The 114051-nt window shown below is 71.9% G+C and carries 100 protein-coding genes, 3 tRNA genes, 1 other RNA gene, 1 pseudogene and 1 riboswitch (2 of these 106 running past the window's edge); of the genes and pseudogenes, 45 read left to right on the top strand and 60 right to left on the bottom strand.

Features of this window, described 5'->3' with window-relative positions:
• Both ACLQ21_RS07750 and ACLQ21_RS07745 read right to left on the bottom strand, forming a co-directional pair.
• On the bottom strand, positions 1-118 hold the 5' portion of the coding sequence (locus tag ACLQ21_RS07750; RefSeq protein ID WP_425662907.1) for an NAD(P)H-quinone dehydrogenase. 1322 nt of this gene lie to the left of the window's left edge; 118 of the gene's 1440 nt are visible here — the first part of the coding sequence; the start codon lies at positions 116-118; its stop codon lies beyond the left edge, outside the window.
• A gap of 40 nt (positions 119-158) precedes the next feature.
• Entirely contained in the window at positions 159-698 is a 540-nt protein-coding gene (locus tag ACLQ21_RS07745) for a YaeQ family protein (protein WP_425662673.1), read from the bottom strand.
• Between the two features lie 33 nt (positions 699-731).
• On the opposite strand from ACLQ21_RS07745, the gene ACLQ21_RS07740 reads away from it, so the two are divergent.
• Together ACLQ21_RS07740 and ACLQ21_RS07735 are read left to right on the top strand one after the other, a co-directional pair.
• The gene (locus tag ACLQ21_RS07740) at positions 732-1574 is read left to right on the top strand and encodes a purine-nucleoside phosphorylase (RefSeq protein WP_425662672.1); all 843 of its coding nucleotides are present in this window, start codon (positions 732-734) and stop codon (positions 1572-1574) included.
• Positions 1571-3241: a phospho-sugar mutase gene (locus ACLQ21_RS07735; RefSeq protein WP_425662671.1), complete on the top strand. Its 1671-nt coding sequence runs from the start codon at positions 1571-1573 to the stop codon at positions 3239-3241. Before ACLQ21_RS07740 ends, ACLQ21_RS07735 begins: the two co-directional genes overlap by 4 nt.
• Before the next feature lie 117 nt (positions 3242-3358).
• Here the strand turns inward: ACLQ21_RS07735 and ACLQ21_RS07730 are convergent, their stop codons facing one another.
• From ACLQ21_RS07730 to ACLQ21_RS07675, 12 genes are all read right to left on the bottom strand, one after another.
• Positions 3359-3796 (bottom strand): PTS sugar transporter subunit IIA, encoded by a 438-nt coding sequence (locus ACLQ21_RS07730; protein ID WP_425662670.1) that lies wholly within the window; start codon positions 3794-3796, stop codon positions 3359-3361.
• Entirely contained in the window at positions 3793-4899 is a 1107-nt protein-coding gene (locus tag ACLQ21_RS07725; protein ID WP_425662669.1) for an adenosine deaminase, read from the bottom strand. The genes ACLQ21_RS07730 and ACLQ21_RS07725 overlap by 4 nt, the downstream gene beginning before the upstream one ends.
• 71 nt (positions 4900-4970) lie before the next feature.
• Positions 4971-5285, bottom strand: a complete 315-nt coding sequence (locus ACLQ21_RS07720; protein WP_425662668.1) for a DUF4190 domain-containing protein — start codon at positions 5283-5285, stop codon at positions 4971-4973.
• 73 nt (positions 5286-5358) lie between these two features.
• Positions 5359-6648 (bottom strand): thymidine phosphorylase, encoded by a 1290-nt coding sequence (locus ACLQ21_RS07715; RefSeq protein WP_425662667.1) that lies wholly within the window; start codon positions 6646-6648, stop codon positions 5359-5361.
• Positions 6641-7081, bottom strand: coding sequence for a cytidine deaminase (locus ACLQ21_RS07710; RefSeq protein WP_425662666.1), 441 nt, complete (start codon positions 7079-7081; stop codon positions 6641-6643). The genes ACLQ21_RS07715 and ACLQ21_RS07710 overlap by 8 nt, the downstream gene beginning before the upstream one ends.
• Positions 7082-7089: 8 nt before the next feature.
• A complete protein-coding gene (locus ACLQ21_RS07705; protein WP_425662665.1) occupies positions 7090-8379 on the bottom strand; it encodes an ABC transporter permease in 1290 nt (429 codons plus the stop codon).
• Complete coding sequence (locus tag ACLQ21_RS07700; RefSeq protein ID WP_425662664.1) at positions 8376-9782, bottom strand: ABC transporter permease; 1407 nt, start codon at positions 9780-9782, stop codon at positions 8376-8378. The genes ACLQ21_RS07705 and ACLQ21_RS07700 overlap by 4 nt, the downstream gene beginning before the upstream one ends.
• Positions 9779-11305, bottom strand: a complete 1527-nt coding sequence (locus tag ACLQ21_RS07695; RefSeq protein WP_425662663.1) for an ABC transporter ATP-binding protein — start codon at positions 11303-11305, stop codon at positions 9779-9781. The genes ACLQ21_RS07700 and ACLQ21_RS07695 overlap by 4 nt, the downstream gene beginning before the upstream one ends.
• 128 nt (positions 11306-11433) lie before the next feature.
• Positions 11434-12549: a BMP family lipoprotein gene (locus tag ACLQ21_RS07690; protein ID WP_425662662.1), complete on the bottom strand. Its 1116-nt coding sequence runs from the start codon at positions 12547-12549 to the stop codon at positions 11434-11436.
• Between the two features lie 128 nt (positions 12550-12677).
• Positions 12678-13751, bottom strand: a complete 1074-nt coding sequence (locus tag ACLQ21_RS07685) for a BMP family lipoprotein (protein WP_425662661.1) — start codon at positions 13749-13751, stop codon at positions 12678-12680.
• Between the two features lie 219 nt (positions 13752-13970).
• The gene (locus tag ACLQ21_RS07680; RefSeq protein ID WP_425662660.1) at positions 13971-14333 is read right to left on the bottom strand and encodes a GIY-YIG nuclease family protein; all 363 of its coding nucleotides are present in this window, start codon (positions 14331-14333) and stop codon (positions 13971-13973) included.
• 538 nt (positions 14334-14871) lie between these two features.
• Entirely contained in the window at positions 14872-16002 is a 1131-nt protein-coding gene (locus ACLQ21_RS07675; RefSeq protein WP_425662659.1) for a mannose-1-phosphate guanylyltransferase, read from the bottom strand.
• A gap of 101 nt (positions 16003-16103) precedes the next feature.
• On the opposite strand from ACLQ21_RS07675, the gene ACLQ21_RS07670 reads away from it, so the two are divergent.
• The 8 genes from ACLQ21_RS07670 to ACLQ21_RS07635 all read left to right on the top strand — a co-directional run bounded on the left by ACLQ21_RS07670 (position 16104) and on the right by ACLQ21_RS07635 (position 25561).
• Positions 16104-17255 carry a glycosyltransferase family 4 protein gene (locus tag ACLQ21_RS07670; protein WP_425662658.1) on the top strand — a complete coding sequence of 384 codons (1152 nt, stop codon included), beginning with the start codon at positions 16104-16106 and terminating at the stop codon, positions 17253-17255.
• Positions 17256-17489: 234 nt separating this feature from the next.
• On the top strand, positions 17490-17837 hold the full coding sequence (sdhC, locus tag ACLQ21_RS07665) for a succinate dehydrogenase, cytochrome b556 subunit (protein ID WP_425662906.1): 348 nt from the start codon (positions 17490-17492) through the stop codon (positions 17835-17837).
• Positions 17837-18295 carry a succinate dehydrogenase hydrophobic membrane anchor subunit gene (locus tag ACLQ21_RS07660; RefSeq protein ID WP_425662657.1) on the top strand — a complete coding sequence of 153 codons (459 nt, stop codon included), beginning with the start codon at positions 17837-17839 and terminating at the stop codon, positions 18293-18295. The genes sdhC and ACLQ21_RS07660 overlap by 1 nt, the downstream gene beginning before the upstream one ends.
• Before the next feature lie 25 nt (positions 18296-18320).
• On the top strand, positions 18321-20108 hold the full coding sequence (gene sdhA / locus ACLQ21_RS07655; protein WP_425662656.1) for a succinate dehydrogenase flavoprotein subunit: 1788 nt from the start codon (positions 18321-18323) through the stop codon (positions 20106-20108).
• A 212-nt stretch (positions 20109-20320) separates the two neighbouring features.
• On the top strand, positions 20321-21070 hold the full coding sequence (locus ACLQ21_RS07650; protein WP_425662905.1) for a succinate dehydrogenase iron-sulfur subunit: 750 nt from the start codon (positions 20321-20323) through the stop codon (positions 21068-21070).
• A gap of 126 nt (positions 21071-21196) precedes the next feature.
• Positions 21197-22039 carry a TspO/MBR family protein gene (locus tag ACLQ21_RS07645; RefSeq protein WP_425662655.1) on the top strand — a complete coding sequence of 281 codons (843 nt, stop codon included), beginning with the start codon at positions 21197-21199 and terminating at the stop codon, positions 22037-22039.
• Positions 22014-23930: a dynamin family protein gene (locus ACLQ21_RS07640; protein ID WP_425662654.1), complete on the top strand. Its 1917-nt coding sequence runs from the start codon at positions 22014-22016 to the stop codon at positions 23928-23930. The genes ACLQ21_RS07645 and ACLQ21_RS07640 overlap by 26 nt, the downstream gene beginning before the upstream one ends.
• Positions 23927-25561, top strand: coding sequence for a GTPase (locus tag ACLQ21_RS07635; RefSeq protein WP_425662653.1), 1635 nt, complete (start codon positions 23927-23929; stop codon positions 25559-25561). The genes ACLQ21_RS07640 and ACLQ21_RS07635 overlap by 4 nt, the downstream gene beginning before the upstream one ends.
• A gap of 125 nt (positions 25562-25686) precedes the next feature.
• Here ACLQ21_RS07635 and ptsP read toward each other — a convergent pair whose 3' ends face one another.
• A complete protein-coding gene (ptsP, locus tag ACLQ21_RS07630) occupies positions 25687-27336 on the bottom strand; it encodes a phosphoenolpyruvate--protein phosphotransferase (RefSeq protein WP_425662652.1) in 1650 nt (549 codons plus the stop codon).
• A gap of 55 nt (positions 27337-27391) precedes the next feature.
• Here ptsP and ACLQ21_RS07625 point away from each other — a divergent pair, with 55 nt between their 5' ends.
• From ACLQ21_RS07625 to ACLQ21_RS07610, 4 genes are read left to right on the top strand one after another with little or no spacing between them, the layout of a single operon-like run.
• On the top strand, positions 27392-28354 hold the full coding sequence (locus ACLQ21_RS07625; RefSeq protein WP_425662651.1) for a YihY/virulence factor BrkB family protein: 963 nt from the start codon (positions 27392-27394) through the stop codon (positions 28352-28354).
• 36 nt (positions 28355-28390) lie between these two features.
• On the top strand, positions 28391-29221 hold the full coding sequence (locus ACLQ21_RS07620; RefSeq protein WP_425662650.1) for an exodeoxyribonuclease III: 831 nt from the start codon (positions 28391-28393) through the stop codon (positions 29219-29221).
• A 22-nt stretch (positions 29222-29243) separates the two neighbouring features.
• Entirely contained in the window at positions 29244-30239 is a 996-nt protein-coding gene (trpS, locus tag ACLQ21_RS07615; RefSeq protein ID WP_425662649.1) for a tryptophan--tRNA ligase, read from the top strand.
• Complete coding sequence (locus ACLQ21_RS07610) at positions 30236-30826, top strand: GNAT family N-acetyltransferase (RefSeq protein ID WP_425662648.1); 591 nt, start codon at positions 30236-30238, stop codon at positions 30824-30826. The genes trpS and ACLQ21_RS07610 overlap by 4 nt, the downstream gene beginning before the upstream one ends.
• An 88-nt stretch (positions 30827-30914) precedes the next feature.
• Here ACLQ21_RS07610 and ACLQ21_RS07605 read toward each other — a convergent pair whose 3' ends face one another.
• A complete protein-coding gene (locus ACLQ21_RS07605; RefSeq protein WP_425662647.1) occupies positions 30915-31493 on the bottom strand; it encodes a hypothetical protein in 579 nt (192 codons plus the stop codon).
• Between the two features lie 238 nt (positions 31494-31731).
• Positions 31732-31876: riboswitch (FMN riboswitch) on the top strand.
• 48 nt (positions 31877-31924) lie between these two features.
• Here ACLQ21_RS07605 and ribD point away from each other — a divergent pair.
• The 6 genes from ribD (at position 31925) to ACLQ21_RS07575 (ending at position 38852) form a co-directional block, all read left to right on the top strand.
• Positions 31925-32941, top strand: a complete 1017-nt coding sequence (gene ribD / locus ACLQ21_RS07600; protein ID WP_425662646.1) for a bifunctional diaminohydroxyphosphoribosylaminopyrimidine deaminase/5-amino-6-(5-phosphoribosylamino)uracil reductase RibD — start codon at positions 31925-31927, stop codon at positions 32939-32941.
• Entirely contained in the window at positions 32941-33552 is a 612-nt protein-coding gene (locus tag ACLQ21_RS07595) for a riboflavin synthase (protein ID WP_425662645.1), read from the top strand. Before ribD ends, ACLQ21_RS07595 begins: the two co-directional genes overlap by 1 nt.
• Complete coding sequence (gene ribB, locus ACLQ21_RS07590) at positions 33549-34817, top strand: 3,4-dihydroxy-2-butanone-4-phosphate synthase (RefSeq protein ID WP_425662644.1); 1269 nt, start codon at positions 33549-33551, stop codon at positions 34815-34817. Before ACLQ21_RS07595 ends, ribB begins: the two co-directional genes overlap by 4 nt.
• A gap of 1 nt (position 34818) precedes the next feature.
• Complete coding sequence (ribH, locus tag ACLQ21_RS07585; RefSeq protein WP_425662643.1) at positions 34819-35304, top strand: 6,7-dimethyl-8-ribityllumazine synthase; 486 nt, start codon at positions 34819-34821, stop codon at positions 35302-35304.
• Positions 35305-35481: 177 nt separating this feature from the next.
• The gene (locus ACLQ21_RS07580; RefSeq protein WP_425662642.1) at positions 35482-36837 is read left to right on the top strand and encodes an MFS transporter; all 1356 of its coding nucleotides are present in this window, start codon (positions 35482-35484) and stop codon (positions 36835-36837) included.
• 119 nt (positions 36838-36956) lie between these two features.
• Positions 36957-38852: a heavy metal translocating P-type ATPase gene (locus tag ACLQ21_RS07575; protein ID WP_425662641.1), complete on the top strand. Its 1896-nt coding sequence runs from the start codon at positions 36957-36959 to the stop codon at positions 38850-38852.
• Here ACLQ21_RS07575 and surE read toward each other — a convergent pair whose 3' ends face one another.
• From surE to ACLQ21_RS07550, 5 genes are read right to left on the bottom strand one after another with little or no spacing between them, the layout of a single operon-like run.
• On the bottom strand, positions 38853-39608 hold the full coding sequence (gene surE / locus ACLQ21_RS07570; RefSeq protein WP_425662640.1) for a 5'/3'-nucleotidase SurE: 756 nt from the start codon (positions 39606-39608) through the stop codon (positions 38853-38855).
• The gene (locus ACLQ21_RS07565) at positions 39608-40534 is read right to left on the bottom strand and encodes a 1-phosphofructokinase family hexose kinase (RefSeq protein ID WP_425662639.1); all 927 of its coding nucleotides are present in this window, start codon (positions 40532-40534) and stop codon (positions 39608-39610) included. Before ACLQ21_RS07565 ends, surE begins: the two co-directional genes overlap by 1 nt.
• 39 nt (positions 40535-40573) lie before the next feature.
• Complete coding sequence (locus tag ACLQ21_RS07560) at positions 40574-41398, bottom strand: ABC transporter permease (RefSeq protein WP_425662638.1); 825 nt, start codon at positions 41396-41398, stop codon at positions 40574-40576.
• Entirely contained in the window at positions 41395-42252 is an 858-nt protein-coding gene (locus ACLQ21_RS07555) for an ABC transporter permease (protein WP_425662637.1), read from the bottom strand. Before ACLQ21_RS07555 ends, ACLQ21_RS07560 begins: the two co-directional genes overlap by 4 nt.
• Positions 42249-43175 carry an ABC transporter ATP-binding protein gene (locus ACLQ21_RS07550; protein ID WP_425662636.1) on the bottom strand — a complete coding sequence of 309 codons (927 nt, stop codon included), beginning with the start codon at positions 43173-43175 and terminating at the stop codon, positions 42249-42251. The genes ACLQ21_RS07555 and ACLQ21_RS07550 overlap by 4 nt, the downstream gene beginning before the upstream one ends.
• A gap of 96 nt (positions 43176-43271) precedes the next feature.
• On the opposite strand from ACLQ21_RS07550, the gene ACLQ21_RS07545 reads away from it, so the two are divergent.
• The 4 genes from ACLQ21_RS07545 to ACLQ21_RS07530 are packed head-to-tail and all read left to right on the top strand — an operon-like array spanning position 43272 to position 47303.
• The gene (locus ACLQ21_RS07545) at positions 43272-43475 is read left to right on the top strand and encodes an AsnC family protein (RefSeq protein ID WP_425662635.1); all 204 of its coding nucleotides are present in this window, start codon (positions 43272-43274) and stop codon (positions 43473-43475) included.
• Between the two features lie 51 nt (positions 43476-43526).
• Positions 43527-45311 (top strand): ABC transporter ATP-binding protein, encoded by a 1785-nt coding sequence (locus ACLQ21_RS07540; RefSeq protein ID WP_425662634.1) that lies wholly within the window; start codon positions 43527-43529, stop codon positions 45309-45311.
• A gap of 10 nt (positions 45312-45321) precedes the next feature.
• On the top strand, positions 45322-46344 hold the full coding sequence (locus ACLQ21_RS07535) for an NAD(P)H-dependent flavin oxidoreductase (RefSeq protein WP_425662633.1): 1023 nt from the start codon (positions 45322-45324) through the stop codon (positions 46342-46344).
• 47 nt (positions 46345-46391) lie between these two features.
• Positions 46392-47303, top strand: a complete 912-nt coding sequence (locus ACLQ21_RS07530; RefSeq protein WP_425662632.1) for an NADP-dependent oxidoreductase — start codon at positions 46392-46394, stop codon at positions 47301-47303.
• A 45-nt stretch (positions 47304-47348) separates the two neighbouring features.
• Here ACLQ21_RS07530 and ACLQ21_RS07525 read toward each other — a convergent pair whose 3' ends face one another.
• From ACLQ21_RS07525 to ACLQ21_RS07515, 3 genes are all read right to left on the bottom strand, one after another.
• A complete protein-coding gene (locus ACLQ21_RS07525; protein WP_425662631.1) occupies positions 47349-48833 on the bottom strand; it encodes an NAD-dependent succinate-semialdehyde dehydrogenase in 1485 nt (494 codons plus the stop codon).
• A gap of 84 nt (positions 48834-48917) precedes the next feature.
• Positions 48918-51131, bottom strand: coding sequence for an MMPL family transporter (locus tag ACLQ21_RS07520; protein ID WP_425662630.1), 2214 nt, complete (start codon positions 51129-51131; stop codon positions 48918-48920).
• Between the two features lie 67 nt (positions 51132-51198).
• Positions 51199-51771 carry an isochorismatase family protein gene (locus ACLQ21_RS07515; protein ID WP_425662629.1) on the bottom strand — a complete coding sequence of 191 codons (573 nt, stop codon included), beginning with the start codon at positions 51769-51771 and terminating at the stop codon, positions 51199-51201.
• A gap of 151 nt (positions 51772-51922) precedes the next feature.
• Here ACLQ21_RS07515 and ACLQ21_RS07510 point away from each other — a divergent pair, with 151 nt between their 5' ends.
• Positions 51923-52096: a hypothetical protein gene (locus ACLQ21_RS07510; RefSeq protein WP_425662628.1), complete on the top strand. Its 174-nt coding sequence runs from the start codon at positions 51923-51925 to the stop codon at positions 52094-52096.
• A 112-nt stretch (positions 52097-52208) separates the two neighbouring features.
• The gene (locus tag ACLQ21_RS07505) at positions 52209-53093 is read left to right on the top strand and encodes a CPBP family intramembrane glutamic endopeptidase (RefSeq protein WP_425662627.1); all 885 of its coding nucleotides are present in this window, start codon (positions 52209-52211) and stop codon (positions 53091-53093) included.
• A gap of 65 nt (positions 53094-53158) precedes the next feature.
• On the opposite strand, the gene ACLQ21_RS07500 is transcribed toward ACLQ21_RS07505, so the two are convergent.
• From ACLQ21_RS07500 to ACLQ21_RS07465, 8 genes are all read right to left on the bottom strand, one after another.
• Positions 53159-53234 (bottom strand) — tRNA-Thr (locus ACLQ21_RS07500).
• 73 nt (positions 53235-53307) lie between these two features.
• Positions 53308-54855 carry an alpha/beta hydrolase gene (locus tag ACLQ21_RS07495; RefSeq protein WP_425662626.1) on the bottom strand — a complete coding sequence of 516 codons (1548 nt, stop codon included), beginning with the start codon at positions 54853-54855 and terminating at the stop codon, positions 53308-53310.
• A gap of 64 nt (positions 54856-54919) precedes the next feature.
• On the bottom strand, positions 54920-56122 hold the full coding sequence (locus tag ACLQ21_RS07490) for a DNA polymerase III subunit delta' (protein ID WP_425662625.1): 1203 nt from the start codon (positions 56120-56122) through the stop codon (positions 54920-54922).
• Positions 56123-56129: 7 nt separating this feature from the next.
• A complete protein-coding gene (gene tmk, locus ACLQ21_RS07485; RefSeq protein ID WP_425662624.1) occupies positions 56130-56762 on the bottom strand; it encodes a dTMP kinase in 633 nt (210 codons plus the stop codon).
• Entirely contained in the window at positions 56759-59500 is a 2742-nt protein-coding gene (gene topA, locus ACLQ21_RS07480) for a type I DNA topoisomerase (RefSeq protein ID WP_425662904.1), read from the bottom strand. Before topA ends, tmk begins: the two co-directional genes overlap by 4 nt.
• 73 nt (positions 59501-59573) lie before the next feature.
• Positions 59574-59945, bottom strand: a complete 372-nt coding sequence (locus ACLQ21_RS07475; protein ID WP_425662903.1) for a helicase — start codon at positions 59943-59945, stop codon at positions 59574-59576.
• The gene (locus ACLQ21_RS07470) at positions 59945-60277 is read right to left on the bottom strand and encodes a TadE family type IV pilus minor pilin (protein WP_425662623.1); all 333 of its coding nucleotides are present in this window, start codon (positions 60275-60277) and stop codon (positions 59945-59947) included. The genes ACLQ21_RS07475 and ACLQ21_RS07470 overlap by 1 nt, the downstream gene beginning before the upstream one ends.
• Complete coding sequence (locus tag ACLQ21_RS07465) at positions 60258-60431, bottom strand: DUF4244 domain-containing protein (RefSeq protein WP_425662622.1); 174 nt, start codon at positions 60429-60431, stop codon at positions 60258-60260. Before ACLQ21_RS07465 ends, ACLQ21_RS07470 begins: the two co-directional genes overlap by 20 nt.
• A gap of 266 nt (positions 60432-60697) precedes the next feature.
• Here ACLQ21_RS07465 and ACLQ21_RS07460 point away from each other — a divergent pair.
• Positions 60698-61822 (top strand): annotated as a pseudogene (locus ACLQ21_RS07460) (MFS transporter); the annotation flags it as partial.
• Between the two features lie 12 nt (positions 61823-61834).
• Here the strand turns inward: ACLQ21_RS07460 and ACLQ21_RS07455 are convergent.
• Positions 61835-62752 carry a LysR substrate-binding domain-containing protein gene (locus ACLQ21_RS07455; RefSeq protein ID WP_425662621.1) on the bottom strand — a complete coding sequence of 306 codons (918 nt, stop codon included), beginning with the start codon at positions 62750-62752 and terminating at the stop codon, positions 61835-61837.
• A 74-nt stretch (positions 62753-62826) separates the two neighbouring features.
• Here ACLQ21_RS07455 and ACLQ21_RS07450 point away from each other — a divergent pair, with 74 nt between their 5' ends.
• From ACLQ21_RS07450 to ACLQ21_RS07440, 3 genes are all read left to right on the top strand, one after another.
• Positions 62827-63771 carry a pseudouridine-5'-phosphate glycosidase gene (locus ACLQ21_RS07450; protein ID WP_425662620.1) on the top strand — a complete coding sequence of 315 codons (945 nt, stop codon included), beginning with the start codon at positions 62827-62829 and terminating at the stop codon, positions 63769-63771.
• Positions 63772-63972: 201 nt separating this feature from the next.
• Complete coding sequence (locus ACLQ21_RS07445) at positions 63973-64812, top strand: BtpA/SgcQ family protein (RefSeq protein ID WP_425662619.1); 840 nt, start codon at positions 63973-63975, stop codon at positions 64810-64812.
• Positions 64813-64917: 105 nt separating this feature from the next.
• Positions 64918-65643, top strand: coding sequence for a GntR family transcriptional regulator (locus tag ACLQ21_RS07440; protein WP_425662618.1), 726 nt, complete (start codon positions 64918-64920; stop codon positions 65641-65643).
• 81 nt (positions 65644-65724) lie between these two features.
• Here the strand turns inward: ACLQ21_RS07440 and ACLQ21_RS07435 are convergent, their stop codons facing one another.
• The 11 genes from ACLQ21_RS07435 to ACLQ21_RS07385 form a co-directional block, all read right to left on the bottom strand.
• Positions 65725-67050 carry an MFS transporter gene (locus ACLQ21_RS07435; protein WP_425662617.1) on the bottom strand — a complete coding sequence of 442 codons (1326 nt, stop codon included), beginning with the start codon at positions 67048-67050 and terminating at the stop codon, positions 65725-65727.
• A gap of 96 nt (positions 67051-67146) precedes the next feature.
• On the bottom strand, positions 67147-68133 hold the full coding sequence (locus ACLQ21_RS07430; RefSeq protein WP_425662616.1) for a nucleoside hydrolase: 987 nt from the start codon (positions 68131-68133) through the stop codon (positions 67147-67149).
• A gap of 5 nt (positions 68134-68138) precedes the next feature.
• Positions 68139-68849: a substrate-binding domain-containing protein gene (locus ACLQ21_RS07425; protein WP_425662615.1), complete on the bottom strand. Its 711-nt coding sequence runs from the start codon at positions 68847-68849 to the stop codon at positions 68139-68141.
• A complete protein-coding gene (locus ACLQ21_RS07420; RefSeq protein WP_425662614.1) occupies positions 68846-69496 on the bottom strand; it encodes a class II aldolase/adducin family protein in 651 nt (216 codons plus the stop codon). The genes ACLQ21_RS07425 and ACLQ21_RS07420 overlap by 4 nt, the downstream gene beginning before the upstream one ends.
• The gene (gene otnK, locus ACLQ21_RS07415) at positions 69493-70710 is read right to left on the bottom strand and encodes a 3-oxo-tetronate kinase (RefSeq protein ID WP_425662613.1); all 1218 of its coding nucleotides are present in this window, start codon (positions 70708-70710) and stop codon (positions 69493-69495) included. The genes ACLQ21_RS07420 and otnK overlap by 4 nt, the downstream gene beginning before the upstream one ends.
• A 5-nt stretch (positions 70711-70715) precedes the next feature.
• Positions 70716-71384, bottom strand: coding sequence for a hypothetical protein (locus ACLQ21_RS07410; RefSeq protein ID WP_425662612.1), 669 nt, complete (start codon positions 71382-71384; stop codon positions 70716-70718).
• Positions 71381-72187, bottom strand: coding sequence for a hydroxypyruvate isomerase family protein (locus ACLQ21_RS07405; RefSeq protein ID WP_425662611.1), 807 nt, complete (start codon positions 72185-72187; stop codon positions 71381-71383). Before ACLQ21_RS07405 ends, ACLQ21_RS07410 begins: the two co-directional genes overlap by 4 nt.
• Positions 72184-73176 (bottom strand): phosphoglycerate dehydrogenase, encoded by a 993-nt coding sequence (locus ACLQ21_RS07400; RefSeq protein ID WP_425662610.1) that lies wholly within the window; start codon positions 73174-73176, stop codon positions 72184-72186. The genes ACLQ21_RS07405 and ACLQ21_RS07400 overlap by 4 nt, the downstream gene beginning before the upstream one ends.
• Complete coding sequence (locus ACLQ21_RS07395; RefSeq protein ID WP_425662609.1) at positions 73173-73958, bottom strand: NAD-dependent epimerase/dehydratase family protein; 786 nt, start codon at positions 73956-73958, stop codon at positions 73173-73175. The genes ACLQ21_RS07400 and ACLQ21_RS07395 overlap by 4 nt, the downstream gene beginning before the upstream one ends.
• 25 nt (positions 73959-73983) lie before the next feature.
• Positions 73984-74724 (bottom strand): MBL fold metallo-hydrolase, encoded by a 741-nt coding sequence (locus ACLQ21_RS07390; RefSeq protein WP_425662608.1) that lies wholly within the window; start codon positions 74722-74724, stop codon positions 73984-73986.
• 103 nt (positions 74725-74827) lie between these two features.
• Complete coding sequence (locus ACLQ21_RS07385; protein ID WP_425662607.1) at positions 74828-75451, bottom strand: GntR family transcriptional regulator; 624 nt, start codon at positions 75449-75451, stop codon at positions 74828-74830.
• A 452-nt stretch (positions 75452-75903) separates the two neighbouring features.
• Here ACLQ21_RS07385 and ACLQ21_RS07380 point away from each other — a divergent pair, with 452 nt between their 5' ends.
• Both ACLQ21_RS07380 and ACLQ21_RS07375 read left to right on the top strand, forming a co-directional pair.
• Positions 75904-77196: a vanadium-dependent haloperoxidase gene (locus ACLQ21_RS07380; protein WP_425662606.1), complete on the top strand. Its 1293-nt coding sequence runs from the start codon at positions 75904-75906 to the stop codon at positions 77194-77196.
• A 103-nt stretch (positions 77197-77299) separates the two neighbouring features.
• A complete protein-coding gene (locus ACLQ21_RS07375; protein ID WP_425662605.1) occupies positions 77300-79402 on the top strand; it encodes a BTAD domain-containing putative transcriptional regulator in 2103 nt (700 codons plus the stop codon).
• On the opposite strand, the gene ACLQ21_RS07370 is transcribed toward ACLQ21_RS07375, so the two are convergent.
• From ACLQ21_RS07370 to ACLQ21_RS07360, 3 genes are all read right to left on the bottom strand, one after another.
• A complete protein-coding gene (locus ACLQ21_RS07370; RefSeq protein WP_425662604.1) occupies positions 79399-79542 on the bottom strand; it encodes a hypothetical protein in 144 nt (47 codons plus the stop codon). The genes ACLQ21_RS07375 and ACLQ21_RS07370 overlap by 4 nt on opposite strands.
• Positions 79543-79635: 93 nt before the next feature.
• On the bottom strand, positions 79636-80508 hold the full coding sequence (locus ACLQ21_RS07365) for a type II secretion system F family protein (protein WP_425662603.1): 873 nt from the start codon (positions 80506-80508) through the stop codon (positions 79636-79638).
• Complete coding sequence (locus ACLQ21_RS07360) at positions 80505-81512, bottom strand: TadA family conjugal transfer-associated ATPase (RefSeq protein WP_425662602.1); 1008 nt, start codon at positions 81510-81512, stop codon at positions 80505-80507. Before ACLQ21_RS07360 ends, ACLQ21_RS07365 begins: the two co-directional genes overlap by 4 nt.
• 311 nt (positions 81513-81823) lie before the next feature.
• Here ACLQ21_RS07360 and acs point away from each other — a divergent pair, with 311 nt between their 5' ends.
• Both acs and ACLQ21_RS07350 read left to right on the top strand, forming a co-directional pair.
• On the top strand, positions 81824-83767 hold the full coding sequence (acs, locus tag ACLQ21_RS07355) for an acetate--CoA ligase (RefSeq protein ID WP_425662601.1): 1944 nt from the start codon (positions 81824-81826) through the stop codon (positions 83765-83767).
• Positions 83768-84016: 249 nt separating this feature from the next.
• On the top strand, positions 84017-85003 hold the full coding sequence (locus ACLQ21_RS07350) for a hypothetical protein (RefSeq protein WP_425662600.1): 987 nt from the start codon (positions 84017-84019) through the stop codon (positions 85001-85003).
• Between the two features lie 164 nt (positions 85004-85167).
• Here ACLQ21_RS07350 and ACLQ21_RS07345 read toward each other — a convergent pair whose 3' ends face one another.
• Positions 85168-85626, bottom strand: a complete 459-nt coding sequence (locus ACLQ21_RS07345; protein WP_425662599.1) for a RidA family protein — start codon at positions 85624-85626, stop codon at positions 85168-85170.
• A complete protein-coding gene (locus ACLQ21_RS07340; RefSeq protein WP_425662598.1) occupies positions 85623-85790 on the bottom strand; it encodes a hypothetical protein in 168 nt (55 codons plus the stop codon). Before ACLQ21_RS07340 ends, ACLQ21_RS07345 begins: the two co-directional genes overlap by 4 nt.
• A 50-nt stretch (positions 85791-85840) precedes the next feature.
• On the opposite strand from ACLQ21_RS07340, the gene ACLQ21_RS07335 reads away from it, so the two are divergent.
• The 3 genes from ACLQ21_RS07335 to ACLQ21_RS07325 all read left to right on the top strand — a co-directional run bounded on the left by ACLQ21_RS07335 (position 85841) and on the right by ACLQ21_RS07325 (position 89461).
• Entirely contained in the window at positions 85841-88405 is a 2565-nt protein-coding gene (locus ACLQ21_RS07335; RefSeq protein WP_425662597.1) for a transglycosylase domain-containing protein, read from the top strand.
• Between the two features lie 22 nt (positions 88406-88427).
• Entirely contained in the window at positions 88428-89339 is a 912-nt protein-coding gene (locus ACLQ21_RS07330) for a metallophosphoesterase (RefSeq protein ID WP_425662596.1), read from the top strand.
• Positions 89340-89384: 45 nt separating this feature from the next.
• Positions 89385-89461 (top strand) — tRNA-Pro (locus tag ACLQ21_RS07325).
• Between the two features lie 117 nt (positions 89462-89578).
• Here the strand turns inward: ACLQ21_RS07325 and ACLQ21_RS07320 are convergent.
• Genes ACLQ21_RS07320 through ACLQ21_RS07310 form a run of 3 tightly spaced genes read right to left on the bottom strand, consistent with a single transcriptional unit; the run spans position 89579 to position 92338 of the window.
• Positions 89579-90172, bottom strand: a complete 594-nt coding sequence (locus ACLQ21_RS07320) for a thymidine kinase (protein ID WP_425662595.1) — start codon at positions 90170-90172, stop codon at positions 89579-89581.
• 2 nt (positions 90173-90174) lie between these two features.
• Positions 90175-90804 carry a helix-turn-helix transcriptional regulator gene (locus ACLQ21_RS07315; RefSeq protein ID WP_425662594.1) on the bottom strand — a complete coding sequence of 210 codons (630 nt, stop codon included), beginning with the start codon at positions 90802-90804 and terminating at the stop codon, positions 90175-90177.
• 13 nt (positions 90805-90817) lie between these two features.
• On the bottom strand, positions 90818-92338 hold the full coding sequence (locus ACLQ21_RS07310; RefSeq protein ID WP_425662593.1) for a malate:quinone oxidoreductase: 1521 nt from the start codon (positions 92336-92338) through the stop codon (positions 90818-90820).
• Positions 92339-92440: 102 nt separating this feature from the next.
• On the opposite strand from ACLQ21_RS07310, the gene ACLQ21_RS07305 reads away from it, so the two are divergent.
• On the top strand, positions 92441-92896 hold the full coding sequence (locus tag ACLQ21_RS07305) for a hypothetical protein (RefSeq protein ID WP_425662592.1): 456 nt from the start codon (positions 92441-92443) through the stop codon (positions 92894-92896).
• A 140-nt stretch (positions 92897-93036) separates the two neighbouring features.
• Here ACLQ21_RS07305 and ACLQ21_RS07300 read toward each other — a convergent pair whose 3' ends face one another.
• From ACLQ21_RS07300 to ffs, 5 genes are all read right to left on the bottom strand, one after another.
• Positions 93037-94113, bottom strand: a complete 1077-nt coding sequence (locus ACLQ21_RS07300; protein ID WP_425662591.1) for an aspartate-semialdehyde dehydrogenase — start codon at positions 94111-94113, stop codon at positions 93037-93039.
• Positions 94110-95384 (bottom strand): aspartate kinase, encoded by a 1275-nt coding sequence (locus ACLQ21_RS07295; RefSeq protein WP_425662590.1) that lies wholly within the window; start codon positions 95382-95384, stop codon positions 94110-94112. The genes ACLQ21_RS07300 and ACLQ21_RS07295 overlap by 4 nt, the downstream gene beginning before the upstream one ends.
• Positions 95385-95446: 62 nt before the next feature.
• Positions 95447-96046 (bottom strand): recombination mediator RecR, encoded by a 600-nt coding sequence (gene recR, locus ACLQ21_RS07290; protein WP_425662589.1) that lies wholly within the window; start codon positions 96044-96046, stop codon positions 95447-95449.
• Positions 96047-96050: 4 nt separating this feature from the next.
• Positions 96051-98342, bottom strand: a complete 2292-nt coding sequence (locus tag ACLQ21_RS07285; protein ID WP_425662588.1) for a DNA polymerase III subunit gamma and tau — start codon at positions 98340-98342, stop codon at positions 96051-96053.
• Positions 98343-98402: 60 nt separating this feature from the next.
• Positions 98403-98499: signal recognition particle sRNA small type (ffs, locus tag ACLQ21_RS07280), an RNA gene on the bottom strand.
• A gap of 57 nt (positions 98500-98556) precedes the next feature.
• On the opposite strand from ffs, the gene ACLQ21_RS07275 reads away from it, so the two are divergent.
• Positions 98557-99348, top strand: a complete 792-nt coding sequence (locus ACLQ21_RS07275) for a cytochrome b5-like heme/steroid binding domain-containing protein (protein WP_425662587.1) — start codon at positions 98557-98559, stop codon at positions 99346-99348.
• Between the two features lie 5 nt (positions 99349-99353).
• Here the strand turns inward: ACLQ21_RS07275 and ACLQ21_RS07270 are convergent, their stop codons facing one another.
• Positions 99354-100541: an acetate/propionate family kinase gene (locus tag ACLQ21_RS07270; RefSeq protein WP_425662586.1), complete on the bottom strand. Its 1188-nt coding sequence runs from the start codon at positions 100539-100541 to the stop codon at positions 99354-99356.
• Positions 100538-102652: a phosphate acetyltransferase gene (gene pta / locus ACLQ21_RS07265; protein WP_425662585.1), complete on the bottom strand. Its 2115-nt coding sequence runs from the start codon at positions 102650-102652 to the stop codon at positions 100538-100540. Before pta ends, ACLQ21_RS07270 begins: the two co-directional genes overlap by 4 nt.
• A gap of 132 nt (positions 102653-102784) precedes the next feature.
• On the opposite strand from pta, the gene ACLQ21_RS07260 reads away from it, so the two are divergent.
• The 6 genes from ACLQ21_RS07260 (at position 102785) to ACLQ21_RS07235 (ending at position 113192) form a co-directional block, all read left to right on the top strand.
• Complete coding sequence (locus ACLQ21_RS07260; RefSeq protein ID WP_425662584.1) at positions 102785-105832, top strand: S8 family peptidase; 3048 nt, start codon at positions 102785-102787, stop codon at positions 105830-105832.
• A 210-nt stretch (positions 105833-106042) separates the two neighbouring features.
• The gene (locus ACLQ21_RS07255) at positions 106043-110011 is read left to right on the top strand and encodes a cell wall-binding repeat-containing protein (RefSeq protein WP_425662583.1); all 3969 of its coding nucleotides are present in this window, start codon (positions 106043-106045) and stop codon (positions 110009-110011) included.
• Positions 110012-110122: 111 nt separating this feature from the next.
• Positions 110123-110210, top strand: a tRNA-Ser gene (locus ACLQ21_RS07250).
• Positions 110211-110383: 173 nt separating this feature from the next.
• Positions 110384-110743 carry a response regulator transcription factor gene (locus ACLQ21_RS07245; protein ID WP_425662582.1) on the top strand — a complete coding sequence of 120 codons (360 nt, stop codon included), beginning with the start codon at positions 110384-110386 and terminating at the stop codon, positions 110741-110743.
• On the top strand, positions 110740-111708 hold the full coding sequence (locus ACLQ21_RS07240; protein WP_425662581.1) for a HEAT repeat domain-containing protein: 969 nt from the start codon (positions 110740-110742) through the stop codon (positions 111706-111708). Before ACLQ21_RS07245 ends, ACLQ21_RS07240 begins: the two co-directional genes overlap by 4 nt.
• Positions 111705-113192 (top strand): glycosyltransferase family 2 protein, encoded by a 1488-nt coding sequence (locus ACLQ21_RS07235; RefSeq protein WP_425662580.1) that lies wholly within the window; start codon positions 111705-111707, stop codon positions 113190-113192. The genes ACLQ21_RS07240 and ACLQ21_RS07235 overlap by 4 nt, the downstream gene beginning before the upstream one ends.
• Here the strand turns inward: ACLQ21_RS07235 and ACLQ21_RS07230 are convergent.
• Positions 113160-114051, bottom strand: the 3' portion of a protein-coding gene (locus ACLQ21_RS07230) for a sensor histidine kinase (RefSeq protein WP_425662579.1). Its footprint extends 758 nt past the window's final position; 892 of the gene's 1650 nt are visible here — the last part of the coding sequence; its start codon lies off the right edge, out of view — the gene reads right to left on this strand; its stop codon occupies positions 113160-113162. The two genes, ACLQ21_RS07235 and ACLQ21_RS07230, sit on opposite strands and share 33 nt — an antisense overlap.

Raw genomic sequence — 114051 nt, 5'->3', positions numbered from 1 at the left:
CGATCAGGGTCACGTCGGCGCCGAGCAGGGCGCCCGCGAGCGCCGCCTCGTACCCGCCGGGTCCGCCGCCGATGATCACCACGCGCTGCTTGCGCTCGAATGCACTCACGCGCTCCATCATCGCGCATCCGCGCCCGTCTCCTCGCAGGGAAGGAGGATCAGCCCGCGCGGCGCTCGTGCACGCCCGACGTCAGGGTGGTGCCGTTCACCTCGACGTACAGCACCCCCTCCATCACCGAGACGACCATGGTCGTGCGGCGGGCGACCGCATCCGCGACCGCGTCGACGAAGCCGGGGTCGAACCAGACGAGGCGCACGTCCTCGGCGCGGTGGATGCGCTTGCCCGACCACCGCGCCGCGACCCGCTCGGCGTCGCGGTGCGTGTAGACGGCGGTGCGCTCGGCCGCCATGCTGCCGCGGTGCACGCGCTCCGCCTCCGGCGCCCCGACCTCGATCCACGCGACGAGGGCGCCCGTGCGGTCGCGCACGACCACCGCCGGCTCATCCCCGCCCGTGAGCCCGGAGCCGAACGCGATGCCCTCCTCGTGCTCGAGGCACAGGGCGAGCAGTCGGGTCACCATGAACGGCACCGTCTCGGACGCGTGCTGCGCGACCTTGAGCGAGAGCTGCTCGTACACGCCCCGGTCGACGTCGGAGAGCTGCACGTCGAACGTGTGGATCGTCGCGCCGATGGCCATGATGGCCGAGCCTACGCCCCTAGAGTGGGCGCCATGACGCACCAGCCAGGCCCTCACCCGCTCGACGACGGCGACCCGCGCGACGTCGCCCGGCAGGCCGCCGACGACATCCGCCGCATCACCGGCGTCGAGTCGCACGACATCGCGCTCACGCTCGGCTCCGGCTGGGCGAAGGCCGCCGACCTCATCGGCGAGACGACGCACACGATCCCCGCGACCGACGTCACCGGCTTCTCGAAGCCCGCGCTCGAGGGGCACGTCGGCACGCTGCGCTCGATCCAGCTCGACGACGGCCGCCGCGCGCTCGTGATCGGCGCGCGCACCCACTACTACGAGGGCCACGGCGTGCGCCGGGTGGTGCACTCGGTGCGCACCGCGGCCGCCGCGGGCGCATCCGTCATGGTGCTCACGAACGGCGCCGGCGGCATCAAGCCGCAGTGGACGCCCGGTCAGCCCGTGCTCATCAGCGACCACATCAACCTCACGGCCGACTCGCCGCTCGAGGGCGCCACCTTCGTCGACCTCACCGACCTCTACGCGCCCCGGCTGCGCGACATCGCGCGGTCAGTGGATGCGTCGCTCGACGAGGGCGTATACGTGCAGTTCCGCGGGCCGCACTACGAAACGCCCGCCGAGGTGCAGATGGCGAAGGCGATCGGCGGCCACATCTGCGGCATGTCGACGGCGCTCGAGGCGATCGCCGCCCGCGAGGCGGGCATGGAGGTGCTTGGGCTCAGCCTCATCACGAACCTCGCCGCCGGCATCCAGACGACGCCGCTGTCGCACGAGGAGGTCATCGAGGCCGGCCGCGAGGCCGAGGGCCGCCTCGGCCGCCTGCTCGCCGACGTCGTCGCCGCGATCGGTCCGCAGGCATGACGGCCGACGTGCTCGACACCGCGCGCGCCTGGGCCGTCGCGGATCCCGACCCGGCGACGCGCGCCGAGCTCGAGGCTGCCATCGCCGCCGCGGAGGGCGGCGACGCCGCCGCGGCCGCCGAGATCGCGGATGCGTTCCGCGGCCGCCTGCAGTTCGGCACGGCGGGGCTGCGCGGCGCGATCGCCGCCGGGCCGAACCGCATGAACCGCGTGGTGGTGCAGCAGGCCTCCGCGGGGCTCGCCGCGTTCCTCGTGGGGCGCGAGCCGCAGCCCTCGGTCGTGATCGGCTGGGACGGCCGGCGCGGCTCCGAGGAGTTCGCGCGCGACGCGGCCGAGGTGTTCGCCGGCGCCGGTGTGCGCGCGATCCTGCTGCCGCGGCTGCTGCCGACGCCGGTGACGGCGTTCGCGGTCCGCCACCTGGGCGCGAGCGCGGGCGTGATGGTGACGGCGAGCCACAACCCGCCGGCGGACAACGGCTACAAGGTCTACCTCGGCGGCGCCGACGAGGGCAGCCAGATCGTGCCGCCGGTCGACGGCGAGATCGCGGCGCTCATCGAGGCGGCAGCCGCCACCCCCGTCGCCGACTATCCGCGCGGCGAGCCGGAGGTCGCAGGTTCCGGCGTCTGGGATGCGTACGTCGCCGCCACCGCGGCCATCGGCCTGCCGCCGACCGAGCTGGACGACGCATCCGCCCTCACGGTCGTCTACACGCCGCTGCACGGCGTCGGGCTCGAGACCGTCGAGGCGGTGCTCGCCGAGGCGGGCTTCCCGCCCCTCGTCGTGGTGCCCGAGCAGGCCGAGCCGGACGGCGCCTTCCCGACGGTCGCGTTCCCGAACCCCGAGGAGCCGGGCGCGCTCGACCTCGCGATGGCGCTCGCCACGGAGCGCGGCGCCGACCTGATCCTCGCGAACGACCCGGACGCCGACCGGCTCGCCGTCGCCGTGCCCGACCGCGCGGCGCCCGCCGGCTGGCGGATGCTGACGGGCAACGAGGTGGGCCTGCTGCTGGGCTGGGACGCCGCGCGCGCCGCCCGCGGGCAGGGCGTGCTCGCCGCCTCGATCGTCTCCTCCCCGGGGCTCGGTGTCATCGCCGCAGCGCACGGGCTGGAGTTCGTGCAGACGCTCACGGGCTTCAAGTGGGTCTCGCGCGTGCCCGACCTGCTGTTCGGCTTCGAGGAGGCCCTCGGCTACCTCGTGAACCCCGGCACGGTGCGCGACAAGGACGGCGTCTCGGCGCTCGTGCGGATCTTGACGATCGCCGCGGAGCTGCACGAGCGGGGCTCGTCGCTCACCGAGGAGCTGCTGGCGCTCGCGGCCGAGTTCGGCGCCTTCGAGTCGGGCCAGGTGAGCGTGCGCGTCACCGACCTCGCCCGCATCCCCGCCACGATGGCGGCACTCCGCGCCGACCCGCCGTCGCAGCTCGCGGGCGCCGCAGTGCTCGCGGCCGACGACCTGTCGCTGCCCGAGCACGGCGCGATCGGCGACATCCTGCGCTTCACGCTCGACGACGGCTCGCGCGTGATGGTGCGGCCGAGCGGCACGGAGCCGAAGGTCAAGGTCTACATCGACGCGACGTCGACGGAGGGCGCGCCGGCCCAGCGCGTGCGCGCCGCACGCGCGCGCGTCGACGCGATCGCGGAGGCGGTGCGCCCGCTGCTCACGGCCTGACGGCGCACGGACGGCCCGCGCACCCGGGTGGTCACGACACACCGCCGTCGGTCCGCTGGGTGGTCACGACACGCCGAGCGGGCCACCCTGCCCGCGGCGTGTCGAGACCACCCGCAGTCAGCGGCGCAGGGCCGCGATCGCCTCGTCGCGCGTCGTCGCGGTCGCGAGCGCGGCGGTGACCCCGGTCCCGTCGAGGGCGTTGGCGAGCTCGGCGAGCATCCGCAGGTGCTGCCGCGCGCTCGTCGCGGCGAGACCGATGACGACCTCCACCGGATCGTTGTGGGGATGGCCGAACGAGACGGGCTCCTCGAGCACGACGATCGCGAGCGCGTCGCGCCGCACGACGGCGCTCGCCTTCGCGTGCGGCACGGCGACGCCGGGCGCGACGACGCAGTACGGGCCCGCCTCCTCGATCTGCTGCACGAGCTCCTCGACGTAGGCGCGCCCCACCGCGTGCGCCGTCACCAGGTCGACGCCCGCGGCGCGCACGGCGGCGCGCCAGTCAGCGGCCCGCACTCCTGGCGAGAACGTGGCCTCGTCGAGCGGCAGCGTCATCGGAGGTCGTCGAACCCGTCGGCGATCTCGTCGGCGAGCTGCTCGCGCTCCTCGAACGAGCAGAAGGCGCTCGCGGCGGCGTTCTGCGTGACCTCCTCGAGGTCGTCGAGGTCCCACTCGAAGGTGTCGACCAGCAGCCCCAGCTCACGCGTCAGGGTCGTGCCCGACTGCAGCCGGTTGTCGACGTTCACGGTGACGCAGAAGCCGAGCTGGTGCAGCAGGTCGATCGGGTGGTCGGCGAGCGAGTCGCCCCACTGCGCGATCGTGCCGGTCTGCAGGTTCGACGACGGGCTCAGCTCGAGCGCGATCTGCCGGTCCTTGACCCACTCGGCGACCTCGCCCAAGCGCACGACGACGGCGTCGTCCGTCTCCTCCTCGGTGTGGATGTCCTCGGCGATGCGGGTGCCGTGGCCGAGGCGCAGGGCGCGGCCGGCGAAGAGCGCGTCGGCGATGCTCTCGAGCCCGTCACCCTCGCCCGCGTGCACGGTCGCGGGGAAGTGCGCCTTCGCGAGGATGTCGAAGGCTGACTGCATCCGCGATGCCGGGAAGCCCGCCTCCGGGCCCGCGATGTCGAAGCCGACCGCGCCGCGATCGCGGTGGCGCAGCGCGAGCTGCGCGATCTCGTCGCCGCGGTCCAGGTGGCGCATGGCGCTGATGAGCTGACCGACCCGGATCCGCCCGCCGTGGGTCGCGACGAGGTCGATGGCCTCCTCGACGCCCGCCTGCACGGCCTCGACGGCCTGGTCGAGCGAGAGGCCGCGCTGCAGGTGCTGCTCGGGGGCCCAACGGATCTCGCCGTAGAGCACGCCGTCCTCGGCGAGGTCGAGCACGAACTCCTTCGCGACCCGGTGCAGGCCCTGCTCGGTCTGCATCACCGCGGTCGTGATGTCGAAGGTCTTCAGGTACTCGGGCAGCGAGCCGGAGTTCGACTGCGTGGCGAACCACTCGCCGAGCGACGACGCGTCGCTCGCGGGCAGCTCGAGCCCGATCTCGTCGGCCAGCTCGAGGATCGTCTGCGGTCGCAGTCCGCCGTCGAGGTGGTCGTGGAGGCTGACCTTGGGCAGCGTCTGGATGTCGACGCCGTCGACCTCGTACCGGCTCATCTCGTCCCCGTCGTCGATTCGTGCTGGACCTCGATCGTATCGGCCCAAGATGACGGGAAGGTTTCGGCGGCTCAGGCTCCGGTCGCCGCGAAGCCCAGCGCGGCGAGGATGACGCCGCCGACCAGGATCCACAGCAGCGCCCCGATGATGAGCGTGGCCACGCTCAGCCAGATGCCCCACAGCGCCATCGTGCGGCCCGCGGGCTCGCGCTTCCGCGCCATCACGCCCACGACGATGCCGGCGATCGGCACGAGGATGGAGATGCCCAGGAAGATCGACGCGAGGCCGAGCGCGAGGCTCACGATGCTGAGCGTCTTCGGCTCCACCGCCGGGTACCCGGATCCGTACGACGCGGGCTGCGAGCCCGGGGTCTGGTAGTCGGTCACGTCGAGCTCCTCGGTCTTCGGTTGCGCCCAGTGAACCACCGGGCGGGTCGCGGCGCCAGGAGGCGCCTGGGCGTCAGAGGATGCGCTCGCGCACGATCGGCGGCACCGGCACCTGGGTGCCGGGCGCGGCGAGCTCCCACGCGCCCTCGAGCGCCTCGAGCGCGCGCGGGATGCGGCTCGCGTCATCCGCCGAGATCGTCCAGAGCGGGTCGCCCTTGCGGACGGCGTCGCCCGGCTTCACGTGCAGGTCGATGCCCGCGGCGTGCACGACCGGGTCGCTCGCCCGGGCACGGCCGGCGCCGAGCCGCCACGCGGCGATCCCGAACGGCAGCGCCTCCTGGCGCGCGAGCACGCCGTCCTCCTCGGCGACGACCGTGTGGGTCTCGTTCGCCGTCGGCAGCGCCGCATCCGGGTCGCCGCCCTGCGCCACCACGAAGCGGCGCCAGACGTCCATCGCCCGGCCATCGGCGAGCGCTGCCTCGACGTCGGCGTCGCCCTTGCCGACCGCATCCAGCATCTCGCGAGCGAGCGCGACGGTCAGCTCGACGACGTCGGCCGGCCCGCCGCCCGCGAGCACCTCGACCGACTCGCGCACCTCGTTGGCGTTGCCGATCGCGAGGCCGAGCGGCGTGTCCATCGTCGTCAGCAGCGCGCGCGTCTCGACGCCCGCGTCGCGCCCGAGCTCGACCATCGTGAGCGCGAGCTCGCGGGCCCGCTCGAACTCCTGCATGAACGCGCCGGAGCCGAACTTGACGTCGAGCACGAGCGCGCCGGTGCCCTCCGCGATCTTCTTCGACATGATCGAGGATGCGATGAGCGGGATGGCCTCGACGGTGCCGGTGATGTCGCGGAGCGCGTAGAGCCGCTTGTCGGCGGGCGCGAGACCGGCGCCGGCAGCGCAGATCACGCCCCCGACGGTGCGCAGCTGCTCGAGCATCTGCGCGTTCGACAGCTCGGCGCGCCAGCCGGGGATCGACTCGAGCTTGTCGAGCGTGCCGCCGGTGTGGCCGAGCCCTCGGCCCGACAGCTGCGGCACCGCGGCGCCGAACGCGGCGACGAGCGGCATGAGCGGCAGCGTGATCTTGTCGCCGACGCCGCCGGTGGAGTGCTTGTCGACGGTGGGCGCGTCGAGCGACGAGAAGTCCATCCGCTCGCCCGAGGCGATCATCGCCATCGTCAGGTCGTGGATCTCGCGGCGCTCCATGCCGTTGAGCAGGATCGCCATCGCGAGCGCGGCCATCTGCGGGTCCTCGACGTAGCCGCGCGTGTACGCGTCGACGAGCCAGTCGATCTGCGCGGTGCCGAGCGTGCCCCGGTCGCGCTTCGTGCGGATGATGTCGACGACATCGAATGCCTCAGCCATTCGCTTCCTCGCCTCGCCCTGCCGTGTCGCGGCGCGCCGCGTAGTCCTCGAGCTGGCGCGGACCGAACGCGTCCGGCAGCACCTGGTCGATCGTGCGGATGCCGCTGACCGTGTCGAGCAGCATCTCCGGCGCCGCGTGCTCGAAGAGCAGCTGCCGGCAGCGGCCGCACGGCATGAGCCGCTCCCCCGCCCCGTTGACGCACGCGAACGCGACGAGCCGCCCCCCGCCGCCCATGATGAGTTCGCTCACGAGCGAGCACTCGGCGCACAGCGTGACGCCGTAGGCGGCGTTCTCGATGTTGGCGCCCGTGATGAGCCGGCCGTCGTCGACGAGGGCCGCCGCGCCCACCGGGAAGCCCGAGTACGGCGTGTAGGCCTTCGTCGCCGCGCTCACAGCGGCCGCGTGCAGCGCGGCCCAGTCGATCTCACGCATCCGTCTCCCTATTGCTTCACGTACGGCTTGCCGCTCGCCGCGGGCGGCCTGGACTGGCCGATGAAGCCGGCGACCGCGAGCAGCGTGATGACGTACGGGAGCATGAGCATGAACTCGCTCGGCACCGGGGAGCCGATCGCGCCGAGCGTCTGCTGCAGGGCCGACGCGAAGCCGAACAGCAGCGCCGCGAGGGTTGCCTTGATCGGGTGCCACTGGCCGAAGATGACGGCGGCGAGCGCGATGTAGCCGAGGCCAGCGGTCATCTCGCGCGTGAACGAGCCGTTCGAGTCGAGCGTGAAGTACGCGCCGCCGAGGCCCGCGACGGCGCCGGCGAGCGAGACGTTCCAGAAGCGCAGCCGGTTCACCTTGATGCCGACGGTGTCGGCGGCCATCGGGTGCTCGCCGATCGCGCGGAGGCGCAGGCCCCAGGTCGTCTTGAACAGGCCCCACGCGATGAGCGGCACGACGATGTACATCGCGTAGACGATGATCGACTGGTTGAACAGGGCCGGTCCGAGGAGCGGGATGCCCTCCAGCACCGGGATGGGGAGCTTCGGCAGCCGGGCGGGCGAGTTGAGCGCAGGGTTGTCGGTCAGCACCGACGAGTAGAAGAAGTTCGTGAGCCCGACCACGAGCACGTTGAGCACGACGCCGACGATCACCTGCTCGACGAAGTAGCGGATCGCGAAGACCGCGAGCACCATCGAGACCAGCACGCTCGCGACCATCGCCGCGAGCACGCCGACGAGCGTGCTGCCGGTGGCCGACGCGACGACCGCGCCGGTGAAGGCGCCGCCGAGCAGCTGCGCCTCGATCGCGATGTTCACGACACCGGCGCGCTCGGAGAGCACGCCGCCCATCGCGCCGAAGATCAGCGGCACCGACAGTCCGACGGTGGCGAACAGCAGGCCCGCGATCGGGATCATCGAGCCGGCGCCTGCCCAGGTCAGGAAGCCGATGACGAACAGCAGTCCGAAGACGACCGGGAGCCAGACGCCGACCCGGCGGCCGCGACTCGTGACCCAGATCGCGATGGCCGTGAGGGCCGCGAGCAGGATCACGATGACCACGCCGGTCGGGCGCGACGGCAGCACCGCATCCGGGAGCGCGAAGAAGTCGCCGGCGTCGGCGAGCCGGAGCGTGGTGGCGCCGTCGCGGCCGAGGCCGATCATGAGGATGGCCGAGACGACGGTCAGCACCGCGAAGGAGATCGGCGCCTTCCAGTGCTTCACGACCGCGCGCTCGAGCTCCACGGTCTGCGCGGGCGCCGGAGCGGCGGCTGGCTGGAGCGTGCTCATGCGCTCTCCCCCTTCTTGGTCGCTGCGGCGGCGAGCGAGACCTCGTCGCGCCGCTGCTGCCGCGACTTCTTCCCGGGCTGCGGGAGGCCGAACATCGCGCGCACGAGCGGCGGCGCTGCGATGAACAGCACGATGAAGGACTGCACGACGAGGATGATGTCGATCGGCACACCCTCGGCGGCCTGCATGCGGAAGCCGCCGGCCTTGAACGCGCCGAACAGCAGTCCGGCGAAGAACGTGCCCCACGGCGTCGAGCCGCCCAGCAGCGCCACCGTGATGGCGTCGAAGCCGATGCCCGCGTCGATGCCGGCCGTGAAGCCGGTGGTGACCGCGCCGGTCACCTGCTGCGCGCCGGCGAGCCCCATGAAGCCGCCGGCGAAGAGCATCGCGAGCAGCGTGATCCGCTTCACGTTCATGCCCGCGTTGAGGGCGGCGTTCGCGTTGTAGCCGACCGCGCGGAACTGGAAGCCGAGGCTCGAGCGGTTGATGAGCCATGAGCAGAAGATGACGGCCGCGACCGACAGGACGAAGCCCCAGTGCAGCACGAACGGTGGCCCGAAGATTGACGGCAGGATGGCCGTCTCGGGCATCGCGGGCGAGATGGGGTTGTTGCTGCCGGGGTTCTGCAGCAGGCCGGGCGTGCGCAGCATCCAGGTGATGAACCAGAGCGCGACGAAGTTCAGCATGATCGTGACGATCACCTCGTGCGCGCCGGTGTACGCCTTCAGCGCGCCGGCGATGCCGCCCCAGATCGCTCCGGCGACGATGCCGACCGCGATGGCGACGAGCACGTGCAGCACGGGCGGCAGCGAGAACGAGAAGCCCACCCAGCCGGCCGCCGCCGCGGCCCACAGCATCTGGCCGCGGCCGCCGATGTTGAAGAGGCCGACGCGGAAGGCGATGGCGACGCCGAGTCCGGCGGCGATGAGCGGCGTGGCGAAGTTGAGCGTGTCGGTCAGCGGCTTGATCAGCTGCGCGAACCCGGCGTCGGCGCGCGCCACGTTGAGGATCGAGCCCTGGAACAGCGCCCAGTACGCGCCGCCCACGGCATCCCAGACGGCGGCGAGCATGTCGGCCGGCCGGGCGAAGAAGTAGCCGGCCGTCTCCTGCACCCGCTCGTCGGTCGCGGCGATGAGGATGCCGCCGACGATGAGGGAGGTGATGATGGCGAGGATCGCCATGACGAGGTTGCCGCCCATGATTCGGCGGAAGGCGCTGCCCCACGGGTCCTCGACCTCGGCCGTGCGGTCGTCGGTCGGCACGACGGCCGCAGGTGCGGCGACCTCCGCCACCTCGGGCGCGTGCACGATGGCGGGCGACGAGACGGAGTCGGGAGTGCCGCTCGCGCGCTGCGGCACGTCGGGCTGGATCGGGTCGTCGGCGTCGAGCGGCTGATCGTTCACGCTGCGGCTCCTTCAAGCTCTGCGGGGCGCTCGCCGGCCATCATGAGGCCCAGCGTGTCACGGCTGGTGTCGGCGGGGACGATGCCGACGATCCCGCCGCGGTACATCACGGCGATGCGGTCAGCGAGCCCGACGACCTCGTCGAGCTCGGTCGAGACGACGATCACCGGGATGCCGGCGTCGCGCGTCGCGATGATCTGGCTGTGGACGAACTCGATCGAGCCGACGTCGAGGCCGCGGGTGGGCTGGGATGCGACGAAGAGCGCGAGCGGCCGCCCGAGCTCACGCGCGAGCACGACCTTCTGCTGGTTGCCGCCCGACAGGGTGCCGACGGCCGTCTCGATGCCCTGCGCGCGGATGTCGAAGGCGCCGAGCTTGTCCTCGGCGAAGCCGTCGCGCGCGCCGCGATCGACGGTGCCGGCCTTGACGAACGGCTCACCGCGGTAGCGGTCGAGCATGAGGTTCTCCGCGATCGAGAAGTCGCCGACCAGGCCGTCGACCTTGCGGTCCTCCGGCACGAAGCCGACGCCCGCGTCGAGCACGTCGCGCACGGAGTCGCCGAGCAGCTCGTTCCCGTTGAGGTCGATCGATCCCTTCGCCCGCGGCTGCAGCCCGAGGATGGCCTCCGTGAGCTCGGTCTGGCCGTTGCCCTGGACGCCGGCGATGCAGAGCACCTCACCGCCGTGCACCGTGAACGAGACGTCGTTGACGACCTTCTGGCCGATCGCATCCAGCACCGTCAGGTGCGACACGGTCAGCGTGTTGTCGGTGAGCACCGGCGGGTTCTTCTGCACGGTGAGCTCGACGGGGCGGCCGACCATCATCGACGCGAGCTCGGTGCTCGTCGAGCTCGGGCTCGCCTCGCCGACGACCTTGCCGAGCCGGATGACCGTGATGCGGTCGGCGATGGCGCGCACCTCGCGCAGCTTGTGGGTGATGAAGACGATCGCGGTGCCCTCGTCGCGCAGCTGCTGCATGATCGCCATGAGCTCATCGGTCTCCTGGGGCGTGAGCACGGCGGTGGGCTCGTCGAACACGAGCACCCGCGCGTCCTGCGACAGCGCCTTGATGATCTCGACGCGCTGCTGCACACCGACCGGCAGGTCCTCGATCTTCGCGTCGGGGTCGACGTGGAAGCCGAAGCGCTGCGAGATCTCGCGCACCTTCTCCTTGGCGCCGGCGAGACCGCCGAGCGCCTTCTCGTGGCCGAGCAGCACGTTCTCGGCGACCGTGAAGACGGGGATGAGCATGAAGTGCTGGTGCACCATGCCGATGCCGGCGTGCATCGCGTCGCCGGGGCCGGCGAACCGCTGCGGCACGCCGTCGAGCAGGATCTCGCCCTCATCGGCGTGATAGAGACCGTAGAGGACGTTCATGAGCGTGGACTTGCCCGCGCCGTTCTCACCCAGCAGGCAGTGGATCTCGCCCGCCTTGACCTCGAGGTCGATGTGGTCATTGGCGGTGAGCGCGCCGAAGCGCTTCGTGATGCCACGGAGCTGGAGGGTCGAGTGCTCGAGAGCCATGAGTCTTCCTTCGCGACGACGCTGACGACGACTGTGAATCTAGCCGGAACCGCGTGCGGCGCGCTCCGGGGGCCGCGCATGCGCGTGGGGGTCGGCCGGAGCCGACCCCCACGGGCGTGCGATGCCTGCTACTGGGCGGTGGGGCTGGCGGGCGACTCGACCGTGATCTCGCCGGCGATGATCGCCTCGCGGATCTCGTCGAGCTGCGTCTGCAGCTCCGGGTCGACCGTGTCCTCGAAGTCGTGGAACGGCGCGATGCTGACGCCCTCGTTCTCGAGCGTGCCGACGTACGGCTCGTTCGAGAACTCGCCGGCTGCGGCCTCCTCGACGACCGTCTGCACACCCTGCGACATGCCCTTGAGGATCGAGGTGAGGAACATGTCGGCGTAGTCCGGCGACGTCTCGTACAGGTCGGCGTCGACGCCGATCATCGCGATGCCGGAGTCGTCGCCCTGGTCGCGGATCGCCTCAGCGGCCGAGAGGAAGATCGGGCCACCGACCGGCAGGAGCACGTCGGCGCCCTGCTGGATGAACGTCTCGGCCATGGACTTGGCGGTGGGGCCGGCCTCGAAGCCACCCGTGAACGAACCGGTCTGGGCCTCGACGTCCCAGCCGAGCACCTCGACGTTCTCGCCGCTCTGCTCGTTGAAGTGCGCGACGCCGTCGGCGAAGCCGTCCATGAAGATGGTGACGGTCGGGAACTGCATGCCGCCCCACGTGGCGACCTTGCCGCTCTCCGAGTACGACGCGGCGGCGTAGCCGGCCAGGAAGGCGGCCTGCGCCGTGTCGTAGACGATCGGCTTGACGTTCGGCAGGTCGATCTGGTTGTCGTCGATGATCGTGAAGTTCACGTCGGGGTTCGCCTCGGCGGCTGCCGCGGTGGCCTCCGACAGTGCGAAGCCGACGGAGACGACCATGTTGCAGCCGCCGTCGATCACGGTCGACAGGTTCGGCGCGTAGTCCGCCTCGGACTGCGACTCGACCTCGACCGGCTCGACGCCGAGCGTCTCGCCCGCGGCGCGGAGGCCCTCGGCGCCCAGCTGGTTGAACGATCGGTCGTCGAAGCCGCCCGAGTCCGAGATGATGCAGGGCTGGATGTCGGTGGTCGGTGCTGCTGCGGGGTCGGAGCCGGCGGGCTCGGAGCCCGTGGGCGCCTGCGGTGCGGCGGCGCAGCCCGCGAGCAGCAGCGACGCGCCGAGCGCGATCGCGCCGCCGCGCAGGGCGGAACGGTTGAACTTCCTCAAGGGATCCTCCAGTGCAAAGGATGCTCGCCGCGACGCGGCTGAGCGCATGATGGTTGAGCATAGGGCCGCGTGCACGCGCCAGGTGCCGGCTCGACGGCACCGCAACGCAATCGTTGCAATCGTCTCGGTCAGGGGCTCGAGGGCGAGTCGACGGTGATCTCTCCGTCGATGAGCTGCTGCCGCAGCGCGTCGAGCTCGGCCTTCGTCTCGTCGCTGACGCGCGCCTCGAGGTCGTGGAACGGCGCGATGTCGACGCCGCCGTTCTCGAGCGTGCCGATGAGCGGCTCGTCCGAGATGGTGCCGTCGAGCGCGTCGCCGACGGCCGTGACGACCGCATCCTCGGTGTTCTTCAGCACGCTCGTGAGCAGCAGCGGCCGGAACTCGGCGGGAAGGGTGTCGTATCCGTCGTTGTCGACCCAGATCACGAGGGCCGTGCCGCCCGCGTCGAGCGAGGCGCGGAACGAGCCCTCGCCCACCTGGCCGGCGACGGGCAGGATCACGTCGGCGCCCTGGGCGATGAACGCCTGGGTCTGCGTCTGGCCGAGCTGCACGTTCTCGAAGTCACCCGTGAAGGTGCCGTCCTGGGTCTCGGGGTCCCAGCCGAGCAGCTGCACGTCCGTGCCCTTCGCCTCGTTGAAGGCGTCGATGCCGGCGGCGAAGCCGTCCATGAAGAGGGTGACGGGCGGCTGGTTGCCACCGCCGAAGGTCGCGACGATGCCCGACTCGCTGACGGATGCGGCGGTGTAGCCGGCGAGGAACGCCGCCTGCGCGGTGTCGAAGACGATCGAGCGCACGTTGGGGCCCTCGACGATCTCGTCGACGATCGCGAACTGCACGTCGGGGTTGGCGGCCGCCTGCTCCTCGGTCGCCGCGGCGAGCTCGAAGCCGACGGTGAGCACGAAGCCGCACCCGGTGTCGACCGCCGCCTGCACGTTGGGCGCGAGGTCGCTCTCGGAGGTGGAGACGAGCACGTTCGCCTCGACGCCGAGCTCCTCCTGCGCCCGCTCCATGCCGGCCCAGCTGGTCTCGTTGAAGGAGCGGTCGTTGAGCCCGCCCGAGTTCGTCACCATCTGCGCGCATTCGAGGGTCTGCTCGGGAGCGGCGGTGCCTCCCGGCTCGCTCGTGGCGGCGGGCGGCGGCGCGGCGCAGCCGGCGAACAGGGCGAGCGCGGCGAGCGCGGGCAGGGCGAGCGTGCGGGACAAGGCGGACTCCTTCGACCGATTGGCAGAATCGTAGCCCGCGTCGCCCGCTCGTCGAGTAGCACGGCGGCGCCAGCCGCCGCCCCCTCCCGCTCGTCGAGTAGCAGCGCCGAAGGCGCCGCCCCCTCCCGCTCGTCGAGTAGCAGCGCCGAAGGCGCCGCGTATCGAGACGAACCACGTGCTGACGAGGCCGATCTCGACGCGTCCGGCTCCGCCCGGCAGCTACTCGATCAACGGATCGGGATCGGGCCGCTGCTCGCGCTGCCGCGCCTCGCGCTCCGCTGCCCGCCGCTCGTCGTGGCCCAGCCAGTCGCGCTTCTTCGCCGACGCGGAGATCGAAGCGAAGTCGCCGCGGATGAGCGCCTCCCGCTTGGCGCGACTCCAGCCCTGGATCTGCTTCTCGAGTGCGAATGCGGCGGCGATGGAGTCGTCGTAGTGGGTGAAGGCGAGCTCGACCGGCAGACGGCGGCGCGTGTACACGGCGCCGTCGCCGCGCTGATGCTGGTCGAGGCGCCGCTCCATGTCCCAGGTGCTGCCGACGTAGGTCGAGCCGTCGGCGCATCGCAGGATGTAGACCCAGGGCATGGCGGGAGGATGCCGGACGAGGCAGGGCGGTGGGGTCGCGCGGTTGGGCCGCTGTGGAGAACTGGTCGTCGAGTAGCAGCGCCGCAGGCGCCGCCCCTCCCCGCTCGTCGAGTAGCAGCGCCGCAGGCGCCGCGTATCGAGACGAACGCGAGCCAAGGCCCCGCCGATCTCGATACGCGGCCGGCTCCGCCGGCAGCTACTCGATCAACGGAGGAGGGGCGGCCGGCTCCGCCGGCAGCTACTCGATCAACGAGGTCCCGCTCGTCGAGTAGCAGCGCCGCAGGCGCCGCGTATCGAGACGGACGCTAGCCAACGCCCAGCCGATCTCGATACGCGGCCGGACTCCGTCCGGCAGCTACTCGATCAACGAGGTCCCGCTCGTCGAGTAGCAGCGCCGCAGGCGCCGCGTATCGAGACGAACGACAGCCGCGGCGCGGCCGATCTCGATACGCGGCCGGACTCCGTCCGGCAGCTACTCGATCAACGGAGGAAGGGTGGCCAGCTCCGCCGGCAGCTACTCGATCGACGGAGGAGGGGGTCAGAGGGCGTCGGTGTTGCCCGAGCGCCGCACCGCGTCGACGACCTGCTTCACGCGCTGCGCGTTGTCGGTGGTCGTGACCAGCAGCGCGTCGGGGGTGTCTACGACGACGACGTTCTGGATGCCGACCACCGAGATGATGCGGTTCGACTGCGAGACGACGATGCCCGACGCGGAGTCGGCGATGACCGTCCCCTTGGTGCCGAGGATCGCGAGGCGCCCGCGGTGCGCGCCGTTGTGCAGCTTCGCGACCGCCGAGAAGTCGCCCACGTCATCCCAGTCGAAGTCGCCGGGCACGACCACCATGCGGCCGCGCGCCGCCGCCGGCTCCGCGACGGCGTAGTCGATCGCGATCTTCTTCAGCTGCGGCCAGAGGCGGTCGACGGCGGGGCCACGGCGGGCGGGCTCGTCCCAGACCTCGGCGAGCTCCTCGATCTGCGCGGCGAGCTGCGGCTCCTCCGCCGCGAGCTCCTCGAGCAGCACGTCGGCCCGCGCGATGAACATGCCCGCGTTCCAGAGGTAGTCGCCGTCTGCGAGGTAGCCGCGCGCCACCTGCGCCGACGGCTTCTCGACGAACTCGCGCACGAGCGCGGCGTTCGGAGCACCCTCGACCCCGGCCGAGCCGCCGGCACGGATGTAGCCGAACCCGATCGCCGGCTCGGTGGGGGTGATGCCGATCGTCGCGATGTAGCCCGCGCGGGCGGCCGCCACCGCCTCGCCCACCGCGCGGCGGAACGAGCGCTCGTCGTCGATGACGTGGTCGGCCGCGAACGAGCCGACGATGACGTCGGGCTCCCGGCGCCGCAGGATCGCAGCAGCGAGCGCGATGGCGACGGTCGAGTCGCGCGGGTCGGCCTCGAGCACGATGCTCGCGTCCTCGAGCTCGGGGATCTGCGCCTCCACGGCGGCACGGTGCGCGCGCCCCGTGACGACCATTGTGCGGCCCGGACCGGCGAGCGGCACGAGCCGGTCGTAGGTGGCGCGCAGCAGCGTCTTGCCGCTGCCGGTGAGGTCGTGCAGGAACTTCGGCGCGTCGGCGCGCGACAGCGGCCAGAGCCTCGAGCCCACGCCGCCCGCAGGGATGATGCTGTAGAAGTCGTCGATCGCCGTCACGGCCCTCACCCTACGCATCCGGAGCCGGGCTCTCGGCAGCGCGCGCCCCCGCCGGGCCGTTCACGCGCCGTTCACCACCCGCTCCCCCAACGGCCCCACCGCCGTCGTACGGTGGCCCCGTGCGCATCGAGCGAGTCGCCATCGTGACCGAGAGCTTCCTCCCGACAGTCAACGGCGTGACCACGTCGGTCTGCCGGGTGCTCGACCGCCTCGTCGAGACCAACCGCGAGGCCATCGTCATCACGCCCCGCTGCGGCGCACCGGTCCACTACCGCGGCGTGCCCGTGCACGAGGTGCCGTCCTTCGCGTACCGGCAGTTCCCCGTGGGCCTCCCCAGCCCGCAGGTCGCTGCCTTGCTCGCACGCTTCCAGCCAGACGTGCTGCACGCGGCGAGCCCCTTCATGCTCGGCGGCCAGGCGATCGCCGAGGCCGCGCGCATCGGCCTGCCGAGCGTGGCCATCTACCAGACCGACGTCGCGGGCTTCGCGCGGCGCAACCGGCTCGCCGCCGGCTCGGCGTTCGCCTGGCAGGTGATCCGCCGCATCCACAACACCGCCGACCGCACGCTCGCGCCGTCGAGCGCCGCGATCGCCGACCTCGAGGACGCCGGCGTCAAGCGCGTGCACCGCTGGGTGCGCGGCGTCGACCTGCAGGGCTTCCACCCCGACAACCGGCAGGGCCCCGCCGCCGGGAACCTGCGCCGCCGCATCGCCCCGGGCGGTGAGGTGATCGTCGGCTACGTCGGCCGCGTCGCGCTCGAGAAGGGACTCGACCGGCTGCGCGCCCTGCAGGGCGTGCCGGGCATCCGCGTCGCGATCGTCGGCGACGGGCCCGCGATGGAGGAGACGCGCAGTCGCCTCGCGGGTCTGCAGCCGGTGTTCCTCGGCCAGCTGCACGGGGCATCGCTGCGCGCCGCCTACGCGGCGATGGATGTGTTCGTCCACACCGGCACGGAGGAGACGTTCGGGCAGACACTCCAGGAGGCGGCCGCAAGCGGGCTCCCGGTCGTCGCGCCGCGCGCCGGCGGGCCCATCGATCTCGTGGATCACGGCACCACCGGCCTCCTCTTCGAGCCGGACGACGCATCCGACCTCCGCGCGGCGATCGAGCGGCTGTCGACCGACGCCGCCCTGCGGGCGCGGATGGGCGAGGCCGGCCGCCGCCGCGTGCTGCCGCGCTCGTGGTCGGCGGTCGTCGACCAGCTGTTCGAGCACTACGAGCGGGCGTCGCGGCGGGCGCTGCGCGGCATCGACGGACTCGTCGACGCCTGAGCGCCGAGCGCGCGGCGGAGGCCCGCTCGGGCCTCCGTGCGCGTTCGCCCGAGGCGCAGGCCGGCGACCCGCCGGGCCGGATCCGTGTTCGCCGCGGGCATAGGATGGTCGTATCTGCCCGGTCGAACTACGGAGGGATTGCGCGTGTCCAAGACGCAGAGCAGCCTCGTCCTCCCCGATCCCACTCCCCGTAAGACCCGGTTCAGCGGCACGCTGTATCGCGGCGACGAGGGCATGTGGTCGTGGGTGCTGCACCGGATCACCGGTGTGGCGATCTACTTCTTCCTCCTGGTGCACGTGCTCGACACGGCACTCATCCGGGTGAGCCCCGCGGCGTACGACGCCGTGATGGCCACCTACAAGAACCCGATCATGGGACTCGGCGAGGTCGGCCTGGTCGGCGCCGTCGTGCTGCACGCCCTCAACGGCGTGCGCATCATCCTGGTCGACGTGTGGCCCTGGGCGACGAAGCACCAGCGCCTGCTGTTCTGGATCGTGATGGGCCTCGTCGTCGCACTGATGCTCTACTTCACGCCCAACCACCTCGCGAACGTGTTCGCGCCGATGGCGGAGGGTCACTGATGAGCGTCACCATCGAGAGCCCGAACTACGCCTACCCGGCTCGCTCGAAGGGCCGTCGCGGCCCCAACCTCGAGAAGGCCGGCTGGATCTTCATGCGCGTCTCCGGCGTCGTGCTGATCGTGCTGATCTTCGGCCACCTGGCCTACAACCTCATCTGGACGCCCGGCGGCATCCACGCCATCGACTTCGGCTTCGTCGGCGGCAAGCTCGCCCAGCCGTTCTGGCAGTGGTGGGATGCGCTGATGCTGTGGCTCGCGATCCTGCACGGATCCAACGGCATGCGCACGATCGTGAACGACTACGTGCACAAGCCGCGGGTGCGCAAGCTCGCCCTCGGCGCCATCGGCGTCGCCGCCGCCATCCTGATCCTGCTCGGCACCCTCATCACCTTCACGTTCAACCCGTGCCCTGAGGGCGCGGACCCCGCGCTGCTGCCGTCGTTCTGCGCCTCGGTCTAGGCGAGATTCGGAGACTCCCACATCCATGGTTGATCAGCATTCCGTCGTCGACGGCATCCACTACCACCAGCATGACGTCGTGATCGTCGGCGCCGGCGGCGCAGGCATGCGCGCCGCCATCGAATCGGCGCCGAAGGCGTCCACGGCCGTCATCACGAAGCTCTACCCGACCCGCTCCCACACGGGCGCGGCGCAGGGCGGCATGGCGGCCGCCCTCGCGAACGTCGAGGAGGACAGCAACGAGTGGCACACCTACGACACGGTCAAGGGTGGCGACTACCTGGTGGACCAGGATGCGGCGGAGATCCTCACCCGTGAGGCGATCGACGCGGTGTACGACCTCGAGAACATGGGGCTGCCGTTCAACCGCACTGAGGACGGCAAGATCGACCAGCGCCGCTTCGGCGGCCACACGCGCGACCACGGCAAGGCACCCGTGCGCCGCGCGTGCTACGCGGCCGACCGCACCGGCCACATGATCCTGCAGACGCTGTACCAGAACTGCGTGAAGCACGGCGTGGACTTCTTCAACGAGTTCTACGCGCTCGACCTCATCATGAGCGAGGTCGACGGCGTGCCGCGGCCCGCGGGCGTCGTCGCGTACGAGCTCGCGACCGGCGAGATCCACGTCTTCCAGGGCAAGTCGGTCATCTTCGCGACCGGCGGCTTCGGCAAGATCTACAAGACCACCTCGAACGCGCACACGCTCACGGGCGACGGCGTCGGCATCATCTGGCGCAAGGGCCTGCCGCTCGAGGACATGGAGTTCTACCAGTTCCACCCGACGGGCCTCGCCGGCCTCGGCATCCTCCTCACCGAGGGCGCCCGGGGTGAGGGCGCGATCCTCCGCAACGCGTCGGGCGAGCGCTTCATGGAGCGCTACGCCCCCACCATCAAGGACCTCGCGCCGCGCGACATCGTCGCCCGCTCGATGGTGCAGGAGGTGCTCGACGGCCGCGGCGCCGGCCCGAACAAGGACTACGTCTACCTCGACTGCACCCACCTGGGCGCCGAAGTGCTCGAGACGAAGCTGCCCGACATCACCGAGTTCGCGCGCACCTACCTCGGCGTCGACCCGGTCACCGAGCGCGTGCCCGTCTACCCCACGGCGCACTACGCCATGGGCGGCATCCCGACGAACAACGACGCCGAGGTCCTCAGCGACAACGACACGGTCATCCCGGGCCTCTACGCCGCCGGTGAGTGCGCGTGCGTCTCGGTGCACGGCGCCAACCGCCTCGGCACGAACTCGCTGCTCGACATCAACGTGTTCGGCAAGCGCGCCGGCAACAACGCGGTCGCGTACGCGCAGACGGCCGACTTCGTCGACCTGCCGACGGATGCGGCCGACGGGGTCGTGAAGATGCTCGCGCAGATGCGCGAGGGCGACGGCACCGAGTCGGCGTCGTCGATCCGCAAGGCGCTGCAGGAGACGATGGACCGCAACGCCCAGGTGTTCCGCACCGAGGAGACGCTGCAGACCGCGCTCGCCGACATCGCCGTGCTGCGCAGCCGCTACCCCAACGTGCGCGTGCACGACCGCGGACGGCGCTTCAACACCGACCTGCTCGAGGCAGTGGAGCTGGGCTTCCTCCTCGACCTCGCCGAGGTGGTCGTCGTCTCGGCGATCAACCGCAAGGAGTCGCGCGGCGCGCACATGCGCGACGACTACCCCACGCGCGACGACGTGAACTTCATGCAGCACACCATGGCGTACCGGACGGCCGCCGACGAGGGTGACGCCCAGGACATCCGACTCGACTGGAAGCCGGTGCGCTTCACGCACTACGAGCCGACGGAGCGGAAGTACTGATGAGCGACAACCAGCTGCCCCAGGGCGACCCCAAGGGCCAGGAGTCGGGCGTCCACCCGGCGCAGAGCGGCCCCACCGGTGCGCCGACCCCCATGGCCGACCGGCCCGACACCGGGTCGACCGAGGACCAGTCGAGCGCGCGTCAGGCCGCGGAGGCCGGAGCGCAGTCGGGGACGAGCCCGAAGCCCACGGACTCGGAGTTCGACGGCGCGGTGCGCGAGACCGTGCCATCGGAGCCCGTCGACGTGCCGCAGAGCTTCAAGGTCACGGTCATCGTGCGCCGCTTCGACCCCGAGGTCGACGACGAGCCTCGCTGGGTCGACTACGACGTGGAGATGTACCAGACCGAGCGCATCCTCGACGCGCTGCACCGCATCAAGTGGGACATCGACCCGTCGCTCGCCTTCCGCCGCTCGTGCGCGCACGGCGTGTGCGGCTCGGACGCGATGCGCATCAACGGCAAGAACCGCCTCGCCTGCAAGGCGCTCGTGAAGGACTTCGACATCTCGAAGCCCATCTACGTCGAGGCGATCAAGGGCCTGCCGCTCGAGAAGGACCTCATCGTGAACATGGAGCCGTTCTTCGACTCCTTCCGCGAGATCCAGCCGTTCCTGCAGGCGGCCGGCAAGCCCGAGAAGGAGCGCCACCAGACGATCGCGCAGCGCGAGCGCTTCGACGACACGACCAAGTGCATCCTCTGCGCCGCGTGCACGACCTCGTGCCCGGTGTTCTGGACCGACGGGCAGTACTTCGGCCCGGCAGCGATCGTGAACGCGCACCGCTTCATCTTCGACTCGCGCGACGAGGCGAGCCAGGTGCGCCTCGACATCCTGAACGACCGCGAGGGCGTGTGGCGCTGCCGCACGACCTTCAACTGCACGGATGCCTGCCCGCGCGGCATCCAGGTCACGAAGGCGATCGCCGAGGTCAAGCAGGCCATGATGACGGGCGTCAAGCTCTAGTCGACCTTCGCCTTCGAGGGCCGGCATCCACGCGGATGCCGGCCCTCGCTGCGTGCCGGCGCCGCGGGACGTCCGGGCGGATCACAGTCAGGCGAATATGTAGGCAGGCGATGTATCGTCCCGGCCATGGATGCTCGGACGACGACCGCTGACCGCCTCCGCCCCTGGGTGGTGCTCATCGCGCTGCCCGTGACGATCGCGGCGGCGGCGCTCGGCTCCGGCCTGTTCGGCGGCACCGAGGTCGAGGCCTCCTCGAGCGGCGCGCTCTCCGACGCGGCGACGCCGCTGGCGCCGTACGGTCCGGCGTTCTCGATCTGGTCGCTCATCTACCTCGGGCTCGCCGCGTACGCGGTGTGGCAAGTGCTGCCGGCGCAGCGCCACGACCGGCGGCAGCGCGCGATGGGCTGGCTCGCGGTCGCCTCGCTCGTGCTGAACGCCGCGTGGATCCTGTGCGCGCAAGCCGGCCTGCTGCCGCTTACCGTGGTCGTGATCCTGCTGCTGCTCGCGGTGCTGCTGGCGATCTTCGAGCAGCTGCGGCGGCTGCGGCCGCAGTCGCTCGTCGAGACCGTCGTCGTCGACGGCACGTTCGGCCTCTACCTCGGCTGGGTATCGGTCGCGACGGTCGCGAACATCGCCGCCTGGCTCGCGGATGCGGGCGTGCGCCCGGCCGCGTTCGAGCTGCCCACCATCCTGATGCTGCTGCTGGTCGCGGTCGTCGCCGCCCTGCTCGCGCTGCGAGGGCGGGGCCGGATCGCGCCCGCGCTCGCCATCCTCTGGGGCGTCGCGTGGATCGGCGTGGGCCGCGCCATCGGCGATCCCGCGTCCGCGACCGTCGCGGTCGCCGCGGCGCTCGTGTGCGTGCTCATCGGCTTCGTGACGGTCGCGGCCCGGCTGCGCTCGCCCGAGCCGCGCCGCATGCCGCGGCGGTCCAGCGCTCGGGTCGATGCACCAGGCCGTGGGGCAGACTAGCCGCGTGACCGACACCATCGCCGCGCTCGACCGGCTCGAGGCGCTCCGCTCGGCGCTCGCCGCCGTGGCGCTGCCGCTGTCGATCGCGGGCGCCGACACGGCGCGCGGCGCCCGCGGGGCCGCCGTGCGACAGATCGACGACTACGTCGAGCCGCGGCTGCGCCACCTCGACGCGCCGCTGCTCGCCGTCGTCGGCGGCTCGACGGGCGCCGGCAAGTCGACGCTCGTGAACGCCCTCGTCGGCGTCCCGGTCACCCGCACCGGCGTCATCCGCCCGACCACCCGGCAGCCGATCCTGCTCCACTCCCCCGCCGACGCCGCGTGGTTCGGCTCCACGCGCATCCTGCCCGGCCTCGCCCGCGTCACCGGCACGGTGCGCGAGGCGCCCGCGAGCCGAGCGGGAGAAGAGCCCGACGCCGCGCAGATCGGCTCCGTCGTGCTCGTCGCCGACGAGCGCGTGCCGCGCGAGCTCGCGATCCTCGACGCGCCCGACGTCGACTCGATCGCCGACGAGAACCGGCAGCTCGCGGCTCAGCTGCTCGCGGCCGCCGACCTGTGGCTGTTCTCGACCACTGCGAACCGCTACGCCGACGCGGTGCCGTGGCGGCTGCTCGACGACGCGGCAGGTCGCGACATCACGGTCGGCGTCGTGCTGAACCGCGTGCCGCCCGGTGCGGAGGACGAGATCGAGGCGGACCTGCGCCAGATGCTGGCCGAGCGGGGGCTCGGCGCGGCGCCCGTGTTCGTCGTGCCCGAGTCGCCCCTCGACGAGCGAGGCATGCTGCCGCCCCCGGCGGTCGCGCCCATCCGAGCCTGGCTGGCCGGGATCGCGGGCGACCGTGCCGAGCGCGCGCGCATCGCCGGGCGCACGCTCGCCGGCGCGGTCAGCCGGCTCGCCGTCACCGCCCGGATCGTCGCCGATGCCCGCGACGAGCAGGTCGTGACCGCCGGCGACCTGCGCGACACCGTCGAGACCGCGTACGGCGACGCCGCCGAGCGGGTGGGCGACGCGACGCGCGACGGTGTGCTGCTGCGCGGCGAGGTGCTCGCGCGCTGGCAGGACTTCGTCGGCACCTCCGACGTCTTCCGCACCATCGAGTCCTGGTACTCCCGCACCCGCGACCGGGTGGTCGCCTGGTTCCAGGGCCAGCCGACTCCGCCGGTCGAGGTCGAGCACGAGATCGAGAGCGGGCTGCACGCCGTCATGGTCGACGAGGCTGGCCGGGCGGCGTCGGATGCGTGGCAGCGGGTGCGCCAGTCGGCCGTCGGCCGCGAGCTGACGGCGGGCGCCGACCTGGCGCATCCGTCGCCGGAGCTCTCGGAACGGGCGAGCACGCTCGTGCGCGACTGGCAGCTCGCGCTCATGGAGCTCATCACCGAGCAGGCGGCGGGCAAGCGCACGAAGGCGCGCGTCATGTCGCTCGGCCTCAACGTCATCACGGTCGCGCTCATGGTGGTCGTGTTCGCGTCGACCGGCGGCCTCACCGGCGGCGAGCTCGCCATCGCGGGCGGCTCGGCCGTCGTCGGCCAGAAGCTGCTCGAGACGATCTTCGGCGAGGATGCGGTGCGCCGCCTCGCGGCGCAGGCGCGCGACGACCTCGACACCCGGGTGCGCGCGCTCATGGACGCGGAGGCGCGTCGCTGGGATGCGCTGCTCACGCCCGTCGAGCAGGGCACGTCGGGCGACGCGCTGCGCGACGCCGCCGCCGAGCTCGAGGCCGCGATGCGGCGCATCGAGCGGGCAGCCGATGCCCCGTCGCGAGAGCTGCAGCGGAGCGACGTCATCGAGGGCGAGGCGCTCGACGACGCGCCGGACAGCGCGGAGCCGCTCGACGCCGAGTCGGCCGAGGTGCGCGAGCTCGGCCCCGGCGACCGGGAGCACGACCGGTGAGCGAAGCCACCGTCGACGCGCTGCTCGGCGCGCTCTCGGAGGCCGCCGAACTGGGAGCCGGCCGGGTGCCGCGCGACGAGCTCGAGGCGGTGCGGCGCATCGCCGCGAGCGCGAGCGAGCGCCGCGCGCTCTCCTCGGAGCACACCGTGGTCGGCTTCTTCGGCGCCACGGGCTCGGGCAAGTCGTCGCTCATGAACGCGCTCGCGGGCGAGGCCGTCGCGCGCACGCACGTGCGGCGGCCGACCACCTCCGAGCCGCTCGCCGCGATCTGGAACCCGCACGGCGCATCCGCCCTGCTCGACTGGCTGCAGGTGCGCGACCGGCGGATCATGGAGCGGCCGTTCGCGCCCGGGCAGGAGCTGTCGCTCATCCTGCTCGACCTGCCTGACTTCGACTCGGTCGCCGTCGAGCACCGGGCGATCGCCGAGCGGCTCGCCGGCCAGGTCGACGTGCTCGTGTGGGTCGTCGACCCGCAGAAGTACGCCGACGCCGTCATCCATCGGGACTTCATCGCCCCGCTCGCGACCCACGCGTCCGTCACGACCGCCGTGCTGAACCAGGTCGACCGGCTGCCCGAGGCGGAGGTCGGACACGTCGTCGAGTCGCTGCGCGGGCTGCTGCGCGGCGACGGCCTCGAGGGCGTGCAGGTGCTGCCCGTCTCGGCGACGACCGGCGCGGGGATCGACGTGCTGCGGCAGCGCATCGCGCGCTTCGCGGCCGAGCGCAGGGCCGCTTCGCAGCGCCTCGCGGCCGACGTGCGTGGCATCGCCGCCCGTCTGGAGCACGCGGGCGTGCCCGGCAAGCTGCGCTCCGCCGACGCGCAGGCGCTCGAGCGCGGCCTCGCCGCCGCCGCGAACGTCGAGGCGGTCGCGCAAGCGGTCGCCGGCTCGTACCGCAAGCGCGCCGGACAGGTGACCGGCTGGCCCGTCACCGCCTGGACGCTGCGGCTCCTCCCCGATCCGCTGCGCCGCCTGCACCTCGCGTTCGGTCGCGAGGGCGGGCGTGCCAGCGGCGTCGACCGCGCTGACCTGCACCGCACCAGCCTGCCGCCGATGAGCGCCGCGCAGCGCGCGCAGGCGGGCACGGCCGTCCGCAGCTACGCCGACGCGGCAGCGAGCGGGCTCGGCGAGGGTTGGTCGGCGGCGATCCACGAGCTCGCGGCGGATGCGCTCGAGTCGCTGCCGTCCGAGCTCGACCGGGCGGTAGCGCGCACCGACCTCGGCGCGCGCGGCTCGTGGTGGTGGCCGCCGCTCGCCGCGATCCAGTGGCTCGCGCTCATCGCGGCCGTGATCAGCGGCGTGTGGCTGCTGCTGCCGCTGCTGCTGCCGCTGTGGGGCATGGTCCCGCCGGTCATCCCGCAGGTCGAGGGCACGCAGTCGTGGCTCGACGGCTGGCCTGTGCCGCTCGTCGGGCTGATCGGCGGACTGCTGCTGGGCGTCGTGCTGGGCATCATCGGCGCGCTCATCAGCGGCGCCGTCGGTGCCGCGCGGCGCTCGAGAGCGAGGCGGCGGCTGCGGCGGCAGGTGCACAAGGTCGCGCAGGAGGTCGTCGTGCTGCCGATCGAGGGCGAGCGGGAGCGCGCCCGCGAGTTCGCGGTCGCGGTCGCGCGGGCAGCCGGCCGGAAGCGCTGACCGGGGCGGCCCATCCGCTCGTTGAGCCGAAACCCGCTCGGTCGGCGAACCGGTTTCGACGCGCTCAGCGCGCTGCGCGCGCGGAGCGGCTCAACCAGCGGGAGGCGGGAGGGGCGCGGAGCGGCTCAGCTCGCCGCCGCGAGCTCCCGCGCCTCCACCGCCGACCTCGCCGTGAGCACCCGCTCGGCACGCGCCTTCGCCTCCTCGAGCGTGACCGTGAGCAGCTCCGCGCGCACGTCCGCGAGCGCCGTCGCGCTCATCGACAGCGACGTCGCGCCGAGACCGACGAGCACGACCGCGAGCGACGGATCCGCCGCGGCCTCGCCGCAGACGCCGACGCCCTTGCCCGCCCGCGCGCCGGCGTCGCCGAGCATCTTGATGAGCCGGAGCACCGCCGGGTGCCAGGGATCCTGCAGCGCCGCGACGGAGCCCAGCTGCCGGTCGGCGGCGAGCGTGTACTGCGTGAGGTCGTTCGTGCCGATCGAGACGAAATCGGCGATCTCGAGCACCTGGTCGGCGACCACCGCGATCGACGGCACCTCGGCCATCGCGCCGACGGTGCTGAGCCCCAGCTCGCGACCGAGCGAGACGAAGTACTCGGTCTCCTCCGCGTCGGCGATCATGGGCGCCATCACGTAGAGCTGCGCCTCGGTCGCCGCCTGCGCGTTCGCGAGCGCCGTCAGCTGGTCGCGCAGGATGTGCTCGCTCGCGCGCAGCGCGCGAATGCCTCGCAGGCCGAGCGCCGGGTTCTCCTCGTGCGCGTCGTTGAGGAACGACAGCGGCTTGTCGGCGCCCGCGTCGAGGACGCGCGCGACGACGCGCTTGCCGGGGAACGCCGCGAGCAGCTCGGTGTACGAGGCCGTCTGCTGCTCGACGGTCGGGGCGGTGTCCGAGTCGAGGAACAGGAACTCGGTGCGGAAGAGCCCCACGCCCTCGGCACCGAGCTCAACGGCTTTCGCGGTGTCCTTCGGCGACCCGACATTGGCCATGAGCGGCACCGGGTGGCCATCCGCGAGCGCGCCGGGCGTGATGGGGGCGGATGCGGCGGACTGCCGCGCGGTGCGCTCCGCCCCCGCGGCGGCGACGGCCGCGTCGTCCGGGTCGAGCTCGATCGTGCCGGCTCGGGCGTCGACGATGGCGCGCTGGCCCTCGGCGACCGCCGCGAGCAGCCCGACCACGCCGACGACTGCGGGCAGCGACTTCGAGCGGGCGAGGATCGCCGTGTGGCTCGTGGGTCCGCCCTCCTGGGTGACGAGGGCGACGGTCTTCTCGAGGTCGAGGGTGGCCGTGTCGGCGGGCGCGAGGTCGCGGGCGACGAGGATGAACGGCTCGTCCGACAGCGGCACGCCGGGCGCGGCGACGCCGCGCAGGCGAGCGACGACACGCTGGGCGACGTCGTCGAGGTCCGTGGCGCGCTCGGCCATGTAGCCGCCCATCGCCGTGAGCATCTCCCGGAACGCCGCGTACGCACCCCAGGTCGCCATCTCGGCGTTGATCCCGCGCTCGAGCCGCGCACGGACGTCGTCGAGGATGGCCGGGTCCTGCGCCATGAGCGCGGCAGCCTCGAGCACCTGCTGGGCGTCTCCGCCCGCGATCCGTGCCCGGGCGTTCAACTCGTCGGCGACGGCCTGCAGCGCCGTCCGCACCCGCTCGTGCTCACCGTCGACGTCGCCGGCGAGCGGCTCGTCGCTGGGCGGCGCCAGCGGCTCCGGCATCTTCAGCACCTTCGCGGCAGCGATGCCGCGCCCGACTCCGACCCCTGAGAGCGCACTCATGCCGTCACACTACGCTGGGCCACCCGGGAGCCGCCATGCGGCAAGGGAGGCGGGCATGAAGGCGCTGATCGACAGGCTCATGCGGTCGAGGCTGATGCGGGCGTGGCAGCGCTACACCGAGGAGCGCGGCCCGGTGCTCGCCCAGGGCATGACGCTCCAGGCATTCCTGTCGCTCTTCGCCGCGCTCTTCGTCGCCTTCGCCGTCTTCATGGCGGTGCTGGGCGGCAACGTCGAGCTGCGAGACGCCGTCATCGACTCGATCGCCTCGTCGATCCCGGGACTGATCGGCGAGAACGGCGCCCTCGACGTCGAGCAGCTGACGCAGTCGAGCATCGTCGGCTGGGCCGGCGCCATCGCGGCCGTGTCGATCCTCTTCACCGCGATCGCCTGGATCGCGGTCAGCCGCGAGGGCTTCCGGGCGATGTTCGAGCTCGGCGCCCCGCGGCGGAACTTCCTGCTGCTGAAGCTCGGCGACCTCGCCGTCGCGGTCGGCATCGGCCTGCTCGTCGTCGTCTCCTCCGGTCTGCTGGTGGTGACGCAAGCGCTGGCCGACGCGCTGGGGTTCGGCTGGGCCGGGCAAGCGGCGGGCTTCGTGATGCAGCTGCTGCTCGACACGTCGGTGGTGCTGCTGCTCTACCGCTTCGGCGGGCGCCTGCGCCTGCCTGCCAAGCAGATCGTGCCGGCCGCGGCCGTGTGCGCGGTCGCGTTCTTCGCGCTCAAGCTGCTCGCCACCGGCCTGTTCCGCGGGGTCGAGAACAACCCGCTGCTCGCGGGCATCGCGGCGCCCGTCATCATCCTCATCTGGCTGGGCTTCATCATGCAGATCCTGCTGCTCGCCCTGTCGTTCGTCGCGGTCGGCCCGACGGGCCGCGCGTACACCCGGCTCGTGGCGGTGGGCGGCATCGACGCGAGGCTGACCAAGGAGGAGGCGAAGGCGCTGCTCGAGGAGGTGCGCGCGAACCGCGCAGAGGGCGGCGACGCCGTGCAGCTGCACAAGCGCCTCGCCAAGCACCGCTGAGCGGGGACGTGGCCGACGCTCGGTAGGCTCGATCGCATGGTCCGCATCGCCTCCGTCAACGTCAACGGCGTGCGCGCCGCCTTCCGCAAGGGCATGGGCGAGTGGCTCGAGGCGGGCGGCTTCGACATCGTCGCCATGCAGGAGGTGCGGGCGCTCGACGAGGACCTGCTGCCGCTCGTGCCCGGCTGGCACGTGCTGCACGACCCCGCGACGGCGAAGGGCCGGGCCGGTGTCGCCGTGCTGTCGCGCGAGCCGTCCTTCGAGCACCGCACCGACATCGGCCTGAAGACCTTCGACACGAAGGGGCGCTGGCTCGAGGCCGACTTCCTCATCGGCGAGACGCTGCTGACGGTCGTGTCGGCCTACGTGCACTCCGGCGGCGAGGTCGGGAGCCAGAAGCAGGACGACAAGTACCGCTTCCTCGACTCCATGGCGAAGCGCCTGCCGCAGCTGCGCGCGCACACCGAGCACGCCGTCGTCATGGGCGACTTCAACGTCGGTCACACGCCGCTCGACATCAAGAACTGGAAGGGCAACCAGAAGAACGCCGGCTTCCTGCCGGAGGAGCGCAGCTACTTCGACCGCTTCTTCGGCACCGGCATGGTCACCGGCGTCGACGGCAAGCGCGGCCGCGGCCACGGCTGGATCGACGTCGGCCGCACCGCGCATCCGGAGACGGAAGGCCCCTACACGTGGTGGTCGCAGCGCGGCAAGGCGTTCGACACCGACACCGGCTGGCGCATCGACTACCACATGGCCTCGCCGGCGCTCGCGGCGACCGCGCGCGACTACCGCATCGACCGGGCGAGCGCATGGGACACGCGATGGTCCGACCACGCGCCCGTCATCGTCGACTACCACCTGTGATCACTCGGACTGGAAGCAGCTCATGACCAAGCCCCGGCTCTACTCCGGGATGCAGCCCTCGTCGGGCTCGCTCCACCTCGGCAACTACATCGGCGCGCTGCAGCAGTGGCGCAGGATGCAGGACGGCAACGAGGCGTTCTTCTCGATCGTCGACCTGCACGCCATCACGGTGCCGCAGGCGCCGGATGTGCTGCGCGAGCAGGTGCGCACCCTCGCCGCCCAGTACATCGCGGGCGGGATCGACCCGTCGGTGTCGTGCCTGTACGTGCAGTCGCACGTCGCCGCGCACGCCCAGCTGCAGTGGCTGCTGTCGACGATCACCGGGTTCGGCGAGGCCAGCCGGATGACGCAGTTCAAGGACAAGACGGCCAAGGGCGGTCAGGAGGCCGCGTCGGTCGGGCTGTTCACCTACCCCGTGCTCATGGCTGCCGACATCCTGCTCTACGACACGGAGGTCGTGCCGGTGGGCGACGACCAGAAGCAGCACGTCGAGCTCACTCGCGACCTCGCCGAGCGCTTCAACAAGCGCTTCGGGAAGACGTTCACCGTGCCCAAGCCCGTGATCCTCGCGGGCGGCGCTCGCATCTACGATCTCCAGTCGCCCGAGTCGAAGATGTCGAAGTCGGCCGACAACGACAAGGGCGTGGTGTGGCTGCTCGACGAGCCCGCGAAGACGGCCAAGAAGATCCGCTCCGCGGTCACCGACACCGAGGGCTCGATCCGTGCCGACCGTGCTGCGAAGCCGGGCGTGACGAACCTGCTCGACATCCTCTCGGCGATGACGGGCGAGCCGGTCGCCGCGCTCGAGGCGGAGTACGCCGGCGAGGGCTACGGCGTCTTCAAGACCGCCGTCGCCGACGCGGTCGTCGCCGAGCTGAGCCCCGTGCGCGAGCGCACGCTCGAGCTGCTCGCAGACCCGGCGGAGCTCGACCGGCTGCTCGCGGCGAACGCCGAGCGCGCGGCCGAGGTCGCGGATGCGACGCTCCGGCGGGCGATGGAGGCGATGGGGCTGCGATGAGCGCTCCGCTCGCCGGTCCCTCGCTGCCCGTGCTGGGCGGCAAGGTGATGCTCACGGCGCTGCGCGAGAGCGACATCGACCGCATCGTCGAGGCGTGCTCGACCGACGATGCGCGGCGGTTCCTGGAGACCCCGTGGCCCTACCGCAGGCCGGACGCCGAGAGCTTCGTGCGCGAGTTCGCGCCCGCGGGCTGGCGCGGAGAGCACGACGAGCGCGTATGGGCGATCCGCGAGTCGCTCCGGGGCCCGCTCGTCGGCGTCGTCGGCCTGCGCGGCGAGCGCTCGGAGGTCGGCTACTGGCTGCACCCCGACGCGATGGGCAAGGGCCTCATGGCGGATGCCCTGCGCACGCTCGTCGGGCACGCCGAGGGCTGCCTGACCTGGCCGGAGGTCCATTGGCGGTGCCGCGAAGGCAACGTCGCGTCGATGCGGGTCGCGAAGGCGGCGGGCTTCTCGTACCTCGGCACCCGCGAGGCCCCATCGGCCGACGGCGCTGGGCGCGACGGCGAGCGCCGCCTCGAGCACCACGCGGTGCGCGTCGCGAACGGCATGCCCGCCGACGCGCGCCCCTGGCCCCGCCTCGACTGACGCTCCCGACCGCACTCGCGATCTGCCGAAGCGCGGCCGGGCTGAACCTGGTGCCCGAACAGGTCGTTCTCCCCGTCCGGGCATCCGCTTAGACCAGCGCGGGTGCGCGGGCAGCGACCTCCGCGGCGCTCGAGCGGCCGACCCGCACGAGCCAGACGGCGAGCAGGCTGATGCCGACGGCGAGGCCGACGAGCCCGACCTGCAGGAGCGCCTCCGGGAGCGCGGCGCGGAGCGCGATCGCCGCCGAGCTGATGACGCTGACGATGATCGCGACCTTGGGCGACCGGGCCACGCGCCACAGCGCGGTGAAGAAGACGATCGTGCCGAGCAGGAACGAGATGGAGACGACGGTGAACGCGATCCCGAGCGGGCCTGCACGCAGCTCCGCGACGATCTCGGGTCCCACGTACGGGAAGACGAGGTTGATCACGAACTCGACGCCGACGAGCCCCACGAGCGAGGCGACGTAGAGGACGACACCGATCGAGCCGAGGCGACCCCGGATGGCGGGGGTGGCGGCGAAGATCCCCACGATGAGGCCGATCGCCGCCAGCTGCGCGACGGGTGCGACGAGCTGGGTGGCGGGGCTCAGCGCCAGGATCTCAGCGCGCTTCGCGGCATTGACGATGAGCACGATCGCAGAGATGAACCCGGCGGTGATGAACACGAAACGCAAGGATGCGGCTCGTGTGGCGGACTGGGACATGGGGACTGCTTCCTGTGGTTCCGGATGACCTCGGCGGACGCCGAAGACCCGACGAGAAGCTATGGCGGCGCATGGTGATCCGGCATCACCACAAGCGGTGACAGGCGGGGTGATCTTTCGCCGCGGCCGCCACGAGGGGGTCGGCGTCGGCGCCGGCGGGAATGAGGTTGCGAGTGCCCGAGTTGTAGGGTGGCAGAAGCAACGTGCCCGGGGTCAGTGCAAATCTGAACCGGCGGTGATAGTCCGCGACCCGAGCGACGCGCGTCAGAGCGAGCGCCGTCGGTCGGTTGAGCTGGTGGAACTCCAGCACCGACGGTGAGAGTCCGGAGGGGAGGCGCACGTGGGGTCGCTCGCGACCCCGCATTCCCCGCGCGCGTTCGGAGAGGAACGTCATGGCAGGGAACCCCACCGCAGAGCGCGGTGCGATGGTGCGAGCGCGCGAGCTCGCGCTCCGCGGACCGCGCGGCGTCAACCCGCAGGTCGGCGCCGTCATCCTCTCCCCCGACGGCCGCGTGCTCGGCGAGGGCTGGCACCGTGGCGCGGGCACGCCCCACGCCGAGGTCGACGCGCTCTCGCGCCTCCGGCCCGACGAGGCCAGGGGCGCCACCGCGGTCGTCACGCTCGAACCCTGCAACCACACCGGCCGCACCGGTCCCTGTGCGGCGGCGCTGCTCGACGCGGGCATCTCCCGCGTCGTCTTCGCGTGCGCCGACCCGGGTGATGTCTCGAGCGGCGGGGCCGACCGGCTCCGCGCCGGCGGCGTCGACGTCGACCGGCTCGACGAGGCGGAGGGCGAGGCGATCATTGCCGACTGGCTGTTCGTGCAGCGCACCGGACGCCCGCGCGTGACGGTCAAGTGGGCGCAGTCGCTCGACGGCCGAGCGGCAGCCGCCGACGGCACGAGCCAATGGATCACCGGTCCCGAGGCGCGCGCCCACGTGCACCGCGAGCGCAGCGCCCACGACGCGATCGCCGTCGGCACGGGCACCGTGCTCGCCGACGATCCGCAGCTGACCGCCCGCGTCGACGGCACCCCAGACGCGCCGCAGCCCGTGCCGGTCGTCTTCGGCACCCGCGCGATCCCGGCCGACGCCGCGATCCGCCGCCACCCGCGCGGGCACCGCACGGCCAGCCACGACCTCGAGCGCGAGCTGTTCGGCCTCGCCGCCGACGGCCTGCAGAGCCTCTACGTCGAGGGCGGCCCGACGCTCGCGAGTGCCTTCATCGGCGCCGGCCTCGCCGACCGCCTGACCATCTACCTCGCGCCGACCCTCCTCGGGGGTCCGCGCACCGTGCTCGACGACATCGGCGTCAGCACGATCGACGAGCAGCGGCGCCTCACGGTGACGCGGCTCGAGCAGCTCGGCCGCGACCTCCTGGTCGAGGCCACGACAGAGAAAGAGCACTGATGTTCACCGGCATCATCGAAGAGCTCGGCGAGGTCATCTCGCTCGAGCGCAACGGGCAGGCCTGGCGCCTCACCGTGCGCGGCCCGCTCGCCGTCAGCGACGCATCCCACGGCGACTCCATCGCGGTCGACGGCCTCTGCCTGACGGTCGTCGAGCAGACGACGGATGCGTTCACCGCCGACGTCATGCAGATCTCCGTCGACATGTCGACGCTCGGCGACCGCCGAGCCGGCGACCGCGTGAACCTCGAGCGCGCGGCCGCCGTCGGCGACCGCCTCGGCGGGCACATCGTGCAGGGGCACATCGACGGCACCGCCGAGGTGCTCTCGATCGTCGAGGGCGACGGGCAGCGCACCGTGCGCATCTCGCTCGACAGCGAGCACGCGCACCTCGTCGTGCGGAAGGGCTCGATCACCGTCGACGGCGTCAGCCTCACCGCCTCGGCCGTGAGCGACCCTGCCGCGCCGCAGCAGTGGTTCGAGGTCTCGCTCATCCCCGAGACGCTCGCCTCGACCACCCTCGGCTTCCGAGGCGTCGGCGACCGGGTCAACATCGAGACAGACATCGTCGCTCGTCACGTCGAGCGCATGCTCCAGCGGGAGGCATCATGAGCATCACCACCATCGACGTCGCCATCCAGGCGCTTCGGGAGCGGAAGCCGGTCATCGTCGTCGACGACGAGGGACGCGAGAACGAGGGCGACCTCATCATGTCGGCGCAGCTCGCCACGACCGAGCAGGTCGCGTTCATGGTGCGGCACACCTCCGGCTACCTGTGCGCGCCGCTCACCGCGGAGCGCGCCGACGAGCTCGAGCTGCCGCTCATGGTGATCGACAACCAGGACGCGCGGCAGACGGCCTACACGGTGACCGTCGACGCCGCGGACCGCGACTCCACCGGCATCTCCGCCGACGACCGCGCGCACACGCTGCGCGTGCTCGCCGACCCCGCCTCGACGCCGCTGAGCCTCCGACGACCCGGGCACATCGTGCCGCTGCGCGCGGTCGAGGGCGGCGTGCGGGCACGCAAGGGGCACACCGAGGCGGCCGTCGAGCTCATGACGCTCGCGGGCCTCGAGCCGGTCGCCGTCATCGGCGAGCTCGTGGAGGACAGCGGCGAGATGCGCCGGCTCCCCTCGCTCATCGCCTTTGGCCAGGAGCACGACCTGCCCGTCATCACGATCGAGGACCTCGTCGACTACCTCGACGCCGGCGGCCTGCCGACGGCGTGCGGCGGCGACGACGACGAGTCGGCGCGGGTCTCCTTCGAGGTCGAGACCGACGTGCCGACGCGCTTCGGCACGTTCCGGGTCGCCGCGTACCGCGACCGCCAGACGGGCGCCGACCACGTGGCGATCATCCACGGCGAGCAGCTCTCGGACGGCGCGCTCGTGCGCGTCCACTCCGAGTGCCTCACCGGTGAGGCGCTGCACTCGCTCAAGTGCGAGTGCGGGCCGCAGCTCGACGCGGCGCTGGAGGAGATCCAGGATGCGGGCAGCGGCATGGTCGTGTACCTGCGCGGCCACGAGGGGCGCGGCATCGGCCTCATCAACAAGCTGCGCGCCTACCGGCTGCAGGAGGACGGGCTCGACACGCTCGACGCGAACCTGGCGCTCGGCCTGCCGGCGGACGCGCGCGAGTACGGGGCCGCGGCCGGCATCATCCGCCAGCAGGGCGTGCAGTCCATCCGGCTGCTCTCCAACAACCCGCTGAAGCAGCAGCAGCTCGAGAAGCACGGCATCGAGGTCACCGAGCTCGTGCCGCTGCTCGTCGGGGTCGGCGCGCACAACGAGCTGTACCTGCAGGCGAAGCGCGACCGCATGGGCCACCAGCTGCCCGCCATCATCGACGTCCGAGACGAGCAGGGAGAAGGCTGACATGGCCGGTTCAGGATCGCCCACGCAGGGCCAGCACGGCACGGGGCTCGACGCCACCGGGCTCAGGATCGCGATCGTGCACGGGCGCTGGCACGACGAGATCGCCACGGCGCTGCTCGAGGGCGCACGCCGCGCGCTCGCCGAGATGGGCGCCGACGTGCTCGAGCTGCCCGTGCCGGGCTCGTTCGAACTGCCGGTCGTCGCGCAGGCGGCGCTCGAGGCCGGCGCCGACGGCGCGGTGGCGCTCGGCGTCATCATCCGCGGAGGCACGCCGCACTTCGAGTACGTCTCGCAGGCGGCCACGATGGGCCTCACCGAGGTGGCCGTGCGCACCGGCAAGCCCGTCGGCTTCGGCGTGCTGACGCTCGACGACGAGCAGCAGGGCCTCGACCGGGCCGGGCTGCCCGGCTCGAAGGAGGACAAGGGCCGCGAGGCCGCAGAGGCGGTCGTCGAGGCCGTGCTCGCCCTCCGCTCGCTCCACCGCTGACGCGGACGGCGGCCGCCCCCACGGCGGCCGCCGCATCCGTCGGTCGTTACACTGGAGCGTCGTCCCGCAGGCGCCGCAGCTGTCTCCGGCACGGCCGGCCCGTCACGAGCGGACCGCTTCACCCGCGCGCACGCACACCCGCACCCCTCCGCGCGCATCCGCATCCCAGGAAGCACCATGTCCACCTCTGCAACGCAGACGGCCGCCACGCCGTCGACCCCGGCCAACTCCCGCGGCCGTGTCCTGTTCGCCAGCCTCGTCGGCACCACGATCGAGTTCTACGACTTCTACGTCTACGCGACGGCAGCCGTGCTGGTGTTCCCGCACCTCTTCTTCCCGACCGGCGACGACACGACCGCGCTGCTCGCCTCCTTCGCCGCGTTCGGCGCCGCGATGGTCGCGCGTCCGATCGGCTCGATCGTCTTCGGCCACCTCGGCGACAAGCACGGTCGCAAGCTCACCCTCGTCGGCGCCCTGCTCACCATGGGCATCGCGACGTTCCTCATCGGCGTGCTGCCGACCTACGGGCAGATCGGCTGGTTCGCCGCAGCGCTGCTCGTGCTGATGCGCCTCGCCCAGGGCTTCGCGCTCGGCGGCGAGTGGTCGGGCGCCGCGCTCGTCGCGACCGAGAACGCCCCCGCCGGCAAGCGCGCCTGGTACGGCACCTTCCCGCAGCTCGGCGCCCCGATCGGCTTCATCATCGCCAACGGCCTCTTCCTCCTCATCGCCGCTGCGCTGCCGAGCGACGACCCCTCGAGGCCGTCGCAGGCGTTCCTCGAGTGGGGCTGGCGCATCCCCTTCCTCTTCTCCGCCGTCATGGTGATCGTCGGCCTCTGGGTGCGGCTCAAGCTCGTCGAGTCGACCTCGTTCTCGAAGGCGAAGGAGACCGGCACGATCCAGCGCCTGCCGCTCGGCACCGTGGTCCGCAAGCACTGGCGCGAGCTCATCCTCGGCACGTTCTTCATGCTCGCGACCTACGTGCTCTTCTACCTGATGACGACGTTCTCGCTGACGTTCGGGCGCACGCCCACGGACGCCGCGATCCCCGGCCTCGGCTACTCGTACAACACGTTCGTGATCATGCTCATCGTGGGCGTCGTCTTCTTCGGCGTCTTCACGCTCGTGTCGGGCCCGCTCGCCGACCGCTTCGGCCGCCGCAAGACGCTCATCGTCGTGACGCTCGCGATCATCGCGTTCGGGCTCCTGTGGGTGCCGCTCACGAGCGGCGGCTTCGTCGGCGTGATGCTGTGGCTGATCCTCGGCATGTCGCTCATGGGCTTCACGTTCGGGCCGATGGGTGCGCTGCTGCCGGAGCTGTTCCCGACCAACGTGCGCTACACCGGCTCGGGCGTCTCGTACAACGTGTCGTCGATCCTGGGCGCCGCGGTCGCGCCGTTCATCGCCGTCGCGCTGTGGACCGCGGCCGGGGGCAGCGTGTTCTGGGTGGGCGTCTACCTCGCCGGCGCGGGCGTGCTGACCCTCATCGCCCTCGTCATCTCGAAGGAGACGAAGGACGTCGACATCGAGCGCTGACGCGACGATCGGATGCGAACGGCCCGCCACCTGCACAGGTGGCGGGCCGTTCGTCGTCCGTGGCCGCGGATCCGGCACGGGCCGTGGCAGAGCCGGTCTCGCGCCGACAGACTGGGCCCATGCTCTGGATCCGGCGCGCCGTCCGACGCTACCCGCTCGTCGCGGTCACGCTCGTCATCGGCCTCGCGGCGGCGGGCGCTGCGCTCGGCGGTGCGCCCGAGGTGGCACGGTGGCTGTGCACCGGCTGGGCGATCGTGGTCGGCACGATGCAAGCGGTGAGCATGGTGCGCGACCTGCTGCGCGGCCACTGGGGCCTCGACGTGCTCGCGGTGACCGCGATCGTCGCGACCCTGCTGGTGGGCGAGTACGTCGCGAGCCTCATCATCGTCCTGATGCTCACGGGCGGCGAGGCGCTCGAGGACTACGCGGCCGGGCGCGCTCGGCGCGAGCTCACGGCGCTGCTCGAGCGCGCCCCTCGGCTCGCGCACCGGCTCGGCCCGGACGACGAGCTCGAGGACATCCCGGCCTCCGAGGTGCGCGTGGGCGACGAGCTGCTGCTGCGCCCTGCCGAGATCGTGCCGGTGGACGCTGAGCTGCGCAGCGAGCACGCGGTCGTGGACGAGTCGTCGCTCACGGGCGAGAGCCTCCCGGTCGAGCTCGCCGCGGGCGACCGTCTGCTGAGCGGGTCGGTGAACGCCGAGCGCGCGGTGCGGATCCGCGCGGTCGCCACCGCCGCCGACAGCCAGTACCAGAGCATCGTGCGGCTCGTCGAGGAGGCAGCGGAGAGCCGGGCGCCGGTGGTGCGGCTGGCCGATCGGTACGCCGTGCCGTTCACGCTCGTCGCGCTCGTGATCGCGGGGGCGGCCTGGGCGCTCTCCGGCGACCCGGCGCGGTTCGCCGAGGTGCTCGTCGTCGCGACGCCCTGTCCGCTGCTGATCGCCGCGCCGGTCGCGTTCATGGGCGGCATGAGCCGCGCGGCGCGCAACGGCATCATCGTGAAGGGTGGCGGCGTGCTCGAGCAGCTCGCCGACGCGCGCACCGTCGTCTTCGACAAGACCGGCACGCTCACGACCGGCACTCCCTCGGTGGATGACGTCCGGGCCGTCGGCGGCTTCACGCCCGGCATGGTGCTGCAGCTGGCGGCGTCTGCCGAGCAGTACTCGTCGCACGTGCTGGCGGCATCGGTCATGCACGCGGCGCGCGACCGCGGGCTCGCGCTGCGCGAGGCGAGCGCGGCGTCGGAGCATGCCACCGCCGGCGTGCTCGCCACCATCGACGGGCGGGCGGTGGCGGTCGGCAAGCTCTCGTTCATCCGCGAGCTCGCGCCCGAGGCGACGGCGACCGAGCTCGAGAGCGGCGAGCTCGCGATCTATGTGGCGCTCGACGGCCGCTTCGCCGGCGCGATCGTGGCGCGCGACAGCATCCGCCCGAACGCGGCCGCCACCATCGGAGCGCTCGCCAGCCTCGGGCTGCGCGACTCGATCATGCTCACGGGCGACGCGTGGCCCACGGCTCGGCACGTGGCGGCCGAGCTCGGCATCGGCGAGGTGCAGGCCGAGTGCCTCCCCGCCGACAAGGTCGATGCGGTTCGTGCCGTCGAGCGGCGGCCCGTGATGATGGTGGGCGACGGCGTGAACGACGCGCCCGTGCTCGCGGCCGCGGATGTGGGGGTCGCCATGGGCGCGAAGGGTGCCACGGCGGCAAGCGAGTCGGCGGACGTCGTGATCATGCTCGACGACATCTCGCGCGTGGCCCGTGCCGTGCGCATCGGGCGCGACACCAAGCGCATCGCGCTGCAGAGCATCTGGCTGGGCATCGTCATCAGCCTGGCGCTCATGCTGGTCGCGGCGTCCGGCGCCATCCCGGCCACCGCCGGCGCGCTCGCGCAAGAGGCGGTCGACCTGGTGACGATCCTGTGGGCACTGCGGGCGATCGCACGGCGGGCGGACGCGGCCGCGCACCGAGAGCCGCGTGCGACGCCGATCGAGCGGGGCGGAGCCGTGCCCGCGCGCTGATCAGGCGTTGCGCTCGGCGATCGTCCGCACGGAGGTGATCGTCGCGTACCCCGCTGCGAGCCGCTCCATGTCCGAGCCGGGCGCCTCGGAAGCGCGATGCTCGCGGATCGACAGCCGCACCTCGTCGCCGGCCGGCTCGGTCATCGTGGTCTGCACGATGCCGAAGGGCGCGAGCGGCGCCTCGACGAGCTCGAGCCCGTCGGCATCCGCGACGTTCGGCACGTTGAGGTTCAGCACGGCGCCGGCCCGGTCGGCGAGCAGCATCCCCACCGCGCGCCGCGCGAGCGCCGCCGCGGTGTGCCAGTGCTGGGTGCCCCCGTCGACGAGGCCCACGTCCAGCGAGACCGCGAGCGCTCGCACCCCGCCCTGCCCTGCGGTGAGCGCTGCGCCGACGGTGCCGGAGTGCATGATGGCGCCGCCCACGTTCGCCCCTCGGTTGATGCCGCTCAGCACCACGTCGGGCACACCGCCGAACGAGCCGTGCAGGGCGAGCAGTGTGATGAGCGCGGGCGCGGCGTGGACCGCGTAGGCCTCGGCGAAACCCGGCACGCTGCGCCGCTCCGAGCGCACCGTGCCCTTGCCCCCGGCCGCGGTGACGGCGGTGCCCTGCGTGGCGATGATGGATGCGCTGGCACCGGAGTGCTCGTGGGCCGGGGCCGCGATGACCACCTCGAGCCCCGCATCCGCCGCCGCCCGCGCGAGCGCGGCGAGCCCCGGCGAGTCGATGCCGTCGTCGTTCGTGATGAGTGCCCGCATCAGTCCTCCTCGATCGCTTCCAGCTGCACCTGCTCGGCGATCGCGCGGATCGCCTCCGCGTCGCCCGTGCCGAGCCCGCGCCTCGTCGCGTTGACCGCGCCGGCCGCGGCGCCCATCCGGATGGCCTCGTCCTGCGGCCCGCCGGATGCCAGCACGGCCGCGACGCCGGCGCCGTAGGAGTCGCCGGCACCGCGCGTGTCGACGGGCTCGAGCTGCGGCGCCGACACGCGCCAGGCGCCCGCGTCGCCCACGACGACCGAGCCGGCGTCGGCGCGCGTCACCGCGACGAGGCTGATGCCGGAGTCGTGGAGCTCCCGCGCCGCCGCGACGAGCTGCGCCTCGTCGTCGCCGTCGTCCACCCTGCCGTCGTCGACCAGCTCCTCGTGGCTCACCTTCAGCACGTCGACGCCGCCCTCGAGCGCCGCTTCGAGCCTCGGTCCGGCGAGGTCGACGAGCACCGGCCTCCCGAGCGCGCGCACGTCGCTCGCGAGGCGCCGGTAGACGTCGGGCTCCAGCACGTCGTCGCCGTCCGGCCCGGAGAGGATCACGAGATCGGCGTCCGCGGCCGCCCGCAGGGTGGCGGAGTAGAGGTCGTCGAGCGCGTGGCGGTCGAGCCGCTCGCCGTCCTCCTCGACGACCGCGGTGCGCTCGCCGCCGCGACGGTCGTGCACGTACGCCGGGCTCACGCCCTCCCGCTCGATCGCGACGACCTCGAACCCCTCGCCGTCCAGCAGGTGCCGGACGATGCCGCCGACCTCGCCGGTGACGGTGCAGGACAGCACGACGTCGACGCCGAGCGCCGTCAGCATCCGCGCCTGCCAGACGCCCTGGCCGCCGACATGGACGTGCACGTCGGCCTCGTCGCGGAGGTCCTCGATCGTCACGGTCAAGGTCGGGGCGGGGGCGAACACGAGCACTCGAGCCATGCCCGCAAGCCTAGGGATCGAGCCTGGACGCGACCGGAGTCAGCGCAGGAAGAGCGCCCGGAGCCGCACGGTGGTGAACCAGAGGCCGAACACGATCATGACCGCGAAGTACACGAGGTGCAGCACGATCGACGGCTGGATCAACCCGGTCGTCAGCTGCCGGATCATGTCGACGCCGTGCCACAGCGGCATCGCCTGGATCACCCACTGCACGCCCTGCGGGTAGACCTCGATCGGGAAGAACGTGGCCGAGAGCAGGAACATCGGCATCATGACGAAGTACACGTAGTCGAGGTGCTGGAACGTCTTCATGTAGCTCGTCACGGCCATCCCGAACGAGGCGAAGCCGAACGCGATGATGAGCGCAGCGGGGATCGCGAGGATCGCGGTCCATGACAGGTTGAGGCCCATGAGCGTCGTCACGAGCATGAAGCCGCTCGCGTAGAGCAGGCCGCGGAACAGGGCGAGCAGGATCTCGCCGAGGGCGACGTCGAGCGGGCCGAGCGACGTCGAGAGCATCTGCTGGTAGAGCTTCGCGAAGTTCATCTTGAAGAAGACGTTCATCGTCGAGTCGTAGACCGCGCCGTTCATCGCGCTCACGGCCATGAGCGCCGGCGCGATGTAGGCGGCGTACGGCACGTCGACGCCGTAGAACTCGACCGTGCCGATGAGCGCGCCCAGGCCGATGCCCATCGACAGCAGGTAGAAGACCGGCTCGAAGAAGCCGGTGAGCACGATGAGCCAGTTGTTGCGCGCGATCACCTGCAGCCCGCGGGCGACGACCGACCGCGTGTTGCCGGCGTAGAGGCCGCGGAGCGGCCCGCGGATCGTGGGCGCCGGCGCCTCGAGCAGCTGCTCGGTCACTTGTCGAGCCTCTTCCGGAAGGTGCGGATGGAGAGCAGGCACGTCACGAGCGCGACGGCCGCGAGGAAGCCCACGTGCAGGAGCAGCATCGCCGGCGGCAGCGGAGCGCCGTAGAGCACACCGCGGCCGAGCTCGGCCGCGTGCCACAGCGGGGAGATCCAGCCGATCCACTGCAGGAACAGCGGCAGCGTCTCGAGCGGGAAGTAGGTGCCCGAGAACAGCGTGAGCGGCACGACGACGAAGCGCTCGATGAACGACAGCTGCCCGCGGTCCTCCGTCTGCGTCGCCACCCACGACATGACGGCGAAGCCGACGGTCGTCGCCATCAGCAGACCGATGGGGATGAGCAGCAGCGCGCCGAGCGGGTCGCCGATGCCGAACAGCACCATCACCAGGCTGAACGCCACGAGCGACACGAGCACGCGCACGAGCACGGCCACCTGGAAGCCGATCACGATGTGCGCGGGGCCGATGGGCGTGCCGTTCATCGCGAAGAACATCGGGAACCACTTGAACCCGCCGAAGACGCCGTAGGTGTTCTCCTGCGACGCCGTCTGCATCGCCCCCGCCATCGAGAGCGCGGGGGCGAGGAACACGAGGTACGGCACGCCCTCGACGCCCTCCGAGCCGCGGTTGGCGTCGACGAGCAGCCCGAGCCCCACGCCGAGGCCGATGAGGAACAGGAAGGGCGAGCCGAGCCCGATGAGGACCGCCGAGGCGACGTACGAGCGCATGGCGCGGATGCGGTGCTCGGCGACGAACCACCAGCCCCAGACGCGCGAGGTGCGCGCGACCGCGACATGGTCGACCCCGCCCACATCGACGAGGCCGTGGCTCTGCACGTGCGCGCTCATTCGATCAGCGACCTTCCGGTGAGTCGCAGGAAGACGTCCTCGAGGCTCGAGCGGCGCACGAGGCTCGTGATCGGCTGCAGGCCGCGCTCGTGCACCGCCGACATCGCTGCGTCGCCGTCGTCGTCGTAGACCAGCACGCGGTCGGGCAGCACCTCGATGCGCGAGCCGATGCCCTCGATCCGGGTCGCGGCCTCGGCGTTGCGGCTGGAGCCGAAGCGCACCTCGAGCACCTCGCGCGTCGAGTACTGCCGGATGAGCGCGGCCGGACTGCCCTCGGCGACGATCGCGCCCTTGTCGACGACGACCAGCCGGTCGCACAGCTGCTCGGCCTCGTCCATGTAGTGCGTCGTGAGCACGAGCGTCGTGCCCTCCTCCTTGAGCCGGAAGAGGCGGTCCCACAGCACGTGGCGCGCCTGCGGGTCGAGACCGGTGGTGGGCTCGTCGAGCAGCATGGCCTTCGGGCTGTTGATGAGGCCGCGCGCGATGGTGAGGCGGCGCTTCATGCCGCCCGAGAGGCCGTCGACGCGCGCCTTGCGCTTGTCGGTGAGCTGCGCGAACTCGAGCAGCTCCTCGGCCCGCCGCTTGACGTAGTGCAGCGGCAGGCCGAAGTAGCGGCCGTAGACGATGAGGTTGTCGATGACCCGCAGCTCCTCGTCGAGCTGGTCAGCCTGCGGCACGATGCCGAGCTGGGCGCGGATCTCGGGGCCGTGGCTCTCGGGGTCGAAGCCGAGCACCTGCAGCTCGCCGGACGTCCGCGTCGAGGTGGCCGCGATCATCCGCATCGTCGTCGACTTGCCCGCACCGTTCGGCCCGAGGAACCCGAACGCCTCCCCCGGCTCGATCGCGAAGTCGATGCCGTCGACCGCGGTGAACGCGCCGTACTGCTTGCGGAGGCCCTTGGCCTCGATCACGGGTGCTGGCACGAGAACCTACGGTAGCCCCCGCCACCCACTGACAGCACCGCGCTCGACTTGTCAACCGCAGTTGACACATCCCCGCGTGTCAACCAAGATTGACACATGGACAAGGTCACGGCATCGTCGGAGCGGCCACTGGGGGTGCTCGAGCTGCTCTCGGAGGCGGCCGCCGCGCGCCGCGAGATCGAGCGCGAGGAGTCGGCGCTCGTCAGGCGCGCGAGAATGGAGGGGTTCCCCTGGCAGGCGATCGCCGACGCGCTCGGCGTCACCCGCCAGGCGGTCCACAAGAAGCACGGCAAGCGGTGATCGGGACGGTGCGGTGATCAGGACAGTGCAGCAGATGGGACAGTGCGGCGGATGAGCGAGCGACGACAGATGTTCGGCAGACGGCGCGGCGCGGATGACGGGCCGCGCGCGAGCGTGCGCGACCTGCTGCCCTACCTGTTCCCCAAGAAGGGACTGCTGGCCGGCGCGATCGTGCTCTCGGTGCTCGGCGCGGGCTTCGCGCTCGCGCAGCCCGCGCTCGCGCAGGAGCTCATCGCGCGAGTCGAGCAGGAGCGGCCGCTCGCGTGGCTGCCCGTGCTGCTGCTCGTGATCGTCGTGGTCGGCGCGGTGCTCGACGGCTTCCAGCACTTCCTGCTGCAGGTGCTCGGTGAGCACGTCGTGCTGCGCACTCGGCGGACGCTCGTCGCGCGCATGCTGCGGCTCCCGATCGCGCAGTTCGACGAGCGGCGCATCGGCGACCTCGTCAGTCGCGTCGGCAGCGACACGACGCTGCTGCGCGCCGTGCTCACGCAGGGCCTCGTGGAGTCGATCGGCGGGGTGCTCACGCTCGTCGGCGCCGTCATCGCGATGCTCATCATCGATCCGCTGCTGCTCGGCCTGACCGTGCTCGTGCTCGCCGGCGCCATCGCCGCGATGCTCGCCGTCATGCCCATGCTCACGCGCGCGTCGCGGCAGGCGCAGGAGCAGGTCGGCCACCTCACGAGCGCGCTCGAGCGCGCGATCAGCGCCGTGCGCACCGTGCGCGCGGCCGGCGCGACCGCGCGAGAGGCTGCGGCCATCGACGAGCGCTCCGCCGGCGCCTTCGACGCGGGCGTGCGCGTGGCGCGGATCTCTGCGCTCGTCGTGCCGCTCTTCGGCGTCGCGCTGCAGCTGGCGTTCCTCGTCGTGCTCGGCGTCGGCGGGCTGCGCGTCGCGACCGGCGAGATCGGCATCGCGCAGCTCGTCGGCTTCCTGCTGTTCCTCTTCCTCATGATCATGCCGCTCGGCCAGCTGGCCGGCGCGATCTCAGCCGTGAGCGTCGCGCTCGGCGCGCTCGGGCGCATCCAGGAGATCGTGCGGCTGCCCGGCGAGGCGGATGCCGACGCCGAGGTCGCGCTCGTGCCGCGCCCGGGTGCGGCCATGGTCGCGTTCGACGGCGTGACGTTCGCCTACCCGTCGACGGACGAGCCGCGCACCGTGCTCGAGGAGGTGTCGTTCTCCGTGCCAGCGGGCTCCCGCACGGCGCTCGTCGGCCCCTCCGGCGCCGGCAAGTCGACCACCTTCGCGCTCATCGAGCGGTTCTACGACGTGACGGGCGGCCGGGTCCTCGTCGGCGGCGCCGACGTGCGCGAGGTGGACCGCGAGTCGCTGCGCGCGCTCATCGGCTACGTCGAGCAGGACGCGCCGGTGCTGGCCGGCTCCCTGCGCGACAACCTCCGGCTCGGTGCCCCCGACGCGACCGACGAGCAGCTGCTCGCGGCGCTCGAGGCCGTGAACCTCGGCGACCTCGTGCGGCGTGCGAGCGCCGGCCTCGGCGCAGAGGTGGGCGAGGGCGGTGTGCTGCTCTCGGGCGGCGAGCGGCAGCGCCTCGCGATCGCGCGCGCGCTGCTCGCAGCGACGCCCATCCTGCTGCTCGACGAGTCGACCGCCAACCTCGACGCCCGCAACGAGGCGTCGCTCAAGGCCGCGCTCGACGTCGCGAGCGAGGGTCGCACGACGCTCGTGATCGCGCACCGCCTTGCGACGGTCGTCGACGCGGACCAGATCGTGGTGCTCGACGGCGGTCGGGTGCTCGCGCGAGGCACGCACGCCGAGCTGCTCGACGCGTCGCCGCTCTACCGGGAGCTCGCCGCCCACCAGCTGCTCGCACCCGCCTGATCGGAGCCCCATGACCGGACGACTGCTCGATGCCCCGCTGCCGCTCGCGGCCGCACCGATGGCCGGGGGCCCGACCTCCCTCGCGCTCGTGCGGGCCGCCGCCGAGGCGGGCGCCTTCCCCTTCCTCGCCGGCGGCTACAAGGCCCCTGCCGCGATGGCGGAGGAGGTGCTGCAGGCTCGGGCGCTCGGCACCGCCTTCGGCGTCAATCTCTTCGTGCCGTCGCCGGCACCGATCGATCTCGAGGCCTTCCACGCCTACGCCGCGGAGCTGCAGCCGGAGGCCGACGCCTACGGGCTGCGCCTCGACCCCGACCCGGTCGGCGACGACGATCACTGGCGGGACAAGCTCGCACTGCTCCTCGAGCATCCGGTCCCGGTCGTCTCGTTCACCTTCGGGCTGCCATCCCCCGCCGACGTCGCGGCGCTCCAGCGAGCGGGAACTCGCGTGCTCGCCAGCATCACCTCGCCAGACGAGGCCCGTGCCGCCGCTGCCGTCGGCGTCGACGGGCTCGTCGCGCAGGGCAGCGGCGCGGGAGGCCACTCGGCTCGCCACGATCCCGCGAGTGCGGCTCCGCCGGTCGGCACCGACGAGCTCGTGCGCGCCGTGCGGCTCGCGGTCGACCTGCCCGTGATCGCCGCAGGCGGCGTCGACGGGCCGGATGCGGTGCGCACGCTCCTGGCAGCGGGCGCGCAGGCAGTCGCGGTCGGGACCATGCTCCTGCGCACGGATGAGGCGGGGACGTCGCCGACGCATCGCGCCGCCCTGCGCGACCCGCGGTTCAGCGAGACCGTCGTCACGCGAGCCTTCACCGGGCGCCCTGCCCGCGCGCTGCGCAACGCGTTCATCGACCGTCACGATGCCGGTGCGCCCGTCGCCTACCCCGCGGTGCACCACCTCACCCGCGCGCTGCGGCAGGCAGCGGCGAAGGCGGGCGACGCCGACAGGCTGCACCTGTGGGCGGGCTCGGGCCACCGCAGCGCCCCTGACGGTCCTGCCGCCGAGGTGCTGCGGTGGCTCGCGCAGGCCCGGTGAGCGGGAGCACCGCTGGGCTGGATGCCCGTGGCAGCAGCGTGAGCGGCATGCGACGCGTGATGCACGAGCGGTTCGGCGGCCCCGAGGTGCTGGAGCTCCGCGAGGTCGACGAGCCGCATGCGGGGTCGGGCGAGGTGCGCATCCGGGTCGAGGCCGCAGCGCTCAACCCGGTGGACTGGAAGATCTTCAGCGGCGGTCCCGCCGCCGCGGCGCGCGGGCTGCGACCGCCACTGGGTGTCGGCAACGACATCGCGGGCACGATCGATGAGATCGGACCCGAGGTCGACGGATGGGCGGTCGGCGACCGCGTCTTCGGCTCGGCCCGCACCCGGGCGCTGCAGGATCGCACGGTGGTCGATCCGGCGGTGGAGCGCCTCGCGCGCATGCCTGCCGGGCTCGACCCCGCGGTCGCCGCGAGCCTCGTCGTCGCCGGTCGCACCGCATGGGACGGCGTCGAGCAGCTGCTCGAGCGGCCGGGTGAGACCGTCTTCATCAACGGCGCGGCTGGCGGCGTCGGCCAGCTCGCGGTGCAGCTCGCGGAACGGCGGGGTGCGCGGGTGATCGGCTCGGCGAGCGAGCGCAACTTCGCGTTCCTCCGCTCGCTCGGCGCCGAGCCGGTCGCCTACGGCAAGGGCCTCGCCGAGCGGCTCGAGGCGATGCTGCCGATCGATGCATGCTTCGACTGCGCCGGCGCCGACGGCATCGCCGCAGCGCTCGAGGTGGGCGTGCCCGTCGAGCGGTGCATCGCGATCGCCGAGAAGGGCGCGCACGGCGCCCGCGGGGTCGCGGGCGACCTCGCGCTGACCGGCGCCCTCGACGAGCTCGCGCAGCTCGCCGCGACCGGTGAGCTCGTCGTGGCGATCGAGCAGCGCTACGCGCTCGAGGCGTTCCGCGAGGCGTACGAGCACCTCATGGAGGGGCATGTGCGCGGCAAGCTCGTCATCGAGCTCGCGCAGTGAGGGCCCGCGACCGGTGTCGGTCGCGGGCCCCCAGCAACGCGATGCTCAGGCGTAGGGGTTGGGCATGAGCGTGTACTTGGTCTCGAGGTACTCGTGGATGCCCTCCGCGCCGCCCTCGCGGCCGAGGCCCGACTGCTTGACGCCGCCGAAGGGGCCAGCGGCGTTGGAGACGACGCCGACGTTCAGGCCCATCATGCCGGTGTCGATGCGGTCGATCATGCGCTGGCCGCGCTTGGTGTCCTCGGTGAAGACGTAGCCGACCAGGCCGTACTCGGTCGCGTTCGCGAGCCGGACGGCGTCGTCCTCGGTGGCGAAGCGCTGGATCGCGACGACCGGGCCGAAGATCTCCTCGATCGAGACGGCCATCTCGGCGGTCACGTCGTCGAGCACTGTCGGCTGGAAGAACGAGCCGGGCCCGTCGATCGCCTTGCCGCCGGTGACGAGCGTCGCGCCGTCGGCGACGGCGGAGTCGACGAGCCGCACGGCGTTGTCGACGGCCTTGTCCTCGACGAGCGGGCCGATGGTGACGCCCTCCTCGGTCCCGCGGCCGATCTTCATCGCCTTGACGGCATCCCCGACGCGCTTCGAGAACTCGTCGGCGACCGACTCGTGCACGATGAACCGGTTCGCGGCGGTGCAGGCCTGGCCGATGTTGCGGAACTTCGCCAGCAGCGCGCCCTCCACGGCCTTGTCGAGGTCCGCATCCTCGAACACGACGAACGGCGCGTTGCCGCCGAGCTCCATCGACGCCTTCAGCACGTTGTCCGCGGCCTGCTTCAGCAGTTGCACGCCGACCGGGGTCGAACCGGTGAACGAGACCTTCCGCAGCCGCGGGTCGGCGAGCAGCCGCTCCGAGAGCGCGCCGGTCGACTTCGTCGTGATGACGTTGACGACACCCTTGGGCAGCCCCGCCTCCTCCAGCAGCGCCACGAGCGCGAGCGTGGTCAGCGGCGTGAGCGTTGCGGGCTTGACGACCGCGGTGCAGCCGGCGGCCAGCGCCGGGCCGAGCTTGCGGGTGGCCATCGCGAGCGGGAAGTTCCAAGGCGTGATGAGGAAGCACGGGCCCACGGGGCGGTGGGTGACGATCATCTGCCCGGTGCCCTCGGGCGTCATCGTGTAGCGCCCGTCGATGCGCACGGCCTCCTCCGAGAACCAGCGCAGGAACTCGCCGCCGTAGGCGACCTCGCCGCGCGCCTCCGCGAGCGGCTTGCCCATCTCGAGCGTCATGAGGAGCGCGAACTCCTCCTTGCGCTCCTGCAGCAGGTCGAACGCCTTGCGGAGGATCTCGCCTCGCACGCGCGCAGGCGTGCGGCCCCACGCCTCCTGCGCTTCCACGGCGGCGTCGAGCGCGCGGACGCCGTCCTCGACCGAGCCGTTCGCGATCTGCTTGATGACCTCGCCAGTCGCGGGATCACGCACGTCGATCGTGCCCTGTTCGCCGTCGATCCACTCGCCGCCGATGAACAGCTGGCCGTGGACGCCGTCGAGCACCTGCGACTCGCTGCTGGCGGTTTCGGTGGTGACGCTCATGGGGACTCCTTCGTCGAGGTGCACGAATGATCGTATACGATCCTACGGCGAGCGCGCCGCGACCGGTCGATCCAAGCTCTCAGCCTACGCGCCGACGCGTTCCTTGGCGTGCGCTCCGTGCTCGCGCGGCGGCGCGAAGGCTGCCTTCGGCTCGCGCGCGAGCTTCGACGGCCACCAGGTCTTCGGCCCGATCTCGAGCGCGAGCGCGGGCACGAGGAGCGAACGCACGAGCGTCGTGTCGATGAGCACGCCGAGCGCCACGATGATGGCGAGCTGCAGCAGGAACAGCACCGGGATCACGCCGAGCGCCGCGAACGTCGCCGCGAGCACGATGCCCGCCGAAGTGATGACGCCGCCCGTCACGCGGAGCCCTCGCAGCACACCGCGGCGGTGGCCGATCGCCGCCACTTCCTCCCGCACCCGGGTCATGAGGAAGATGTTGTAGTCGACGCCGAGCGCCACGAGGAAGACGAAGGCGAACAGCGGCACCGACGGGTCCATGGCCGGGATGCCGAGCGCCGAGAGGATGAGCGCACCGACCCCCAGCGCGGTGCCGTAGGAGAGCACGGTGGTCGCGAGCAGCAGCAGCGCGGCGACGATCGAGCGCAGCAGCAGCATGAGGATGAGCGAGATCACCGCGAGCACGATGGGGATGATCAGCACGAGGTCGCGCGTCGCCGCGTCGTTCGTGTCGATCGCGGTCGCTGTCGGTCCGCCCACGATGGCGTCGGGCGACGCCTCGTGCGCGACGTCCCGGAGCTCCCGGACGACCGCCTGCGCGGCGTCGGAGTCGGGCGCGTCGACGAGTGTCGCCTGCAGCAGCACTCGCCCGTCGACGACCGTCGGCGTCGCCGCCGCGAAGGGCGACCGCGGATCGACCGGCAGCGGGATGGTGCCCGACGGCGAGTCCTCGCTCGAAACCGCGACGCTCTCGACGCCCTCGACCTCCGCGAGCGCCTCGGCGACCGCATCCTGGTCTCCCTCGGGCACGACGACCTGTGTCGGGCTCCCCGAGCCGCCCGGGTAGTGCGCGGAGAGCAGCTCCTGGCCGTCGCGGGCCTCTGACTCGCCCACCACGAACTCGCTCGAGGGCACGCCGTTCGCCTGCAGCTGCGTGATGCCGGCGGCGCCGGCCGCGAGCACGAGGGCGGTCACGATCCAGACGGAGCGGCTGCGGCGGTCGACGAGGCGCGACACCGCGCCCCACAGGCCCTTGTCGTCGGCCTTCGTGCGCGGGCGCTCGGGCGTCGGGGCGACCGGCCAGAACGCGACGCGGCCGAAGGCGAGCAGGAGCGCCGGCAGCAGCGTGAGGCCGGCGAGGATCGACGTCGCGATGCCGATCGCCGCCACCGGGCCGAGCTGCTGATTGGTGACGAGGTCGCTGAGCAGCAGGCAGAGGAGCCCCGCGATGACGGTGCCGCCGGATGCGATGATCGGCTCGGTCGCTCCGCGGAGCGCAGCCAGCGTCGCCTCCCAGCGCGACCGCGTCTGGCCGAGCGCCTCGCGGAAGCGCGCGGTGTAGAGCAGCGCGTAGTCGGTCGCGGCGCCGACGACGAGGATGAAGAGGATGCCCTGCGTCTGGCCGCTGAGCGTCAGGATGCCGGCCTGCGCGAGCGCGAACACGATGAGGATGGCGAGGCAGAGTGCCGACACCGAGGTGAAGAGCACGAGCACCGGCAGCAGCGGCGAGCGGTAGACGAGCACGAGGATCACGAACACCGCCCCCAGCGCGACGAGCAGGAGCAGTCCGTCGATGCCTGCGAAGGCCGCGCCGATGTCGGCGCTGAAGCCGGCCGGGCCGGTGACCGCGGCCTGCACGCCCTCGCCGAGCTCGGTGCCGGCGACCTCGGCGCGCAGCTCCTCCGTGTAGGTCGTGAGCTCCTCGGAGGAGCCAGTGCCGTCGAGCAGGGCGACGATCTGCGCCGCCTGGCCGTCTTCGCTCGGCACCACCGGGGACGTCTCGACGACGCCGTCGAGCCCGGCGATCGTCTCCTGCAGCCCGGCGACCGCGTCGAGCGTGGATGCGTCGAGGTCGTCGTCGGCCGCGACCACGACGATCGCGGGCACCTCGTCGGCGCCCAGGAACTCGGGAAGGAGCGCCTGCACCTCGGTCGACTCGGCGCTCGCCGGGAGGAAGCTCGTCTGGTCGTTCGAGACGACCGTCGAGAGCTTGCCGAACGTCGGCCCGCCGATCCCCGCCGCGGCGAACCATCCGAGGATGAGGACGGCGGGGATCAGCACCCGCAGCCAGGCGGGCACCCTGCGAGCAGGCCGATCGGTCGAGCGCGACGAAGTCATGCAGACAGCCTACTTGTTGCAGGCTAACTAATCAACGTTGCCGTCAGCAGCCGCGTGCGGCCGCACGTCAGTGGCGGCGCACGACCTCCACGCCGCCGTCCCGCATCTCGTCGAGCGCCGTCTGCCGCGTCTCGGGCGACACCGCCGAGGTGAGCGCGTCGATGACCCGCACCTTGAGGCCCGCGAGCGCCGCGTCCAGTGCCGACGCCTTGACGCAGTAGTCCGTCGCGATGCCGACGACGTCGAGCTCGCCGATGCCCTGCTCCTCGAGCACCTCGCCGAGCGTCTCGTCATCGTCGGTCACGCCCTCGAAGGCCGAGTAGGCGGGCTTTCCCTGCCCCTTCTTCACGTGCACGTCGATCGCGAGGGCATCGAGCGCCGGGTGGTAGTCGGCGCCCGGCGTGCCCGCGACGCAGTGCACCGGCCACGTGTCGACGAAGTCGGGCGCGCCCGCTGCGAAGTGGCCGCCGTTGTCGTTGTCTGCGTCGTGCCAGTCCCGACTCGCGGCCACGAGCGCGTACTCGTGGGTGCGCAAGTGCTCCGAGATGGCGGCGGCGACGGCGGCGCCGCCCTCCGTGCCGAGGGCGCCGCCCTCGGTGAAGTCGTTCTGGACATCGACGATGAGGATGGCGCGGGTCATGCGCCAAGGCTAGGGCGATCCGCGCACCTGTCGCAGCGACCCCCTCCGCAGCACTCACGGCAGATCCACAGCGCACGGGCATCGCACGCGCCGACGGGAGCCCGGTAGCCTCCGGGCACCCGATGACCGCAAAGACCAAGGAGTGTGCACGATGAGCTTCCTCTCCAACCTCCGCAGGGCCATTCCGAAGGCCGGCCGTGGCGGCGCCAAGCGCGGCATGGGCACGCCGCGCCGCACCGGCTCACCGGCTGCCGGCAACGGCGGACGGAGCTCGATCCTCAGCACGGCGCTCAGCTGGATCGGCGGCAGAGGGCGGCGCCGCTGACACGGTGACGCGGACGCCCGCGTGGGCGGAACTCACCCGTGGTGCACGGGCCGCGGAAGCGGGACGGTAGTCGTCGACAGGAACCGGTGCGAGCACAGGGAGAGTCGCCGACATGTCGTCCACAGCGTCGTCGTCCGCTCCGTCGCCCGAGCGCGGTGGGAACGCCCCTCGCGAGGGCTGGACCGCCAGGCATCAGCTCTCGCTCTTCTTCGCCCTGGCGTTCCTGCTGTCGTGGGCCGTGTGGCCGTTCGTGCTGCTGGAGCCCGACAGCAGCCCCATGGTGCCGTTCGGTCCTACGATCGCGGCGCTCGTCGTCACCGCCCTCGTCGGAGGCTGGCGCGCGATCGGCGGCCTGCTGCAGCAGCTCGCCCGCTGGCGCGTGCATCCCTTGTGGTACGCGATCGCCGTGCTCGGTCCGTTCGCGCTGACGAGCCTGGCCGCTGCGGCCGTCGTGGCAGGGGGAGCACCGTCGCCGGATTGGAGTGCCTACACGGACTGGAGCGGGCTGCTGGTCACGCTGCTGTCGACCGCAGCCATCGTGGGGCTCTTCGAGGAGCCGGGCTGGCGCGGCTATGCGCTGCCGATGCTGCAGCGCGATCGCTCCGCGCTCACCGCGGCCGTCCTGCTCGGGGTGGTCTGGGCCGTCTGGCACCTGCCGGAGCTCATCTCCGACGCGGGCGAGCGCGAGCCTGTCCCCTATCTCATCGCAGTCGTCGCGTGGTCGGTCGTGCTGGCCTGGGTCTACAACAGCACCGGGGGCAGTCTGCTGCTCGTCATCCTGATGCACGCAGCGGTCAACACCTCGATGAAGTTCCTGATGCCGACGTTCGGCGTCGACCACTACGACAACGCGTTCTGGGCGATGGCGGCCGTGTGGACGGCGGCCGCTGCGGCGATCGTCGCGGTGGCCGGCCACCGTCGGCTCAGCACCGAGCTCAGGCTGCGGAGGACAAGCGGCTCGCGCGGCCGGAGGCGGCAGACGACCGGCACGAGCTGAAGCCAGGCGAACGACGAACTCCCGCGAGCGACCGGTGCACATCCGGTGACTGCGGGAGTCCGTTCTGGTGCCGCCTCGGAGAATCGAACTCCGGACCTATTCATTACGAGTGAATCGCTCTGCCGACTGAGCTAAGGCGGCGTGCCGAGGCACGATCAACGATCATAGCGCATCCCACCCGCGCACGACGACTCGCGTGGGCGTCCGACCGCACTCAGCAGTCGACCTGCCCGGTCGGCGCAGTGCCGGTCAGGAAGTACTCGTTCACGGGTCGGTCCACGCACTCGTTGCCGGTGAAGTACTGGCCGTGGCCCTCCGCATCCACCGAGATCAGCACGCCCGACTCGAGCATCGCGGCGAGGTCGACCGCCTGCTGGTAGGGCGTCGCGGGATCGTTGATGCCGCCGATCACGATGATCGGGTCGGCGCCCGGCGCGGTGATCGCGTGCGGCTCGCGAGTCGCCTCGAACGGCCAGCCCGCGCAGCTGCCGAGGCCGACGAAGTCGGGACCGAGCGTGGGAGCGGCCGCCATGATCTGCTCGGCGTTCGCGCGCACCTCGTCGAAGCCGGTCACCGCCGGGTAGTCGAGGCAGTTGACGGCGATCAGCGTCTCGAGGGAGTTGTCGGCGAACGTGCCGTCGGGGTTGACGCCGTAGTACTCGTCGGCCTCGGCGAACGCCGTCTCGCCGCGGCCCGCCGCCACATCCGCGAGCACCTCGCGCAGCGTCGACCACTGGACCTCGGCGTAGAGGTTCGCCGCGATCGCGGTGAAGAGCGCGCTCGATCCGAGCCTGCGGCCGTCGGCCACCGGGATGGGGCTGGCGTCGACCCGGTCGAGCAGCTCGCGCGTCTGCTGCAGCGCATCCGCCTGCGTGCCCGAGAACGGGCATCCCTCCTGCTGGAGGCAGTCGGCGACGAAGTTGCCGTACGCGAGCTCGAAGCCCGCCGCCTGGTAGAGCGTGCCCTCGAAGTCCGTCGAGTCGGGCGCGACAGCGGCATCGAGCACGAACCGGCCGACGTTCTCGGGGAACAGGTCGGCGTACGTCGCTCCGATGAGCGTGCCGTACGAGACCCCGAGGTAGTTGAGCTTCGGCTCGCCCAGCAGCGCCCGCACCAGATCGAGATCGCTCGCGACCTGCTCGGTGCCGATGTGCTCGAGCATCGGGCCCGTGTGCTCGAGGCACGACGCCCCGAGCGACTGGGCGTCCTCGAGCTGGCGCTGCAGGTCCTCGTCGCTGAGGGGCTCGGGCTGCGGCCCCTCCGGGATCTGCCACAGCCAGTCGTAGAGCTCGCGCGGATCGTCGTAGCAGGAGATGGGCGTGGAGGCACCGACGCCGCGGGGGTCGAACCCGACGAGGTCGTAGTGCTCGCGCACCTCTGGACGCAGCAGGTAGTCGGCGTACTGCTGCACGTACTCGACCCCGGATGCGCCGGGCCCGCCAGGGTTGTAGAGGATCGCCCCGCGGCGCTCACCGGTCGCCGGCGCGATGGTGACGGCGAGATCGATCGACTCTGGGCCGACGGCGAACCAGTCCATCGGCGCGCGCACGGTGCCGCACCATTGGTCGCCGCAGTGCTGCCAGTCGACGTCCTGCTCGAAGTAGCCCTCGAGCCCGGGCGCCACGTCCTCCCCTGTCGGCAGCCAGGTCGGCGCTTGGGCGAGCGCGGGCGGCGGGGACGGCAGGACGACGCACCCGCTGAGCGCGATCGCCGTCGCGGCGACGGCTGCCAGGGCTGCGAGGCGGCGGCGGGTGCGGGGCATGCCGCCAACGGTACGCGTCGCGGCTATGACGAAGCACCGACGACGAGGGTGCCTCGAGGCAGGGTCAGCGGCGCTGCGCCGCGCGGGCCGCCCGCACGAGCATCGCCTCGAGCGCGAGCACCGGCGGCACGTTCGCCTCGATGCGCTCGCGCGCGACGCGGATGCTGTCGAGCACGTCGATCACGGCGGCGCGCTGCAGGTAGTCCGCGGCAGCGAGCACCGTCGGACGCATCGCCTCGTTGACGAGCTCGCGACCGACGCCGAGCTGCGTCATGAGGATGTCGCGGTAGAGCGAGAGCAGGTCGACGAGGATGCGGTCGACGCCGTCGCGCATGCCGCGCTTCGCGCGCTGCTTCTGCGCGTCCTCGAGCTCCTTCAGCTGACGGCGGAGCGCCGGCGGCACGGTGCCGCCCGGCTCGATCCCCAGCTGGTGCAGCGCCTGCGCACGCTCCGCCTCGTCCTTCTCGGCGGAGAGCGCATCGGCGTCGGCCGTGGCGATCTCGACGTAGCGGGCGGCGGCGAGCACCGCGGACGCCGCGGTCGACACCCGCATGGCGATCTGCAGCGTCTCGGCCCTGCGCGCGCGGGCCTCGTCGCTCGTCGCGAGCCTGCGCGCCATGCCGATGTGGCTCTGCGCCTCGCGCGCCGCGCGCTCCGCGACCTCCGGCGAGACGCCGTCACGCTCGACGAGCAGCTGCGCCACCTCGCGCGGGTCGGGCACCTGCAGGGTCAGCGTGCGGACTCGCGAGCGGATGGTCGGCAGCAGGTCGGCCTCGCTCGGCGCGCACAGGATCCACACCGTCTCGGGCGGCGGCTCCTCCAGAGCCTTCAGCAGCGCGTTCGACGTGCGCTCCGCCATCCGGTCGGCGTCCTCGACGACGATCACCCGGTAGCGGGCGCTCGACGGCGCGAGCGACGCGCGCTGCACGACCGAGCGGGCCTGCGCGATCGTGATGAGCACGCCCTCGGTCGAGAGCGTCACGAGGTCGGGGTGGGTGCGGGCCTCGACCAGGGTCGCCACGCGCTCATCGATGCCCGACGGCGGCGACAGCAGCGCGGCCGCGAAGGCATAGGCGAGGTTGGAGCGGCCCGACCCCGGCGGGCCGGTCAGCAGCCACGCGTGCGTCATCGCACCGGAGCGGTCGCCTTCGTCGTCGGATCCCGGGTCCACGGCCGCGGCGCGCTGCAGCTGGGCGACGGCGTCGGCCTGCCCGACGATCGCATCCCACCCGGTCGCCATCCGCATCCCCTCGTCCGTGGCCGTCATCGGCCGATCAGCGGTCAGCGTCGAGCATCGCACGCACGTGCGACACGACGCGCTCGTGCACCTCGTCGGGGGTGCCGGATGCGTCGACCACGGCGAAGCGGTCGGGCTCGGCCGCCGCGAGCTCGAGGTACGCCGCGCGCACGCGCTCGGCGAACGCCTCCCCCGCCTCCTCGAGCCGGTCGTACGGTGCGTCCTCGCGGGCCGCCATCCGCGCGCGGCCGGCGGTCGGGTCGAGGTCGAGCAGGATCGTCAGGTCGGGCAGCAGGCCGTCGGCGGCCCAGAGCGACAGGTCGCGGATCTGCGCGCCGTCGAGCTCGCGGCCCGCGCCCTGGTACGCGACGGAGGAGTCGAGGTAGCGGTCCTGCAGCACGACCTCGCCGCGCTCCAGCGCCGGGCGCACGAGGGTGGCGACGTGGTGGGCTCGGTCGGCCGCGTAGAGCAGCGCCTCGGCTCGCGGGGCGACGTGGCCCTCCGTGTGCTGCACCAGCCTGCGGATCTCGACGCCGAGCGCGGTGCCCCCGGGCTCGCGCGTGCGCACGACGGTGCGACCGCGGCCCTCGAGCCACGCCTGCAGCAGCTGCGCCTGCGTCGACTTGCCGGAGCCGTCGCCGCCCTCGAGCGTGATGAACGCGCCGGTCACGACGCGTCGGCGCTCGACGCCGGCTTCACCTTCGCTGCCGGCTTCTTGGCCGCCGGCTTCTTGGCGGCCGTCGTCTTCGCGGCCGGCTTCTTCGCTGCCGGCTTCTTCGCGGCCGCCTTGCGCACGGGCTTCTTGGCCGGGCCCTTCTCGCGCTTGAGCTGCAGCAGCTCGATGGCGCGCTCGAACGTGATCCCCTCGACGTCCTCGCCGCGCGGGATGGTCGCGTTCGTCTCGCCGTCGGTGACGTACGGCCCGAAGCGGCCGTCGCGCACCTTCACGGGCTTGCCCGACACGGGGTCGGCGTCGAACTCCTTCAGCGCGCTCGCGGCCTTGCGCGCGCCGTACTTCGGCTGCGCGAACCGCTCGACCGCCTGCTCGAGCGTGATCGAGAAGATCTGATCCTCCTCCTCGAGCGAGCGGGTGTCCGTGCCCTTCGAGAGGAACGGCCCGTAGCGGCCGGGCCGCGCGGTGATCTCGACGCCCGACTCGGGGTCGACGCCCACGACGCGCGGCAGGCTCAGCAGCTTGAGGGCGGTCTCGAGGTCGACCGACTCGGGCTCCATGGTCTTGAAGAGGGATGCGCGGCGCGGCTTGGGCGCGGCCTTCCCCTTCTTGGGGGCGACCGGCTTGCCCTCGTCGTCGAGCTCGACCGGCAGCGACTCCTCGATGTACGGGCCGAAGCGGCCGTTCTTCACGACCACGTCGAGGCCCGTCTCCGGGTGCTGGCCGAGCACGCGGTCCTGCACCGGCTCGGCCGAGAACAGCTCCGCAGCCTTCTCTGGCGTGAGCTGGTCGGGCGTGAGGTCCTCGGGGATGTTGGCCCGCTTGACCTCGCCGTCGGCGCCCGTGCCCTCGAGGTAGGGACCGTACTGGCCGACCCGGAGGGTGACGCCCTCTGCGACGGGGATCGAGTTGACGGCGCGCGCGTCGATGTCGCCGAGGTTGGCGACGGTGCTCTGCAGGCCGGGCCGCTCCCCGCTGCCGAAGTAGAAGCGCTGCAGCCACTCCTGGCGGTCGAGCTCGCCGTCGGCGATGCGGTCGAGGTCGGCGAGCATCTCGGCGGTGAAGTCGTAGTCGACGTAGTCGCCGAGGTTGTCCTCGAGCAGCTTGATGGTCGAGAACGCGATCCAGTTCGGCACGAGCGCGCCGCCGCGCTGCGTGACGAAGCCGCGGCGCACGATGGTGTCGATGATCGACGCGTACGTCGAGGGGCGGCCGATCTCGAGCTCCTCGAGCGCCTTCACGAGGCTCGCCTCCGTGTAGCGCGGGGGCGGCGTGGTGGCGTGCTCCTTGCGCTCGAGCTCCGCGAGGCCGAGCGGGTCGCCCTGCTTGACGTCGGGCAGCGTGGCCTCGCCCTGCGAGTCGGCCGCCTCGTCGGCGTACCTGGCAGCATCCGACGACTCCTCGTACGCCTGCAGGAAGCCCGGCTCGGTGATGACGGTGCCGGAGGCGGTGAACTCGGCGATGCCGCGGCTGGTCTTGCCGGAGGCGATCGTGATGGTCGCCGTCTGCCCGGTCGCGTCGATCATCTGGCTCGCGACCGTGCGCTTCCAGATCAGCTCGTACAGGCGCTGCTCGTTGGGCGTGAGCGAGCCCTTCACCTCGCGCGGCGTGCGGAACGCCTCGCCGGAGGGGCGGATCGCCTCGTGGGCCTCCTGCGCCGACTTCGACTTGCCCGCGTAGTGCCGCGCCGCGGCAGGGATCGAGCCGGGACCGTAGAGGCTCGTCGCCTGCGCTCGAGCCGCCGCGATGGCCTGCGCCGACAGCGACGGCGAGTCGGTGCGCATATAGGTGATGTAGCCCTGCTCGTAGAGCGACTGGGCGACCGACATCGTCTGCTTCGCGGAGAGCTTGAGCTTGCGGCCCGCCTCCTGCTGCAGCGTCGAGGTCGTGAAGGGCGCCGACGGGCGGCGGCGGTACGGCTTCGACTCGACGCCGGAGACCGCGAAGTCGCCGCGCTCGAGCTCGGTCGCGAGCGCCTCGGCGCCCTCGGCGTCGAGCACGGTGCGCACGCCCTTGATCTGGCCGCGGTCGTCGAAGTCCGAGCCGGTGGCGACGCGGGCGCCGTCGAGCCGCACGAGGCGCGCGCCGAAGCGGGCACCGGCGGCCTCGAACTGCGCGCTCAGGCTCCAGTAGCCGGCCGAGACGAACGCCATGCGCTCGCGCTCGCGGTCGACGATGAGGCGCGCGGTCGGCGACTGCACGCGGCCGGCCGACAGGCCCTGCCGCACCTTGCGCCACAGCACCGGGCTGACCTCGTAGCCGTACAGGCGGTCGAGGATGCGGCGGGTCTCCTGCGCGTCGACGAGCGGCATGTTGAGCTCGCGCATCGAGTCCTTGGCCTGCTCGATCGCGTCCTCGGTGATCTCGTGGAACACCATCCGCTTCACGGGCACCTTGGGCTTGAGCACCTCGAGCAGGTGCCACGCGATGGCCTCGCCCTCGCGGTCCTCATCCGTCGCGAGAATGAGCTCGTCGGCGTCCTTGAGCGCGCGCTTGAGCTCGGCGACCGTCTTCTTCTTCTCGTCGCTGACGACGTAGTACGGCGCGAACCCGTTGTCGACGTCGACGGCGAACTTGCCGTACGACCCCTTCTTCAGCTCGGCGGGCAGGTCGCGCGGGCTCACGAGGTCGCGGATGTGGCCGACGGAGGCCAGCACCTGGTATCCCTCGCCGAGGTACCGCTCGATCGTCTTGCCCTTCGCCGGGGACTCGACGATGACGAGCTTCTTGCCCATGCTCACGCTCACTGCTTCTTCTTCGGGGGTTGTCGGCCCGACCGGGCCATGCCTCGCCACAATACACACGGTGTCATGGTGCGCTCACTGCGGGCGGGCCCGCGATGGCGGCGGCGGATGCGGTGAGCGGGCCGACCGCGACGGCGGTCGTCACGCGGGCGTCGAGGCCGTCGACGAGGCAGGAGTCGAGCCTCGCCCCGCTCGCCGCAGCGACCGCCTGGGCGAGCCCGCACGGGCTGCCGTCGGCGTAGCCGGCCACCGCGTCGGCGGCCGCGAGCGCGGCCGCATCCGCCGCCGCGGCCGCCCGTGCCTGCGCGATCGAGGCGGTGCCGGCGCCGACGACGAGCATGCCGAGCAGGAGGGCCCCGGTGGCGCTCGCGAGCGCGAGCGCGGCGCCCGCGCCGAGCTCGTCGAGCAGGCCAGCAGGGCCGTGTCGAGACCACATCACCGCCCACCCGCATGCGCGCAGCTGCGCGCCGTGAGCGTCAGCGCACCGCCGAGCGCCTGCCTCGACAGCGTCGCGCACACGAGCTCTCCCTGCCGCTCGAGCTGGAGGCGCGCGCCGTCGGCGTAGCGCGCCGCGTCGTCGCCGCGGCCGGCCGCGCGTGCGGCGGCGCCAGCGGACTGCTCGAGCCCCACCTGCCCCGCCGCCGCGGCGACCGCCCCGACCGCGATCCCGATCGCCAGCACGGCGGCGGGCAGGGCTGCCGCGAGCTCGGCGGTGACCGCGCCGAGCTCGCCGCGCTGATCGCGCCGGCTACTGCACGGTGAGCGCACGCTCGACCATGTCGGTGAGCATCGCGCGCACCTCCGGTGAGCGCAGGATCACCACCAGCAGCCCCGCGAATCCGACCGCCGCCATCGTGGCGATGACGTACTCGGCGGTCGCCGCGCCGTCCTCCTCGTGCACGAGCCTCTCGAGCATCCGCATGCTCGCCTCCCTTCCTGTCGGGGCGAGCATGCGGCAGGCGATGCCGACGGCGCGCGCGTGCTGCCTGTGCCTGTGGAGGACGACGTCCAGCAGTCGCCGGTGGGCGCCGGCTCGGCAGCGTTTATCTATTGTGATAAGCGATTAATCCGACAATAGAAGCCGGTTGTTGCCTATGAATCCGGCTTAGGCTGGCGAGCGTGACACTCCACCGAGCCAGCGCCCCGATCGGCCATCGCGCCAGTACGACCCTCACCATCACGACGGTCATGGGTCGGCGGTTCCTGCTCATCGCCTTCCTCGCCAGGCTGCCGTTCGCGATGACCGTCGTCGGCACGCTGACGACCCTGGTCGGCTATGGCCATGCCCTCGCCGACGCCGGGCTCGCCTCCGCCGCCGCTGGTCTGGCGACGGCCGTCGCCGCGCCCTTCGTGGGCGGATGGGTCGACAGACGAGGCCAGCGGCGACTGCTCATCGCGCTCTCAGCACTCAATGCCGCTGCGTTGGGCTCGTTCGTCGCCCTCGCCGCATCCGATGCGCCGCTCGCGGTGATCCTCATGGCGTCCGGAGCCATCGGGCTGACCTCACCTCAGGTCGCTCCGATGTCGCGCTCGAGAGTGGTGGCCGGTCTCGAGCGCGGCGGCGCACCGACCGCGTCCGTACCGATGACGGGAGCCATGACTCACGAGTCGGTCGCCGATGAGGCGGCGTTCGTGCTCGGTCCGATCCTGGTCAGCCTGGCTGCGCTGCTGGCGGGATCGTGGGCGCCGCTCGTGGTCGCAGCAGCGCTCAATCTGACGATCGTGATCACCTTCGCGACGCACCGCTCCGTCGTGCTCGCGCTGCGGCGCGATTTGCCGAACAGCGGCGGGCGCGAGCGGCTCTCCCCCACGCTCCTGTGGTTCTTTGCGGGCATGCTCCTGGTCGGGGCAGCGTTCGGCGCGACGCTCACCTCACTCACGGGCTCGATGCAGAGCCGAGGGGTCGAAGACGCGACCGGTCTCCTGTACGGCGTCATGAGCGTCGGCTCCATCGTGTCGGCCCTCATCATGGGCCGATTGCTGCCTCGCTTCGGCGCCGCTGGTCGATGGCTGCTGTTCGGCGGGATCGCCTTCGTGGCCGTCGCACTGCTGCCGAGCCTCGACTCCTTGCCGGCCATCGGCATCGCCCTGTTCGTCGAGGGCTGCGGCATCGGCGTGATGCTCGTCGCGCTGTTCAGCCTGGCCAATGCCGCGTCGCCCGCCACTCGCAAGACCACGGTCATGGCGTCGATGTCGGCGTGCCTCGTCGTCGGCCAGTCGCTCGCGACGGCACTCGTCGGAGCGCTCGTGGATGCGCAGGGCTACGTCATCGGCACGTGGGCGCTCATCGTGACGTGCGGCGTCTCGGTGCTGCTCGCGAGCGCATCACTCGCCTCCGCGCGCGGCCGGGCGCAGCCTTCCGGCCTCGGTGCGGAGGATGTCGAGGAAGCTCGCGACGTGCTCGCGCGGGTCGCGGAGTCGGCGGATGACCTCGAGGGGCAGGGTCGTCGGTCGTGACAGCTCGACGCCCTGCACGCCGGCGGGCAAGAAGGGGACCGTCGACTGCGGGACGAGCGAGAACGCCCGGGCTTCGGCGATGAGGTACAGCCGCGAGCCGACGATGCGCGGGGGGCTCACGAGGACGAGCGGTGTGAGCCCGTCGTCGGCGCACAGCCGCAGCAGCGCGTCGTAGTAGCGGGGTGCGTGCTCGCGCGGCCAGAGCAGCAGCGGCAGATCCTGGAGCTGGGACAGATGCAGCGCGGCCGCTCCGGCGAGCGGATGGGAATCGCTGAGCGCGACGAAGAGCTGCTCCTCGCCGAGGGTCTCGTGGACGTAGCCTTCCGGCGCCTCTAGGAACCTGCCGATGCCGACGTCGGCGCCGCGCGCGGCGACCTCCGCCGAGACCTCTCCGCTCTCGACCGCAACCTCTTCGATGCTGATGGTGGGCATGACGGATTCCGACGCCTTGATCGCGCGCGGCAACAGGAGGTTCACGGCGCTCGGCGACGCGACGATGCGCAGTCGGTTCAAGTACGCGTCGCGGAAGAGCGCTGCTCGGTCAGCGACGGCTGCGGCTGCGCGCAGGAGCTTGCGAGCCTCGACCAGCACCGCCGCTCCGGCCGGAGTCAGCGTCACGGACCGCGTCGACCGCTGCAGGAGGGTGAGGCCGAGCGCGATCTCAAGGCGCCTGACCTCCTGGCTCGCGGTCGCCTGAGAGATGCCGAGGCCCACGGCTGCCCTGCCGAAGTGCAGGGTGTCGGCGACTGCGACGAAGACCTCGGCCTGGCGCAGCGTGAAACCCATGATCGAACGCTATCCCGCGACCGCAGCGGAACCCGCTCCTAGGCTTGGGCTGCAGGAGCCAGAGAGGAATCGACGTGATCACCCGCATCTCCGACGAGGTCGCAGCGGCAATCGCCGCGCGCGCGCCGGTCGTCGCCCTCGAGTCGACGATCTTCACCCATGGGCTGCCGCGGCCCCGCAACCTGCGGGTGGCGATCGAGGCGGAGGCAGCGCTGCGCGCGGACGGCATCACGCCCGCGACCGTCGGCGTCGTGCGCGGCCAGCTCGTGGTCGGCATGTCGGAGGACGAGATCGAACGACTCGCCGAAGGTCGCGAACCGGTCGTCAAGGCCAGCATCCGCGACCTTCCCATCGCCGCCGCGAAGGGTCTCCACGCTGGCACCACGGTCGCCGCGACCGCCTTCGCGGCCCACGCGGCGGGGATCTCGGTGTTCTCCACCGGCGGGCTCGGCGGCGTCCACAGCGGCGCGGAGACGACCTTCGACGAGTCGGCCGACCTCCGCGCGCTCGCGAGCCTCCCGGTGGTGGTCGTGAGCGCCGGCGTGAAGTCCATCCTCGACATCGGCCTGACGCTCGAGCGCCTCGAGAGCCTGAACATCCCGGTCGTCGGCTATCGCACCACCAACTATCCGGGCTTCTTCGTGTCCGACTCGGGCTTCGACATCGAGCACTCCGTCGACACGCCGGAGCAGATCGCCGCCGTCGCGGTCAGCCGCGACGCCCTCGGCATCTCCGCGGCACTGCTCGTCGCGAACCCGTTGCCGGTGGACGAGCAGCTGCAGCCCGATCTGCTGGCGCATGCGCTCACGGATGCGCGACGCGCTGCAGCCGCGGCAGGCATCACCGGCAAGGACACCACGCCGTTCCTGCTCGACTTCGTCCAGCAGGCGACGAAAGGCTTGAGCCTCGAGGTGAATGTCGCCGCGTACCGCAACAACGTCCGACTCGGCGGTGCGATCGCGAGAGCCCTCGCTGACAAGCGCTCGGGACCCGGCGGGAGACCGCTGCTCCACCGGTAGTTCCCGAGCGCGCCTCCAACCGCTTGACATCCGCCCGCTTACGAATATTATTTGAAGTGACGCGAGGAGCGCTGCGCAGTTCGAGCACCTCCTCTCGCCACGCCAGACGCCCTCGGGCCGATGGTGCTCATCACCAGTCCACCGCCGCGGTGGCAGTCAACGACGGCTGTCCAGCCCTGGCCCCCCTGAGGAGAACAACCCATGAGCAACAATTACCGCGCCCGCTTCGACGGCGTCTTCGGCGGCAAGGCACCCGTCCTCGGCATGGTCCACATGCTGGCGCTCCCCGGTGCACCCGGCTTCTCTGGCAAGCTGAACGACGTCATCGATCGCGCTGTGCAGGACGCCACGACGCTCGCCGAGGGCGGAGTCGACGCGCTGCTCGTCGAGAACTTCCACGACTACCCCTTCTACCCGATGACCACCGAGCCCGAGACGGTCGCGGCAGCCGCGGTCGTCGCGCGGGAGGTCGCGCGCCACACGGACGTGCCGCTCGGCATCAACATCCTCCGCAACTCGTGGAAGGCATCCCTCGGCATCGCTGCCGCGGTGGACGCGCAGTTCATCCGCCTGAACATCCTGACCGACGCAGCAGTCACGGATCAGGGCATCATCAACAGCGAGGCGTACGCCGTCGCGCGCTACAAGAAGGCCATCGACGGGGAGCACATCCTGACCCTCGCTGACCTCCTCACGAAGCACGCGATGCCGCTCGTCGACCGGCCGGTGCCGGTCATCGCGGGCGACATGCTCAAGCGGGGCGGCGCGGACGCGATCATCCTCGCGGGTCACGACTCGAGCGAGCCGGCCAGCATCGAGCGCGTCAACCAGATCAAGGACGCGATCGAGGACGCTCCGATCGTGCTCGGCTCGGGCATGACCGCCGAGCATGCCGCGAACTACGGCGCCGTCGCCGACGGCGCGGTGTTCGGCTGGGGCTCGAAGAAGGACCACGACATGGACCTCCCCGTCAGCGGCGAGCTGACTCGCGAGTTCGTCCAGCTGTGGCGCTCCGGCAAGGAGCAGCAGAAGGCGGCCTGAGCACGACCGACGAGAGGGGCCCGCGCGCACAGCGCGGGCCCCTCTCGCGCTGTCCGCCGTGCACCACGCAGTAGGTTCGTTGCAACACCACCGAGGAGAGTCCGAGTGCCCGAGAGCCGCGTGCCGCCGTCGCGACGGCGATCCACCCGCGTCCCGTTGTCGGACCGGGCCTACGAGGCGCTCCTCCTCCGGATGATCGGCGGGGAGCTCTCCCCCGGCGATCGGCTGAACATCGGCGGGCTCTCCCGCGAGCTCGGTCTCTCACCGACGCCGATCCGCGAGGCGCTCGCTCGCCTGGAGCCGACGGGGTTCGTGCGGCGGCATGCCGTGCGCGGCTATGAGGTGTCGCCGCTACTGACGCCCGAGCAGGTCTCCGAGCAGATGGATGCGCGTCAGGTGCTGGAGCCTGCGCTCGCCGCCGCGGCGGTGGCTCATGCGTCGCACGAGTTCCTGGACCGGCTGGCCGAGACCATCGCCACGATGGAGCGTGCGGGCGAGGTCGCGGATCCCGAGTCGCTCAAGGAGAGCTGGGTGGCGGATGACGCGTTCCACACGCTCATCAGCCTGCAGTCCGGCAACCCCTTCACACATCGCGCGTTCACTGCCCTGGGAAGCCAGCTGCAGCGGTTCCGATTGAGCGGTCGAGCGGGTCGCACGCACGCGGTCGAGGCCGCGCAGGAGCACCGGGCGATCCTCCGAGCCATCCAGCGGGGCGACGCGGAGCTCGCGGCCGAGCTCATGAGCGACCACATCGAGCGAGCCCGTCACCGCACGCTCGTCGACGCGCTCGCGATCGAAGAGCCGGTCAGCGGGAGCGTCCGCACCGCCTGAGGGCGACAACCGGTCACGACCCGCTCGCAAGACGACGATGCCGGCCCGCGAGCGCGGGCCGGCATCGTCGTCGCTTCGTCGCTACTTGTCGCCCTTGAAAACGCCGTTCTGACGCTTGGCGAGCAGGTAGAGCACGACGCTGATCGCGCACAGCGTGGCGACGTAGGTCGGGAACGCCCAAGGCAGGCCGTTGCTCTGGAGGAACACGAACAGGTAGGACGCCGTCCCGCCGAACACGGCGACGCCGATGCCGTAGCCGAGCCCGACCGCGGTGCCGCGGCAGTACTGCGGCACCATCAGGTTGGCGACGGTGCTGAAGATCGTCATGTTGAGCAGCAGGATCAGCGAGCCACCGAGCATCACCGTGGCGAGGGCTCCGACGCCGTTGCCCGAGTACAGCAGTACGAGGAAGATCGAAGGGATCGTCAGCAGTCGGCCGATGACGAACCAGCGCGAGAGGTCCCACTTGTCGAGCACTCGGCTGAGCACCCACGCGCCGAGCGTCAGCACGACGCCGACCGACGTCGCCACGCCGAACACGCCGGTGGGGTCTTCGCTGTACGTGCCCGTCGCGAGCGACGGCAGACCCGCGAGCCAGGTGTAGTTGTACGCCTGGATGGCTCCCACGATGAAGATGACCGCGAGGATGCTGAGCCAGTACTTGCGCACACCCTGCCAGACCCCCTGGTTCTCGGTGCTCGCGCCCTGAGCAGCGCCTCCGCGCCGGGATGCCGGCAGAGACTCAGGCAGCGCACGGCGGAGCCAGAGCACGATGAAGCCGAGCAGTCCCCCGATAATGAACGGGATGCGCCAGCCGTAGTCCGCCATCCCCTCCGCGCCGATCAGAGCGGTCGTGATGAACGCCGTCAGGGGCGCCAGCATGTTGCCGAGGTTGTTGAAGATCGCCATAAAGCCGGCGACGAAGCCGGGCCGGCTGGGCACGAGCTCCACCCCGTACGCGGCGCCGAGCGACCCCTCGATTCCTGCGGAGAAGCCCTGCAGGATGCGCATGAGGAGCACGATGATGCCCGCCCAGATCCCGATGGTCTCGTGCGTCGGGAGCACGCCGATCACGAGGCTGCCCGCCGCCATCACGCCGACCGCCCCGATCATGACCGGCTTGCGGCCGACCCGGTCGGCGACGAAGCCGAGCAGCACGCCGCCGATCGGCCGCGCGACGAAGCCGACCGCGAAGACCGCGAGCGAGTTCAGCGTGGACGCGACCGGGTCGGCGCCCGGGAAGAACGCCTGGCCGATGTAGACGGACAGCAGCCCGAACATCGCCCAGTCGTACCACTCCAGCGCGTGACCGGCGCTGAGGGCGAAGAGCAGCCTGGAGTGGCTCCGCTCCTTCACAGTCGCGGCCCCGGCCGGGGTCGCGGGTGCCAAGTCGTCGATCTTGGACATTCGGAGCTCCTTTGCTCTGCTCGTCTCTCCTCGGGAGGAGGGTCGGATCTAAATACTATAGCGAGCGCTATACGATTTTGGAAGCGATAGCGGGAATCAGCGCCACGGCAGCGGTCGCCGCAGCGTGGCGTCGATCAGGTCCATGACGCCGTAGAAGTCCATGTCGACGATGACTCGATGCTGCGGGCGCGTCTCGTTCGGACGAGGGTGGACGCCGGCGAGGAACCTGGCACCGGTCGCGTCGTCCTCGAATGTCTGCAGCGGGCGGCGGACCGAAGCGGCCACGAGCTCGGGGCGCAGGAGCGTCGCCACAGCGAGGCTGTCGTTGATGCCCATCACGCGGGCATCGGCGGGTCGCCCGTACGACCGCGAGTAGAACCCGGCGTAGTCGCGGCTGATCGCCGTGATGAGCTGTGCCGGCGCGGCACCGGTCGACTCCGCGATGTCGATGAAGAATGCCTCGGGGACGAGCGCCTGGCGGGTGACGTAAGGACCGCACCACGTCACATCGCCCTCGTGGCCTGCCACGGCCTCGGCGGCGTCGATGTCGAAGGAGACGTTCGGATCGCGCGAGACCTTGAACCGGCGATCGGCCCACGGTTCGGTGTCGTTCCAGAGCGCGGGACCGAGCGTGCCCACGATCGTCGTGGACCGGAGCTTCTGCAGCAGCTGCGGGTCCGATCGCAGCGCGAGCGCGAGGTTCGTCTGCGGGCCGAGCGCGAGGTAGTCGATCTCGCCCTCGTGCGCGTTGACGAGATCCACGATGATGGGGACGCCGTTGGGCTCCTCGGGGACCGAGACCTCGGGTCGGAGCCCGGTGTTCCCGAACCCGTCGTCCCCATGCACGCCCGAGGAGAGCTGCAGCTCCTGCTCGAGCGGCTCGTCCGCGCCGCGGTAGACGGGCACGTCCTGCCGACCGCACGTGTCGAGCACGAAGCGCGCATTGTCCGCGGCGCGATCGCCGTGGCAGTTGCCGAACACGCTCACCACTGCGAGGATCTCGACCTCGGGATCGGCCGCCAGGATCATCAGCGCCAATGCGTCATCCACACCGGTGTCGGTGTCCACGATCACTTTTCGCATCCTCTTCATCCTTCCATTCGCGGTGTGCCTGCTTGCGCTGCCGGCGCGCTGAGGCCGACGGCCTCGAAGGCGGTCCGTGCGCTTCGACCCGACATGAAGGCCGCGAACGCGTTCGCCGCCTCCGGAGCCGCGGGCCTGACGCCGATCGCGAACCGCGCGTACGACTGCAGCGCGTGCGGGATCGGCTCGACGATGTGTGGACCCCCGACCGACCGCAGCTCGCTCACCTGCTGGATCGCGACCTCGGCGCGGCCGTCGATCAGGGCTTCGGCGGTGAGGCCCTCGGGGAATCGGATCGCGCGCTCGTCGACGCGGTCGAGCAGCGCGCGGCTCCGCAGCATCTCGGCGAAGTGCAGCCCGCTCGCGCCGGACAGCGAGTACGCGACGGCCCTCGCCGCCAGCAGGTAGTCGAGGAACGCCTCAGCGGACCCGTCGATGGGTTCCGCGGTGCCTGGGAGTCGCGCGAAGCCCACCGCCGAGACCGCGATCTCGGACACCGCGCCGTCGTCGAGGATCCCCGCGTCGGCGAGGCCGTGGACCGACGCGGCCACGCCCAGCACCATGTCTGGGCGCTCGCCCGCGTCGATCCGCTCGAGGATGACGGAGGTCGGCGCGAAGGTCGGCTCGACGCTCGTCCCGGTCGCGGCCTCGAACTCGGGGATGAGCGATTCGATGAGCGGCTGCTTGACGACGAGGCCGCTGTAGAGCGTGATCATGTCGGGGTACTGCTTCCGTGGTCGGTGGGCGTGAGGAAGGCGGCCACCTGGTCATCGGTGAGCGGCGCCGTCCGGTGGTCTCGGGTGATGAAGTAGATCTGCGCGGTGTGCTCGAGCTCCTCGAGCGCGTCGAGCGCCGAGTCGAGGTCCGCGCCCGCCACGACCGGGCCGTGGTTGCGCAGCAGGAGGGCGTGGCTCGAGCGAGCCGCCTCCTCGACCGCGGCCGTCGCCGCCGGATCCCCCGGCGCGAAGTAGGGCAGCAGCCGCATCGCACCGACGCGCATGCCGTAGTAGGCGGTCAGTGGGGGCAGCGGCCGCTCGGGATCCAATCCCGCGAGGCACGAGAGCGCGGCGGAATGCAGGGAGTGCGTGTGGACGACGGCGTTCGCGTCGGTCCGCATCCGCAGCACCGCGATGTGGAGGAACGCCTCCTTCGTCGGTCGCGGGCCGTCCAGGTGGCGCCCGTCGGCGTCGAGCACCGACAGCTCGTCGGCGGCGACGTGTTCCAGGCTCACGCCCGTCGGGGTCACGAGGATGTGCGCGCCGTCGCGCACCGCTAGGTTCCCGGTGCGGCCGTGCGTGAGTCCGCGTCGGTGGATCGAGCGTCCGACTCGCTCCACCTGCCGCCGCACGTCCTCGGCCGTCATGACACCGCTCCGCTCTCGGCGACATCGACGAACAGGTCCGGGGTGCCGAAGTTGCCCGACTTGAGGACGAGGTGGAGGTCGAGCGCGGGTTCATGGATCCACGGAGCGCCGACGGCGGCTTCACCACCCACGACCGCGGTCCGCACGCCGAGTGCATCCACGACGGCGCCCGACGTCTCGCCACCGGCGATGACCATGCGGCGCACGCCCCGCTCGACGAGTCCCACCGCGATGCGTGCCGCGGCTTCCTCGTACAGCGCTCCCGCGTCAGGGATGCGGGCGTCGCGCTGCTCCGCGGCGCTCGACGAGTACACGAGTGCAGAGGCTCCGTCGGGCTGGCCGTCCCACCACGCGAGTGCGGTCGCGACGAGATCGGTCGCGCGCTCCCCCGGCTGGGCCACGAGCCGATGACTCGGCTGCCCGCTGTCGTGGAATCGCGCGATCTGCTCGAGCGTGCGTCGCGAGCAGCTCCCGGCGATGATCGCAGTCCGACCCTTCGGCGGATGCTGCGGTGCGGTACCGGATCCGGAGCCGCGGAGCGCGATGGCTCCGATGAGGCCCGCGGAGCCAGCCAGCAGCACCGCATCCTCGACGGCTTCGGCGACCGTCGCGAGGTCCTGCTCGGAGACCGCGTCGATCACGAGGTGCGCGACGCCGGCGCTCTCGGCGGCGGCCATGCCGGAGCGGACGGCAGGCGCTCCATCGCGCACCGTCTCGAGGGGCAGCATGCCGACCTCTCCGCGCACCTGCGGAGCGAGCAGCCTCGGGACGGAGGAGTCCAGCATCGGGGTGATCGGATGCTCCCGCATGTGGGTCTCGTGGAGCAGGTCGTCACCGACGAACAGGTGGCCGCGGTACACGGTGCGGCCGTGCATGGGCGCACCGGGGGTCGTGACGACCAGGCGCACGCCGAGCTCGGCGGCGAGCGCTTCCGTCACGGGACCGATGTTGCCCTCGGCCGTCGAGTCGAAGGTCGAGCAGTACTTCAGGTAGTAGGTGTCCGCTCCCGCCCGCCGCAAGGCCGCGAGCGCCGCCAGGCTCTGCGAGACGGCGTCGGGCATGGCAGCCGATCTCGTCTTCAGCCCGATCACGACGGCGTCGGCGTCGGTCACGCGCTCGCCGATGTCGACGGTCAGCGACAGCAGCGTCCGCAGCCCTGCGCGGCGGAGCGCCGCGGCGACGTCGGTCGCGCCGGTGACGTCGTCAGCGATCACGCCGATCATCCGCGCGCCCTGCCGATCTCGGCCGCGAGCCGGCGCGCTGCGGCGCTCGGCCCGTCGAGGACCGGAACGCCGAACCGCGCCGCCAGGGCGGCCGCCGCAGGCGCGAGCGAGTACTGCGCCAGCACGATCAGGTCGTACGGCTCCTCGACCGACGTGACCGCGGTCACGAGCTGCTCGGTGAGGGCGTCCGCGGCGAGGGGCTTCGCAGCCGACGGCACCACGAGCGGGGAGATCCGTGCGCTCGCACTGGCCTCGGCGAACGCCGCTGCGAGCCGATCGCCGCTGTCCGCCGCGGCGGACTCGAGCGATGCCACGAGCAGCACGCGCGAGGGCCGCAGCGCCACCGCCTCGTCGAACAGCGGCCCATCGGCCGACAGGACGGCCACCCCGTCCGTCTCGGGGTCCCGCAGCTGAGCGCGCGCGCCGTACTGGGAGCAGGTCAGCAGCACGCCGTCCGCTCCGCCGGCGAGCGCCGCCGCGATCAGCTGGTCCATCCGCGCCGCCAGCGGCTCGGTGATCCCACCCTCGGCCTGCGCGTCGGCGAGCAGCCGATCGTCCAGCAGGTTCCAGACCGTGCTGTCCGGGAAGGCGGCGTCGATCGCCGATGCGGCCGGAGCGATCGCGAGCGGTGTGGCGCTGATGAGCGCGATCTTCGTGGGGTTCATGCCGTGATCCTCTCGGTCCAGCGCAATCCGTCCGCCGTTCCGGCGATCGGCCCGTACTCGCATCCGATCCAGCCGGTGTACGTACTCGCGGCGATGCGCGCAAGCACCCGGTCGAACGCGATCTCGCCGGTGCCTGGCTCTCCGCGACCGGGATTGTCCGCGATCTGGATGTGCCCGACGCGCGGCAGGAGGCGCTCGAAGCGCTCGATCACGTTCCCACGATCGACCTGCGCGTGGTAGACGTCGAAGAGCACACCGACGGTCGCGGGCCCGACAGCCTCGGCGACAGCCGCGGCTGTCTCCATGGAGGCCAGTCCGTAGCGCGGCTGGTCTCGCTTGTTGATCGCCTCGAGCACGATCCGCACGCCGCTCGCCTGCGCCTGCTCTGCCGCCCAGCCGATGTTCGCCACGTAGGTCGCGAATGCGAGGTCGGGCTCCACCTCGTCGGGGCGGAGTCCGGCCATGACGTGGACGACCGGCGTCCCGAGGACGGCCGCGTAGTCCAGTGCGGCAGCCACGCCCGCGCGGAACTCCTCTCGCGCACCGGGAACGCATGCCGCACCCATGGAGGTCCTCGAGTCCTTGGCGCCGGCAGGGGTGTTGATCAGGACCTGCGAGAGTCCCGATTCATCGAGCAGCGCTCGGATGCGCGCTGCTGGCAGCTCGTAGGGTGACGCGAACTCGACACCGGTGAACCCGGACTCAGCAGCGGCTTCGAACCGCTGCTCGAAGGGCAGCTCGGTGTACATCCACTTGAGGTTCGCCGCCAGCCGGACCTCCCCCGCCGTCGTCTCGAGGATCATGCGGGGACCTTGCGGTGCTCCGGGTTCACGACGAACTGAGGCGCACCGCCCCCGAGCACGGAGATGACGTTTGCCGCAGCCATGCGCCCGGACTCCCCGCGCGCCTCCCGGGTCGCACCGGCCACGTGCGTGGTGGTGAGGATGCCAGGCGTGTGCAGGAGCGGGCTGTCCTGGGGCAGCGGTTCGACCGCGAACACGTCTAGCGCCGCGCCTCCGATCACACCGCTGCGTACAGCGTCGACCAACGCATCCTCGTCGACGATGCCGCCGCGGGCGGTGTTCACCACGATCGCGTCGCTCTTCATCAGCCGCAGCCGCTCGGCGTCGATCAGGTTGCGCGTCGAGTCATCGAGGAACAGGTGCAGTGTGACGAAGTCCGACTGCGCCAGGACGTGGTCGAGCTCGGCGCGCACCACACCGTTGGCGGCGGCGAACTCCTCGTCGAAGTACGGGTCGTACGCGACGACGCGCATGCCGAAGCCCGCGGCGATCGTGGCGACCGCCTTGCCGATGGAGCCGAGGCCGAGGATCCCGAGCGTCGAGCCCCGGAGCTCGCGCCCGGTCAGCTGCTGCCAGCGGCCGGCAGCGAGACTGCTGACATTCTCCGGCACACGACGCGCGACGGCCAGCATCAGCGTGAACACGTGCTCGGCTACGGCCTGACGATTCGCACCGGCCGTGATGCAGACGGGGATGCCGCGCGCGCTGGCAGCACCGACGTCGACGCTGTCGTATCCGACCCCTGTCCGCACGATGATCTCGAGCCGCCCGGCGTGCGCGATGTCCTGAGCGGTCAGCGGCTTCGTGCCCGCGATGATCGCTCGGGCCCCCGACAGCAGTTTCGCCCGCTCGCTGTCGGCGATGGCGTCGAGATCCGGCTCGTGACGGACGCGCAGTCCGGCGGCTCGCAGAGCCTGGTCCACATCATCCCCCGGGAGCAGGAACGCGGTCGTGATCAGGACGTCGACCGATGCTTCGGTGGTGCTCACCAGATCCCTCCCTCATAGTTGGCTGCGGTGAAGCCGCCGCCGTGGTGCGTGGGGGCGGGGGCGTCGTGGTCGACACCCTCCGCGTGGGCTGCGGCATCGTCCTTAGGCACGAATCCGATCGCGGTCCAGCCCGCCTCTCCGTTCCACCAACGCTCAGAGTTGGCGGAGACGCCGTACACGACCTGGCACCCGACCGGACCGCTCTCGATCGAGCACCGCAGCAGCTCGACGCCGTCGGGCCAGCTGAGCCAGAGCGCGAGCTGGCGCCGGTCCTCCGGTGCCGGCCTAAACGTGCCGATCCGGAGCAGCACCGACTCCACGCCCCACTTGTCGTGGTACAGGCTGGCCAGCGCTTCTCCGAACGCCTTGGAGACGCCGTAGTAGCTATCGGGCCGGAGCGGCGCCGTCTCGTCGAGGACCTCATCGGCTGGGTGGAATCCGACGATGTGATTGGAGCTCGCGTACACGACTCTGCGCACCCCCGCTCGGCGTGCCGCCTCGTAGACGCTGTAAGTCCCGTCGATGTTGGAGTCGCGGATCTGCTCGTACGTCGCCTCGTCGGCGATCCCGGCGAGATGGACGATGACATCCACTCCAGACGCCGCCTCCACGAGGCTGTCGAGGTCTGCGAGCTCGCCGACCACGACCTCCTCCGACTCGTGCAGCGGCTCGTCGGGGGTACTTCTCGCGTAGAGCACCACGCGGTCGTAGCGACCCTGGAGGCCCTCCCGGATCACCCGTCCCATCCGACCGGTTCCGCCGGTGTAGAGCACTGTCGTCATGTCCATCCCTTCGTCGGCAGCGGCATCAGCCGATGCTTCGGTCCTGCTCGCCGCCGCCGTCGGCGAAGTATCCGATGTCCGCGCGCTGCGGACGCACCCGTCGCACTTCGCCACCCACGATGGTCAAGCCGACATCGTGACCGGGCAGCAGCACACCCGAGGTATCGACGAGGAGCGAGCGCAGCCGATCGATCGTCGACACGCTCTGCGCTTCGTCCATCGTCGAGTCGACCCGCGACGTGGCGAGCTCGAAGACGTTCTTCACCGCGTCGCCGGCGAAGAGCATGCTCGACCCCGAGGCTTCGGTGAAGAACGCGAGGTGGTGCGGTGTGTGCCCGGGGCTGGCGATCGTGTGAATCCCCGGCAGGATCTCCTGCTCGGGCGCCATCCGCTCGACGCCTTCCTTGCGACGCACCAGCTCCTGCACATGCAGGTCAGGGATGAACTTCGTTCCCGCGGGTTGGTCGGCCGCCCAGGCGAGCTCGGCTTCTCCGACCCATGTCGTGGCATTCGCGAACATCGTGAAGTTCGCCACGTGGTCCCAGTGCAGATGCGTGAGCACGACATCCGTGACGTCCGCCGCCTCGAGCCCGAGCCGGGCGAGGCCCTCGTGGATCAACGGGATGTACGCGGGCTGGCCAGCATCGACGAGCACCCGACGCGTCCCATCATCGAGCAGCCACAAACTGCTCCATCCGAAGGCACCGTGTGAGCCCGACTTCCCCGGGAACCCCTCGACCAAGGCGTGCGCGACGTACGTCGTCATGATGGCCCCGCCAGGCCTACTCGTGTTCGGTGCATCATCGCTCCCTCTAATACTATTGACTATAGTATAGGAATCGATCGCCTACAGCAAGTGGCCTGAGCGATCAGTTCCCCAGGAGACGAACCGTGGCGCCGACCACGTGGGCTCGCATGGCCTCAGCGGCGGCGGCGCCGTCGCCGTCGGCGATGGCATCGAAGATGGCCTCGTGCTCCGGTGCGGCATGCCGCGCGCCCGTGCGGCCGAACTTGGAGAAGAGCCGGAAGCGCTGGATCTGACCGCCGAGCGCCCCATATGCCATCTCGAGGAATCGATTGCCGGCCTGCGCGGCGATCAAGGTGTGGAATCGGTCGTCGGACCGCCAATAGAGGTTGAACCCGTCGGTCTCGACGTCCGCGAGCTCCGCGGACTGGTGGAACTCGTCGACCGTGGCCCGCAGCGCCGCGAGGAACTCGTCGGTTCGTCGGTGCGCCGCCTGCTCGGCCAGCTTCGGCTCCAGCAGCAGGCGGGCTTGCTCAAGCTGCTCGACCTCGATGCGGGTCATCATCGGCGCGACCCGATACCCCCGCAGCGCCTCGCGCTCGACCAGGCCGGTGTGCTCCAGCCGCGCCAGCGCCTCGCGGAGGGGCGTCTGGCTGACATCCAGCTCGCGGGAGAGCGCACCGATGTTCAGGCTCTCGCCCGGGCCGCGTGCACCAGACATGAACTGCTGCAGCAGCACGTCGTACATCTGATCGGCGATCGGCCTCTTCGTCGTTGTCTGGTCGACCATTGCCTCAGTGTACGGTTACTCGACTGGAAGCTCGCGGCGGCCGGGCGCCCGATGCGCCAGCTCGCGCTAGGCGCCATCGACCGGGATGGCTGATCACACCGAGTGGCGTCGTTCGCGGACTGGTCCACGCACGCCTGCTCCCCCGCCGCGGCGACCACCTCGACCGCCAGCACGGCGGCGGGGACGACTGCGCCGGCACGCCGGCAAGGAGGTGTACGACGGTCGGCTCCAACCGTGGATGGGCTGCCGTCCGACGGTCACGGACCTGGGACGATCCGTGGCTGCAGCGGCCACTGCGCGCCTCAGTCGCTGTCCGTCCGCCGCGCGACCTTCCTGATACCGCGCTGATATCGCCGAGTGGCAGAACGGTGAGCACCAACGGGCCTCAGCCCGACGATGCAGGAGATGACATGAGATCCAAGACTTCGTGGACAGCCTGGCTGATCGCACCCGTGCTCGTGACCATGGCGGTGATGGGGCCGGCGGATTCTGCCACCGCACACCGGGGCCACGGCGAGACGGGCCCACCGGATGCATCAGTCGCGAACTGGGATGCCGTCGGCACGCAGGCGTTCACGGCCGCCGCCCTCTCGCCGGCCGAAGGACACACGATCTTCGCCTATGTGGCGATCGCTGTCTACGACTCGGTGATGGCAGTCGAGGGCGGGTACGAGCCGTTCCTCGTGGATGAGGATGCGCCCGACGGAGCCTCGGCCGAGGCGGCGGTCGCGGCGGCTGCCCGCGGCGTCCTCAACCACTACCTGCCCGCCCAGTCCGCGTCGATCGTCGAGCCGGCATACGTCGCGGCCCTGGCAGCGATCCCGGACGGCAAGGCCGAGAGCGACGGCGTGGCGATCGGTGCCGACGTGGCGAGCCAGCTCATCGCCTTGCGCGCGGACGACCGCTTCCGGGCTCCGGCGACCTACACGCCCCCGAACCCGCCCGTGCCCGGTGTCTTCCTGCCGACCGCGCCGACGCCACCGTTCGGCGTGTACCTCGGAGACATGGAGCCGTTCGCGCTCCACTCGGCCGACCAGTTCCGACCGGACGGCCCACCCGACCTCCGCAGCCGGAGGTGGGCCCGCGACTACAACGAGGTCAAGGACATCGGCTCGAGCACCAGCACGACGAGAACCGACGCGCAGACCCTCGCGGCCAGGTTCTGGGCGGAAGCACCCGTCCAGCAGGCGCGCGGGTCGTTCCGCAACTTCGTGGTCGAGCGGGAGCTCGACGTCGTGGGTGCGGCTCGCTTCATGGCGATGATCTCGGTGACCTATGCGGACGCGCTGATGGCCTGCTTCGACGCCAAGTACGATTACGCGTTCTGGCGTCCGATCACGGCCATCCGAGCCGGCGACACCGACGGCAACCGCAGGACGGTGGGCGATCCGTCGTGGTCGCCGCTCCTCCCGGCCACGCCGAACCACCCCGAGTATCCGAGTGCTCACTCGTGCATCACTCCCGCCGGCGGGTGGGTGATCGCGAGATTCCTGCACACGTCGCGCATCGACTTCACGGTCCCCAGCCTCACCGGGCTCGGCGATCGTACGTTCGAATACCCCTCTGAGCTGACGGACGAGGTCAGGAGCGCCCGCGTCTGGGGCGGCATCCACTTCCGCTTCTCCCTGGAGGACGGCGCCGACATCAGCAAGCGGGTGACGCTCTGGGTGCTCCGGCACCACTTCCACCGCTCGCACCACTGAACCCAGGATGCGCTTGCGGGGTGCCCACCGGTGCCCCGCAAGCGCTCGTCCGCGCCGCATCCGGTGTCTTGACGGACGTTGGTGCCCGGATCACAGTGGCGTCATGGAGGTGCGCGTTCTGGGAGCGCTGGCTCTCGACGGCGGCCGCATTCCGTTGGCTGGGCGGGATCGCACGGTGATGGGTGCGCTCACGGTGAGGCTGGGCGCATCCCTGTCGGTCGATTCGCTCGCGTCGGCGCTCTGGGGCGAGCACCGGCCGGCCTCGTGGGCGCAGGTGATCCCCGGGTGCATCATGCGGTTGCGGCGGCTCATCGCACCGGCGCGGATCGAGACCACCCTGCGGGGGTATCGGCTGCTCCCCGAGCACATCGAGGTCGACGCAGCGCGCTTCGAGCTGCTCGCGACCCGGGGCGCCGAGCAGCTGGAGCTCGGTGAGCCGGAACGGGCGGCGCACACGTTCGCGGAGGCGCTCGCACTATGGCAGGGCGAACCGTTCACCGAGCTCCTCGACTGGGAGCCTGCGCAGATCGCGTCCGGCCGTCTGGAGGAGGTGCGCCTCGGGGTCGAGGAGCTGCTGCTCGACGCTCGGCTGCAGGCCGGAGAGGTCCAGGAGGTCGCCGCGTCGGCGCGCGTCCGCGTCGCCGAGGCGCCGTTGCGCGAGCGCCGCTGGGTGGCGCTCGGCGTGGCGCAGTATCGCCAGGGTCGCCAAGCCGATGCGCTGGCCACCGTGCGCAGCGCCCGGGGGCTGCTCGCCGCGGAGCTCGGACTGGACCCGTGCACCGAGCTCGCGGAGCTGGAGCGGGCGATCCTCCGACAGGATCCCCGCCTCCTCTCCGACCATCAGGTGTTCCGAGTCGCCAGCCCCGAGTGCCCGTACTTCGGCCTGCCGCCTGCAGAGACCGGCGACGCGGAACGGTACTTCGGTCGCGACCAGGAGCTGGCCAGCGCACTGCGGGCGCTCGACGCGCACGGCGTGCTGCTGGTCGCGGGCTCCTCCGGCGTCGGCAAGTCCTCGTTCGTCAGGGCCGGGATCGGCGAGCAGTTCCTCGCCCGCGGCGTCGAGGTCACCATCGTGACCCCCGGCGAGCATCCCGCCGACGCGCTTCGCGATGTCGGCCTCCCGGCCGGAGAGTCGTTGCTCATCGTGGATCAGTGCGAGCGGGCGTTCGCGGCAGACGACCCCGCCGAGACGGAGGAGTTCTTCGACCTCCTGTCGCGCAGCGCGCTCTGCGGGGCGCTCGTCGTCGCCATCCGCGCCGACCGTCTCGGGGACCTCGCCGATCATGGAGCGTTCGCGCAGCTCATCCAGTCCCGCATGCTGATGCTCACCGCGCTCAGCCCCGATGGGCTCAGAACGGTGATCGAGAAGCCCGCCGAGCAGGCCGGTCTCATCCTCGAGCCTGGCCTCGTCGAGATCCTCGTCCGCGACGCGAGTGGGCGCGCCCTGCCCCTGCTCTCGCATGCCCTGCGTCAGGTGTGGTCACGACGCGAAGGGCGCGTCCTGACCGTCGACGGGTACCGGGCCTCCGGCGAGATCGACGGTGCCGTCGCGAAGACCGCGGAAGAGGTGTTCCGCGCGCTCTCGCCGGACGGCGAGCGGCTGCTGCGCGACATCCTGCTCCGCCTGGTGGACGCCTCGGCGGACGGCGCTGTGACATCGCGTCGGGTCGAGCGCAGACGGATCGCGATCGATGCCGCCCATGCGGGGATCGTCGATCGGCTGGTGGATGCCCGCTTGCTGACGACGGATGAGGAGTCGGTGCAGGTGTCTCACGAAGCGCTCGCGCTGGAGTGGCCACGGCTCAGGGAGTGGCTCGCCGACGATGCCGACGGGCAGCGGATCATGCGACACCTGAGCTCCACGGCCGCCGCGTGGGATGCGATGGGACGGCCCGACAGCGAGCTGTACCGCGGCAGCCGACTCGCCACGGCCCAGCAGTGGCGGGATGCAGCGGGCCCCGCGCTCACGGCGGTCGAGCGAGCCTTCCTCGACGCCTCGGCAGCGCACAGGACCGCAGGGCTCGCGGCCGCGCACATGCAGCTGCAGGAGCGCCGCATGGTGCGCCGACTGTCGTGGATGTCCGCCGCCGCCGCCTCGCTCGCGATCCTCGCGGTCAGCGCGAGCCTCTTCGCGGGATTCCAGACCGTCGTCCTGCACCCTGTCGCGAAGACGAGCCACCCGGTGATCGGCGCGAAGCTGGTCTAGGCGGGTCGGTCCGAGCCGGCGGCTGGATGCTCGCCGTCCGATGTGGGCAGGTCGGTGGAGACGATCGGATGCGGGGCGCCGCCGTTCACGGCGAAGAGCGCGGCGATCCAGTTGACGACGCCGCTGAAGAGGTTTCGCATGCGTGCCACGCTATGGCCGCCGCCTGGGCATCTCCCGGTCCGGGACGGCGTCGGGTCCCCGCTCGACGCTCACGCGCCGGGCTGGAGCGGGCGCTACGCGAGCGGCTCGAGCGCGCCGGAGAGCATCGAGAGCACGAGCGGCACGATCACCAGCAGCGAGAACGCCGGCAGCACGCACGCACCGAGCGGCAGCGCCAGCTGCACGGCCGCCCGCTCGGCGTGGGCCTCGGCATCCAGGCGCGCTCGGGTGCGCGCCGCCGCGGCCTCGGCCAGCAGCAGCCCACGCACCGGCACGCCCGCCCGCCGCGCGAGCTCGAGCGCGGCGTCGACGTCGTCCCAGCCGCTCGCGGCCACGCCCGCGTCGATGAGGGCGCCGGCCGCCGCGGTGCGCGCCCGGTCGACCGGGCCACCGCCGGCGAGCGCCACCGCCACGAGCTCGAGCGCGAGCCCCGGCGCCTCCTCGCCCCGGGCGGCGCGGCGCACGATCGCCCTCGACCAGGCCCAGGCCGCGACCAGGAGCGCCGCGCCCGCGAGCACCGACCAGCTGCCGAGCCCGCCGCCGGTCGCCGCGCCCACGACGTCGAGCCCGAGCGCCGCGCCGAACCCGAGGCCCACGACCGGCAGGACCATCACGAGCCGCGCCGTCGCGCGGGGCCCCGCGAGCGCCGCTTCCAGCGCGCGGCGTTGCGCCGCCTGCTCGCGCAGCAGCCGCGCGAGCCGCTCGAGGGTCGGCGCCATCGGTGCCCCCGCCTGCCGGGCGACGGCGAGCACCGCGGCGACGATGCCGCCGCCACCGGTGCCGCCACCCGGGCCGCCGCCCGCACGGCCGTCACCCGTCTGCACACGGAGCGCCTCCGCATCCGTCCCGAGCACCGCCCACGCCCGATCGAGCGGGAGGCCGCCTGCGACCAGCGCTGCGAGCCGGTGCACGGTCGCCGCAGCAGCGTCGTCGGTGATCGCGGTCATCGCTGCCGCACCGCCAGCCGGTCGCCGTCGAGCTCGAGCTCGCCGATCGCCGCGACGCGCCTCCCGTCGGCGTCGCGCTCCACGTGCAGCACCGCGTCGATCCCGCTCACCGCCTGCCGCGCGAGCGCGGGCGGCGCGAGGCCCGCCAGCGCCCCGAGCGCCTCGAGCCTGGCCGGCACGTCGTCGAGCGAGTTCGCGTGCAGCGTGCCGGCTCCCCCGTCGTGGCCGGTGTTGAGCGCCGCGAGCAGCTCGCGCACCTCGGCGCCGCGGCACTCCCCCAGCACCAGCCGGTCGGGCCGCATGCGCAGCGCCTCCCGCACGAGCTGCGCGAGCCCGACGGCGCCCGCGCCCTCGGCATTCGCCTGACGAGCCTCGAGCGCGACGACATGCGGGTGACGGATGCGCAGCTCGGCCACGTCCTCGATCGTCACGATCCGCTCCGTGCGGGCAGCCGCCGAGAGCATCGCGCCGAGCAGCGTCGTCTTGCCCGAGCCACCCGCGCCCGTCACGAGCACGTTCGCGCGGCGAGCGACGAGGCCACGCACGAGCGCGGCCGGCACGACGGCGAACGCCCCTCCCGCCTCCAGCTCGCCGAGCGAGAGCGCACGCACCCGCGGCAGCCGGATCGACAGCTGCGTGCCCGCGACCGCGATCGGCGGCAGCACGGCGTGCACCCGGATGCCGTCGTGCAGCCGCACGTCGACGCACGGCGTCGCCTCGTCGACGTGCCGACCGCCGGCCGCGACGAGGGCGACCGCGAGCGCGCGCGCCCGATCGGCGTCGAGCCGCAGTCCCGCTCGCTCGGCGCCGCCGCCGCGATCGACCCAGACCTCGCCGCCGGTGACGAACACATCCGTCACCGCCGCCTCCGCCACGAGCGGCGCCAGCTCCGCGAACTCGCGCAGCGCCCCGCCGTCGGCCGCCGTGCGCGTCCGCCCCGTGGGCGAGCGCGCCGCGCCGGCCACGAACGGGATGCCGGAGCCCGGAAGGCTCGACCGCTGCATGGCCCGAACGGTATGCCGACACGGATGGCGAGCGCGGGGAGCGCGCATCCGCCTGTGGATGACCGGGCGCCCGACGAGGAAGGCGGCGCCCACCTGGGGGGAGGGGGCGCCGCCACAGGGAGGCGGATGGGGGGATCCGCCGGTCACCTGTCCTGGTCGGCCAGGCCGACGAGGCCCATGCTAAGGCGCGGCACGCGCGTGCCCCTGGTGCAACACGACGCAACATCCGGGCGCACGAACCTCGGCCGGGCCGCTCGCGACGACTGCGCGTGGCTAGGCTCGACGCGACGACGACGTCTGGAGGAGAGCCCGTGTCTGACCGCATCGATCACCTGCTCAGCGAGCACCGCCGCTTTGCGCCCCCCGAGGCGCTCGCGAGCGACTCGGCGACCTCTGCCGCGCTCTACGAGCGGGCACGGGAGGACCGGCTGGGCTTCTGGGCCGAGCAGGCGCGCGAGCTGCAGTGGGAGACGCCGTTCACCGAGGTGCTCGACTGGCAGCCGCCGCACGCGAAGTGGTTCCACGACGGCACGCTCAACGTCGCGGTCAACTGCCTCGACCGGCACGTCGACGCCGGCAACGGCGACCGCGTCGCGTTCTACTGGGAGGGCGAGCCCGGCGATCGGCGCACGCTCACCTACGCGGACATGACCGCCGAGGTGAAGCGGCTCGCGAACGTGCTCACGTCGCTCGGCGTCAAGGCCGGCGACCGCGTCGCCATCTACCTGCCGATGCTGCCGGAGGCCGTCGCGGCGATGCTGGCGTGCGCCCGCATCGGCGCCGTGCACACTGCCGTGTTCGGCGGCTTCTCCCCCTCCAACCTCCGCGGCCGCATCGACGACGCCGGCGCGACGCTCGTGATCACGACCGACGGCGCGCACCGCAAGGGCAAGGTGTTCGCGCTCAAGCCGACCGTCGACGAGGCACTGCGCGAGCCCGGCCACGGCGTCACGAACGTGCTCGTCGTCAAGCGCGGCGAGAACGAGATCGACTGGACCCCGGGCCGCGACGTCTGGTACCACGAGGCGATGGCGGACGCGGATCCGGAGCACGTCGCCAAGGCGTTCCCCGCCGAGCACCCGCTCTTCATCCTCTACACGTCGGGCACGACCGGGCGGCCGAAGGGCATCCTGCACACGAGCGCCGGCTACCTGACGCAGACGTCGTTCACGCACCGGCACGTCTTCGACCTCAAGCCCGAGCGCGACGTCTACTGGTGCACGGCCGACATCGGCTGGGTCACCGGGCACAGCTACATCGTCTACGGGCCGATGGCGAACGGCACGACGCAGGTCATGCACGAGGGCACGTTCGACACCCCGACGCCCGAGCGGCCGTGGCAGATCATCGAGCGCTACGGCGTGACGGTCTTCTACACGGCGCCCACGGCCATCCGCACCTTCATGAAGCTCGGCCGCCAGCACACGCAGTCGAGCGACCTGTCGAGCCTGCGGGTGCTCGGCACGGTGGGCGAGCCCATCAACCCGGAGGCGTGGATCTGGTATCGCGACGTGATCGGCGGCGGCTCGACCCCCGTCATGGACACGTGGTGGCAGACCGAGACGGGCGCGATCATGATCTCAGGCCTCGCCTCGGTGACGACCCTCAAGCCGGGGAGCGCGCAGGTGCCGATCCCCGGCATCGAGATCGACGTCGTCGACGAGCAGGGCCGGCCGGTCGGCGACGGCGACGGCGGCCTGCTGGTGGTCACGAGCCCGTGGCCGGCGATGCTGCGGACGATTTGGGGCGACGACGAGCGCTACCGCGAGACGTACTGGGAGAAGTTCGGCGACCGCTACTTCGCCGGCGACGGCGCTCGGAAGGACGAGGACGGCGAGATCTGGTTGCTGGGCCGCGTCGACGACGTCATGAACGTCTCGGGCCACCGGCTGTCGACCGCGGAGATCGAGTCGTCGCTCGTCGCGCACGACGGCGTCGCCGAGGCCGCGGTCGTGGGCGCGGCGGATGCGACCACGGGCCAGGCGGTCGTCGCCTTCGTGATCCTGAAGCAGTCGGCCTCCCGCGACTCGACGGTCGAGGAGGCGGAGCAGGAGCTGCGCCAGCACGTCGCGAAGGACATCGGCGCGATCGCCCGTCCGCGGCAGGTGTTCATCGTGCCCGACCTGCCGAAGACGCGGTCGGGGAAGATCATGCGCCGTCTGCTGCGCGACCTCGCGGAGCGCCGCGACCTCGGCGACACGACGACGCTCGCCGACCAGTCGGTGGTCGACGCCATCCAGTCGCAGCTGCGCTAGCGCTCCGCCTCCCGCTCCCCTCCCGCCCGCCCCCTCCCCGCCTCATCCGTCGAACTTCCCGAGATCGCGCGATTCCGCCCCGATCCGCGCAACTTCGGGAAGCTCGCGAGACGGCGCCTGCCCGAACTTCCCTGAAACGGGCGGTTCGAGCGAGATCCGCGCGGGTTCGGGAAGGTCGCCGCGGTGCCGCTCTCCACAAGGCAGGCTCGCCCGCCGACGACTACCGGACGGGTGCCCCATGCTCCCTGGATGACCGATGACGGATGGGCCCTGCCCGAGTCGCTCCGCGGAAGAGCCTTCACGAGTCGGGAGGCAGCGGCGCTCGGCGTCGGGCCGCGCCGACTCCGTGGCGACCGAGCGCAGCAGCTGCACCACGGCGTCTGGGCCGACGCAGCAGCCGAACTGTCGCTGCCGGACCGCGCCCGTGCCGCTCTCGGCACGGCCGACGAGCTCGCCTGGATCGGCCACGCCACTGCCGCAACGCTTCACGAGCTCGCCCTCCCGCCCAGGTTGCGCAAGCTCGACCGCATTGACGTGACGGTGCCGTCGCCGATGCACGCACCACGCGGCAGCGGCATCCGCGGCCGGCAGCGCACGCTCGAACTGACCGCGATCGACCTGCTCGACGGCCTCCGCGTCGCGTCCCCTGCGCAGGCATTCGTGGACGGATGCGATTACCTGGCGTTCGAGGACCTCGTCGCGCTGGGCGACTCGGTCGCATGGGAGCGCGCTCCGCGGGCAACCCGCGCCGCACTCGGCGACGCGATCGAGGCGCATCGCGGCCGTCGGGCGCACCGCCGCTTGGTCGCCGCCGCATCCTCGGTGCGTCCGCGCTCCGGGTCGCGACCGGAGACGATCACGCGGCTGCAACTCGAGGCACTGGGCGTGCCGGAGCCATGGTGCAACGTGCCCGTCGTCCTCGACGAGGAGGAGCCGATCGCTCCAGACGTCGCGTTCTGGCAGGCGAGCCTCATCATCGAGGTCGAGGGCGATCAGCATCGCGTCGACCGCAAGCAGTGGCTGACCGACCTCGCGAGATACAACCGGGCGCAGCGGAGCGACATCGAGGTGCACCGCGTGGTCGTGACAACGCCCGCAGAGACGCGACGTCAGCTCGTGCCGATCGTCGACCGGCTCCGGAGCCGTTGGGATGCCTCACGCAAGCCGCCGCCGATCGCGCCGTTCTTCCAGGGCCCCGCCATCTTCGGCAGCGAGCCTTGGCTCTTCAGCGCTTGAGCCCGAACCTCCCGAAATCGCGCCGTTTGGCAGCGATCCGCGCAACTTCGGGAAGTTCGTTGAAGCCCGGCTTCGCGAACTTCCCCGAAACGCTCAGTTCCGGACGGAAACGTGCGATCAAGGGAAGTTCGAGCTCGAAGGGGCGAAGGGCGAAGGGCGGAGCGCTAGGCGAACTCGGCGATGACCTCGACCTCGACGGGGGCGCCGAGCGGCAGCTCCGCGACCCCGACGGCGCTGCGGGCGTGGCGGCCCGCGTCGCCGAAGATCTCGCCGAGCAGGTTGCTCGCCCCGTTGATCACGCCCGGCTGGCCGTGGAAGCCCTCCGCGGAGGCGACGAAGCCGACGACCTTGACGATGCGGGTGATGCGGTCGAGGGAGCCGATCTCGGCGTCGATCGCCGCGAGGGCGTTGAGCGCACACTGGCGCGCATCGGCCGTGGCCTCATCGGCGGACACCTCGCCGCCGACCTTGCCCGTGCGCGGCAGCGCCCCGTCGACCATCGGCAGCTGGCCCGACGTGAACACGAGCCGACCGCTCGCGACGGCCGGCACGTAGGACGCGACCGGGGGCACGACCGCCGGCAGCTCGAAGCCGAGGTCGCGGATGCGCTGGGCGATGCTCACGCGGCCGCCTCGACCGGGCGCTTCAGGAAGGCGACGAGCCCGCCCTCGGGGCCGTTGGCGACGTGCACCAGCTCCCAGCCGTCGGATCCCCAGGTGTTGAGGATGGCCGTCTCGCGGTGGATGAGGAGTGGCGTGGTCGCGTACTCCCAGGTCGTCTTCGCCATCGGTGTGCTGTCCTCTGTGCTCATAGGTGGGTGCCGTACCCTCGTATGCTATGGCCGCCACTAGACACAAGCCAGGAAGCCTGCTTGGCTCCCTCCTCGGGCTCATCGGTTTCAGCGCGATCGCCGGGATCCTCGTTTCGGCGACGCTGACGCCTGCCCTCGCCGTCGCATCCACGACGGCGAACAGCGGCCTGGACGTGTTCGAGAGCCTGCCGTCGTACGCGCAGATCACCCAGCAGGCGGAGCGCAACCGCATCTACGGCGTGAAGGACGGCCAGCCGGTCGAGATCGCGTCGTTCTACGAGCAGGACCGACAGGTGCTGCAGTGGCAGCAGGTGCCCCGCACGGCGGTCGAGGCGCTCATCGCCGGTGAGGACCGCCGCTTCTACACGCACGGCGGCGTCGACGCCCCGTCGGTCGTCCGCGCCGGTCTCTCGCAGCTCGGCGTCGGTTCGGAGTCGGGCGCGTCCACGCTCACGATGCAGCTCGTGCGGCAGCAGATCGCGATGGATGCGTTCATCCGCGGCGACACGGAGCTGCAGGCCGCGCAGTACACCGAGAGCTACCAGCGCAAGCTCTCGGAGATGCGGCTCGCGATCGGGCTCGAGCAGCGCTACACGAAGAACGAGATCCTGCTCGCCTACCTCAACATCGCGAACTTCGGCGGCAACGTCTACGGCATCCAGTCCGGTGCGCAGCGCATCTTCGGCAAGCCGGCCGCGGAGCTCTCAATCGCGGAGTCGGCCGCCCTCATCGCGACGGTGCAGAACCCCTCGACCCGCAACCTGTTCACGGCTGAGAACTGGCCGCGCAACCAGGAGCGACGCGACTTCATCATCAACCAGATGGCCGCCGAGGGCTACATCACCGGCGAGCAGCGCGACGAGGCCCTGGCCATCCCGGTGGACGAGAACTTCGTCAACCTCCAGCCGTCGAACAACGGCTGCATCGTCGGCTACGACTCCGCGCGGTTCTTCTGCGACTACGTGCAGCGCGTGCTCAGGCAGGACAAGGTCGACGGCCACCACATCCTGGGCGCGACCGCCGAGGACAACTCGGCCGCGCTCTACCAGGGCGGTTACCAGATCTACACGTCGCTCGACGTGAACCTCAACGACGCAGTCCAGGCGTCGGTCGACGAGCTCGTGCCGAACGACGAGACACGCTGGCAGTCGGGCGCCGCGGTGACGCAGCTCGAGGTCGGCACCGGCCGCATCCTCTCCATGGTGCAGAACAAGGACTACTCCCCGACCGAGACGGCGCCGCCGACCGCGACGAGCGTCAACTTCAACGCCGACTACTCGCACGGCAGGTCCGGCGGCTTCCAGCCCGGCTCGGGGTTCAAGATCTTCACGCTCGCGCAGTGGATCATCGACGGCCACTCGGTGAACGAGCAGCTCGACGCGACGCGCGAGGAATGGCCGCGCGGCACCTTCAAGGCGGAGTGCACGGGCCTGATCTCCGAGGCGTGGGACCCGCAGAACAACGAGGGCAACGAGTACGCCCGCATGACGCCGACCGAGATCATGGTGAACTCGGTGAACACCGGCATCGTGCGGATGGCGAGCGAGATGGACCTCTGCGACATCCACGACACGGCGGAGCGGATGGGCACGACGCCCGCCGACGGCGGCGACTGGCAGATCTTCGCGCCCTCGGTGATCGGCTCGGGCTCCAACGTCAGCCCCATGGGGATGGCGGAGGCCTTCGCGACGATCGCGAACGGCGGCATCCACTGCGAGCCGCTGGCCATCGACCGCATCGTCGCGCGCGACGGCACCGAGGTGCAGCCGCCCTCGCAGCAGTGCCAGCAGGCGATCACGCCCGAGGTGGCGTCGGTGATGCAGCTCGTGCTCGAGACGGTCACCGAGCGCAACCCGCTCAACAACCCGGCCGGCTCCACGCCCGTGATCTCGAAGACCGGCACGACGAACGGCGTCGTCCAGACCTGGGTCAACGGCGCCAGCCCGACCGTCGCGACGTCGGTGTGGGTCGGCAACATCGTCGGCAACTACTCGCTCCAGTCGCGCTGGAACGTGCGCTCCACGATCTTCAAGGGTGCGATGGAGGAGGCGATCGCACGGTATCCGGGCGGCGACTTCCTGACGCCCGATGCGGAGACGGTGCGGGGCAACTCGAGCGAGCTGCCGAACGTGGCCGGTCAGCCGGTCGACGCCGCGAAGGCGGCCCTCGAGCAGCTCGGCTTCACCGTGCAGGTCTCGAACCCGATCGACGGGCTGCAGGCCGAGGGCCTCGTCGAGTACACGGCGCCTGGCGCCGGCTCGCTCGTGACGACCACGACGCCGATCATCATCTATCCGTCGAACGGCGCGCTCGCGGCCGGAGCGGAGCCCGAGCAGACGCAGGCACCCGCGGACCCCGCGGCTCAGACCTGGCCGAACGTCGTCGCGCAGCCGCTCGCCGACGCCGGTGCGGCGCTGAGCGCGGCCGGCTTCGACCCGGCCGGGATCCAGGTCACGTGGCAGGATCACGGCGAGGCGAACGTCTGCCGGGTGCTGGCGCAGAACCCGCTGCCCGACACCGCCGGCCAGCCGGGCGACCCGATCTCGCTCGTCGTCGGCACGAACGCCGCCGGAGGCGATCCTGGCTGCTAGCACGAGGGCCATCGGCGGGCTCGTGGGCGGCGTGCTCGCCGCCGGCGCGGCGGTCGCCGCCTACGCGACCGCCGTCGAGCCTCGCGCGTTCCGCATCCGCACCGAGGAGCTGCGGCTGCTGCCCGCGGGCGCCCGGCCCATCACGGTGCTGCACCTCGCCGACATCCACCTCGCCCCCTGGCAGCGGTCCAAGCTCGACTGGCTCGAGGATCTCGTCGCGGTCGAGCCCGACCTGATCGTCAACACCGGGGACAGCCTCGGCCACCGCGCCGCGCTGCCGGCGCTGACGGATGCGCTGCGCGGGTTCCGGGGCGTGCCCGGGTTCTTCGTGCACGGCTCGAACGACGTGTACGGGCCGGTGCTGAAGAATCCGCTCGGCTACTTCGGCGGCCCTTCGAGGCTCGCAGCGGCGGGCGACGCGGAGCGGCTCGACACCGAGGGTCTCGAGCGCGCCTTCGAGGACCTCGGCTGGCTCGACCTCAACAACACCGCGCGCGCGATCGAGGTGCGCGGCACGACGATCGCCGCCTTCGGCGTCGCCGACGCCCACCGCCACTGGGACCGGCTCGACGAGACCGAGGCGGCGATCTCACGCATGCGCAAGGCGATCGGCGAGGCGCCCCGGGTGACACTCGGCGTCACGCACGCGCCCTACCGGCGGATCCTCGACGCGTTCGTCGACCTCGGGGCGGATGCGATCCTGGCGGGCCACACGCACGGCGGACAGGTGCGCGTGCCCGGCGGCCACGCGCTCGTCACCAACTGCGACATCCCGCGCGACCAGGCGTCGGGCCTGAGCGAGTGGTCGCATGAAGGCCGCGCCGTGCCGCTCAACGTGTCGCAGGGCATCGGCTCGTCGATCTTCGCGCCGTTCCGGTTGGGCACGCCGCCGGAAGCGGTCGTCGTGTCGCTCCTGCCGCGCGACATCGGGTAGACTGGTCCGGTTGCACACCGGGGCTCAGGCTCCGGAAGGCGACATCGGGGTGTGGCGCAGCTTGGTAGCGCGCGTCGTTCGGGACGACGAGGTCGCAGGTTCAAATCCTGTCACCCCGACCATCTGACGAAGGGCCTCCGCCGCAGGCGGGGGCCCTTCGTCGTCGGTGCGGATCTCTCGGTCTTAGATACGCGGCCGGGCTTCGCCCGGCAGCTGCTCGACCAAGGGGGCGGGTCGCGTCAGCCGAGGCGGCCGTGCGACTCCTCCAGGTAGCACGAGGCGCACAGCGACTCGTAGGTGACGGCCTCCCCGTCGATCGCGACCTGGTCGCCGTCGAACACGAACCGCTCCCCCACCTTGCGACCGTTGAACAGCGCCTTCCGCCCGCAGCGGCAGATCGTCTTCAGCTCCTCGAGCGAGTGCGCGAGCTCGAGCAGCCGCGCGGACCCCGGGAACGCGCGGGTTCTGAAGTCGGTGCGGATGCCGTAGGCCAGCACGGGCACGCCGCGCTCGACCGCGATGCGCAGCAGCTCGTCGACCTGGAACGGCTGCAGGAACTGCGCCTCGTCGATGAGCAGGCACGCGACCGGCTCGTCGTCCCGCGCCGCGGCCTCCTCGAAGGCGTCGAGCACCGACTCGTCGTGGCCGACCACGAAGTCGACCCGGCGGGTCATGCCGAGCCGGGACACGACGTCTCGCTCGCCTTTCGTGTCGGTCGCGGGCTTGCCGAGCAGCACCCGCTGGCCGCGCTCCTCGTAGTTGAACGCGGCCTGCAGGAGCCCGGTGGACTTGCCGGAGTTCATCGCTCCGAAGCGGAAGTAGAGCTTCGCCACCCCTACAGGATGCCGTCTTCTTCTGCCCGGACGATGAGCTCCGCGCGCTTGCCGGCGGGCCGCTCGACCGCTGCGTATTTGGCGCGGACTCGGCGCAGGAACGTCTTCGCCGTCTCGTAGCCGACGCCCATCTCGGACGCCACCTGCACGGTCGTGAGGCCCTGCACGTAGTGGGCGAGCGCGCGACGCTCACCGGACGAGAGCCTGGGGCGGCGGTCGACCGGGTCGAGCTGGAGGTGCGCGGCGCGGCGGCGACGAGCCCGACGAGCTGTGGCGACATGCGATGCCACGACCGATGGAGGCTCGGCGCGCGACAGCACGATGGCGCCGAGCGCCTCGAGCGCGTCGAGCAGCTCCGCCTCGGCGTCGGCGTGGACGACGACGGCCGCTCCCGCCGCCACTGCGGTGCGAGCATGGGCCAGCATGGGACGGCCGGGCTCCTCGGCGAGCACCACCACGTCCCCCGGGAAGCCGACCGCGACGACGAGTGCGGCGAAGCGCTGCTCGACTGCGGCGAGGTGCAGCGACGGGTCTGCGGCGATCGCGTCGCGCAGCTCGCCGCTGCGAGCAGCGTCGGCCAGGACGCTCACGCTGCGGGGTGCACCCTCGACGGGTGCGGGTTGGGTTTGCATGGTCTTTCCTGGATCAGGCGGTTGCGGCGGACGAGCCGGCAGCCTCGAGCTCGCGCTCGGGCTCCTCGACCAGCCGCAGCACGCGCGCGGTGCGCGAGAGGGTCTCTCGCGCGGCATCCGGATCGGCGTTGAGCTTGGTGCCGTAGCTGGGGATCAGCTCCCGGATGGTATTGCCCCACTTCGGCATGTGCTCGGGGAAGCACCGCTCGAAGATGGTGAGCATGATGTGGACGGCGGTGGACGCGCCCGGCGATGCGCCGAGCAGGCCGGCGATGGTGCCGTCGGCGCCCGTGACGACCTCGGTGCCGAACTGCAGCACGCCGCCCTTCTCGGGGTCCTTCTTCATGACCTGCACGCGCTGCCCTGCGGTGATGAGGCGCCAGTCCTCGTCGCGAGCCTCGGGCATGAACTCGCGCAGGGCGTCGAGGCGCTGCGCGCGCGAGGCGAAGACCTGGCCGGCCAGGTAGCCGACGAGGTCGAGGTTGGCGAGCCCGGCGCGCACCATGGGCCACAGGTTGTGACCCTTGATGGTCTCGAACATGTCGGTGTACGAGCCGGTCTTGAGGTACTTCGGGCTGAACCCGGCGTACGGGCCGAACAGCAGGCTCGCCTCGCCGTCGACGACGCGCGTGTCGAGGTGCGGCACCGACATCGGGGGCGCGCCGACGCTCGCCTTGCCGTACACCTTCGCGTCGTGCCGCGCGACGACCTCCGGGTTGTCGGTGCGGAGGAAGGCGCCGGTGATCGGGAACCCGGCGAAGCCCTTGGCCTCGGGGATGCGGGACTGCTGCAGCAGCTTGAGCGCGCCGCCGCCCGCTCCGACGAACACGAAGCGCGCGTGCACCTCGGCGGGGTTCCTGCCGACCTCTCGGCGCACCTTGAGGCGCCAGGTGCCGTCGTCCTGCCGCTTGAGGCCGGTCACGGTGGTGTCGGTGTGCACCCGCGCGCCGTCGTCCTGCAGGCGCGCGAACAGCATCCGCGTCAGGGCCCCGAAGTCGACGTCGGTGCCGTCGGTCGATCGGGTCGCCGCGATCGGCTGCGACTTCTTCCGGCCGGGGATGAGCGTGGGCGCCCAGGCGCGGATGACCTCGGCGTCCTCGGTGTACTCGAGGCCGGCGAAGAGCGGCTCGTCCTTGAGCAGCTCCCAGCGGCGGCGCAGGTAGTCGACGTTCTGCTCGCCCCACACGAACGTCATGTGCGGCGTCGGCGAGATGAAGCCGCGGGGGTCGGGCAGCGTGCCGTCCTCGACGAACGACGCCCACAGCTGCCGGGAGAGCTGGAACTGCTCGTTGATGTCGATGGCCTTCGCGCTCGTCATCGAGCCGTCCGGAGCCTCGGGCGTGTAGTTGAGCTCGCACAGGGCGGCGTGACCGGTGCCCGCGTTGTTCCACGGGTTCGAGGACTCCTCGCCGAGGCGCGGGAGCCGTTCGAAGACCTCGATGGTCCACGAGGGCTCGAGGCGGTGCATGAGCGCGCCGAGCGTCGCGCTCATGATCCCGCCGCCGATCAGGGCCACGTCGATGGTTCTCGTCACGCCCCGAGTCTACGACTTCCACGCGTACCCCGATCCCCCGCATCCGACTCGGAGCGGCGCGGCCTAGCATGAGCCGTCGACACCCGACGAGAGGAGCCAGTCATGGGAATCCTGGACGACGCGAAGGACAAGCTCGGCGACGCCGCGGAGTGGGTCAAGGACAAGGCCGAGCACCTCGGCGAGCAGGCGGCGGGCGCCGGCCAGGCGCTCGGCGAGAAGGCAGCGGACGCCCGGCACTGGGTGGGCTCGCGGGTCGGCGGGGAGGCCGAGCCGGAGGGCGAGCCGGAGAGCGAGACGGAGAGCGGCGACGGCGCCGGCATCGCCGGCCACGTCGGCGGCGGCGGCACGTTCGGCGGCTCCCCCGCGACCGAGTGGGTCGAGGTCACGAGCGACGGCAGCACCGCCGACGCACCGGGGGCCGCAGCATCGGAGCAGCCGGATGCCGACGAGCCCTACGCCGCGGGCGGCCCGATCGTCGACGAGCCCTTCGCCGCGGCCGGTCCGTCGATCGACGAGCCGTTCGCCGAGGACGAGCCGCCGCGCGACCCGCAGCTCTGAACCGCGGCGAGCCCTGCGCCCGCACGAGCGCTGCGCCGAGACGACGGAGGGGGCGGGACCGATCGGTCCCGCCCCCTTGCTCGTCGGCGCGGGCTGCGTCAGCCTAGGCCTGTCAGCCCGAGTCGGTCAGCCCGAGTCGGTCAACCCAGGCGCTGCGCGACGAGCTCCGCGAGCTGCACCGCGTTGAGGGCGGCACCCTTGCGCAGGTTGTCGTTCGAGACGAACAGCACGAGGCCCCGGCCCGGCTCGGCCGACTGGTCGGCGCGGATGCGTCCGACGAGGGATGCGTCGGCGCCGGCGGCTTGCAGCGGCGTGGGCACGTCGACGAGCTCGACGCCGGGCGCCTGCTCGAGCAGCGCGCGCGCCTGCTCCGGCGAGAGGTCCCGCTCGAACTCCGCGTGGATCGCGAGCGAGTGGCCCGTGAAGACGGGGACGCGCACGCAGGTGCCCGCGACCCGCAGCTCCGGGCGCTCGAGGATCTTGCGCGATTCGTTGCGCAGCTTCTGCTCCTCGTCGGTCTCGTCCGAGCCGTCGTCGACGAGCGAGCCGGCGAGCGGCAGCACGTTGTGGGCGATGGGCGCGGTGTAGACGCCGGGCTCGCCGAGGTCGACGGCGGAGCCGTCGAGCGCGAGGCGCTCGGGGCCCTGGTCGGCGGCGGCCGCGAGCTGCCCGCGCAGCTCCTCGACGCCGGCGACCCCGGAGCCCGAGACGGCCTGGTACGTCGCGACCACGAGTCGCTCGAGGCCGGCCTCCAGGTCGAGCGGCTTCAGCACCGGCATCGCTGCCATGGTCGTGCAGTTGGGATTCGCGATGATGCCCTTGACGGCGCTTGCGATCGCGTGCGGGTTGACCTCTGAGACGACGAGCGGCACATCCGGGTCCATCCGCCAGGCGGAGGAGTTGTCGATGACGATGACGCCCGCCTCGGCGAACCCGGGCGCGAGCCGCTTCGAGGTCGCCCCGCCGGCCGAGAAGATCGCGACGTCCAGCCCGGTCGGGTCGGCGGCATCCGCGTCCTCGACCACGATTTCGCGGCCCTGGAACTGGATGGTCGAGCCGGCGGAGCGCGACGACGCGAACAGCCGCAGCTCCTCGATCGGCAGGCCCCGGTCGGCCAGCAGCCGCAGCACGACGCCGCCCACCTGGCCGGTCGCGCCGACGACCCCGAGGCGCAGGGGCCGAGCCTCGCCCGCCTCCTCGGAGAGCCGGCGGATCATCGGCCGGTCCCGCCGTGCACGACAGCGTCCTGGTCGCCGTCGAGCTCGAAGGCCGAGTGCACGACGCGCACGGCGTCCACCAGCTGGTCGGCCCGCGTGACGACCGAGATGCGGATCTCGGAGGTCGAGATCATCTCGATGTTGATGCCCGCATCCGCCAGCGCCTTGAACAGCCGCGCGGAGACGCCGGCGTTGGTGCGCATGCCGGCCCCGACCAGCGCGAGCTTGCCGATCTGGTCGTCGTGCTGGAGCGAGGCGAACCCGACGTCGGCCTTGTGCGAGTCGAGCGCCTGCAGCACGCTGCCGGCCTCCTGCTTCGGCAGCGTGAAGGAGATGTCGGTGCGCCCGGTGGCGGCCTCCGACACGTTCTGCACGATCATGTCGACGTTCGCGCCGGCCTCGGCGACGATGGTGAAGATGCGCGCCGCGGTGCCCGGCACGTCGGGGACGCCGACGACGGTGACCTTGGCCTCCGACAGGTCGTGCGCGACGCCGACGATCATCGGCTCTTCCATGGTGGAGCCTGCTCTCTCTGGGTCGTAGACGATGGTGCCGTCGTCGCTGGTGAACGACGAGCGGACGTGGAGTGTGACGCCGTGCCGGCGCGCGTACTCGACGCTGCGGTTGTGGAGCACCTTGGCGCCGCCGGCGGCGAGCTCGAGCATCTCCTCGCTCGTGATGCGGCCGATCTTGCGCGCCTTCGGCACGACGCGCGGGTCGGCGGTGAAGACGCCGTCGACGTCGGTGTAGATCTCGCACACGTCGGCGTCGAGCGCCGCGGCGAGCGCGACAGCGGATGTGTCGGAGCCGCCTCGACCGAGGGTCGTGATGTCGCCGGTCACCTTGTTGAAGCCCGCGAAGCCCTGGACGATCGCGATCTGGCCCTGGTCGAGCGCCTGGCGCACGCGCCCCGGCGTGACCGAGACGATGCGGGCCGCACCGTGCTTGTCGTCGGTGAGCATGCCGGCCTGGCTGCCGGTGAACGAGACGGCGTCGGCGCCCTGCGACTTGATGGCCATCGCGAGCAGCGCCATCGAGATGCGCTCCCCCGCGGTCAGCAGCATGTCGAGCTCACGGCCCTCCGCGGGCAGCGCGGGCACGACGGCGTGGGCGAGGTCGAGCAGCTCGTCGGTCGTGTCGCCCATCGCTGAGACCACCACCACGACGTCGTCGCCGCGCTTGCGCGTCTCGACGATGCGCTTCGCGACGCGCTTGATGCTCTCGGCGTCGGCCACGCTGGACCCGCCGAACTTCTGCACGATGATGCTCACACCGCTCCTTGGAGTCCTGGACTGGCCAAGTCTACGGCTCGGCGCGTGCCACCCCCGCCCTCCTAGCGGTCGACGGTGCGGCGTCCCTCGAACGCCCGGCCGAGCGTCATCTCGTCGGCGAACTCGAGGTCGCCGCCCACGGGCAGCCCGCTCGCGAGCCTGGAGACGCGCACACCCAGCGGCAGGAGCGAGCGGATGAGGTAGGTGGCGGTCGCCTCGCCCTCGACGTTGGGGTCGGTGGCGATGATGACCTCCTCGACGGTGGGGTCCTGCAGCCGCGTCATGAGCTGCGCGACGCGCAGCTGGTCCGGGCCGACGCCCTGCATCGGGTTGAGCGCGCCGCCGAGCACGTGGTACAGCCCTCGGTACTCGCGGGTGCGCTCGATGGCGACGACGTCCTTCGCCTCCTCCACGACGCAGATGGCTGTCGGCACGCGACGCGGATCGCGGCAGATGGCGCAGCGCTCCTGCTCGCCGATGTTGCCGCAGATGACGCAGAAGCGCACCCGCTCCCGCACGGTCTGCAGGATGGTGGCGAGCCGGTCGACGTCGAACGACTCGGTCTGGATGATGTGGAAGGCGATGCGCTGCGCCGACTTCGGACCGACGCCGGGCAGCCTGCCCAGCTCGTCGATCAGGTCCTGGACGATGCCGTCGTACACGCGCTCAGCGCTCCCCTCGCACCCGGGGGCGCTCCTCGATCAGCTCGGCTCCGAGCTCCTCCCGCACGACGGCCTCGCCGTAGCGGGCCGCTTGCGATGCCGACAGCCGCGGCTCGGGCGCGACCGGCTCGCTCGCGAGCGCCGAGCGGATGGGCGAGGGCGCGGCCGGCGCCTCCTCGACGTGCGGCGCGAGCGGCACGCCCTCCGGCGCATCCGGCGCGGACACGAACGAGAACGGGTCCGGCTCCGGCTGGGCCGGCAGCGGCTGCTCAGGCAGGTCCTCCGGCGGCGCCTCGTCGTCGGTCGGGATGGCGGCGACCGCCCACCCCGTGACGGGTGCCGTCGCGACGGGCGCCGTCGCAGCGGTCATGGGCGCTCGGGAAGGCGCCGCGGCCGGCGGGCGCGCGGCGGGCTGCGGCGCGGTTGCGGTGGGCCGGGCGGATGCGGCCGGCTGGGCGGATGCGGCCGGCTGGGCGGATGCGGCCGGCTCCGCCGCGGGTGCGGTCGCCGGCGCGGCCGGCTGCGTCGCGGGTGCGGTCGCCGGCGCGGCCGACGGGCGCTGCGCGAGTGCCGGAGCCGACGCGGAGCCTGACGGCGCCGGGCGAGACTCGTCGGCGGCCGCCGCCTGCGTGCGGGAGCCTCGCGCCGACGGCTCGGCGCGAGCGATGTACTTCACCTCGATGCCGAGGAGCGACCTGATCGCGGTGCGCAGCAGGTCGGCGATGCTCGGCTTGCCGGCCTGCGACTCGCGGAAGCGCTGCACGTCGGCGTCGGACTGGAAGCTGAGCACGAGCACGTCGCCCGGACGCAGCTCCTTCGGCGTGATGGTGGCCGCGACCATCCACGCGGAGCGGTGCTGCTCGGCGAGCTGCTGCAGCACCTCGTCCCACGCGTCGCGCAGCTGCGCGAACGCGACGGGCTCGGCCGGCGCGGCCTGCGCTGCCGCGGGCACGACGGTCGGCGCGGCGGCCGTCGGCTGCGGCTCCGGGGACCCGCTCTGCCGAACGGGACCCGGTGCACCGGGTCCCTCTCGGTGGACGGGGCCCTGCTCCGGGGCGGGCGCCGCGGGAGCCGGCGCCGGAGCGGGCGATGGGGCCGGGGCGGGCGCGGTGGCAGCCGGCGCGGCCGCCGCTGCAGGCGCGCCGTCGAGGCGCTGCTCGAGCCGCTCGACGCGCGCGAGCGTGCCGACCTCGGGATCGCCCGACTCGGGGACCAGCAGTCGCGCGGCCATCAGCTCGAGGTGCAGTCGGGGGCTCGTGGCGCCCGCCATGTCGGTGAGCGCCTTCGCCACGATGTCGGCGGCGCGGGAGAGCTCGGCGCTGCCGAAGCCGGCCGCCTGCTCGACGAGCGTTGCGAGCTCGTCGGCGGGCACGCCGTGCAGGATCGCCGCGGGGTCGCTCGCGGCGTGCGCGACGATGAGGTCGCGCAGCCGCTCGAGCAGGTCCTCGACGAAGCGGCGAGGGTCCTGCCCCGACTGCACGACGCGATCGATCGACGAGAACAGCCGAGGCGCATCCGCTGCCGATAGCGCCTCGATGATCTCGTCGAGCAGCTCGCCGTGCGTGAAGCCGAGCAGCGCGACCGCGTGGCCGTAGCTGACCTGCGCCTCGGACCCCGCGATGAGCTGGTCGAGCAGGCTGAGCGTGTCTCGAGCGGAGCCGCCGCCGGCGCGGACGACGAGCGGCAGCACGCCCGGCTCGACCTCGACGCCCTCCTGCGCGCACAGCTGCTGCACGTACTCGAGCATCGGCGCCGGCGCGATGAGGCGGAACGGGTAGTGGTGCGTGCGCGAGCGGATCGTGCCGATGACCTTCTCGGGCTCGGTCGTCGCGAAGATGAACTTGATGTGCTCCGGCGGCTCCTCGACGATCTTCAGCAGCGCGTTGAAGCCGCCAGAGGTCACCATGTGCGCCTCGTCGATGATGAAGACCTTGTAGCGGTCGCGACTGGGCGCGAAGGTCGCTCGCTCGCGCAGGTCGCGCGCGTCGTCGACGCCGCCGTGGCTCGCCGCGTCGATCTCGACGACGTCGAGGGAGCCGCCGCCGTCGCGGCCGAGCTCGACGCACGAGTCGCACACGCCGCACGGGTCGGGCGTCGGGCCCTCGGCGCAGTTGAGGCAGCGGGCGAGGATGCGAGCGCTCGTCGTCTTGCCGCAACCGCGCGGGCCGGAGAACAGGTAGGCGTGGTTGACGCGATCAGCGCGCAGGGCGGTGCGGAGCGGATCGGTGACGTGGGCCTGCCCGATGAGCTCGGTGAACGACTCCGGCCGATAGCGACGGTAGAGGGCTGCGACCATGCGCCCAGGCTACTTCCCGCCGGTGACGCACGCCGACGCATCCGCACACCGACCGTGGACATGAAGGACTCCCCGCGCACCCGCCAGAGCCCGGTTGCCCTTGCTTCGTCTCCGACCTGGGGGATTTGGCCTGGATGGCGCCACGCGGGGAGCCGCACACATCGTACCGAACGCGCGGCGGTGTCGCGAAGCCGACGCCCAGTAGCGTTGGCGCATGCTTCCGCTGGCCGCCTCCGGCAACCCGTTCGACGCGCAGTTCGGCCTGCCCCTGCACCCGCTCGCGGTGCACGTGCCGGTCGTGCTGCTGCCGCTCGGGGCGCTCGCGGTGCTGCTCCTGCTGGTCGTGCCGCGCTGGCGCGCCCCGCTCGCGTGGCCCGTCGTCGCCGTGCTCGGCATCGCGGCAGTGGGCTCGCTCGTCGCGAAGCTGTCGGGCGAGGCGCTCGCGCAGCGCGTGGGGGATCCCGGTCAGCACCAGGAGCTCGGCAACTGGCTCGTGGCGATGGCGTGGATCCTGTTCGCCGCGACGCTCGCCTGGTGGCTGTGGCAGCGGAAGCGGTTGAGGCAGCGCCGCGCGACGGGGGTCGTCGGGCTGCTGGTCGGCATCCTGCTCGCGACCGTCGCGGCCGCGGCCCTGATCGTCACGGTGCTCACCGGCCACACCGGCGCGACCTCGGTGTGGGGAGGACTCGTGCCGGAGGCCGGCGGCACCCCGAGCGCGTCGTCGTCGGCGTCCGCCACCGAGCCCGCGCCCGAGGTCACCGACGGCGCCACCGGCATCTCGATCGCCGACGTCGCACAGCACGACGACTCTGCCTCCTGCTGGGCGGCGATCGAGGGCACGGTCTACGACCTCACCCCGTGGGTGGCGCAGCACCCCGGCGGCCCCGATCGCATCCTCGGCATCTGCGGCACGGATGCGTCCGACGAGTTCGGCGCGCAGCACACCGGCCAGGCGGACCCCGCGGAGCAGCTCAGCCAGTTCGCGATCGGCGAGCTCGCCGAGTGACCCGGTCAGCCGACGAGGTCGGCGACCTGCCTGGCGATCTCGAGCTCCTCGTTGGTGGGCACGACCCACACCTCGATCGCTGAGCCGTCGGCCGAGATGCGGCGCTCGCCGCGACCGGCGTTCCGCTCCGGGTCGAGCACGATGCCGAGCCCTTCCAGCCCCTCGAGCGCGATCTCGCGCACCCGTGCGGCGTTCTCGCCGATCCCGGCGGTGAAGGCGATCGCATCGGTCCGCCCGAGGTGCGCGAGGTACGACCCGACGGTGCCCCGCAGCCGGTGCCCCACGATGTCGAGCGCCTCGACCGCCCGGTCGATGCCGGCATCCGCCGCCTGCAGCACGTCGCGCATGTCGCCCGTGCCGGTCATGCCGAGCAGCCCGGAGCGCTTGTTGAGCAGCGTGTCGATCTCGTCGACCGACAGCCCCGCCACGCGGTGCAGGTGGAAGATCACGCCCGGGTCGATGTCGCCGGAGCGCGTGCCCATCACGAGCCCCGCGAGCGGCGTCATGCCCATCGACGTCTCGACGCTGCGCCCGCCGCGCACCGCCGTCGCCGAGGCGCCGTTGCCGAGGTGCAGCACGATCGTGTTGACCTCCTCGAGCGGTCGGCCCAGTAGCTCCGCCATGCGGCGCGAGACGAACTGGTGGCTCGTGCCGTGGAAGCCGTACTTGCGGATGCGGTGCTCGGCGGCCACCCGCGCCTCGATCGCGTAGCGGTGCGCGGCCGGCGGGATGGTCAGGTGGAACGCGGTGTCGAACACGGCCACGTGCGGATAGCCGGGGAACGTCGCCCTCGCGGAGCGGATGCCCTGCAGGTTCGCGGGGTTGTGCAGCGGTGCGAGCGGGGCGAGGTCGGCGATCTGCTGCTGCACATCCTCGTCGATGCGCACGGCACGGTCGAAGCGCGCGCCGCCCTGCACGACCCGGTGCCCGACGCCGAGCAGCTCAGCCCCGTCGAGCGACGGCCCGTGCGTCTCGAACTGCCGCAGCACCCAGCCGAAGGCGTGCTCGTGGTCGGGGATGACGCGCCGCTCCACGACGGTGTCGATGCCCGGCGCCTCGTGCTTCGCCTCGCCGGTCGTCTCGCCGATCCGCTCGATGAGGCCGCCCGCGAGCGCCGCGCCCGAGTCGACGTCGACGAGCTGGTACTTCAGGCTCGACGAGCCGGCGTTGATGACGAAGACCGAGCGGGTCATGCCGTCCTCCGCTCCGCGGGCGCGGACTCTGCCTGCGCCTGGATCGCGGTGATCGCGATCGTGTTGACGATGTCGCTCACGAGCGCGCCGCGCGAGAGGTCGTTGACGGGCTTGTTGAGCCCCTGCAGCACCGGGCCGATCGCGAGCGCCCCCGCGGATCGCTGCACCGCCTTGTAGGTGTTGTTGCCGGTGTTGAGATCGGGGAACACGAAGACGGTCGCCCGGCCCGCCACCTGCGAGTCGGGCATCTTCTTCTGCGCGACCGCGGCATCCGCCGCCGCGTCGTACTGCAGCGGACCCTCGACCATCAGCTCCGGCGCCCGCTCGCGCACGAGGGCCGTCGCCGCGCGCACGCGGTCGACCTCCGCACCGGTGCCAGACTCGCCCGTCGAGTACGAGAGCATCGCGACGCGCGGCTCGATGCCGAAGTCGCGGGCGGTCTGCGCGGAGGAGATGGCGATGTCGGCGAGCTCCTCGACGGTCGGCTCCGGGATGACCGCGCAGTCGCCGTAGACGAGCACCCGGTCGGCGAGCGCCATGAGGAACACGCTCGAGACGACGGAGACGCCTGGCTTCGTCTTGATCGTCTCGAACGACGGCTTGATGGTGTGCGCGGTGGTGTGGGCGGCGCCCGAGACCATGCCATCCGCGTCACCCGTGTGCACCATGAGCGTGCCGAAGTAGGAGACGTCGAGCAGCCGCTCCATCGCCTGCTCGATGGTCACGCCCTTGTGGGCGCGCAGCCGCTGGTACTCGGCCGCGTACTTCGGCCGCAGCTCGGCGTCGTCCGTCGCGACGACGCGGGCCTCGGCGATGTCGAGGCCGAGCGCGGCCGCGCGCTGACGGATCGAAGTCTCATCCCCGAGGATCGTGAGGCGCGCGATGCCCCGGGCGAGCACGGTGGATGCCGCCTGCAGGATGCGGTCGTCGTCGCCCTCCGGCAGCACGATGTGCCGCACATCCGCTCGCGCCCGCTCGATCAGGCTGTGCTCGAAGATGAGCGGCGTGACGACGTCGCTCGTCGCGACCTCGAGCCGCTCGAGCAGCGCATCCGCATCGACGTGCTCGTCGAAGAGCGCGAGCGCGGAGTCGCGCTTGCGCTGCGTGCCGTCGATGAGCGAGCCGCGCGTGGTGGCGATGCGCCTGGCCGTCTCGTACGTGCCGTGCGGGTTGCGGCCGATGGGCAGCTCGAGGTCGAGTCCGTCGAGCAGCCGCTGCACCGCCGGGTGCAGCTCGAAGCCGCCGTTCAGGATGATGCCGGCGATCGAGGGGAAGGTGTCGGACTGCTGGGCGAGCAGCGTGCCGACGACGACGTCAGAGCGGTCACCGGGCATCACGAGGATGCCGCCCTCGATGAGGCGCTCGAGCACGTGCTCCATCGACATGCCCGCGACGACTGTGCCGAGCGACTCGCGCTGCAGCAGCTCCGGGTCGCCGCGCACGAGCTCCGCGTCGGTCGCGCGGAAGAGCGTGCCGATGCTCGGGGCGCTCAGCAGCGCATCCTCGGGGATCGACCACACCGGCACCTCTGCGGGCACCGCTCCCGCGATCGCGGCCGGGATGCCGTCGATCGCATCAGGGTCGGCGCGATTGACGATGACACCGGCGATGGATGCGTGCGCGGCGGCGAGCTCGGCGGTCGTCACCTCGGCGAGCTGGCGCAGCTCGTCGGCGGTGCGCGGCACGTCGGTCTCCGGGTCGCGGCCGCCCAGCACGAGCAGCACGGAGGCACCGAGGTTGGCGGCGACCCGCGCGTTGAACCCGAGCTCGGTGGGGCTGCCGACGTCGGTGTAGTCGGAGCCGACGATCACGATCGCGTCGAAGCGCTCGTCGATGCGGTGGTACCGGTCGACGATGGTCGACAGCGCCGCCTCCGCGTCGTCGTGGACGGCCGCGTACGTGGTGCCGATCGCGTCGTCGTACGCGAGATCGACCGCCTCGTGCGCCAGCAGCAGCTCGAGCACGAGGTCGCGCTCGTCGGCCGAGCGGGCGATCGGGCGGAAGACGCCCACCCTCCCGACCCTGCGACTGAGGGCCTCCACGAGCCCCAGTGCGACGATCGACTTGCCAGCGTGGCCCTCGGGGGACGCGATCACGATGCGGGTCGGCATCAGGCCAGGCTAGCCCCACGTGTCCCCCGGGTCACGAAACGGTAACGCTTCGTCTCAGGCAACTTTGCGACACCCGAACGCCGTCAGGATGGACGCCACATGCCCATGAGGCAGCCATCTGAAGGGAACAACGTGACTTCACCGAGCACGAAGCGGGCAGCTCTGCGCCGCGCTGTGGCGGTCGGGACGGCGATCGCGCTAGGAGCGAGCGCGAGCGTCCTGAGCGCCGCGACCGCGAACGCGGCCGCATCACCGTCTGGGACCACGGCGTACGAGGACGGACGCTACGTCGTCGTCCTGGCCGAGGACGCCCTCGCCACCTATGACGGCGGCATCCAGGGGCTCGCCCCCACCGCACCGCAGCGCGGGCAGGACCTCGACGCGTCCTCGCCCGCATCGCGGGCGTACTCCGCGCACCTGGAGACCCGGCACCAGGATGTCGCGGCCTCGGTCGGCGCGTCGATCGACGTGGATCTGACGGCGGCGATCAACGGGTTCGTCGCCGACCTCACCGCCGAGCAGGCGGAGGACCTGTCACGCCAGGCCGGAGTGCGCTCCGTCGAGGCGAACGAGATCCTCCAGATCACCAGCTCCCCCGCCAACGACTACCTCGAGCTCGAGGCGCTCTGGCAGCAGGTCGGCGGCATGGGCGAGGCGGGCGCCGGCGTGGTCGTCGGCGTGCTCGACACGGGCATCGCCCCCGAGAACCCCTTCTTCGCCGGCGAGCCGCTCGGCACCGTCGCCGGCTCCGAGCCGTACCTCGACGGCGAGACGATCACCTACGTCAAGGGAGACGGCAGCACGTTCACCGGCGTCTGCGAGACCGGCTCGGGCTTCACCGCAGACGACTGCTCCACGAAGATCGTCGGCGCCCGCTACTTCCTCGACGGCTTCGGCGCGAGCCGACTCGGCACCGAGACGCAGGTCCCCGGCGAGTACGTCTCGCCGCGTGACGGCGACGGCCACGGCTCGCACACGGCCTCGACGGCCGCGGGCAACGCGGATGTCGCGATCACGTCGGTCGGCGGCGCCGACCTCGGCACCATGTCGGGCGTGGCTCCCGAGGCCCGCATCGCCGCGTACAAGGTCTGCTGGTCCGGTCCCGACCCGGCCGTGACCACGGACGACGGATGCTCGTCGACCGACCTCGTCGCAGCGATCGACCAGGCTGTGGTGGACGGCGTCGACGTCATCAACTACTCCATCGGCGGCGGCGCGGCGACCTCGGTCGTCGCAGCCACCGACGTGGCGTTCCTCGGCGCTGCCGCGGCCGGCGTCTTCGTCTCGGCCTCGGCGGGCAACTCCGGGCCGGGCGCATCGACCCTCGACCACGCATCCCCCTGGTACACGACCGTCGCAGCGACGACCATCCCGAACTTCGAGGCGACCGTGACGCTCGCGGACGGCTCGAAGATCGCGGGCGGCTCCATCACGGTGCCGGCCGAGGGCCTCACGGGCCAGCTGGTCGCGGCCCGCGCGATCCCGGCCAGCGGCCAGACCGCGGCGAACGCCGCGCTCTGCCTCCCCGGCTCGCTCGACGCGACGGCCGCCGCCGGCCAGATCGTGGTCTGCGAGCGCGGCGTGAACGCCCGTGTCGAGAAGTCCGAGGTGGCGGCGGCAGCCGGCGCGATCGGCGCGATCGTGGTCAACGTGACCCCCGGATCGATCGACCTCGACGACCACGCCATCCCGACCGTCCACGTCGACGCGCAGCACCTCGCTGCCGTCAACGCGGCGGCCGCGGCGCGCCAGACGGTCACGCTGACGCAGGGCAACACTTCGGGCACCTCCACCCCCGCTCCCGTGGTGGCCGGGTTCTCGTCGCGCGGCCCCGTGCTCGCCGACGGGTCGGACGTCATCAAGCCCGACATCGCCGCCCCTGGCGTGGGCATCGTCGCGGCAGCATGGCAGGCGCCGGGCGGCCCCGACCGCTACGAGTTCCTGTCGGGCACCTCGATGGCTGCACCGCACATCGCGGGACTGGCTGCCGTCTACCTCTCGGAGCACCCGGTCGCGTCGCCCGCAGAGGTGAAGAGCGCGCTCATGACGAGCGCTGACGACACCGTGCTGGCGAACGGCGACCGTGAGACGAACCCGTTCAACCAGGGTGCGGGCATCGTCGACTCCCCGACGTTCCTGAACCCGGGGCTGTACTACGAGAACGGCACCGAGGACTGGTACGGCTACCTCCGCGGCCTCGGCTACGGCCTGCCGGACGCGTGGGTGGGTGAGGCGATCGACCCGAGCGACCTCAACATCCCGTCGATCGGCATCGGCGCGCTCGCTGGATCGCAGACGGTCACCAGGACGCTGACGGCGCATGAGGCCGGCAGCTACACGGTGTCGGTCGAGGGTGTCGAGGGCGTCGACGTCGAGGTGTCGCCGCAGACGCTCGACTTCGCTGCGCCCGGCGACTCGCAGACGTACTCGGTGACCTTCACCGTCACGTCGGCCGCCCCGGATGTCTGGGCCACCGGATCCCTGACCTGGGCGAACGACACGCACGCCGTGCGGTCGCCCATCGCGGTCCGTCCGCTCGCGCTCGACGTGCCCGAGTGGGCCACGGCCTCCGGTCGCGTCGGCTCCGTGGAGCTCGAGGGCATCGCCGGACTTTCCGGCGAGCTCACGACCACGGCTGCGGGCTTCGCGGCCTACCAGGAGCTCGGGCGCGACGCCGGAGTGCCCAACGACGAGTTCGTCTACCCCGTCACGATCCGTCAGGGCGAGCTCGCCCACGACTTCGTGCTCGCGGGCGACGAGTCCGTCGCCGACCTCGACCTCTACGTCTACCGCCTCAACAGCGCGGGCCAGCCGGTCGAGGAGTGGGTGGGCGGCACGTCGTCCGCCGACGAGGCGGTGCTCCTCGAGGACCCGCAGCCGGGCAACTACGCGGTGCTCGTACACGTGTACTCCGTGAACGGCGGCGCTTCGACGCCGTTCCTCGTGGAGCACGCAGCGGTCTCGCCCAAGGGCGGCAAGGGCAAGCTCACCGCGAGCCCGTCCTCGCAGCAGGTCTCGGTCGGCGACACCTTCACGGTCGACGCCGACTGGCGCGGCCTGGGTGCCAACGAGCAGTACCTCGGCGTCGTGCTCTACGAGCTGGACGGCTTCACCGAGCGCACGTACGTCTACGCAGAGTCGGCTCCCGGTCCCACCACGGGGCGCGGCCAGCTCAAGTAGCGAACCGGAGCGGGGCGGGGGCGCAAGCCTCCGCCCCGCTTTCACGCGGTGGCGAAGCCGGTCCCCCGCGCACGCCGAAGCATCCTGCTCGCGGCAGGTCACGAAACGGTAACGCTTCAAGCGCCCCTTGTTCCAGCCCACAGTCCAGCCATAGATTCGAGCGCATCCGCCTCCAATGACGGGGGTTTCGTCTCGAACGAAGGATCACCTGTGAGCACACCAATCCCGACGCGTGTGCGCCTCCGCAGCGGCATCGCCCTCACCACCGCCCTCGCGCTCAGCGCGGGGGCGTCGGTGCTTGGGGCGTCCGCGGCGAGCGCTGCGCCCGTCCAAGCCCCCATCGACACGAGCGGCTTCGACAACGGCCGCTACATCGTCGTCCTCGAGCAGGACCCGATGGCGACATACCGCGGCGGTCTGCCGAACCTCGCGCGCACCGCACCGCTCGGCACGGACGACATCGACGTCGACTCCCCCGCCGCGGACGCGTACGCCGCGCACCTCGAGACCCAACAGACGCAGGTGGCTTCGGCCATCGGCGCGCAGATCGAGTCGAGCCTCACCGTCACGATGAACGGCTTCATCGCCGACCTCTCGGCGGAGCAGGCGCTCCAGCTCGCGCGTGACTCGCGCGTGTCGCAGATCTTCCCCGACGAGATCCAGAAGATCCAGGCGAGCCCCGCGAACGAGTTCCTCGACCTCGAGGGCCTCTGGGAGCAGGTCGGCGGCGTGGACGAGGCAGGCCAGGGCGTCGTCGTCGGCGTGCTCGACACGGGCATCGCGCCCGAGAACCCGCTGTTCGCGGGCGAGTCGCTCGGCACCGCGCCGGGCGCGGAGCCCTACCGCTCGGGCGACAAGATCGAGATCAAGGAGGGCGTCTTCGGCGACGAGATCGTCTTCGACAAGGGCGACGGCAGCACCTTCAGCGGCGTCTGCGAGACGGGCACCCAGTTCACCGCGGACGACTGCTCCACCAAGATCGTGTCGGCTCGCTACTACATCGACGGCTTCGGCGCCGAGCGCATCGGCACCGAGACGCAGGTGCCCGGCGAGTACCTCTCGCCGCGGGACGGCGACGGCCACGGTTCACACACCGCCTCGACGGCGGCGGGCAACGCCGAGGTGCCGGTCACCTCTGCGGCCGGCGCCGACCTGGGCACGATGTCGGGCGTCGCACCCGAAGCGCGCATCGCCGCGTACAAGGTGTGCTGGTCCGGTCCGGACCCCTCGGCGACCGAGGACGACGGATGCGCAGCGAGCGACCTGGTTCAGGCGATCGACCAGGCGACCATCGACGGCGTCGACGTGATCAACTACTCGATCAGCGGAGGCGATGATGTCGCCGGCCCGGACGCGCTCGCCTTCCTGGGCGCCGCGGCTGCGGGTGTCTTCGTCTCCGCCTCGGCGGGCAACACGGGCCCCGACGCGTCGACGGTCAACCACCTCGCCCCTTGGTACACGAGCGTCGCAGCGGCGAGCGTGCCGAACTACGAGGCGACCGTCGTGTTGCCGGGCGATGAGCGCATCCCGGGCGGCTCGGTGACCGTGCCGATGGGCGAGGGCGCTGAGACGGTCAGCGGACCGTTCGTCTACGCGGGCGACATCCCAGCCGCCGGCGTCACCGCCGAGGACGCGGCCCTCTGCCAGGTAGACACGCTCGACGCGGCGCAGACCGACGGCAAGATCGTGCTGTGCGACCGTGGCGTGAACCCGCGTGTCGAGAAGTCGCAGGTCGTCGCCGACGCCGGCGGCGTCGGAGCGGTGATCGTGAACGTCACACCGGGGTCGATCGACCTCGACGACCACGTCATCCCGACGATCCACGTCGACGCGGAGTACCGCGACGAGCTGCTCGCAGCCGCTGACGGCACGTCGATCGTGACGTTCGTGCCCGAGAACACCACGGGCATCGAGACGGTCGCACCGGTCGTCGCCGGCTTCTCGTCGCGCGGCCCGGCCACGGCGGAGGGTGGCGACATCCTCAAGCCGGACATCACGGCTCCCGGCGTCGGCATCATCGCCGCCGGTCCCAACCCGGCAGGCGGCGAGCCGAGCTTCCGGCTCATCTCGGGCACGTCGATGGCCGCCCCGCACGTCGCGGGTCTCGGCGCTATCTACCTCGGCGAGCGCCCGAACGCCTCGCCGGCTGAGGTCAAATCCGCGCTCATGACCACGGCGACCGACACGCGCAACCTCGACGACACTCCCTCGACCGACCCGTGGGCGCAGGGCGCAGGCTTCGTCAACACGCAGTCGATGCTCGACGCGGGCCTCATCTACGAGAACGGCACCGCCGACTGGTACGGCTACCTCCGGGGCCTCGGCTACGAACTGCCGGACAACTGGATCGGCAGCCCCATCGACGCCAGCGAGGTGAACATCGCTTCCATCGGTGTCGGCTCGCTCGCGTACACGCAGACGGTGACGCGCTCGGTCACGGCGCTCGAGCCCGGCACCTACACGGCGTCGACCACGGGCGTGCCCGGCGTCGCCGTCGACGTGTCGCCGTCGACGCTCTCCTTCGCGGAGGCCGGCGAGACGCTCGACTACACGGTCACGTTCACGACCGAGGCCGCTCCCCTCGGCACCTGGTCGACCGGCTCCCTCACGTGGACGAGCGCGGAGCACACGGTGCGCTCCCCGCTCGCGGTGCGTCCGGTCGCGGTGGATGCGCCCGACTGGGTCGAGGGCACGGGCACGGTGGGCGAGACCCCCGTCTCGGGCATCTCGGGCATCAGCGGGCAGCTGCCCCTCGACGCGAACGGCCTCGCCAAGCTCACTGAGCTGGGATCCGACGGCGGCGAGGCGGGCCAGTTCTGGGAGTACGAGTTCCAGATCCCCGCTGGGGAGCTCGTGCACTACGTCTCGCTCGACGCCACGGACGACACCGCCGACTTCGACCTCTTCGTGCTCCGGCTCGACGAGACGGGCGAGGTGGCCGAGGTGTTCACCGCGTCCACCGGCTCGGCCGACGAGTCGTGGCTGCTGCAGGACCCGCAGGTTGGCACCTACGTGGCAGTCGTCGCGAACTTCGTGCTCGGGACCGAGGGCGCCCCGAGCACCTTCACGCTCGACCACGTCGGCGTCCGGGACGGCCAGCAGGAGGGCTCCTTCCGCACCGACCCGGCTTCGGTCGCGGTCGAGCAGGGCGAGGCGTTCACCTACACCGCTGAGTGGAACGGTCTCGACGTCAACGCCGAGTACCTCGGCGTCATCGGCTACGGCGACACGGACGTGCGCACCGTCGTGCACGTGACGACCGGTGATGCGACGATGCCGGTGCCCGAGCGGCTCGCCGGCGACGACCGGTACGAGACGGCCGTCGAGGTCTCGAAGCGCGGCTACCCGGACGGCGCTGACGTCGTCTACGTGGCGAGCGGCGAGAACTTCCCGGACGGCCTCGCGGCGGCGCCCGCTGCCGCGCACGAGGGCGGCCCGCTGCTCCTCTCGTCGCGCGGCGCGCTGAACGACACGGTCGCGGCGGAGATCCAGCGCCTCGCACCCGATCGGATCGTCATCGTGGGCGGCGAGCCGACGCTGGCGCCCGCCGTGGCAGAGGCGCTCGCGCCGCTCGCCGCCGAGGTCGTGCGAATCGGCGGGGCGGACCGGTACGAGACCAGCCGTCTCGTCGCCGACTACGCCTTCGACGCATCCGAGTCGGCGTTCATCGCGACCGGTCGCAACTTCCCGGACGCACTGTCGGCGGGCGCTGCGGCCGGCTCCATCGATGCGCCGATCGTCCTCGTCGACGGCATGGCCGGCGGCGTGGACGACGCGACGATGGCCGAGCTCGAGCGACTGGGCGCGGGCACCGCGTACCTGATGGGCGACCAGGCATCGATGTCGAACGGCATCGAGCTCGAGCTCGACAACGCCGGCATCGCCGTGAACCGGTTCGCCGGCTCCGACCGGTTCGACACCGCGGTGCTCGTGAACCGCGCGCTGTTCGCCGCACCGGTGCCGGCGATGTACATCGCCAGCGGCGAGCGGTTCCCGGACGCCCTGGCCGCCTCGGCGCTCGCGGCAGCCGAGGGCTCGCCGCTGTACCTGTCGCGCTCGTCGTGCGTGGACTCCGCTGTGGTGACGGAGAGCCTGCGGCTCGACCAGCCGCCGGTGTTCCTGCTCGGCGACGAGGACGCGCTGTCGGCGGAGGTCGCGGCGTACGCGATCTGCCCGTAGCGCGGCAGTGACGCGAGGGGGGCGGGGACGCGAGGTCCCCGCCCCCTCCCTGTCAGCGGCCCGTCCTGTCACGGGATAAGATCGCAGGGTTGGTCTCTCGGGACCGCGCCAGGAGGATTCGCCTAGTGGCCTATGGCGCACGCTTGGAAAGCGTGTTGGGTGCAAGCCCTCGGGGGTTCGAATCCCCCATCCTCCGCCATCGTGCATCGACAGGAGCCCCGGCCGCCGGCCGGGGCTCCTGTCGTGCTCTGGCGGGCGTGTTCCATGTGCGCGGTGTAACGTTGCAGTCCAGGCAAGCAGACTTCGTCACGTTGGAGCACCGATGCGCTCAAGCAGTCCGCGGCCGTTCACCGCGCGCGTCGGAGCGCGCTCATGAGCGGGCGCATCCTGGTCGTGGATGACGACCGCGACATCCGCGACCTCGTGGCGATCAAGCTCGAGTCGGCCGGGCTGGACGTGGAGACGCGCGCGGACGGCGCCCAGGCGCTCGAGGCAGCGGTCGACGGCGAGTGGGCGGTCATCGTGCTCGACGTCATGATGCCCGGGATGTCGGGCATCGACGTGCTGCGGGCCATCCGCGAGCGCGGCGACCAGACGCCGGTCATCCTCCTCACCGCCCGCGGGCAGGAGAAGGACATCGAGGCCGGCTTCGCGGCAGGCGCGGACCACTACGTCACCAAGCCCTTCAGCCCCCGGGCGCTGCTGGCTCGCGTCACCGCCGCACTGGGATGACCCCGCTGCTGTCGCCGGCTCTGCTCCAGGCGCTGCTCCTGATCTCGGCCCTCGTGGTCGTCGGCATGCTGACGGCCCTCGTCGTGCAGCGCAGCCTGCGCCACCGCCGGGAGCGGCGGGGCGCGGAGCTCGACCTGCGGCTGCGGCCGCTCGTGCTCGAAGCGAGCATCGCCGAGGACGACGAGGTGGACGAGCTCCTCGACCGCGTGCGCGCCCTCAGCGCCGAGGAGCGGCGCCACGTCGGTCGCACGGTCTTCCTCATGCTCCGCGGCATCACCGGCGAGGCGGCCGATCGCCTGCGCGCCGTCGCCGACGCGAGCGGCCTGGCACCCCTCGTCATCGCCGCGGCCGACCATCGCGACCCGGTCATGCGCGCCGACGTCGCCGAGGCGCTCGGTCTGCTCGCACCGGAGGGAGCGCTCCCCCTGCTGCTCGAGCTCGCCGACGACCGCTCCCCCGAGGTGCGCACCGTCGCCATCCGTGCACTCGGCGCCTTCGACGAGCCCGCCGCGGTCGACCGCGTGATCGCCGCGCTCGCGCAGCGCAGCGGCATCCCGACGAGCGTCGCGGCGTCCGCGCTGCTGCAGCAGGGCGCTGCGGTGGGCGACCGCGTGCGGATCGCCCTCGAGGACGAGGACCCCGGCGTCCGCCGCGGCGCCGCTCGCGTCGCGGGACTGCTGCAGGCGCCCGGCACGGGCCCCTCGCTCGCACGGCTCGTCGACGACGAGCACGAGTCGGTGCGGCTCGCAGCGATGCGGTCGCTCGAGCGGATGCCCGTGCGCGACGCCGTGCCTGCGCTGCGGGACGCCGCCCTGCGCGGTGGCATGGTCGGCGAAGCGGCGGCGAGGGCGCTCGTCGCGATGCCCGGCAGCTGGACGGCCGACGCGATCGCGCGGATCGCCGAGGAGGCGCAGCGCGGTGTGCGCCGCGCCGCCGGCATCCCGAGCGCGGAGGCGAGCGCATGACCTGGCTGCACGACACCCTGGAGGCGATCTTCACCGCGGTCGCCTGGCCGGCCGCGATCTACTTCGTGCTCGCGAACACGTCGATGCTGCTGCTCGTGCTGCTCGCCGCCAGGCACTTCGCGCGGTACCTTCGCCGCAGCGACCACCGGGGCGAGGACGCCATGGCGGCGTCGCCGCTCAGCCTCGGCGTCAGCGTCATCATGCCGGCCTACAACGAGGCCTCCGTCATCCTCACGAGCGTCCGCTCGGTGCTCGACCTGCGCTATCCCGACCACGAGGTGATCGTGGTCAACGACGGCAGCTCCGACGACACCATGCGGCTCCTGCGCGAGGCGTTCGGGCTCGTCCCCGACGACCGGGACGTGCCCGGCAGGGTGCCGGCGCGCGGAGCCCTTCGACAGGTGTGGCGCTCCGCGGACCCCGCCGTGCCGCTGCTCGTCGTCGACAAGGAGAACTCCGGCCGGTCCGACTCGATCAACCTCGGTCTCGACCTCGCGAGCAAGGAGCTCGTGGTGATGGTCGACGCGGACTCGATCCTCGAGCCCGACGCGCTGCTGTCGGTCTCGAAGCCGTTCGCCGACGATCCGGAGCGAGTCGTCGCGACCGGCGGCGTCGTGCGCATCGTCAACAACAGCCGAGTGCACGGCGGGCGCATCGTCGAGATCCGCATGCCCAAGGAGCTCGTCACCCGCATCCAGGTGGTGGAGTACCTGCGCGCGTTCCTGCTGGGCCGCACCGCGTGGTCCGACCTCAACGCGCTCATCCTCATCTCCGGCGCGTTCGGCATGTTCCGCCGCGACGTGCTGATCGAGGTCGGCGGCCTCGACGCCGACTCGATCGGCGAGGACTTCGAGCTCGTCATGCGCATCCAGCGATGGATCCGGGACGGCCACCGCGACGCCCGCGTGGAGTTCGTCGCTGAGCCCGTCAGCTGGACGGAGGCGCCGTCCACGCTCAAGGTGCTCGCCCGCCAGCGCCGTCGCTGGCACCGGGGCCTGTGGGAGGTGCTGTGGAAGTACCGCGGCATGCTGCTCAACCCGCGCTACGGCCGAGTCGGCCTGCTCGCCCTGCCCTACTACTGGCTCTTCGAGCTGCTCGCGCCGCTCATCGAGCTCGCGGGCATCGTGCTGGTCGGGCTCGGGCTGCTCGTCGGCGCGGTGGACCCGGGCATGGCGCTGCTGCTGCTGCTCGTCGCCTACGGCTACGGCACGATCGTCACGCTCGCCGCGGTCGTCGTCGAGGAGGCCAGCTTCCACCGCTACGAGCGCTGGCGCGACATGGGCGCCACGCTCTGGGCCGTCATCGCCGAGAGCCTCGGCTACCGGCAGCTGACGGCGATCTGGCGCATCCAGGGCTGGTGGGCGGCGCTCACGAACCGCAAGCAGGAGTGGGGCGAGATGACGCGCACCGGATTCGTCGACGCGACGGATGCGCCGACCGCGGCTGCCGCGTCAGGCGGCGGGCAGTCGGACCGTCGCGACTGAGCCCGCGCCGACCTCGCTGTCGAACGCGATCGCGCCGCCGTGCGCCTGCACGATCATCCGGCAGATCCAGAGCCCGAGGCCGGCGCCCTGCACCCCGGACGCCCGTGCCGCCTGCGACCGGTAGAAGCGCTCGAACACCTTCGACGCCTCCTGGGGCTCCACGCCGGGACCGTCGTCGGAGACTCGCAGGAGCGCATCCGTGCCCTCGACGTCGACGCGCACCTCGACGAAGCCGTCGTCGCTCGTGTACTTGATGCCGTTCGAGATGAGGTTCTCGACCACCTGGCTGACGCGCCGCGGGTCGGCGACCAGCGGCACGGACGGTCCGTCGACGAGGCGCAGCTCGACGCCGCGCCGGTGGGCGCGGTGCACGAGCGTGGCGACCGCTTCGCGCGCCACCTCGCGGAGGTCGACGGCCGTCGGCTCGAGGTGCAGCTCACCCCGGCTCATCTCACCGACGATCAGTAGGTCCTCGACGAGCGTCCGCAGACGGGCGCTGTTCCGCTCCACGATCTTGAGCCACGAGCGGAGCTCGGGTGACATGTCCTCGTCCATCGCCAGCTCGATGTAGCCGGCGATGGAGGTGAGCGGCGTGCGCAGCTCGTGCGAGATGAGCGCGACGAAGTCGTCGCGGTCCTCGAGCATGCGCATGTAGGTCGTCACGTCGTCGACCGAGGCGATGGAGCCCCGGAACTCGCCGTCCACCATCAGCGGCCGTGACGAGACCGTCACGGCGAACATGTCGTGACCGGGGCGCGCGATCCAGAACCTGCTGTTGTCGAACGACTCGCCGCGCGCCGCACGCAGGAACGGCATCTCGAGGCGCGAGATCGGCTGTCGGGTCTCGAGGTCGAGGAAG

The sequence above is a fragment of the Agrococcus sp. DT81.2 genome (genome assembly GCF_049844935.1).
GTDB lineage: Bacteria > Actinomycetota > Actinomycetes > Actinomycetales > Microbacteriaceae > Agrococcus.
The sequence above is the reverse complement of the archived record's forward strand: the minus strand, read 5'-3'. Positions and strand labels throughout refer to the sequence as shown.

What these genes read in the sequence shown, in the direction of transcription:
- ACLQ21_RS07335 (WP_425662597.1), top strand. Translation starts at nt 85,841, where the DNA reads ATGGCCGCCACTAGACACAAGCCAGGAAGCCTGCTTGGCTCCCTCCTC.
- pta (WP_425662585.1), bottom strand. Translation starts at nt 102,652, where the DNA reads ATGCCGACCCGCATCGTGATCGCGTCCCCCGAGGGCCACGCTGGCAAG.
- ACLQ21_RS07445 (WP_425662619.1), top strand. Translation starts at nt 63,973, where the DNA reads ATGAGCAACAATTACCGCGCCCGCTTCGACGGCGTCTTCGGCGGCAAG.
- trpS (WP_425662649.1), top strand. Translation starts at nt 29,244, where the DNA reads ATGACCAAGCCCCGGCTCTACTCCGGGATGCAGCCCTCGTCGGGCTCG.
- ACLQ21_RS07405 (WP_425662611.1), bottom strand. Translation starts at nt 72,187, where the DNA reads ATGATCCTCGAGACGACGGCGGGGGAGGTCCGGCTGGCGGCGAACCTC.
- ACLQ21_RS07680 (WP_425662660.1), bottom strand. Translation starts at nt 14,333, where the DNA reads ATGCCCTGGGTCTACATCCTGCGATGCGCCGACGGCTCGACCTACGTC.
- ACLQ21_RS07270 (WP_425662586.1), bottom strand. Translation starts at nt 100,541, where the DNA reads ATGACCCGCTCGGTCTTCGTCATCAACGCCGGCTCGTCGAGCCTGAAG.
- ACLQ21_RS07300 (WP_425662591.1), bottom strand. Translation starts at nt 94,113, where the DNA reads ATGATCCGCCGGCTCTCCGAGGAGGCGGGCGAGGCTCGGCCCCTGCGC.
- ACLQ21_RS07370 (WP_425662604.1), bottom strand. Translation starts at nt 79,542, where the DNA reads ATGCGAAACCTCTTCAGCGGCGTCGTCAACTGGATCGCCGCGCTCTTC.
- ACLQ21_RS07475 (WP_425662903.1), bottom strand. Translation starts at nt 59,945, where the DNA reads ATGTGGTCTCGACACGGCCCTGCTGGCCTGCTCGACGAGCTCGGCGCG.
- ACLQ21_RS07575 (WP_425662641.1), top strand. Translation starts at nt 36,957, where the DNA reads ATGCTCTGGATCCGGCGCGCCGTCCGACGCTACCCGCTCGTCGCGGTC.
- ACLQ21_RS07725 (WP_425662669.1), bottom strand. Translation starts at nt 4,899, where the DNA reads ATGAGCCGGTACGAGGTCGACGGCGTCGACATCCAGACGCTGCCCAAG.
- ACLQ21_RS07495 (WP_425662626.1), bottom strand. Translation starts at nt 54,855, where the DNA reads ATGCCCCGCACCCGCCGCCGCCTCGCAGCCCTGGCAGCCGTCGCCGCG.
- ACLQ21_RS07555 (WP_425662637.1), bottom strand. Translation starts at nt 42,252, where the DNA reads ATGAGCGCGCACGTGCAGAGCCACGGCCTCGTCGATGTGGGCGGGGTC.
- ACLQ21_RS07535 (WP_425662633.1), top strand. Translation starts at nt 45,322, where the DNA reads ATGACCGGACGACTGCTCGATGCCCCGCTGCCGCTCGCGGCCGCACCG.
- ACLQ21_RS07490 (WP_425662625.1), bottom strand. Translation starts at nt 56,122, where the DNA reads ATGACGGCCACGGACGAGGGGATGCGGATGGCGACCGGGTGGGATGCG.
- ACLQ21_RS07610 (WP_425662648.1), top strand. Translation starts at nt 30,236, where the DNA reads ATGAGCGCTCCGCTCGCCGGTCCCTCGCTGCCCGTGCTGGGCGGCAAG.
- ACLQ21_RS07595 (WP_425662645.1), top strand. Translation starts at nt 32,941, where the DNA reads ATGTTCACCGGCATCATCGAAGAGCTCGGCGAGGTCATCTCGCTCGAG.
- ACLQ21_RS07515 (WP_425662629.1), bottom strand. Translation starts at nt 51,771, where the DNA reads ATGACCCGCGCCATCCTCATCGTCGATGTCCAGAACGACTTCACCGAG.
- ACLQ21_RS07740 (WP_425662672.1), top strand. Translation starts at nt 732, where the DNA reads ATGACGCACCAGCCAGGCCCTCACCCGCTCGACGACGGCGACCCGCGC.
- ACLQ21_RS07455 (WP_425662621.1), bottom strand. Translation starts at nt 62,752, where the DNA reads ATGGGTTTCACGCTGCGCCAGGCCGAGGTCTTCGTCGCAGTCGCCGAC.
- sdhC (WP_425662906.1), top strand. Translation starts at nt 17,490, where the DNA reads ATGTGGTCGTGGGTGCTGCACCGGATCACCGGTGTGGCGATCTACTTC.
- ACLQ21_RS07745 (WP_425662673.1), bottom strand. Translation starts at nt 698, where the DNA reads ATGGCCATCGGCGCGACGATCCACACGTTCGACGTGCAGCTCTCCGAC.
- ribB (WP_425662644.1), top strand. Translation starts at nt 33,549, where the DNA reads ATGAGCATCACCACCATCGACGTCGCCATCCAGGCGCTTCGGGAGCGG.
- ACLQ21_RS07525 (WP_425662631.1), bottom strand. Translation starts at nt 48,833, where the DNA reads ATGAGCGTCACCACCGAAACCGCCAGCAGCGAGTCGCAGGTGCTCGAC.
- ACLQ21_RS07565 (WP_425662639.1), bottom strand. Translation starts at nt 40,534, where the DNA reads ATGGCTCGAGTGCTCGTGTTCGCCCCCGCCCCGACCTTGACCGTGACG.
- ACLQ21_RS07465 (WP_425662622.1), bottom strand. Translation starts at nt 60,431, where the DNA reads ATGCGGATGCTCGAGAGGCTCGTGCACGAGGAGGACGGCGCGGCGACC.
- ACLQ21_RS07545 (WP_425662635.1), top strand. Translation starts at nt 43,272, where the DNA reads ATGGACAAGGTCACGGCATCGTCGGAGCGGCCACTGGGGGTGCTCGAG.
- ACLQ21_RS07715 (WP_425662667.1), bottom strand. Translation starts at nt 6,648, where the DNA reads ATGGCTGAGGCATTCGATGTCGTCGACATCATCCGCACGAAGCGCGAC.
- ACLQ21_RS07435 (WP_425662617.1), bottom strand. Translation starts at nt 67,050, where the DNA reads ATGTCCAAGATCGACGACTTGGCACCCGCGACCCCGGCCGGGGCCGCG.
- ACLQ21_RS07675 (WP_425662659.1), bottom strand. Translation starts at nt 16,002, where the DNA reads ATGCGTAGGGTGAGGGCCGTGACGGCGATCGACGACTTCTACAGCATC.
- ACLQ21_RS07530 (WP_425662632.1), top strand. Translation starts at nt 46,392, where the DNA reads ATGCGACGCGTGATGCACGAGCGGTTCGGCGGCCCCGAGGTGCTGGAG.
- ACLQ21_RS07735 (WP_425662671.1), top strand. Translation starts at nt 1,571, where the DNA reads ATGACGGCCGACGTGCTCGACACCGCGCGCGCCTGGGCCGTCGCGGAT.
- ACLQ21_RS07340 (WP_425662598.1), bottom strand. Translation starts at nt 85,790, where the DNA reads ATGGCGAAGACGACCTGGGAGTACGCGACCACGCCACTCCTCATCCAC.
- ACLQ21_RS07380 (WP_425662606.1), top strand. Translation starts at nt 75,904, where the DNA reads ATGAGATCCAAGACTTCGTGGACAGCCTGGCTGATCGCACCCGTGCTC.
- ACLQ21_RS07425 (WP_425662615.1), bottom strand. Translation starts at nt 68,849, where the DNA reads ATGATCACGCTCTACAGCGGCCTCGTCGTCAAGCAGCCGCTCATCGAA.
- sdhA (WP_425662656.1), top strand. Translation starts at nt 18,321, where the DNA reads ATGGTTGATCAGCATTCCGTCGTCGACGGCATCCACTACCACCAGCAT.
- ACLQ21_RS07510 (WP_425662628.1), top strand. Translation starts at nt 51,923, where the DNA reads ATGAGCTTCCTCTCCAACCTCCGCAGGGCCATTCCGAAGGCCGGCCGT.
- ACLQ21_RS07350 (WP_425662600.1), top strand. Translation starts at nt 84,017, where the DNA reads ATGACCGATGACGGATGGGCCCTGCCCGAGTCGCTCCGCGGAAGAGCC.
- ACLQ21_RS07285 (WP_425662588.1), bottom strand. Translation starts at nt 98,342, where the DNA reads ATGGTCGCAGCCCTCTACCGTCGCTATCGGCCGGAGTCGTTCACCGAG.
- ACLQ21_RS07390 (WP_425662608.1), bottom strand. Translation starts at nt 74,724, where the DNA reads ATGACGACGTACGTCGCGCACGCCTTGGTCGAGGGGTTCCCGGGGAAG.
- ACLQ21_RS07625 (WP_425662651.1), top strand. Translation starts at nt 27,392, where the DNA reads ATGAAGGCGCTGATCGACAGGCTCATGCGGTCGAGGCTGATGCGGGCG.
- ACLQ21_RS07505 (WP_425662627.1), top strand. Translation starts at nt 52,209, where the DNA reads ATGTCGTCCACAGCGTCGTCGTCCGCTCCGTCGCCCGAGCGCGGTGGG.
- ACLQ21_RS07540 (WP_425662634.1), top strand. Translation starts at nt 43,527, where the DNA reads ATGAGCGAGCGACGACAGATGTTCGGCAGACGGCGCGGCGCGGATGAC.
- ACLQ21_RS07235 (WP_425662580.1), top strand. Translation starts at nt 111,705, where the DNA reads ATGACCTGGCTGCACGACACCCTGGAGGCGATCTTCACCGCGGTCGCC.
- topA (WP_425662904.1), bottom strand. Translation starts at nt 59,500, where the DNA reads ATGGGCAAGAAGCTCGTCATCGTCGAGTCCCCGGCGAAGGGCAAGACG.
- ACLQ21_RS07365 (WP_425662603.1), bottom strand. Translation starts at nt 80,508, where the DNA reads ATGACCGCGATCACCGACGACGCTGCTGCGGCGACCGTGCACCGGCTC.
- ACLQ21_RS07520 (WP_425662630.1), bottom strand. Translation starts at nt 51,131, where the DNA reads ATGACTTCGTCGCGCTCGACCGATCGGCCTGCTCGCAGGGTGCCCGCC.
- ACLQ21_RS07385 (WP_425662607.1), bottom strand. Translation starts at nt 75,451, where the DNA reads ATGTACGACGTGCTGCTGCAGCAGTTCATGTCTGGTGCACGCGGCCCG.
- ACLQ21_RS07710 (WP_425662666.1), bottom strand. Translation starts at nt 7,081, where the DNA reads ATGCGTGAGATCGACTGGGCCGCGCTGCACGCGGCCGCTGTGAGCGCG.
- ribD (WP_425662646.1), top strand. Translation starts at nt 31,925, where the DNA reads ATGGCAGGGAACCCCACCGCAGAGCGCGGTGCGATGGTGCGAGCGCGC.
- ACLQ21_RS07645 (WP_425662655.1), top strand. Translation starts at nt 21,197, where the DNA reads ATGGATGCTCGGACGACGACCGCTGACCGCCTCCGCCCCTGGGTGGTG.
- ACLQ21_RS07360 (WP_425662602.1), bottom strand. Translation starts at nt 81,512, where the DNA reads ATGCAGCGGTCGAGCCTTCCGGGCTCCGGCATCCCGTTCGTGGCCGGC.
- ACLQ21_RS07375 (WP_425662605.1), top strand. Translation starts at nt 77,300, where the DNA reads ATGGAGGTGCGCGTTCTGGGAGCGCTGGCTCTCGACGGCGGCCGCATT.
- ACLQ21_RS07620 (WP_425662650.1), top strand. Translation starts at nt 28,391, where the DNA reads ATGGTCCGCATCGCCTCCGTCAACGTCAACGGCGTGCGCGCCGCCTTC.
- ACLQ21_RS07240 (WP_425662581.1), top strand. Translation starts at nt 110,740, where the DNA reads ATGACCCCGCTGCTGTCGCCGGCTCTGCTCCAGGCGCTGCTCCTGATC.
- ACLQ21_RS07395 (WP_425662609.1), bottom strand. Translation starts at nt 73,958, where the DNA reads ATGACGACAGTGCTCTACACCGGCGGAACCGGTCGGATGGGACGGGTG.
- ptsP (WP_425662652.1), bottom strand. Translation starts at nt 27,336, where the DNA reads ATGAGTGCGCTCTCAGGGGTCGGAGTCGGGCGCGGCATCGCTGCCGCG.
- ACLQ21_RS07430 (WP_425662616.1), bottom strand. Translation starts at nt 68,133, where the DNA reads ATGCGAAAAGTGATCGTGGACACCGACACCGGTGTGGATGACGCATTG.
- ACLQ21_RS07315 (WP_425662594.1), bottom strand. Translation starts at nt 90,804, where the DNA reads ATGCAAACCCAACCCGCACCCGTCGAGGGTGCACCCCGCAGCGTGAGC.
- ACLQ21_RS07275 (WP_425662587.1), top strand. Translation starts at nt 98,557, where the DNA reads ATGCTTCCGCTGGCCGCCTCCGGCAACCCGTTCGACGCGCAGTTCGGC.
- ACLQ21_RS07580 (WP_425662642.1), top strand. Translation starts at nt 35,482, where the DNA reads ATGTCCACCTCTGCAACGCAGACGGCCGCCACGCCGTCGACCCCGGCC.
- ACLQ21_RS07640 (WP_425662654.1), top strand. Translation starts at nt 22,014, where the DNA reads ATGCACCAGGCCGTGGGGCAGACTAGCCGCGTGACCGACACCATCGCC.
- ACLQ21_RS07730 (WP_425662670.1), bottom strand. Translation starts at nt 3,796, where the DNA reads ATGACGCTGCCGCTCGACGAGGCCACGTTCTCGCCAGGAGTGCGGGCC.
- ACLQ21_RS07660 (WP_425662657.1), top strand. Translation starts at nt 17,837, where the DNA reads ATGAGCGTCACCATCGAGAGCCCGAACTACGCCTACCCGGCTCGCTCG.
- ACLQ21_RS07705 (WP_425662665.1), bottom strand. Translation starts at nt 8,379, where the DNA reads ATGAGCACGCTCCAGCCAGCCGCCGCTCCGGCGCCCGCGCAGACCGTG.
- ACLQ21_RS07410 (WP_425662612.1), bottom strand. Translation starts at nt 71,384, where the DNA reads ATGAACCCCACGAAGATCGCGCTCATCAGCGCCACACCGCTCGCGATC.
- surE (WP_425662640.1), bottom strand. Translation starts at nt 39,608, where the DNA reads ATGCGGGCACTCATCACGAACGACGACGGCATCGACTCGCCGGGGCTC.
- ACLQ21_RS07420 (WP_425662614.1), bottom strand. Translation starts at nt 69,496, where the DNA reads ATGACGGCCGAGGACGTGCGGCGGCAGGTGGAGCGAGTCGGACGCTCG.
- ribH (WP_425662643.1), top strand. Translation starts at nt 34,819, where the DNA reads ATGGCCGGTTCAGGATCGCCCACGCAGGGCCAGCACGGCACGGGGCTC.
- ACLQ21_RS07695 (WP_425662663.1), bottom strand. Translation starts at nt 11,305, where the DNA reads ATGGCTCTCGAGCACTCGACCCTCCAGCTCCGTGGCATCACGAAGCGC.
- ACLQ21_RS07305 (WP_425662592.1), top strand. Translation starts at nt 92,441, where the DNA reads ATGGGAATCCTGGACGACGCGAAGGACAAGCTCGGCGACGCCGCGGAG.
- ACLQ21_RS07245 (WP_425662582.1), top strand. Translation starts at nt 110,384, where the DNA reads ATGAGCGGGCGCATCCTGGTCGTGGATGACGACCGCGACATCCGCGAC.